Here is a 114,599-nt window from a genome sequence, read left to right on the forward strand (position 1 = left end):
CCTCACGTCGACATGGTGCGCAGCAGCTGATCTCAGCCGTGGCACACCGGTGCCACAGAGGTCAGCATGAACGACGAGCACACGCCCGCCGATCTCGAGCCCATCGAGTTCGAGTCGCCCGGGCGTTTCACCCTGCACAACCCGGACAGCCCCCTGCCGCAGCCGGCCGCCTGGGAGCCGGCACCCTTCGTGCTCGGCAGCGAGTCGGCCATGCAGCGTTTCAGCCTGCCCGACCAGGCCCGCAGCCACGCCCTGGCGATGATGCAGCAGGCCAGGCGCACGCTGTGCCTCTACAGCCCCGATCTCGAACCCTGGCTCTACCACCACAGCAGCATTCACGCGGCCTGCAGCGATTTTCTGTTGCGCCATCGCCACAGCAGCCTGCGTATCCTGGTGTGCGACAGCAGCCGCGCGGTTCGTGACGGGCACCGACTCATCGCCCTGTCGCGAAAACTGCCCAGCCACCTGCACATTCGCCGCTGCCATCCGGATTACCCTGTTCCTGAGGGCGCCTTTCTGCTGGCTGACGACCAGGGCGTGCTGATGCGCCCGGAGCCGGATCAGTTCGGCGGCTATGCCAATTACCAGGACGCCGCCCGTGTTCGCCAGTTGCAGCGGCTATTCGACCAGACCTGGGATACCAGCATCACCGATCCTGACTTGCGAAGTTTTCTGCTATGAAGAGATTTCTTGCCATGAAGAGCTTTCTGCCATGAAGCGACACGTTCTCGGCGCCGCCCTGCTCGCGCTCAGCCTCTCGGCGCTGGCCGCCACCGAAGTCATTCCACTCAACTACCGCACCGCAGGCGACCTGCTGCCCGTGGTGCAATCGGCGCTCGGTAACGACGGGCGGGTGAGTGCCTACGGCAACCAGTTGATCGTCAATGCGTCGCCAGCGAAGATCGAGGAGGTGCGCGCCCTGCTCGGCCAGCTCGACACCCAGCCGCGGCGCTTGCTGATCAGCGTCGACACCAGCGAATCGACCTACCGCGACGACCGGGGTTACGGGGTCGACGGCAGCATCAGCGCCGGCAATGGCCGCGTGGAAATCGGCCGTGGCGAAGTCGACGGTCGCGACCAGGCGCGCATCATTCGCCGCAGCACCGACAGCCGCGGCGGCGGCACGCAGCAGGTGCAGACCAGCGAGGGTTACCCGGCACTGATCCAGGTTGGCCAGAGCGTGCCGGTGACCACCAGCAGCCGCGGCCCTTACGGCCAGGTGTACAACAACACCGAGTACCGCAACGTCACCCAGGGCTTTTACGTCACCGCCAGCCTGGCGGGCGAGATCGTGCACCTGGATATCAGCAGCAACCGTGACCGGGTCAGCCAGCAGCAACCCGGCGTGATCGACATCCAGCAAGCCGACACCCGGGTCAGCGGGCGGCTCGGCGAGTGGATCACCATCGGCGGCAGTAGCGAGCAGAGCCAGGCCGACCGCAGTGGCGTTCTGCGCCGCTACTCCACCGAAGGCCGCGACGACATGAGCATGCGCGTGAAAGTCGAGTTGATCGACTGAAAGCCCCGTAAAACGTGACCAGGCGGTCGATCTAAGACTTATGTAGTACTCCTAAAAAAACACTACAAAAACGATTGACGAACATTTTCGTCGGTCGCATGATGGCCTCGCTCCCGCTAATCAGGGGTTCCGGAAACGGAACCTCCGGGTCAGTCTCCGCGCACCGCAGGGATCGATTCGTGTTGTTAGCAGGCTGCTGAATAACTGGCTGCGTTGCTGCTGCTTCGCAAACGTTCTTCAGCAGTCTGCGTGCCCACAAGGCAGCTCGACGAGATGGCGACTGGAACGAGGTTGTCCTGAGGGACGGGGAAGCGTTTCACGCATCGAACGGCACAGTGCCAAGGGCGTCCACGGGCCCGCACGCACTACCGCTCGCCTACCCGGCGGCGGGCACACGATGCGCTTCGTCCACCCGGCCACGGCCCTCCTCTTTCCGGTTTCCTCTCAACGTCTGCGGTGAGCTCGCGCCGAGGCTGCGCCTGTGCGCACGACTGGTGTTCGCCCCAACACATACTTGAAGGATTGACCATGTCAGCTTACGAAAACGACATCAAAGCCGTTGCCGCCCTGAAAGAAGCCGCTGGCAGCAGCTGGAGCGCTATCAACCCGGAATCCGTCGCTCGTATGCGCGCCCAGAACCGCTTCAAGACTGGCCTGGATGTAGCCAAGTACACCGCGGCCATCATGCGCAGGGACATGGCCGAGTACGACGCCGACTCGTCCGTCTACACCCAGTCGCTGGGCTGCTGGCATGGCTTCATCGGCCAGCAGAAACTGATTTCCATCAAGAAGCACCTCAAGACCACCAACAAGCGCTACCTGTACCTGTCCGGCTGGATGATCGCCGCGCTGCGTTCCGATTTCGGCCCGCTGCCGGATCAGTCCATGCACGAGAAGACCGCGGTCGCCGCACTGATCGAAGAGCTGTACACCTTCCTGCGCCAGGCCGACGCCCGTGAGCTGGACCTGCTGTTCAGCGCCCTCGATGCGGCCCGCGAGTCGGGCGATCGTGCCAAGCAGAGCGAGATCCAGGCGCAGATCGACAATTTCGAAACCCACGTGGTGCCGATCATCGCCGACATCGATGCCGGTTTCGGCAACCCCGAGGCCACCTACCTGCTCGCCAAGAAGATGATCGAAGCCGGTGCCTGCTGCATCCAGATCGAGAATCAGGTCTCCGATGAGAAGCAGTGCGGCCACCAGGACGGCAAGGTCACCGTGCCCCATGCCGACTTCCTCGCCAAGATCAATGCGGTGCGCTACGCCTTCCTCGAGCTGGGCGTGGACGACGGTGTGATCGTCGCCCGTACTGATTCCCTGGGTGCCGGCCTCACCAAGCAGATCGCCGTGACCAGCGAGCCGGGCGACCTGGGCGACCAGTACAACTCGTTCCTGGATTGCGACGAAATCAGCCCGGCCGAACTGAAGAACGGCGACGTGGTGATCAACCGCGAAGGCAAGCTGCTGCGCCCCAAACGCCTGCCGTCCAACCTGTTCCAGTTCCGCAAGGGCACCGGCGAGGATCGCTGCGTACTGGACAGCATCACCTCGCTGCAGAACGGCGCGGACATGATCTGGATCGAAACCGAGAAACCTCACGTCGGCCAGATCAAGGCCATGGTCGATCGCGTTCGCGAAGTGATCCCCAATGCCAAGCTGGTCTACAACAACAGCCCGTCGTTCAACTGGACCCTGAGCTTCCGCCAGCAGGTGTTCGATGCGCTCGAAGCCGACGGCAAGGACGTGTCGGCCTACGATCGCGCCAAGCTGATGAGCGCCGAGTACGACGAAACCGAACTGGCCCAGATTGCCGACGAGAAGATCCGCACCTTCCAGCGTGACGGTTCGGCCAACGCCGGCATCTTCCACCACCTGATCACCCTGCCGACCTACCACACCGCTGCGCTGTCCACCGACAACCTGGCCAAGGGCTACTTCGCCGACCAGGGCATGCTGGCCTACGTCAAGGGCGTGCAGCGGCAGGAGATCCGTCAGGGCATCGCCTGCGTCAAGCACCAGAACATGGCGGGTTCGGATATCGGCGACAACCACAAGGAGTACTTCGCCGGTGAAGCGGCTCTGAAGGCTGGCGGCAAGGACAACACCATGAACCAGTTCCACTGAGAACTGACCCCGCCCGGACACTCGTTTCGAGCCTCGGCCCCGGCAGCGATGCCGGGGCTTTTTTATTGGCAACTAAGGCGCGCAGCTTTTAAGCCGCTAGTTATCGACACGAGCCGCTTGGCGAAGCGTTAAAAGAACAAATTCTCAAATGATATATGTTCCCATTGAAGCGAGTTTTACTTCCCACTACATATAACTTCCCCGCGCAGCCGAAGTTTCCGCCTTGTTTTGTAGCTCCTTGATTTGCGTGGCTTTCTGAAAATGGGCTGATTGCAGGCATGCGACGTTTTATTATTTTTTTGTGCTGAAAAATTTACTTACACCCAATACAGGCATAACATTATGCGAATTGATTCAAGGCGCTTAATGCCTTGCCATAATTTTAAATCGTGCGTTAAGCCGTTCCTTGCCTGAGGAGCCCCGGCATGCTGGAAGCAAGCAGTTCCCTGTCCCATAACTGGGCGTTGGCCGTTTTTCTGCTGGGCGTCGTTGGCCTTTGTGCCTTCATGATGGGCGTCTCCAGCCTGCTGGGCAGCAAAGCCTGGGGGCGCAGCAAGAACGAGCCCTTCGAATCGGGCATGCTTCCCACCGGTAGCGCGCGCCTGCGCCTTTCCGCCAAATTCTATCTGGTCGCGATGCTCTTCGTGATCTTCGACGTCGAAGCCCTCTTTCTCTTCGCCTGGGCCGTCTCCGTTCGCGAAAGCGGCTGGGCCGGCTTCATCGAAGCAGCCGTTTTCATAAACATTCTGTTGGCAGGTCTTGTCTACCTTTGGCGTATCGGTGCGCTGGATTGGGCACCCGAGAGTCGTAAGGCTCGGCAGGCGAAGCTGAAACAATGAGGCTTTGGCGATGCAATACAAACTCACTCGGATCGATCCGGATGCTCCCAACGAGCAATACCCGATCGGCAAGCGGGAGGTCGTTACCGACCAACAGCTAGAAGACGAAGTGCACAAGAACATCTACATGGGGAAACTCTCGGATGTTCTTAGCGGTGCGGTGAATTGGGGTCGCAAGAACTCCCTGTGGCCGTACAACTTCGGGCTTTCCTGCTGCTACGTGGAAATGACCACCGCGTTCACCGCGCCGCACGACGTCGCGCGATTCGGTGCCGAGGTAATCCGTGCATCCCCACGCCAGGCTGACTTCATGGTCATCGCCGGCACCTGCTTCATCAAGATGGCGCCGGTCATCCAGCGTCTCTATGAGCAGATGCTCGAACCCAAGTGGGTCATCTCCATGGGCTCGTGCGCCAATTCCGGCGGCATGTACGACATCTACTCGGTCGTTCAGGGTGTCGACAAGTTCCTTCCCGTCGACGTCTACATTCCCGGTTGCCCGCCCCGTCCCGAAGCGTTCCTGCAAGGCCTGATGCTGCTGCAGGAATCCATCGGTCAGGAGCGCCGCCCGCTGTCCTGGGTCGTTGGCGATCAAGGCGTTTACCGCGCCGAGATGCCTTCCCAGAAAGAACAGCGCCGCGAGCAGCGTATTGCGGTTACCAACCTGCGTTCCCCTGACGAAGTCTGAGTCCCGCTTCCTTACAAAAGCCGGACTCACTCTCACCGTTGACCGATAGCGATCGAGACCATGACTGCAGACACCATCGTGTCCATTGCGCCGTACAAGGCGGACGACCAAGACGTCGTCGTTGAGCTTCAATCCCGTTTTGGCGCCGACAGCTTCACGCTGCAGGCCACCCGCACCGGCATGCCGGTGATCTGGGTCGGCCGCGACAAGCTCGTCGAAGTGCTGCGCTTCCTGCGCCAGACCACTCGCCCCTACGTCATGCTGTACGACCTACACGGCGTCGACGAACGCCTGCGCACCCAGCGTCGCGGCCTGCCGGACGCCGATTTCACCGTGTTCTATCACCTCATGTCGCTGGAGCGTAACAGCGACGTGATGATCAAGGTGGCGCTGCGCGAGGGCGACCTCAACCTGCCGTCCGTGACCGGCATCTGGCCGAACGCCAACTGGTACGAGCGCGAAGTGTGGGATCTGTACGGCATCCACTTCACCGGCCACCCGCACCTGACCCGGATCATGATGCCGCCGACCTGGGAAGGTCACCCGCTGCGCAAGGACTATCCGGCGCGCGCCACCGAATTCGACCCGTTCAGCCTGACCCTGGCCAAGCAGCAGCTCGAGGAAGAGGCTGCGCGCTTCAACCCCGAAGACTGGGGCATGAAACGCCACAGCGAGAACGAGGACTACATGTTCCTCAACCTCGGCCCCAACCACCCGTCCGCCCACGGTGCGTTCCGCATCATCCTGCAGCTCGACGGTGAAGAGATCCTCGATTGCGTGCCGGAAATCGGCTACCACCACCGCGGTGCCGAGAAGATGGCCGAGCGCCAGAGCTGGCACAGCTTCATCCCCTACACCGACCGTATCGACTACCTCGGCGGGGTGATGAACAACCTGCCCTACGTGCTCTCGGTCGAGAAGCTGGCCGGCATTAAGGTACCGCAGAAGGTCGACACCATCCGCATCATGATGGCCGAGTTCTTCCGCATCACCAGTCACCTGCTGTTCCTGGGTACCTACATCCAGGACGTGGGCGCCATGACCCCGGTGTTCTTCACCTTCACCGACCGCCAGCGCGCCTACAAGGTGATCGAAGCCATTACCGGTTTCCGCCTGCACCCGGCCTGGTACCGCATCGGTGGTGTCGCCCACGACCTGCCGCGTGGCTGGGACAAGCTGGTCAAGGAATTCGTCGACTGGCTGCCCAAGCGCCTCGACGAATACGAAAAGGCTGCACTGAGGAACAGCATCCTCAAGGCCCGTACCATCGGCGTCGCCCAGTACAACACCAAGGAAGCCTTGGAATGGGGCACCACCGGTGCCGGGCTGCGCGCCACCGGCTGCGATTTCGACCTGCGCAAGGCGCGCCCCTATTCCGGCTACGAGAACTTCGAGTTCGAAGTGCCGCTGGCCGCCAACGGCGATGCCTATGACCGCTGCATGGTGCGTGTCGAGGAGATGCGCCAGAGCATCCGGATCATCGACCAGTGCCTGCGCAACATGCCGGAAGGCCCGTACAAGGCGGATCACCCGCTGACCACGCCGCCGCCGAAAGAGCGCACGCTGCAGCACATCGAAACCCTGATCACCCACTTCCTGCAGGTTTCCTGGGGCCCGGTCATGCCGGCCAACGAAAGCTTCCAGATGATCGAAGCGACCAAGGGTATCAACAGCTACTACCTGACCAGCGACGGCAGCACCATGAGCTACCGCACGCGCATCCGCACGCCGAGCTTCGCCCACCTGCAGCAGATCCCCTCGGTGATCCGCGGCAGCATGGTCGCCGACCTGATCGCGTACCTGGGCAGTATCGACTTCGTCATGGCCGACGTGGATCGCTGAGGAGAACACCATGAACATGATTCAGACCGACCGTTTCGCCCTCAGTGAAACCGAGCGCTCGGCCATCGAGCACGAGATGCACCACTACGAGGACCCGCGTGCGGCGTCCATCGAAGCCCTTAAGATCGTGCAGAAGGAACGCGGCTGGGTGCCGGACGGCGCCGCCGATGCCATCGGCGCGATTCTCGGCATCCCGGCCAGCGACGTCGAAGGTGTCGCCACCTTCTACAGCCAGATTTTCCGCCAGCCCGTCGGCCGTCACATCATCCGTGTGTGCGACAGCATGACCTGCTTCATCGGTGGCCACGAGAACGTGCTCGGCAGCATCAAGGCCGAACTGGGCATCGTGCCCGGCCAGACCACCGCCGACGGCCGCTTCACCCTGCTGCCGGTGTGCTGCCTGGGCAACTGCGACAAGGCGCCGGCGATGATGATCGACGACGAAACCTTTGGCGACGTGCAACCCGAAGGCGTGGCGCAACTGCTGGAGAACTTCCAATGATCAGCCGCAGCTCCAACCTGCTGACCTCCTTCGGCCCGGCCAACCGCATCGCCCGCAGCGAAGAGACTCATCCGCTGACCTGGCGCCTGCGCGACGACGCCCAGCCCGTGTGGCTCGACGAATACCAGCAGAAGAACGGTTATGCCGCCGCCCGCAAGGCCCTGGCCGAGATGGCCCAGGCCGACATCGTGCAGACGGTCAAGGATTCCGGTCTCAAGGGCCGCGGTGGTGCGGGCTTTCCCACCGGCGTGAAGTGGGGCCTGATGCCCAATGACGAATCGCTGAACATCCGTTATCTGCTGTGCAACGCGGACGAGATGGAACCCAACACCTGGAAGGACCGCATGCTGATGGAACAGCTGCCGCACCTGCTGGTGGAAGGCATGCTGATCAGCGCCCGGGCCCTGAAGGCCTACCGCGGCTACATCTTCCTGCGTGGCGAGTACATCGACGCCGCCGCCAACCTCAACCGCGCCATCGAGGAAGCCAAGGCCGCCGGCCTGCTGGGCAAGAACATCCTGGGCAGCGGTTTCGATTTCGAATTGTTCGTGCACACCGGCGCCGGGCGTTACATCTGCGGTGAAGAAACCGCACTGATCAACTCCCTGGAAGGCCGTCGCGCCAACCCGCGCGCCAAGCCGCCCTTCCCCGCTGCGGTGGGCGTGTGGGGCAAGCCGACCTGCGTCAACAACGTCGAGACCCTGTGCAACGTGCCGTCGATCATCGGCAACGGCGTGGACTGGTACAAATCCCTGGCCCGCGAAGGCAGCGAAGACCACGGCACCAAGCTGATGGGCTTCTCCGGCAAGGTCAAGAACCCGGGGATCTGGGAGCTGCCGTTCGGCATCAGTGCCCGCGAGCTGTTCGAGGACTACGCCGGCGGCATGCGCGACGGCTACACCCTCAAGGCCTGGCAGCCCGGCGGCGCCGGCACCGGTTTCCTGCTACCCGAGCACCTCGAGGCCTCGATGTACGCCGCCGGCATCGCCAAGGTCGGCACCCGCATGGGTACCGGCCTGGCCCTGGCCATCGACAACACGGTGAACATGGTTTCGCTGCTGCGCAACATGGAAGAGTTCTTCGCCCGCGAATCCTGCGGCTGGTGCACGCCATGCCGCGACGGCCTGCCGTGGAGCGTGAAGATCCTCCGCGCCCTGGAGCGCAAGCAGGGTACCCGCGAGGACATCGACACCCTGCTCGGGCTGGTCAATTTCCTCGGCCCCGGCAAGACCTTCTGTGCTCACGCACCGGGTGCCGTGGAGCCACTGGGCAGCGCGATCAAGTATTTCCGTGAAGAGTTCGAAGCCGGTGTGGGCGCCACTGCGCCGCAGCCGCCGGTAGCGGCACACGCGGTATAGGCCCGATGGTCGGACGAGTGGGCGCGATGGCGCCGTCCGGCCCAGGCAAAGACAAGAATTCCCTTAGCCCGTCCGCTTTCGAGCGGGCAAACGAAGACTGAAGAAAAATGGCCACTATCCACGTAGACGGCAAAGATCTCGAAGTCGATGGTGCGGACAACCTGCTGCAGGCCTGTCTGTCCCTTGGTCTCGACATCCCCTACTTCTGCTGGCACCCGGCGCTCGGCAGCGTTGGCGCCTGCCGCCAGTGCGCGGTGAAGCAGTACAGCGACGAAAACGACAAGCGCGGCCGCCTGGTCATGTCCTGCATGACGCCGGCCACCGACAACAGCTGGATCTCCATCGACGACGAAGAGGCCGTGGCCTTTCGCAAGAGTGTCGTCGAGTGGCTGATGACCAACCACCCGCACGACTGCCCGGTGTGCGAGGAAGGCGGCCATTGCCACCTGCAGGACATGACGGTGATGACCGGCCACAACGCCCGTCGCTATCGGTTCAGCAAGCGCACCCACCAGAACCAGGAGCTCGGCCCGTTCATAGCCCATGAGATGAACCGCTGCATCGCCTGCTACCGCTGCGTGCGTTACTACAAGGATTACGCCGGCGGCACCGACCTGGGCGTCTACGGTGCCCACGACAACGTGTACTTCGGCCGCGTCGAAGACGGCACCCTGGAAAGCGAGTTCTCCGGCAACCTGGTTGAGGTCTGCCCGACCGGTGTGTTCACCGACAAGACCCACTCCGAGCGCTACAACCGCAAGTGGGACATGCAGTTCGCCCCGAGCATCTGCCATGGCTGCTCCAGCGGCTGCAACACCAGCCCAGGCGAGCGCTACGGCGAAGTACGCCGCATCGAGAACCGCTTCAACGGCTCGGTGAACCAGTACTTCCTGTGCGACCGTGGTCGCTTCGGCTACGGCTACGTCAACCGTGAAGACCGTCCGCGTCAGCCGGTGATGATGCTCAGCAAGATGAAGATGGGCCTGGACGCCGCACTGGATCAGGCCGCTGCCCTGCTCAAGGGCCGCAAGGTGATCGGCATCGGTTCGCCACGTGCCAGCCTGGAGGGTAACTTCGCCCTGCGCGAGCTGGTCGGCGCTGGCAACTTCTACTCCGGTATCGCCGCGGCCGAGCAGGCCAACATTCGCCTGATCCGCGACGTGCTGCAGAACGGCCCGCTGCCGGTGCCGACCCTGCGCGACATCGAGAGCCACGACGCGGTGTTCGTGCTCGGTGAAGACCTTACCCAGACCGCCGCCCGCGTCGCCCTGGCTCTGCGCCAGTCGGTCAAGGGCAAAGCCACCGAGATCGCCGCCGGCGCGAAGATCCAGGATTGGCACATGGCCGCCGTGCAGAACGTCGCCCAGCACGCGCTCAATCCGCTGTTCATCGCCAGCGTCACCGCCACCCGCCTCGACGACGTCGCCGAGCAGTGCGTACACGCCGCGCCCGATGACCTGGCGCGCATCGGCTTCGCTGTGGCCCACGCCATCGACCCGAGCGCCCCGGCCGTCGAAGGTCTGGAAGCCGAGGCCGGCGAGCTGGTGCAACGCATCGCCGAGGCGCTGCTGAACGCCAAGCGCCCGCTGATCGTTTCCGGCGCCTCGCTGGGCAATCGCGCGCTGATCGAAGCCGCCGCGAACATCGCCAGCGCCCTGAAGAACCGCGAGAAGAACGGCTCCATTAGCCTGGTGGTGCCGGAAGCCAACAGCATGGGCATGGCCCTGCTGATGGGCGAGCAGTTCGCCGGCAACAGCCTGGACGACGCCTTCGAAGCGCTGACCTCCGGTCAGGCCGACGCCCTGGTGGTGCTGGAGAACGATCTCTACCACCGCGCCGATGCCGGCCGTGTGGACGCCGCCCTGGCCGCCGCCAAGGTGGTGATCGTCGCCGATCACCAGAGCACCGCCACCACCGCCAAGGCGCACCTGCTGCTGCCGGCTGCCAGCTTCGCCGAAGGCGACGGCACCCTGGTCAGCCAGGAAGGCCGCGCCCAGCGTTTCTTCCAGGTCTATGACCCGTCCTACTACGACGCCAACATCCTCGTTCGCGAAGGCTGGCGCTGGCTGCACGCGCTGCACAGCACGCTGCACAATCGCGTCGTCGACTGGACCCAGCTCGATCAGGTCACCGCTGCCTGCGCAGAAAGCTCCGCCCAGCTGGCCGGCATCCGCGACGCCGCGCCAAGCGCCTCGTTCCGCATCAAGGGCCTCAAGCTGGCCCGCGAACCGCATCGCTACAGCGGTCGTACCGCCATGCGCGCCAACATCAGCGTGCACGAGCCGCGTCAGCCTCAGGACAAGGACAGCGCCTTTGCCTTCTCCATGGAAGGCTACTCGGGCAGCAAGGAAGACCGTCAGCAGATCCCGTTCGCCTGGTCGCCAGGCTGGAACTCGCCTCAGGCCTGGAACAAGTTCCAGGATGAAGTCGGTGGTCACCTGCGTGCCGGCGACCCCGGCGTGCGCCTGATCGAAGCCAAGGGCGCAAGCCTGGGCTGGTTCAGCGCACCGACGGCCTTCAACCCCGCCCAGGGCACCTGGCAGGCCGTGCCGCTGCACCATCTGTTCGGCAGCGAGGAAATGTCCTCGCGCGCCGCGCCGATCGCCGAGCGCACACCCGAAGCCTACGTGGCGCTGGCCAAGGACGAAGCCGATCGCCTGGGCGTCAACGACGGCGCACTGCTGCAACTGAGCGTCAACGGCCAGAACCTGCGCCTGCCGCTGCGCGTCACTGAAGAGCTGGGCATCGGTCTGGTCGGCCTGCCGGTTGGCCTGGCTGGCATTCCGGCGGCCATCGCTGGCGCGGCCGTGAGCAACATTGGGGAGGCCGCGCAATGAGTTGGCTGACTCCACAGTTGCTTGACATCATCCAGGAAGTGCTCAAGGCCATCGTCATCCTGCTTGCCGTGGTGGTGTGCGGTGCGCTGCTGAGCTTCGTCGAACGCCGCCTGCTCGGCTGGTGGCAGGATCGCTACGGCCCCAACCGGGTCGGCCCGTTCGGCATGTTCCAGCTGGCTGCGGACATGCTCAAGATGTTCTTCAAGGAAGACTGGACGCCGCCGTTCGCCGACAAGCTGATCTTCACCCTGGCGCCGATCATCGCCATGGGCGCCATGCTGGTGGCCTTCGCGATCATCCCGATCACCCCCAACTGGGGCGTGGCGGACCTGAACATCGGCATCCTGTTCTTCTTCGCCATGGCTGGCCTGTCGGTGTACGCCGTGCTGTTCGCCGGCTGGTCGAGCAACAACAAGTTCGCCCTGCTCGGCAGCCTGCGTGCCTCGGCCCAGACCATCTCCTACGAGGTGTTCCTGGCCCTGGCGCTGATGGGTATCGTCGCCCAGGTCGGCTCGTTCAACATGCGCGACATCGTCGATTACCAGGCCCAGAATCTGTGGTTCATCATTCCGCAGTTCTTTGGTTTCTGTACCTTCTTCATCGCTGGCGTGGCAGTGACGCACCGTCACCCCTTCGACCAGCCGGAAGCGGAGCAGGAGCTGGCCGACGGTTACCACATCGAATACGCCGGCATGAAATGGGGCATGTTCTTCGTCGGTGAATACATCGGCATCGTGACCATCTCCGCGCTGCTGGTAACCCTGTTCTTTGGTGGCTGGCACGGTCCGTTCGGCATCATGCCGCAGATCCCGTTCTTCTGGTTCGCGATCAAGACCTGCTTCTTCATCATGATCTTCATCCTGCTGCGCGCGTCCATTCCGCGCCCGCGGTATGACCAGGTCATGGCCTTCAGCTGGAAGTTCTGCCTGCCGCTGACCCTGATCAACCTGCTGGTGACCGGCGCCGTCGTGCTGGCCACGGCCCAGTAAGGAGCGAGTGATGTTCAAATATATTTGGGACGTACTGGTCGGTACCGCGACCCAATTGCGCAGCCTGGTCATGGTCTTCGGCCATGGCTTTCGCAAGCGCGACACCCTGCAATACCCGGAAGAACAGGTCTACCTGCCACCGCGCTACCGCGGCCGCATCGTACTGACCCGCGACCCGGACGGCGAAGAACGCTGCGTAGCCTGCAACCTGTGCGCCGTGGCTTGCCCGGTGGGCTGCATTTCGCTGCAGAAGGCGGAAACCGAAGACGGCCGCTGGTACCCGGACTTCTTCCGCATCAACTTCTCGCGCTGCATCTTCTGCGGCCTGTGCGAGGAAGCCTGCCCGACCACCGCGATCCAGCTCACCCCGGATTTCGAAATGGGCGAGTTCAAGCGTCAGGACCTGGTGTACGAGAAGGAAGACCTGCTGATCTCCGGCCCCGGCAAGAACCCGGACTACAACTTCTACCGCGTGGCCGGCATGGCCATCGCCGGCAAGCCGAAAGGCGCCGCGCAGGACGAAGCCGAGCCGATCAACGTCAAGGGGTTGTTGCCATAATGGAATTCGCCTTCTACTTCTCCGCAGGGGTCGCAGTTGCCTCGACCTTCGGCGTGATCACTGGTAAGAACCCGGTGCACGCCCTGCTCTACCTGATCATCTCGCTGCTCGCCGTATCCATGGTGTTCTTCAGCCTCGGCGCGCCTTTCGCCGGTGCCCTGGAGATCATCGTCTACGCCGGCGCCATCATGGTGCTGTTCGTGTTCGTGGTGATGATGCTCAACCTCGGCCCTGCCTCGGTACAGCAGGAACGCACCTGGCTGACCCCGGGCATCTGGATCGGCCCGGCGCTGCTCTCTGCGCTCCTGCTGGGTCAGCTGCTGTACGTGCTGTTCGCCGTACCGAGCGGCGCCACCATCGGCCACACCACGGTCGATGCCAAGGCCGTGGGCATTCACCTGTTCGGCCCTTATCTGCTGGCCGTCGAGCTGGCCTCCATGCTGCTGCTGGCCGCACTGGTCGCCGCCTATCACCTGGGCCGTAACGACATCAAGGATGCTACGCCATGAACGGTATTCCAATGGAGCACGGCCTGGCGCTGGCCGGCGTGCTGTTCAGCCTCGGCCTGGTCGGCCTGATGGTGCGCCGCAACATCCTGTTCGTGCTGATGAGCTTGGAAGTGATGATGAACGCCGCCGCCCTCGCCTTCGTGGTCGCCGGTGCGCGCTGGGGGCAGGCTGACGGGCAGATCATGTTCATTCTGGTCATCGCCCTGGCCGCCGCCGAAGCGAGCATCGGCCTGGCGATCCTGCTGCAGCTGTATCGCCGCTTCCACACCCTCGATATCGACGCAGCCAGCGAGATGCGCGGATGAACCTCTTATTCCTGACACTCCTGTTCCCACTGATCGGCTGGTTCATCCTGGCCTTTTCCCGCGGCCGCCTGAGCGAAGGCGCTGCCGCCATCGTCGGTGTCGGCTCGGTCGGCCTGTCGGCTCTGACCACCGCCTCGATCATGTGGCAGTTCAACGTCGCGCCACCGGCAGACGGCGTTTACACCCAGACCCTGTGGCAGTGGATGAGCGTCGACGGCCTGGCGCCGAGCTTCACCCTGTACCTGGACGGCCTGTCGCTGACCATGCTAGGCGTGGTCACCGGCGTGGGCTTCCTGATCCACATGTTCGCCAGCTGGTACATGCGCGGTGAAGAGGGTTACTCGCGTTTCCTCTCCTACACCAACCTATTCATATTCAGCATGCTGCTGCTGGTGCTGGGCGACAACCTGATGACTCTGTTCTTCGGGTGGGAAGGCGTGGGCCTGTGCTCGTACCTGCTGATCGGCTTCTATTACAAGCACGTGCCCAACGGTAACGCGGCGCTGAAAGCGTTCATCGTCACCCGTATCGGCGACGTGTTCCTGATGATCGGCCTGTTCCTGCTGTTCCTCAACCTCGGCACCCTGAACATCCAGGAGCTGATGGTGCTGGCCCCGCAGAAGTACGCAGCCGGCGATACCTGGCTGTGGCTGGCGACCCTGATGCTGCTCGGCGGCGCGGTCGGTAAATCCGCCCAGTTGCCCTTGCAGACCTGGCTGGCCGACGCCATGGCCGGCCCGACGCCGGTTTCGGCACTGATCCACGCCGCCACCATGGTCACCGCGGGCGTCTACCTGATCGCCCGTACCAACGGCCTGTTCCTGCTGACCCCGGAGATTCTCGAGCTGGTCGGCATCGTCGGTGGTGTGACCCTGGTGCTGGCGGGTTTCGCCGCCCTGGTGCAGACCGACATCAAGCGCATCCTCGCCTACTCGACCATGAGCCAGATCGGCTACATGTTCCTGGCCCTGGGCGTCGGCGCTTGGGACGCGGCGATCTTCCACCTGATGACCCACGCCTTCTTCAAGGCGCTGCTGTTCCTCGCTTCCGGTTCGGTGATCCATGCCTGCCACCACGAGCAGAACATCTTCAAGATGGGCGGCCTATGGAAGAAGCTGCCGCTGGCCTATGCCAGCTTCGTCGTCGGCGGCTCGGCCCTGGCGGCGCTGCCGCTGATCACCGTGGGCTTCTACTCCAAGGACGAGATTCTCTGGGAAGCCTTCGCCAGCGGTAATTCTGGCCTGCTCTACGCCGGTCTGCTGGGCGCCTTCATGACCTCGATCTACACCTTCCGGTTGATCTTCATCGCCTTCCATGGCGAGCAGAAGACCGACGCCCATGCCGGTCATGGTATCGCCCACAACCTGCCGCTGATCGTGCTGATCGTGCTGTCGACCTTCATCGGCGCCTGGATCACTCCGCCGCTGGCTGGCGTGCTGCCGCAGAGCGCCGGCCATGCCGGTGGCGAGGCCAAGCACAGCCTGGAAATCGTCTCGGGCTGCATCGCCCTGGCCGGTATCCTGCTGGCCGCCATGCTGTTTCTCGGCAAGCGCAGTTTCGTCAGCGCCGTCGCCAGCAGCGCGCCGGGTCGTTTCCTGTCGGCCTGGTGGTTCGCCGCCTGGGGCTTCGACTGGCTCTACGACAAGATTTTCGTGCAGCCCTACCTGTTCTTCTGCCGGGTGCTCGCCCGTGACCCGATCGACGGTGCCATCGGCATCGTCCCGCGCCTGGCGCGTGGTGGTCATGGCGTGCTGAGCCGCAGCGAAACCGGGCATCTGCGCTGGTACGCCATCTCCATCGCCGGGGGCGCCGTACTGGTGCTCGCTGCCGTGCTGCTGGCCTGACCGATGATCCCGAATACTTTTTCTAAGGAAACTCGCCCGTCATGATTCTGCCTTGGCTAATCCTGATCCCCTTTATCGGCGGCCTGTTGTGCTGGCAGGCGGAGCGCTTCGGCGGAACCCTGCCGCGCTGGATCGCGCTGCTGACCATGTCCCTGCTGTTCGGCCTCGGCCTGTGGCTGTGGGGCACCGGTGACTTCAGCCTGGCGCCTGCGCCGGGTGCCGAGCCACGCTGGGCGCACGAATTCCAGGTGCGCTGGATCGAGCGCTTCGGCATCAGCATCCACCTGGCGATGGACGGCCTGTCGGTGCTGATGGTCACCCTCACCGGCCTGCTCGGCGTGCTGTCGGTACTGTGCTCGTGGAACGAGATCCAGAAGCGCGTGGGCTTCTTCCACCTCAACCTGATGTGGATCCTCGGCGGCGTGGTCGGCGTGTTCCTGGCCATCGACCTGTTCCTGTTCTTCTTCTTCTGGGAAATGATGCTGGTGCCGATGTATTTCCTCATCGCGCTCTGGGGTCATAGCGGCAGCCCTGGCAAGAGCCGCATCAACGCGGCCACCAAGTTCTTCATCTTCACCCAGGCCAGTGGCCTGGTGATGCTGGTGGCGATTCTTGGCCTGGTGTTCGTGCACTTCAACCAGACTGGCGTATTCACCTTCAACTATGCCGACCTGCTCAAGACCGAGCTGTCCGAAGGTACCGAATACCTGCTGATGCTGGGCTTCTTCATCGCGTTCGCGGTCAAGTTCCCGGTGGTGCCCCTGCACTCCTGGCTGCCGGACGCCCACGCCCAGGCGCCGACCGCAGGCTCGGTGGACCTCGCAGGTATCCTGCTGAAAACCGCGGCCTACGGCCTGCTGCGCTTCTCGCTGCCACTGTTCCCGAATGCCTCGGCGGAGTTCGCGCCGATCGCCATGTACCTGGGCGTGTTCGCCATCATTTACGGCGCCCTGCTGTCGTTCGCGCAGACCGACATCAAGCGCCTGGTGGCCTACTCCAGCGTGTCGCACATGGGCTTCGTGCTGATCGCCATCTACTCGGGCAGCCAGATCGCCCTGCAGGGTGCGGTGGTGCAGATGATGGCCCACGGCCTTTCGGCTGCGGCGCTGTTCATCCTCTGCGGCCAACTGTACGAGCGCCTGCACACCCGCGACATGCGCGAGATGGGCGGCATCTGGGCACGCATGTCCTGGCTGCCGGCGCTCAGCCTGTTCTTCGCGGCTGCTGCACTGGGCCTGCCGGGCACCGGCAACTTCGTCGGCGAGTTCCTGATCCTGATCGGCAGCTTCCCGACCGCACCGTGGGTCACCGTGATCGCGGCGACCGGCCTGGTACTGGGCTCCGTGTACTCGCTGATCATGATCCACCGCGCCCACTTCGGCCCGGTGAAGAACGACAGCCCGCTGCCGGGCCTGCAATTTCGTGAACTGAGCATGGTGCTGTGCCTCGCGGTGCTGCTGATCCTGCTCGGCGTTTACCCGCAGCCGGTGCTCGACACCTCTGCCGCCAGCATGCAAGGCGTGCAGCAGTGGTTCAGTGGCGCTCTCGATCAACTCGCCTCGGGCCGGTAAGGGTTAAAATTTATGGAACATCATGCTGTGCAATTCTCCACCCAACACCTGATCGCCCTGCTGCCGCTGCTGGTCACCTGCGCCACCGTGGTGGTGGTCATGCTGGCCATCGCCTGGAAACGTAGCCACTCGATGACCTTCGTGCTGTCGGTGATCGGCCTCAACGCGGCCCTACTGTCGCTGCTGCCGACCATCGGCGTCACGCCGCTGCAGGTCACCCCGCTGATGCAGATCGACACCTTCGCCTGCTATTACATGGCGCTGGTGCTGATCGCCACCCTAGCGTGCGTCACCCTCACCCACGCCTACCTGGGCGAGGCCAAGGTCAATGACGGGCAGACCAAGGGTTACCCGCGCAACCGCGAAGAAATGTACCTGCTGCTGCTGCTCTCCGCGGCCGGCGGTCTGGTGCTGGTCAGCACCGAGCACCTGGCTGGCCTGTTCATCGGCCTGGAGCTGCTCTCGGTACCGACCTACGGGATGATCGCCTACGCCTACTTCAACAAGCGTTCGCTGGAAGCCGGCATCAAGTACATGGTGCTGTCGGCCGCCGGCAGCGCCTTCCTGCTGTTCGGCATGGCGCTGCTGTATGCCGACGCCGGCAGCCTGAGCTTCGCCCAGATCGGTGCCAGCCTGGCCGATGCCAGCGGCAGCCAGCTGGTGCAGATCGGTATCGGCATGATGCTCATCGGTCTGGCGTTCAAGCTGTCCATGGTGCCCTTCCACCTGTGGACGCCGGACGTCTACGAAGGCGCCCCGGCGCCGGTGGCCGCCTTCCTGGCAACCGCCAGCAAGGTCGCGGTATTCGCCGTACTGCTGCGTCTGTATCAGCTCTCCCCGGCCACTGCTGGCGGCTGGCTGAACGATTTGCTGACGGTCATCGCCATCGCCTCGATCCTGTTCGGCAACCTGCTGGCTCTGGTGCAGAACAACCTCAAGCGTCTGCTCGGTTACTCGTCCATCGCCCACTTCGGTTACCTGCTGGTGGCGTTGATTGCCAGCAAGGGCCTGGCCGTGGAAGCCATCGGCGTGTACATGGCCACCTACGTGCTGACCAGCCTGGGCGCCTTCGGGGTGATCACCCTGATGTCGACGCCCTACAACGGCCGTGACGCCGACGCGCTGTATGAGTACCGCGGCCTGTTCTGGCGCCGCCCATACCTGACCGCGGTGCTGACCGTGATGATGCTGTCGCTGGCCGGTATTCCGCTCACTGCAGGCTTCATCGGCAAGTTCTACGTGATCGCCGCGGGTGTGCAGGCGCAATTGTGGTGGTTGATCGGCGCACTGGTTCTGGGCAGCGCCATCGCAGTGTTCTACTACCTGCGCGTGATGGTTACCCTGTTCCTCAACGAGCCGAACCTGCAGCGTCACGATGCACCGTTCAACTGGGGCCAACGTGCCGGCGGCATCATGCTGATGCTGGTGGCGGCCCTGGCCTTCGTGCTCGGCGTGTACCCGCAGCCGCTGCTGGATCTGGTCAAGCAGGCCGGCCTGGCTGCTGTCGCGCTCTGATCAGAGTCGCGTCATGAAAGAACGGCTGCCTCAGGGCAGCCGTTTTTATTTATGTGTGATGGGTGCGAGCCTCCTTAAAACGTCTGGCAGCTGCTCCCCGGGTTTCACCCAGCCTACGGATTTCGGTAATAGTGCTTTTCGTAGCCTGCTGCTGAGCGAAGCGATGCGCAGGATTGGGGACGAAAGACTTCGCAAGGCGAAGACCCCGAGTTTGCTTCGCGCTACCCAGGCTACGGGGCGTTAAGACCGTGCGTGATAACGAAAAACGGCTGCACTCGGGCAGCCGTTTAGGGTGAAGCGGGAAATTACTCGGGCAACCTGACGGTCTTCTTGCCGCCGGCGAACAGGTTCCAGCTGGCAACGAACAATGCAGCGATCAGCGGACCCAACACGAAGCCGTTGAGGCCGAACAAGGCCATGCCGCCGAGGGTGGAAATCAGGATCAGGTAATCGGGCATCCGGGTATCCTTGCCGACCAGAATCGGGCGCAGGATATTGTCCACCAGGCCGATCACCAGTACCCCGAACAGGGTCAGCACCACGCCCTGCCAGATATCGCCGCTAAGCAGCAGGTACACCGCCACCGGCGCCCAGACGATACCGGCACCGGCCGCTGGCAACAGCGACAAGAAGGCCATCAGCACGCCCCACAGCAGCGGGCTGGGAATGCCCAGTATCCAGAAAATCAAACCACCCAGCGCGCCCTGTACGGCAGCCACGACGATATTGCCTTTCACGGTGGCACGCACTACTCGGGTGAACTTGATCTGCAGGCGGCGCTTGGTGTTGTCGCCCAGCGGCACGGCCATACGAATGTCGCGTACCAGCTCCTGGCCATCGCGCAGCAGGAAAAACAGCAGGTAGAGCATGATGAAAAAGCTAACCACGAACTGAAAGGTGCCTTGGCCGATGGCGAACACCTTGGTTGCCAGGTACTGGCTACCAGCAGCGGCGCCGCTGGTGATGCTTTCCTGCAGATCATCCAGATTGCCGACGCCGATACGGTCGATCTGCTGCTGCAGGAACGGAGGTAGCATCTGCTTGGTGCTGGTCACATAGGCGCCGACGTCCAGTTCACCGGAGTCGATGCGCTGGTAGATGCTGGTGCCCTCGGCAACCATTGCCGACGTGATGAAAATCACCGGCAGAATCGCCACCAGCAGGCACACGATCAGCGTCAGCAATGCAGACAGGTTGCCACGCCCACCGAGGCGATGCGCCATGCGTCGTTGCAGCGGCGCGAACACCACGGCCAGCGCCACCGCCCAGAACACCGCGCCGTAAAACGGCAGCAGTATCCAGATGAAGGCGATGGTCACCAGGGCGAGCAGGAGGATAAAGGTTTTCTTTTCGAGGGAAGTCGTCTGCATGGTCCGGCCACACGAGGGGGTATGCCCGTTAGTCTCCCGCGCCGCCGACAAAGTGCACTCTTATTGCTAGGGTCTGTTGCCGTTTCAGCGCGAGCCGCGTTGTCGCGAGAAATCTCGCCAGGCTAGGCGGAGGACGCAGGGAATGGTTGTTCCCTTGCCAAGTCCTCCAACGACGCATGGCGAGATTTCCCGCACAACCCGAAGGGCCGGGCCCGTTTTGTCGCGATGCGGCGTTTCTCGCCGGCTCATTTAGCCCACTAAACTTCGCGGCTCGTGCCTTACCTCGCGGCAAAACGGGCTCCGGCGCGGCCGTGCGTGAAACGGCAACAGACCCTAGGGCGAGCCTCCCTGCCCGCCCCTCAGCGTCAGATACGGAACTGGCGCACCAGGCTTTGCAGGCCCTGGCCGAGTTGCGCCAAGCTGCGGGCGGTTTCGGCGCCCTGACGGGTTTCGTCGGCGACGCTGTCCACTGCGCCGGCAATCTGGTGCACGCTGCGGTTGATCTCCTCGGCCACCGCGGTCTGCTCCTCGGCGGCGCTGGCGATCTGTGCGTTCATGGCGTTGATGGTGCCGATCAGCCCGGCGATGGCATCCAGCGAGGCGCCGGCCTTGTTGGCCTGCTCGCTGGTCAGCTCGCCGGCATCGCTGGACTGGCGCATGGCATTGACCGCATCGCGGGTACCGCTCTGCAGACGGTCGATCATGCCCTGGATTTCCTGGGTGCTCTGCTGAGTGCGGCTGGCCAGGGCACGCACCTCGTCGGCGACCACCGCAAAACCACGCCCGGCCTCACCGGCACGGGCGGCTTCGATGGCCGCGTTGAGCGCCAATAGGTTGGTTTGCTCGGCGATGGAGCGAATCACGTCGAGCACGCTGACGATGGAGTGCACGTCCTTCTGCAGGCTGTCCAGCGAGGTGCCGCTGCCGCGGATATCGCCGACCAGCGAATGGATCCGTTCGATGCTGCCGTCCACCACCTGCTTGGCCACCTGCCCTTCGCGATCGGTCTGCTGCGCCGCTTCGGCAGCGCCCTGGGCGCTCTTGGCCACCTCGTGGGCAGCGGCAGACATCTCATTGATGGCCGTAGCGACCTGATCGGTTTCATGGCGTTGCCGCTCCATGGCCTGCTCGGAACGCTGCGCCTGGGCAGCCACCTGACTGACCAGTTCGGTCAGGTGTCCGGTCATTTCGCTGATCTGCCGCACCAGGCCATGAACCTTGTCGACGAAGCGGTTGAACGAGCCAGCCAGCTCGCCCAGTTCGTCACGGCTGGTGACCGGCAAGCGCTTGGTCAGGTCGCCATCGCCGGCAGCGATGTCGTCGAGGTTGGCCTTGATCTGCTGCAGCGGACGTAGAAAGGTGTTGGCCAGAATGCCGCCAACCACACCGAAGACCACCAGCAACACCGCGCCGATGACCAGAATGCTGGTAATGATGGTACTCACGCGCTGGTCGATCCCGGCGCGCACCTCGGCGATCTGCGCCTCGACGCCGTCCAAGTTCACCGCGGTGCCCAGGGCCATGTCCCACTTGGGCAGGTAATAGCTGTAGGCGAGTTTGGGCACCTGGACGGTTTCGTTGCCGGGTAACGGTGAGGAATAGTTGACGTAGTAGCTGTTGTCCTTGGCGACGCGCACCAGCTCGCGGTTCACGAACACGCCGTTGACGTCGCGTCGGTCGTTGAGGCTCTTGCCGACATCCACGGGGCTGTCGCTGCGAAACAGGCGCACCACATTGGAGTCATGGCCGAAGAAGTAGCCGTCCTTGCCGTACTTGATTTTCGACAGGATAGCGATGGCCTGCTTGCGGCTTTCCAAGTCGCCATTCGGCGCGGCGTCATACAGGCTCTGCACGGCGCCCATGGCGATGGCGCTGTAATTCTGCAGCTCGCTACGTTTCTCGTCGAGGAGTCGCTCGCGGGTTTCGCTGACTTCGTCCTCTGAAAGGCTGTATAGCACCTTTGCGGCGGCACCACTGAGCACCACGGCGAACAGCAGAACGGGAACCAGGGCCAACAAGATGACTTTGGCTTTCAAGGTCAGGCGCATTTTTGTTTTCCTTATGACCAGGCGAAGCCAGACGATGGCTTCTACTCCAGTCATCGGCAGCTACTGGAAAACCTTAAGAAAGTTCGCCCGCAGCCAGCGCATGACCGCGCCTGTTACAGCACCATAGCTGCAACCCAGCCGAATGCCAGCAGCGGCAGATTGTAGTGCAGGAAAGTGGGCACTACGGTATCCCAGATATGGTTATGCTGGCCGTCGACGTTGAGGCCCGCAGTCGGCCCCAGGGTCGAATCCGAAGCTGGCGAGCCGGCATCGCCGATGGCGCCGGCAGTGCCGACGATGCAAACCGTGGCCAGCGGACTGAAGCCCAACTGCGCGCACAGCGGCACGAAGATGGCCGCGATGATCGGCACGGTGGAAAACGACGAACCGATGCCCATGGTCACCAGTAGACCGACCAGCAACATCATCAACACACCCAGGCCCTTGCTGTCGCCGATCCAGCCGGCGCTGGCGTCCACCAGCCCCTGGATATCACCGGTTTCGCGCATCACTTCGGCAAACCCAGAGGCGGCGATCATGATGAAGCCGATCATCGCCATCATCTTCATGCCTTCGGTGAACAAGTCATCGGTTTCCTTCCAGCGCACGATGCCCGAGGCGGAAAACACCACGAAGCCAAGCAACGCACCAACGATCATGGAATCCAGCCACAGCTGGGCGCCGAAAGCGATGGCCACCGCTACGCCGGCGACGATCAGGCTGCGGCTGTTGTAGCTGATGTCCACCCGCTCGGTGCGCTCGACCCGCGCCAGATCGTAGTTACGCTTGCCGCGGTAGCTGTACAGCGCCAGCAGCAGACCGGCGACCATGCCCATGGCCGGAATCAGCATGGCGTGGCTGACGTTCACGCCAGTGACATCCACGCCGCTACGCACCACGTTGGCGAGCAGAATCTCGTTGAGAAAGATATTGCCGAAGCCCACCGGTAGAAACATGTAAGGGGTGATCAGACCGAAGGTCAGCACGCAGGCGATCAGTCGACGGTCGATCTGCAGCCGAGTGATCACGTACAGCAGCGGCGGCACCAGCAGCGGAATGAAGGCGATATGAATGGGCAGGATGTTCTGTGAAGAGATCGCCACGGCAAGCAACAGGCCTACCAGCATCCATTTCAGAGCCCCGCCACCGCGTTCATCCTGACGACCTACCAGGGTCAGTGCCTTGTCGGCCAGGGCATGGGCCAGCCCGGATTTGGCAATCGCTACCGCGAAGGCGCCGAGCAAGGCGTAGGACAGTGCCACGGTGGCGCCGCCGCCCAGGCCCTTATTGAATGCTTCAAGCGAGCCGTCCACACCCAGGCCGCCGATCATGCCACCGGCCAGCGCACCGATGATCAGCGCCACCACCACATGCACCCGGCACAGGCTGAGCACCAGCATGATGGCGACGGCTGCGATGACTGCGTTCATGAAAGGCTCCTCGAATCGCCGCCAGCGCGGCGCAATCAAAAAAGCGTCGCACTCTGCCGCAAGCTGACCCGAGTGTCAAAAACGCCGTGGGTAACAAGCGGCAATATTCTAAGCAAATCGCACAAACGTCCTTTGCGGCACTTACTGCCGATGTTAGCTTCACGTCCTTTATCAACGGAGGATGCACATGCTCGATATCGTTCTGATCGCCGGCTCAAGCCGCCCTGACAGCCAATCCGCCAAGGTCGCCCAATTCCTGCGCCAACGCCTGATCACCCTGGGCAAGACCAATGCCGAGCTCAGCCAAGTCATCGACCTCGGTACCAGCCCGCTGCCGCTGTGGCCGGCCGAAGATGCCGGCGCCTGGGCCGACTACGGCCCACGTCTGCAACGCGCCGACGCGGTGGTGGTGATCGCACCGGAGTGGAACGGCATGGCCGGCCCGGCGATCAAGAACTTCTTCATCTATGCCAGCAAGGCCGAACTGGCCCACAAGCCCGGCCTGCTGGTCGGCGTGTCGTCGGGCATCGGCGGTGGCAGCCCGATTGCCGAGCTGCGCAGCTCCAGCTACAAGAACTGCCGGATCAACTACCTGCCCGAGCACCTGATCATTCGCGCGGTGACCAAGGTGCTCAACGACGTGCAACCGGCGGACGAGGACGACAGTCGCATTCGCGCCCGTATCGATTACACGCTGGATATTCTGGCCAAGTACGGCGAAGCGCTGAAACCCGTGCGTGCCAGCATCGACCTGGGCAACCCGGCCTTTACCAACGGCATGTAAGCCGCGAGGCGGATCACCCCGGGTGGTCCGCCTTCGTAGCCGGGTAGAGCGAAGCGAAACCCGGGAATTCTATTAGGCGCAATTACCGCGCGCGCAGCGGCAGCTCGATGCGGACCTGCAAACCGCCCAATTCGCTGTCGTGCAGCGAAATGCTGCCGTCCCAGGCATCGACGATGTCGCGCACGATGCCCAGCCCCAGGCCGTGACCCGCGGTCTGCTCGTCCAGGCGAATGCCGCGGCTGAGCACTTCATCGCGGCGCTCGCTGTCGATACCCGGCCCGTCATCATCAACGCTCAACACATAGGCCTTGTCAGTGCGTTCGACAGTCAGCCGCACCTGGCTGTCCGTCCATTTGCAGGCGTTGTCCAGCAGATTGCCGAGCAACTCCAAGAGATCCTCCCGGTCACGCGGCAGCCGCAGATCGGGCGGCGAGGCCTGCCAGCTGAGTTCGATACCACTGTCGTGGATCATGCCCAGAGTGGCGAACAGCCCGGGCAGCTCCTGCTGGCAATCGAAATGCGCACCGGGCAGCGCCTCGCCAGCCAGACGCGCACGGCCCAGCTCACGCGCGATGCGCTGCTCGATCTGCTGCAGGTGTTCGAGCAGGTTGTCGCGCAGCTCGGGGTGCGCACGCAGCTCCTCCCGCGAGGCCAGGTTGACCAGCACCGCCAAGGGTGTCTTCAGCGCATGGCCCAGATTGCCGAGGGCGTTGCGCGAACGCTTTAAGGTTTCCTCGGTATGGGCCAGCAAGTGGTTGATCTGCTCCACCAGCGGCTCCAGTTCCTCGGGCACCTGCTCGTCCAGTTCCGAGCGCTGGCCTTGCTGCAGTTGGGCGATCTGCACGCGGGTCTGTTCCAGCGGGCGTAGGGCGCGACCGACCGCTATGCGCTGCAGAAACAGGATCAGCGCCAAGCTGCCCAGCCCCAAGCCCAGACCGATGCGCTGCACGCGCCGGAAGCTATCGAGCACCGGCGTGTAATCGCGGGCCACGGTGATGGTCAGGTCCTGTCCGAAGCGGCGGTACTCGCCGCGAAACGCCACCAGCACCTGACCCTGAGGGCCATCCTGCAACTCCGGCTGCAGGCCATCGACCAGGGAAGGCTGCAGTTCGCTGTCCCACAGCGAGCGCGAGCGCCAGCTCTTGTCGGAAAAATCGATGCGGAAATACAGGCCCGAATAAGGCCGGTGATAGGCTGCACCAAGTCGCGATTCGTCGAGCTGGATGCCTGACGGCCCGCGTACCAGGGCAATCAGCAGCGACTGCGCTTCCTCCTCCAGCCCGGTCTGCATGTAGCGGCGCAGGTTGCTGTCGAACAGCCACAGGCAGGTTTGCGCCAGCAACAGGCCGATGATCAGCAGCACGCTGATCAGCCCCAGGCTCAGGCGCCGCTGGATCGACCTCAAGCGGCGCTACCAGTGAAGCGATAGCCCTGCCCCCGGCGCGTTTCGATCACCTCACGACCGAGCTTGCGACGCAGGTGATTGACGTGTACCTCGATAACGTTGGAATCGCGCTCGGTCTCGCCGTCGTACAGGTGCTCGGCCAGGTGGCTCTTGGGTAGGATCTGCCCGGCATGCAGCATGAAGTAGCGCAGCAGACGGAATTCCGCAGCGGTGAGTTCGATTTGCTCATCGCCACGGCTGACGCACTGGCGGCTTTCGTCAAGCTGCAAGCCGGCGGCCTGCAGCTGCGGCTGATTGGCCAGACCGCGAGCACGGCGCAACAACGCCTGGATACGCAGCTGCAGTTCTTCGGGGTGGAAGGGTTTGGTCAGGTAATCGTCGGCACCGACCTTGAGGCCTTCGATGCGCTCGGCCCAGGAACCGCGGGCGGTGAGAATCAGCACCGGGGTGACCAGGCCACCCTGGCGCCACTCCTGCAGCACCTCGAGCCCCGGTTTGCCGGGTAAACCGAGGTCGAGAATGATCAGGTCATAGGGCTCACTGGCACCCTGGTACACGGCGTCGCGGCCATCGGCCAGCCAGTCCACGGCATAACCCTGGCGGGTCAGCGAGGCGGTCAGTTCATCGGCAAGCGGTACGTGGTCTTCAACCAGCAACAGGCGCATGTCAGTCGTCTACCTCATCCTTCAGAATCTTGCCGTCGTGGGCATGGATTTCCAGCTCTCGAACCACGCCCTCGCGGGTCAGCAGCTCCACTTCGTAGACGAAGACATCGTCCTCCTCTTCCAGCTCGGCTTCGAGCAGGGTCGCGCCGGGGTAGCGTTCCAGGGCGGCACGCATCAGCTGGTCGAGCGGCAGGATCACGCCGCTCAGACGCAGATCCCTCGCTTCGTCCTGGTCAAGATCACGAGCACTGGCCGCACAGCTCAGTGCGGCCAGCGAGACGATGCAGATGTAGCGAAAAACACCATTGCCTTTCATCAATCATCCTGGTGGTTCTTGAGGATGGCGCCATTGGTGGCATCCAGTTCGACATCCCATTTGCGGTTCTGGGCGTCGCGGATCTCTACCTGATAGAGGTAGCGGCCGTATTCTTCCTCGAGTTCGGTGTCGCCCAGTTTACCGCCGGGATGGGCAGCAAGGGCAGCCTCGTTGAGTTTCTCGAACGACTGGATGGTGCCGGCGTCACGCAGTTTCAGCGCCTCATCCGGGCCCAGGTCACGGGCTTGAGCGATACCGGCGGCGGTAGTCAGGGCGGCGATGGCGAACAGGGCAGTCAATTTCTTCATGGTGATCTCCTGAGTAATCGTATTTCGACGATGCTCAGGTTAAGGGCAACGACTTAATTCAACCTGAATTGGCCCACAGACCCACGCGCTCCACATCTCTATACTGGCGCCTCTTCTGCGGAGGTCGGCATGAGCGCCATTCAGATCAAATTCCCTGCCCTCACCCTCAAGGCCGGCCAGCGTGCGATGACGCGCATTCGCGAACGCGGCCTGCAGCCTGATGATGTTGGTACCCTACCAGGCGCAGCAGGCGGCCCCAAGGCGCTGGGCATTCAGGGCCTGGATATCGCGCTGTTCGGTGACTGGCTGGCAAGAGCGCCGAGGGAACGCTCGCTCATCGGCGCGTCCATCGGCTCCTGGCGCTTCGCCAGCGCCTGCCTGCCAGACCCTGCCGCGGCGTTGCAGCGCCTTGGCGAGCTGTATACCGGCATGCGCTTCGCCAAGGGCGTGAGCATCGCTGAGGTGAGCGCACGCTGCGTGCAGATGCTCGACGAGTTGCTGCAACAGCAGGATGCAGCCGTACTCGACAATCCGCATTACCGGCTCAACATCGTCGTGGTGAAAAGCCACGGCCGACTGGCTGAAGACGACCGCCGCTCTCTGGGTCTTGGTCTGTCGTCGGTGATCGGCAGCAACCTGCTCGGCCGCCCGCGTCTGGCTCGTCATTTCGAGAGGGTGATCCTGCATGACGCCCGCCTGGCGCCGCCGCTGCATCCGCTGACCGATTTTCCCTCACGTTGCCTGCCCCTGGATGTCGGCAACCTGCGCCACGCCTTGCTGGCTTCCGGCTCGATCCCCTTCGTGATGCAGGGCGTGCGCGACATTCCCGGCGTCGGGCCCGGCACCTACCGCGACGGCGGCCTGCTGGACTACCACCTCGACCTGCCCTACAGCGGCGATGACGTGGTGCTCTATCCTCACTTCACCGATCGCATCATTCCCGGCTGGTTCGACAAGGGCATGCCCTGGCGCCGTGGCGATGCCATGCGCCTGCAGGACGTCCTGCTGCTGGCGCCTTCGCGCGACTATCTGGCGCGCCTGCCCTACGGCAAGCTGCCGGATCGCAAGGATTTCACCCGCTTCCTGAGCGACGACGCCGGACGAGAGCGCTATTGGCGCCTGGCCATGGACGAAAGCCGGCGCATGGGCGACGAATTTCTCGAACTGACCGAGACGGGGCACCTGGCCGATCGACTGGTCGCGCTATAACGCTTCGCAGGCCATTGCCAGGCGCCCAAGACGGCAGTCAGAAAACCGCCACAGATTGTTTTAAGCAAGTTAAACGACTGTCCCTATTAATAAAAAATCTGAACTTAACGGAACTGATTAGCTGGGCCATTTTCCTATTTGGTGTTGATGCCATTTTCGGTGGTTAAACATTAAGTGCACGGCCCAACGGCGTGCCGCCACACTTGAAAACTTTGATGCCCGTCAACTTCACAAGATGATTTTCAGTTTTTTTGAAAATTAATTAATTTGGATGTGACTTGCAGGCCTCATCGAAACATCAACAGCTAGGAACGTCAGCGTTAAACAAGCTCGCTGACACTATGAATCATTGGGAAACCCTCGGAGAACCGACCCCATGAACGCTTCGCTGCGTTTCAATGATGCACTGCTGATTGCCGACCGCGCCTTTCAACCTTTCCACTGCGTGGCCTGGGCGCCACAGGACGGTACAGGCGTACTGAGCCTGACCATTGTCGACCGCACCAACACACCGTTGATCGATCGTGCGCAACTGACCAGCAGCATCTACAGCGACCCTCAGGAGCTGGCCAAGGCCCTGAAAAAATCCCGTGACGAGATCAGCAGCAAGGGCTTCGATCTCGCCCCTTGGAGCATGCCGGAATAATTCCTCGGCAGTTGTTTTGCCAGTTGCCGTACCTTCGGGTGCGGCAACTTGTCTCAACGTTATACCCCCTCCCCGCCTTTATCCGTTCGCACCGTCGCATCCGTTAAAGTCTGAACTTACCCTCGCATTCTACGGGCTAAGTCTTTAACTGTTGTCATGAGCTGACCGGCATGCAAAACCTCTTCTTGATTCTGCCGCCCCTCTTGTATCGCGTCGCCATATCCGTCGGTGGTTTTCTACTGCCTGCTCGCGGCATGATCGGGAGCGCAACGCGATGACCAGCCTGTCGATAACGCCCGAACTGCCCAACGACCTAAATTACGTCGACGACCGCACGCCCGGCATCACCCGCCGCAAGCTACGCGGCAAGTTCTGCTATTTCGAGCCCAATGGCGAACGCATCCGTGACGCCCAAGAGATCGCCCGCATCAATGCGCTGGCGATACCGCCGGCCTATGTCGACGTGTGGATCTGCACTGACCCCAAAGGCCACCTGCAGGCGACAGGCCGCGATGCTCGCGGGCGCAAACAGTACCGCTATCACCCGCGCTGGCGTGAAGTGCGTGATACCGACAAGTACGCCAACTTGCTGACGTTCGGCAAGGCCCTGCCGAAGCTGCGCCAGACCGTGGAACAGCACCTGCTGCTGCCCGAGCATGGCCGCGAAAAGGTCATGGCCACGGTGATCACCCTGCTCGACAACACGCTGATTCGTATCGGCAACGTACGTTATGCCAAGGAGAACCGCTCCTACGGGCTGACCACCCTGCGCAACCGGCATGTCGAGGTACAAGGCAGCGCCATCCGCTTCCATTTCCGCGGCAAGAGCGGCATCGAACACGAAGTAGAAGTCAGTGATCGGCGCCTGGCGCGCATCATTCGCCGATGCCTGGAGCTGCCGGGCCAGCACCTGTTCCAGTACCTAGACAGCAACGGCGAGCGCCACACGGTGACCTCGACCGACGTAAACAATTACCTGCGCGAACTCACCGGCGCCGATTTCACCGCCAAGGATTACCGCACCTGGGCCGGCAGCGCCCTGGCGCTAACACTATTGCGCGAACTGGAATGGCAGCCGGAAAGCTCGGCCAAGAAGCATGTGGTGAGCATGGTCAAACAGGTCGCCGAAGAGCTGCGTAATACGCCCGCGGTGTGCCGCAAATGCTACATCCACCCGGCGCTAATCGAAGCCTTCCATGCCGGCGCTCTGGCTGATCTGCGCCTGGCGGCTGCACGCAAAGGCCTGCGTAGCGAAGAGAGCCTGCTGATGCGTTTTCTGGAAAAGCTGCCCATCGCCTGAATAGTGGCAAGATTTGTGGGTTTTATGTCGTTGCCGCCATAACCCTTCTTCAGCACACTGGCCACCTCTTACGCCGAGGGGCCGCCATGGACGACCGCAAATGCATTGCCGCGCTGATCTACCCGGACTTCATGAGCCTGGATGTGGTCGGCCCACTGCAGGTTTTCGCTTCCGCCAACGTCGAACGTAACCGCCACGGCTTGGGCGACGCCTATCGCCTGCTGTTGCTCGCCGAGCAGCCCGGTCCCATCTCCAGCTCCGCCGGCATGTGCATCGTGGCTGACGCTGCATGGCGCGACATAGATCCTTCCAATCTGGACACCCTGCTGATTCCCGGTGGTGCCGGTGAAGCCCGGCAATGTGAAAACGAGCCGCTGCTGAGCTGGCTGCGTGCTGCCGAACCTCGGATACGCCGCCTGGGTTCGGTCTGCTCGGGTGCGCTGATTCTGGCGCGCACCGGCCTGCTCGACGGCCGACGGGTGACCACCCACTGGGCCGATATCGACACCCTGCGCCAGGATGGCAAGCTGCTGGTCGACAGCGACTGCCTGCACACCTACGCCTCAGACGCAGGCGATGGCAGCGAGCACCTGTTCACCTCCGCGGGTGTCACTGCGGGAATCGACCTGGCGCTGGCGCTTGTTGAAGCGGATCTCGGTCGCAGCATGGCGCTGGCCGTGGCGCGGCGGCTGGTGATGTTCCTGCGCCGCCCGGGCGGCCAAGCCCAGTTCAGCGCCCTGCTCGCTCCCGAGCCCAGCCGTACGCCGCGCCTGGCCGAACTGCTGGAGTGGATTCCTGCCAACCTGGGCAGCGACCTCTCCCTCGACGCCCTGGCCAACAGGGCGCGGATGACGCCGCGCACCCTGTCCCGCGTATTCGCCAGGGAACTGGGCACCGGGCCGGCGGGCTACGTGGAGCGTGTGCGTCTGGAGGCTGCCCGCACCCTGCTGCAGGACGCCCAGGCCTCGATCAGCACTGTCGCGCGCCTCACAGGCTTCGGCCATCCGGAAAACCTGCGCCGCGTCTTTCACAAACATTTGTCCATCAGCCCCCAGCAATATGCCGAACGTTTCGGTCAGGAGATGAGCCATGCTTGAGCTACGCCCCAACTGCGAATGCTGCGACCGAGATCTGCCTCCCGAGTCTCTGGACGCGCGCATCTGCTCGTTCGAATGCACCTACTGCAGCGCCTGTGCCGACACCCACCTCAACGGTCATTGCCCCAACTGCAGCGGCGAGCTTGTGCGCCGGCCAGTCCGCCCAGTTGCCAAGCTGGCGGCCAACCCGCCCTCGACCCTACGTGTGCGCAAAGTGGGAGGATGCGATGCTGCTGGTGCGTAATCGGGCGCTGCTGATTCTGTTCCTCGCCCAGGCGCTGTACTGGAGCTGCTCGCTGATCGGCATCACACTCACCGCGCTGATCGGTATGCAATTGTCTCCCTACAACAGCCTGATCACCCTGCCCCTGGCCTTGCTAGTGCTCGGCAACCTGCTGGCCACTCACCCGCTGTCGCTGTTCATGCAGCGCCATGGGCGCAGGCCCGGCCTGACCCTGGGCGCAGCAGCCGGCATTCTCGGCGGCCTGATCAGCGCCTCGGGTGTCTGGCTGGAAAACTTCGTATTGTTCTGCCTGGGCGCCCTGCCGATTGGCGTCTACCAGGCTTCCGCCATGTATTACCGCTTCGCGGCGCTGGAGACGGTGGATGACGCCCACAAGGGGCGCGCTGCCGCCTGGGTGATCGCTGGCGGCATCTGCGCAGCGCTGATCGCGCCGAGCCTAACGCTCTGGGCGCGCAACGCCGTGAGCACGCCGTTTGTCGGTGCTTACCTGTTGCTGGCTGGGCTGGCGCTGCTTGGCCTAGTGCTGCTCAGTGCACTACGCGAGGGCGCAATTCCCGTGGCGCCGCGCGGCGACCTACGCAGCCTGTTGGCCCGCCCGGCGATTCGTTGCGCGCTGGCGGTGACCGCTATTGGCCATGGCCTGATGATTCTGGTGATGAACGCGACTCCGCTGGCCATGAGTTTTTGTGGTTTGCCGTTGGCAGACGCCACCCAGGTGATCCAGTGGCACATGCTCGGCATGTTCCTACCCGCTCTGATTGCCGGCCCGTTGGTGGACCGCCTGGGCAGCAGGCCGGTAGCTTTTGTCGGTATTGGAATACTGGCGTGCAGCGCATTGGTCGGGATAAGTGGCCAGTCACAGGCCTACTTCCTGATTTCTTCGCTGCTACTGGGCATTGGCTGGCATCTGATGCTGGTGGCTGGCACCACCCTGCTCGCCAAGGCACACGAACCCGCCGAGCGCGGCAAGGCACAGGGGCTCATGGAACTGGCCAACGGCAGCGTCGCCGCCTGCGCAGCTTTCGCATCCGGTGCGCTGATCACCGGGCTGGGCTGGTTCCAGGTCAACCTGGCCATGCTGCCCTTGCTGGCCATCGCCCTGATGGTGGTGTTGCTAGCACGCCCAGCCCCCAGGCTCCCAGTGGCCGGCTAGAAGCCGAACACCGTCACCTGGTTGCGGCCATTGCGTTTGGAGTTGTAAAGCGCCTGGTCGGCCCACTGGATGACCTGCTGGTGATCGTGGCTGGGCTCGCTGAGGTCGGCCACGCCGAGGCTGATGGTGAAGGGAATCACCTGCCCGTCGTGGCTGATCTGCAGGCGCTCGACCAGCATGCGCAGGCGCTCGGCGAAGATTCGCGCGCCGGTCGCGTCGATATCCGGCAGCAGCACCACGAACTCCTCGCCGCCGTAACGCCCAGCGATATCGGTATCGCGCAACTGCTCGCGCAGCACCTGAGCCACGCTCCGGATCACCGTATCGCCGGCTTGGTGGCCGTAGGTGTCATTGACCTTCTTGAAGTGATCGATATCGAAGATCACCAACGCCGCGCTGCTGCCGTAACGGCGATGGCGGGCGTGCTCGCGCTTGAGCTCCTCCTCCCAGTGGCCCCGGTTGTTGAGGCCAGTGAGCCGGTCGGTGCGCGACAGATGTTTGAACTGGTCGCTGATGCTCTGCAACTGACGCTTGTTAACCGCGACACCCGTCACGTCATAGATGATCACGCACAGGTGCTCGATCTTGCTGTTGGTGGCCATGAGCGGAAGGATGGTGGTGTTCTGGTACATGAAGTCTTCCACGCCGGTGATCGGCTGGTAGTTCTTGAACCTCACCAGATAGGGCCGCTGCTCCCAGATGGTGAAGGCCGCCGTGCCCAGGGTGACGACGTTCTCCACCTTGTTGCGAAACCAGACTTCATCGACCTCGGGAAACAGCTCGAAGAAGGAGCGCTCGGCGGCATCCCGCGCGCTGCGCCCGGAGTGGTTCTCCATGAAGCTGTTCCACACTTCCACGTTGTACTGGCGGTCGAGCACCACCACGCCGACATCGATGCTCTGCACGATGGCCAGCAGCCAGTGGAAATCGTTTAAATCCATGCTCTCGGCCATGCGGCTTATTCCATCAGGTAGGCGAGTTTGTTGGTCAGCAACGACACCGAATCTTCGGTGAACAGCAGCAGTAGATCGAAGTGGATGTCATGGCCTTCGATGCTGTAGCTCACCTCCACCGCCAGAGTCTTGCGCCAGCGCTGGCTATTGATGCGAATCAGCTCGTCGATGGAGGCGTGTTCACCGAGTATTTGCGGGTGGCCCTGGGAGAAACTCACGTCGAGCTGCTCGGCGATACCACTCAGGCAAGCGCCGATGATGATGCTGGACATGTCCAGGAGCATTTCCATGGACGAATGGTTGTGCTGCTGCCACTGCATCAGCCGGGCCATATCGGCCACTTCCGAGTCATGGAAGATCAGCAGCGCTTCGCCAGCGATGCCCTCGCCGATATAGCCCTGGCAAACCGCGGTCAGCCCATTGCCGCGCTGGGCGTCGGCCAAGGCCATGTGCAACTCGCTGACTTCGAGGATATTGACGTTGGGAATCGGCAACTGCACGAAGACGCCGAGTACTCGGGCCAACAATGCAGCAGCGCGGCCCATGGCCACGTTGACCACCTCACGGAAGGCATCGCGAAACGATACCTTGGGCTCGGGCAGCGCGGTGGGCACCGCAGCGCTTGGCGCGGCACGCAGAAAGCCGAGCTGGTCCAGGGTCTGGCGCAGCAAATCGGGGTCGGCAGGTTTCTTCAGAAATGCCAGGGCGCCAAGTTCCTTGACGCGGCGGATGGCTTCATCCTGCACGTCACCCGACACCACGATGACCTTCTGCGCACGGCCTTCAGCTTTAAGCGCCGCGAGCACACCATAGCCATCAAGCACCGGCATTGTCAGGTCGAGCAGAAGCAGATCGAAGTGAGCGGCGCGCAGCTGTTCGAGCGCTTCTTCGCCGTTAGCGGCCTGGCTGATGGTTACGGGCCAGTCAGCAGGCAAGGCACGCAGCAGTTGCTTGCGAGCCATGTTGGAGTCATCACAGACGAGAAGAGATGCGGTGGGCATCGATACGCCTCAAGAGGTGGGCCTGATCCGGCTTGGCTGCGGCGGCTATCCGACAGCGGCGCCATCCTTGGGAGCGTTGCTGCCACTTATAGCAGAACGCCATCCGATATTTCTAACACTTGGATGAAGTGAAGCACGCCAAAGCAGACAAGGCGACCGAAGTCGCCTTGTCATTGCACACATTGCAATCAGTAATACGCGTTTTCACGATTGCTGTGGTCGGTCACGTCACGAACGCCCTTGAGCTCCGGAATGCGCTCGAGCAGAGTTTTCTCGATACCTTCCTTGAGGGTCAGGTCGGCCTGGCCGCAACCCTGACAACCACCGCCGAACTGCAGCACGGCGATGCCTTCGTCGACCACGTCGATCAACGTGACCTGGCCGCCGTGGCTGGCAAGGCCCGGGTTGATCTCGGTCTGCAGGTAGTAGTTGATTCGCTCATTGAGCGGGCTGTCTTCATTGACCATCGGCACTTTCGCGTTCGGTGCCTTGATGGTCAGCTGACCGCCCATGCGGTCGGTGGCGTAGTCGACCACAGCGTCTTCGAGAAACGGCTCGCTGACGGCGTCGATCCAGGCCGTGAAGCTGGCCAGACCAACGGCCTGGTCTTCGGGCTTTTGCTCGCCTGGCTTGCAGTAGGCGATGCAGGTTTCCGCGTACTGGGTACCGGGCTGGGTGATGAATATACGGATACCGATTCCCGGTGTGTTCTGCTTGCTCAGCAGGTCGGCCAGGTAATCATGGGCGGCATCGGTAATGGTAATGGTGCTCATGGCAACTCCTCACGGTCATGTGGCGGAGTGTACGCCAAATGACCGCCGCGAATAAAGTCCTACTATTTTACTCAGGATATGGTTTGAAGCTGCGATTTGTTCGAGCGTTCGTTGATCCAAGTCTTGGCCTGAACGAAGAAGCGCTTCTCGATCAGTTCGTAGCTGCCCCAGGACGCCAGAGCGATCAGCGGCATGCAGGCGACGATGACCACATAAGGGTTGAGATCCAGGCTGGCCTGCACGTACCAGCCCAGGGACAGAATGATCACGTGCAGCAAATATACCGAATACGAGCAGTCGCCCATGCGCGCTAGCAGGCGGTTGTCCTTGAACCAGGGCTCCATGGCAATGCAGGCGGCGACGATCAGAGCACTCGGCACGCCCCAGTGCAGCAGGCGCATGCTGGTATCGAAGTGGTAAATGGCCAGCAGTGAGCCGGCGATTACCAGCAGCGGCACCCAAAGGCCCTGGCGGATCCAGCCACGGCTATAGATCATGCCCAGCAGCACGCCGAACAGGAACTCGTAGACGATGCTGTTGCGGTAAAAATTGCTGAGCCACGGCTGGGTGGCCATGAGGCCGAAGATCATCAGCATCACCGCGACGAAGGCCAATCGCAGACGTTGCGGCACCATGAAGGCCAGGGCGAACAGCAGGTAGAAGAACATCTCGTAGTTCAGGGTCCAGCCGACGTTGAGCGTCGGGTAAAGCCCGAAACCACCCGGATTCTCGGCCGGAATGAACAGCAGCGAGAGCAACAGGTGATGCAGATCGAACTGCTGCACCGGCATCACCGGGTTGGCGTAGGCGATGATCAACGCGGCGAGCAGTGAATAAAGCCAATAGGCCGGCACGATACGCAGGATGCGGTTGAGCATGAAGCGCCACGGCGTGATGGTCTTGCCTTGGGTGGACAGATAGATAACCAGGCCGCTGATAACGAAGAAGATGTCGACGCCCACAGCGCCCTTGTCGGTGAAAAGACGGCCCATGAAACTCTCGGCCTTGAAATCGAAAAACACCTGCATGACATGGTGAAAAACCACTATCCAGGCCGCCAGAGCCCGAAGTGCCTGCACGGAAATCAGCATAGAAACGCTACGCTCCCTCTCGTTGAAATCGGTAAGCAGCAGCCCTGAATGATTGGCTGCCACAGGGTCCGACCGCAGTGGCGGGAGAAAGATCGGGTGAATTGGCGAAGCGCTGTACGGGCTTGCCGCAAGGGTCGCCGCGCCAAAGCTCTACGGCCGGCGCAGCGCCGCCTGCCTAGAGGTTCTCGTAGCGGTTCATGTCGAGCACGCCGGCCTCCACTGGCTCGTGCTCGCGGATGTGCGCCGTCAGGTCATGGAAATATTGCCAGAACTGCGGATGGGTACGGCGAATGCCCCAACGCTCGACGATCTTCTCGAAGGCTTTAGCGTCGCGGGCCTGCTCCATGGCGGTCACGAAGTCCGGCACCTGGGCCGCGGCTACCGAAAACATGAAGTTCGGGTAGCTGCTCAGCACCTCCGGGTACACCGTCAGGGTGTCCAGACGCGGCTGGTAGCGCAGCTCCTCGCCGAGCATGAAGGCCACATTGCTGTGAGCGCGATTGCGCAGCAGGCTGTAGACCTCACGGCGCCCACCCTCGCCCTCGACCCTCAGCAGCGTGGCCTCCGGCAGTTGCTCGATCACCCTGAGTTGTGCGGCCGGCTTCGATGCCAGGCGGCTCAGCGCCTGCTCTGCCTGACGCAGCTCGGCCGGCAAGCCATCGCGATAGCAGTGCTCGCCACCGCACCGATTGATCGGGTCACGCCGCGCATTCAGGCCATCGAAGCGCTGCAGCAACTGTTCGGCGAACTGATGCTTGGGATCGTCACCGCCCAAGGCCAAGCCGCTCGGCGTCTTCTTGTCCAGCGGGTAGTAATCCATCCACGCCTTGAGCTTGCCGCTGTACTGATACCAGTCGTCGAAGATCGACATGCGCGCATCGGCCGGCATCAGGCGCAGGAAGTTCTGCTCGGCGCCATTGCGGATCAGGTCGAAGTACAGGCGGGTCTGCGCCTGGTGCGAGACATTGCCGAACACGTCGAAATTGACCACCAACTGGTAATAGGTGCGTTCCAGCAGCGGGTAATCCATCCACCAGAGGGTCTGCGGAATCTCGCCGATCAGGCCTTTGCGCACCGAAGCGCTGTCATGCTGACGGAAGATCGACAGCAGCGCGTTGTCATTGCCCTGCCAGATCTGCGACCACTCTGATGGCGGTGCCTCGTGATAGCCGTCAGTGCGCAGGGCCTCGTAGGCGTTGCGCTTGTCGCGGTAGCTGCGCCACAGGCCCAGCAGATCGCCGATCTCGTCGAGCTGGCCGGGCATGGCCAACAGCGGCGTGGCTTCGCCGCGATAAGCCGGGTCGGTGATGTACAGATCGTGTTGCGGGTCCTGGAAGAAAACCCAGAAATTGTCGCGGATCACGTCGGTGGCGATCTGCCCGCGGCATACGGGCCCACGGATGAAGGTGCGCACGAAGTATTCGGCGTTATCGAGCATGAACTGATAGCGCGCCTGGGCGGGAATCGCCTCGAATGCCAGGAACGGGTTGGAGCGATGCTGCACGCCATACCCCGGCAGCGTAGCCACCTGCCAGTCGGTGCCGAAGAACAGCTCGCTCACATGCGCAAGCTTGGCGGCGCTGAGCGGATAAGTGATGTGGGTCTTGTGAACGATCACACCCTGGATCGGCATCAACCGATAATAGATGTCGGTACCCGGATCATCGTTGGGGCGCCGCGTGGCGATGATGTCCACTGGCTGGCCGCTGGGCGTGCGCGAACGCACCAGCTGGAAAAAGTGCCCGGCCTCGCCACCTTCGAAATACAGATGGGCGAGAAACAGATGCTCATAGATCCAGCGGCTGACCAGTCGCTGTTCGTCACCGTCTGCATTGAGGAAGCGTTCCCAGTCGGCGACCTGTTTGGCTTCAGCGGGGCTGGCCTGCAGCGCCTGCGCGTCGACCGGCGCGCCCTGCTGCAGCCAGCGCTGCACCGTCTGGTAATCCTGTTCGGTAAGGCCGGTAACGGCGAACGGCATGCCGGCCATGGGGTTCTTGCTAGCGAAGTCGGCGAACTCGCCCGGCAGCGCGCACTGGTTGGCGCGCTCGATGCTGATGTCCAGATCCTTGGGCAACTTGCTGTTGGCCGGCAGCGGTGTGGCGTGGCCCAACTCGAGCATGCGCGCCATCAATGCAGCCTGGCCGCCCTGCTGCTCCAGCACCGAATGGAAATCCTTACGGCGCCAGGCCGGCGCGCCATGGGCGTCCATAAACAGCCGCGTGGTCGCTTGAGTATGGGTACGCGTGCCATCGTAAACCGCCGCCTTGCTGGCGCCGCGCTCGGCTCCCTCGCCGCTGCCCAGGTTGAGCTGACATGGCGCATCGTAGCAGGCATGGCAGGCTACGCAGTTCTGCGTAAAGATCGGCTGGATGTCGCGGCTGTAGGAAATGTCCTGGGCCATTGTCAGCGGGCTGATCAGAACGAGGCAAAGGGTCAACAGCAGCCGGCAGCGCATGGCACAAATTCCACGAAATTGGCCGCGCATTCTAGCCGTCTCGCCTGTGCCATCGCTATGCCTGCATGCCACCGGACGCCATCGGCAACATGAACATAATTCATGCAGAAGTGCGCGACGCAGAAATGCCGTCAAGGTTTGTTATCATCAGTGGCCTTGTCGTAGCCTCCCGTTCAGAGCCTTTTCCATGCCCTTGTCAGATCGCAGCGCCCGCCTACAAGCACTTCAGCAAGCCCTCAAGGAACGCATCCTGATCCTCGACGGCGGCATGGGCACCATGATCCAGAGCTACAAGCTCGAAGAAGCCGACTACCGCGGCGAACGCTTCGCCGACTGGCCGAGCGACGTCAAGGGTAACAACGACCTGCTGCTGCTGACCCAGCCGCAGATCATCGCCGCCATCGAGAAGGCTTACCTGGATGCCGGCGCCGACATCCTGGAAACCAACACCTTCAACGCCACGCAGGTGTCCCAGGCCGATTACGACATGGAGTCGATCGTCTACGAACTGAACGTCGCTGGCGCCCGCGTGGCCCGTGAAGTGGCCGACGCCAAGACCCTGGAAACCCCGGACCGGCCGCGCTTCGTCGCAGGCGTTCTCGGCCCAACGAGCCGCACCTGCTCGATCTCCCCGGACGTCAACGATCCCGGCTACCGCAACGTCACCTTCGACGAGCTGGTGGAGAACTACACCGAAGCCACTCGCGGCCTGATCGAGGGCGGCGCCGACCTGATCCTGATCGAGACCATCTTCGACACCCTCAACGCCAAGGCGGCAATCTTTGCCGTGCAACAGGTGTTCGAGGAAGACGGCGTCGAACTGCCGATCATGATCTCCGGCACCATCACCGACGCCTCCGGCCGCACCCTGTCCGGCCAGACCACCGAAGCGTTCTGGAACTCGGTGGCCCACGCCAAGCCGATTTCCGTGGGCCTGAACTGCGCCCTTGGTGCCGCCGACTTGCGCCCCTATCTGGAAGAGCTGTCGAACAAGGCTGGCACCCACGTCTCCGTGCACCCCAACGCTGGCCTGCCCAACGCCTTCGGTGAATACGACGAAACCCCAGCGCAGATGGCGGCGGTTGTCGAAGAGTTCGCCGCCAGCGGCTTCCTCAATATCATCGGTGGTTGCTGCGGCACCACGCCGGGGCATATCCATGCCATTGCCGAGGCGGTCGCCAAGTACCAACCGCGGCCGATCCCGGACATCCCCAAGGCCTGCCGTCTGTCCGGCCTGGAGCCGTTCACCATCGACCGCAAGTCGCTGTTCGTGAACGTCGGCGAGCGCACCAACATCACCGGTTCGGCCAAGTTCGCCCGGCTGATCCGTGAAGAGAATTACACAGAGGCGCTGGAAGTCGCCCTGCAGCAGGTAGAAGCCGGCGCCCAGGTGATCGACATCAACATGGACGAGGGCATGCTCGACTCCAAGGCGGCCATGGTCAGGTTCCTCAACCTGATCGCCGGCGAGCCGGACATTTCCCGCGTGCCGATCATGATCGACTCCTCCAAGTGGGAAGTGATCGAGGCGGGCCTCAAGTGCATCCAGGGCAAGGGCATCGTCAACTCGATCTCCATGAAGGAAGGCGTCGAGCAGTTCAAGCACCACGCCAAGCTGTGCAAGCGCTATGGCGCCGCCGTGGTGGTGATGGCCTTCGACGAGGTCGGCCAGGCCGATACCGCGGCGCGCAAGAAGGAAATCTGCCAGCGCAGCTACGACATTCTGGTGGACGAAGTGGGCTTCCCGCCGGAAGACATCATCTTCGACCCGAACATCTTCGCCGTGGCCACCGGCATCGAGGAGCACAACAACTACGCCGTTGACTTCATCGAAGCCTGCGCCTTCATTCGCGACAACCTGCCCTACGCCTTGAGTTCGGGCGGCGTGTCCAACGTCTCGTTCTCGTTCCGCGGCAACAACCCGGTGCGCGAAGCGATCCACTCGGTGTTCCTCTACTACGCCATCCAGAATGGCCTGACCATGGGCATCGTCAACGCCGGCCAGCTGGAAATCTACGACGAGATTTCCAAAGAGCTGCGCGACAAGGTCGAAGACGTGGTGCTCAACCGCACCCCGGGTGGCACCGATGCGCTGCTGGCGATCGCCGACAACTACCGCGGCGGTGGCGCGACCAAGGAAGTCGAGAACGAGGAGTGGCGTTCGCTGCCGGTCGACAAGCGCCTGGAACACGCCCTGGTCAAGGGCATCACCGCCTTTATCGTCGAAGACACCGAAGAGTGCCGCCAGCAATGCGCGCGCCCCATCGAGGTCATCGAAGGCCCACTGATGAGCGGCATGAACATCGTTGGCGACCTGTTCGGCTCGGGCAAGATGTTCCTGCCCCAGGTGGTCAAATCCGCTCGCGTGATGAAACAAGCGGTCGCCCACCTGATTCCCTTCATCGAAGCCGAGAAAGGCGACAAGCCGGAAGCCAAGGGCAAGATTCTCATGGCCACGGTAAAGGGCGACGTGCATGACATCGGCAAGAACATCGTCGGCGTGGTGCTCGGCTGCAACGGCTACGACATCGTCGACCTTGGCGTGATGGTGCCGGCAGAGAAGATTCTGCAGACCGCCATCGCCGAGAAGTGCGACATCATCGGCCTGTCCGGCCTGATCACTCCGTCGCTGGACGAAATGGTCCACGTCGCCAAGGAAATGCAGCGCCAGGGCTTCACCCTGCCCCTGATGATTGGCGGTGCGACCACCTCTAAGGCGCACACGGCGGTGAAGATCGACCCGCAGTACAGCAACGATGCGGTGATCTACGTCACCGACGCTTCGCGCGCCGTGGGCGTGGCCACCCAATTACTGTCCAAGGAGCTCAAGCCCGACTTCGTGCAGCGTACTCGCGATGAATACATGGTGGTGCGCGAGCGTACCTCGGCCCGCGCCTCGCGTACCGAGCGCCTGAGCTATGACAAGGCCGTCGCCAACAAGCCGACGTTCGATTGGACCAGTTACACCGCGCCGAAGCCACGCTTCACCGGCGTGAAAGTACTTGAAGATATCGACCTCAACGTGCTGGCCGAGTACATCGACTGGACGCCGTTCTTCATCTCCTGGGACCTGGCCGGCAAGTACCCGCGCATCCTCACCGACGAAGTGGTCGGCGAAGCCGCCACCAGCCTGTTCAACGACGCCAAGGTGATCCTCAGGAAGCTGATCGATGAGAAGCTGATCAAGGCCCGTGCCGTGTTCGGTTTCTGGCCGGCCAATCAGGTGCGCGACGACGACATCGAAGTCTATGGCGACGACGGCCAGCCGCTTGCCACCCTGCACCACCTGCGCCAACAGACCATCAAGCCCGACGGCAAGCCGAACCTGTCCCTGGCTGACTTCGTCGCGCCGAAGGACAGCGGCGTCAGCGATTACGTCGGCGGCTTTATCACCACCGCCGGCATCGGTGCCGAGGAAGTGGCCAAGGCTTACGAGGTCAAAGGCGACGATTACAACGCGATCATGGTCAAGGCGCTGGCCGACCGCCTCGCCGAGGCGTGCGCGGAGTGGCTGCACGAGCGCGTGCGCAAGGAGCACTGGGGTTACGCGACGGACGAGCAACTGGACAACGAGGCGCTGATCCGCGAGCAGTACAAGGGCATCCGCCCTGCCCCCGGCTACCCGGCCTGCCCGGATCACACCGAGAAAGGTACGCTGTTCAAACTGCTGGACCCCGAAGCGGACTACAACCAGGCGGGCCGCAGTGGCGTGTTCCTCACCGAGCACTACGCCATGTTCCCGGCGGCCGCGGTCTCCGGCTGGTACTTCGCCCACCCCGAGGCGCAGTACTTCGCCGTCGGCAAGGTCGACAAGGATCAGATCGAAAGCTACACCGCGCGCAAGGCACAAGACATCGCCATCAGCGAACGCTGGCTGGCGCCGAACCTCGGTTATGACGACTGAGCCAACACAAGGACCTGCGAACCCGCGCGGCGCCAGTCGCCGGGTTCTTTCTCTGCAAGGACGTACCCATGTACTACCGACTTCCCGCCCTCTTTCTGTTCGCCCTGCTGACCGGCTGCGGCACCATCGCCTTCGACCCGCCAGTGTTCGACCTGGCTGCTTCCAAGATCGCTGATTTCCCGGTCAAAGGAACGATCGCCATCGAAAATGCCCAGCCTGCGACCGAGCCGATAATTCTGCATTCGCAAAGCGGCACCCGCCTGCAGTCGAACTACCACGAAGTTACCAAGACCATGGTGACTCAGGCCCGCTTCGAACTGGCGCGCCATGGCAAGGTCAGCGCAGGAAGCGACAAGCGCATCGATCTCAAGGTCACGCACCTGGAGAGCCGCTACATCTTCTTCTACTGGAAAGGCACCATGACCTTCACCGTCAGCCTGGATGATGGGCAACGCTTCGAAATGACCATCAATCACGCTACGGGCGCCAGTGCCCAGCAGGACCTCAGCGGCTCGATCGCCGACGGCGTGGTGGCCCTTTACAAAGACCCGCGGGTACTCGCCTACCTCGCGAAATGAATCCATTGAACGACCGGACTGCCATGACCGACACAACGACCTACCTGCTCGACCAGCTGGAAACCGCCGACATGCTGGTCATCGATGACCTGCACGCCTTCGACTTCCAGCTCGACGACGCGCTACTCGATCAGGCCGATGCGGCCGCTGAGGCGAACGAGGCGTTCGCCAGCGAGGCGGTTGTATTGTCTATCGAGGCCCAAGACGGCCGCGAACGCAAACGCTGGCAGTTCAGTTACAACGCGGTGATGGAAGCGCAATACCTGGCAGCAGAAGACAGTTGGCGCATTGGCGAACACCATCTGACCTGTCTCGCTGCGGTGAGCAGCGACGCAGAAGACTGATCGCGCCACGGATGATCATCTTGCAGCGCATCGCGCCACCCCTCTGGGCGCCGGATTTCGCCCGGCACCGCATACTGCTGGATGGGCCTCAGGCCGAGAAAGCACGAAAGGCGTTTGCGCCTCTGCTGAGTTCGCTTTATGAGCAATTGCAACGGCGTCTTGATGCCTACGTCAATGACCCTGAGCAGTGCTTCCCCGAAATCGATGCTTTTCCCTGCCGCAATAATCTTGCCGGCACGTACTACATTGAGTCGGAAACCTACGAGGTCTGCGACGAGGGCTACCGGCTGTGGATTCAGGTTCGCTGCCAAGAGAAGCCCAGTCATCCTGATCAGCAAGAACGCGGCTATGACTATCTGGGCTTGGAGGCCATCTGCAGTCTGGCTCCAGGCGGCCGCGAAGCTTTTATCGACGAGGGTTTCAACAGCAGCAGTATCTGAGTCGCATCAGGACAAATCTGAAGACGAGCGGCGCACGATCTTGATCGAGTGCTTGAGGGTCGGCTTGCGCGTCACGCTGATCGCCTTGCGGGTCACGGTGTCGAGGGTAATGTTCCAGAAACCGCTGCTGGGCACGGTGATCTTGGCCGGAAACTTGTCGAACGCGCCGCCGTGATACGTATGGCGACCACCATTCTTGAAACTGCGAAAGTTCGCATCGTTCATCAGGCGGATATTGCAGGGTTGCGAGCATTCGATGATGACCAGGTCATCTTCGTTGAGGTGCTCGCGCTGGTGGATGTACTTCATCAGGCGCTCCTCGGGGTTTCAGGGCGCTAGCATGACTTACCAGCCGCCAGACAGCAAAGCCCGCGACCGCTCCAGCCCCAGATAACTGACGAGAATGCGCTGCCAGCTGCCATCGCGATGCATGTCCTCGAACGCCGCCGTCATCTTCTGCGACAGCGCCTCGGCACCTTCCAGTTTGAGGCTGCCAGCGATATGACTGCGCGTGCTGCTCAGCGGCTTGCCAGCCAGCAGCGGCGCCTGGGCATTCATTTCGCGCCATAGATAGAAAGCCCGCAAGTCGATCTCGTACCAGGCCACCACGCGGCCGCTGCGCAGCAGCTCGGCAGCTTGCAGCGGATCGGTGACCTCCACCACACGCTGGTCGCCACTTTGGATGCGTTTCAGTTCATCAGCGCGCGGGGTGCCGGCCATCACCGCCACCGGGCCGGCCCGCAGGGCATCGTTCAGGTTGTCGAAGGTGCGGTCGAGACTGACGAGCACATAGGGCGTGGGCAGCACATCAAGCAGCCAGACGAATCCATTCTCCCGCTCCGGGGTACGCCCCAGATTGAGCACGATGCCATGGGGGTCGCCTTCGGCCTCGCTCAAGACCCTGCGCCAGGGCACACTGCGAAACACGCATTGCTGGGCCGTGCGCGTACACAACTCACGCATCAGCTCACCGAACAGCCCGGAGCCCTTGGCCACGCCGTCGGCGAAGGGCATCTGGCCCTGGCCAACATAGACATTCAACGGCTCCTCCTGAGCGGCGAGAGGGCAGCTCAGGGCGCACATCAGCACCAGAAGGCCACCGATGTGACGAAAACGGGCCATGACATCTCTTGTGCGCACGCGCCAATCCCATAGTGACTAACGAAGCTCGAAACCTGGCGCAGTGTGCATCAGCGCTGGGCAAATGCCTATCAGCCCAATGCCGTATCTAAGAACATCATCACAGCAAACCCGCCCATCAGCCCGAGAGTCGCCGCCGTCTGGTGGCCGTTGCGGTGAGTCTCGGGGATGATCTCGTGGGATACCACGAACAGCATCGCACCGGCGGCCAGACCAAGGCCGATGGGATAAGCCAGCGCATAGCTGCTCGACATGCCGACACCAACCAACGCACCAAGGGGCTCCATCAGGCCACTGGCGGCTGCAATCAGTGCTGCACGCAAGACCGATACACCGATGGTGCGCAGCGCCAGGGCGACAGCCAGGCCTTCGGGAATGTCCTGAATGGCAATGGCGGTTGCCAATGGAATGCCGACCTGCATGTCATCGCCGGCAAAGCCAACGCCAATGGCCATACCTTCCGGCAGGTTATGCAGGGTGATGGCGAACACGAATAGCCATACGCGGCTTAGCCGGCTGCTTTGTGGCCCCTGCGCGCCCGCGCTTTCATGCTCGTGGGGTGTGAAGCGGTCCAGCCCGAGCATCAGCAGCACACCAAGGGCCAGCCCGAGCACCACCGTCGCAGCGCCCCGCAAACCGCTGCCGGTCAACACTTCGGCGGCTTCCAGGCCAGGCAGGATCAGCGAAAAGGAGCTGGCCGCCAGCATCATGCCGGCCGCGAAGCCGAGCATGCTGTCCTGGGTCCTGACGCTGATGTTGCCCAGCGCCAGCGCCGCAAGCGCACCCAGAGCGGTTGCTGCAAAGCCCGCGCCGCCGCCATACAGGGCATAACGAATACGCTCCGGGTGCGCCCCATCGAAGATATTGACCAGACTACTGAACAGCAACCACAACACCACCAACAGAGCAATGCCCAGCCCGGCGGCCACCCACGGAGATTCACGAACCTGGGAAACCCATGCCTGCAGCATGCCATTGCGAGCGGAAAGCGTTTGCATAGAACCTCTTCGTTCAACTCTGGGACAGGCGGCGCACGAGGCCGGCCTTATGTGTGCGACAAGCAGATTATTGTCGACGTTTCACCTGTTCGCCGCCCGGTATTGGGAGGCTGCGGGCAGTCAACGAACCATCACATTGTTGCGGATGATTCTCAATAGTCAGGCAAGGAAAATCTCACCTGCCAGGCACTTGCGCAACGATCCACCACCACAGTTATGCATGCATTCTGACTTAGCACCAAAAGTTCTTTTCTTATATTCAAACATCACTTTTGCGCATAAACCTGAACTGGTATCGTGCCCCGGCTCCGCATGAGGAGTGCGCGGCCGTGCGCGCAGATTTGCTGTAACGGGTCATCGAAGCATTATGCGTGGCGGCTTGCCAGAGCCACGGTAGACGAGCGACAAACCGCTCGCTGCCGAACCAAGCCACACTGTCGCGCCGCAATCGCTCGATCGATCTGGCAAGCAGCCTGATAACAGGATTCCCATGTACGTATACGACCAGTACGACCAGAAAATCGTCGAGGACCGCGTCAAGCAGTTCCGCGATCAAACCCGCCGTTACCTCAGTGGCGAACTGAGCGGCGAAGAATTCCGTCCGCTGCGGCTGCAGAACGGTCTGTACATCCAGCGCTTCGCACCCATGCTGCGCATCGCTGTGCCCTACGGCCTGCTGAACAGCACCCAGGTGCGCAAGCTGGCGCAAATCGCCCGCGATTACGACAAGGGCTACGCGCACATCAGCACCCGCCAGAACGTACAGTTCAACTGGCCGGAACTGGAAGACGTGCCGGAGATTCTCGCCGAGCTGGCCACCGTGCAGATGCACGCCATCCAGACCAGCGGCAACTGCATCCGCAACACCACCACCGACCAGTTCGCCGGTGTGGCCAAGGATGAAATCATCGATCCGCGCCCCTGGTGCGAAATCATCCGCCAGTGGTCGACCTTTCATCCCGAGTTCAGCCACCTGCCGCGCAAGTTCAAGATCGCCGTCAACGGCGCCGCCAGTGACCGCGCCGCCATCGAGGTGCACGACATCGGCCTGGAAGCGGTGAAGAACGCCGCGGGCGAGTTGGGCTTCCGCGTCGCCGTGGGTGGCGGCCTGGGCCGTACGCCGATCGTCGGCAGCTTCATCAATGAATTCCTGCCCTGGCAGCACCTGCTTTCCTATCTCGACGCCATTCTGCGTGTCTACAACCGCTACGGCCGTCGCGACAACAAGTACAAGGCGCGCATCAAGATCCTGGTCAAGGCGCTGACCCCGGAAGTGTTCGCCGAGCGCGTCAACGCCGAGTGGGCGCACCTCAAGGATGGCCCGACCACCCTGACCGACGCCGAAGTGGCCCGCGTCGCTGCGCATTTCGTCGATCCGGCCTACCAGGCGCTGCAGGATCAGGATGCGCAACTCGCCCAGCTCGACGCCGAGCATCCGGGTTTCGCCCGCTGGCGCCAGCGCAACACCTTCGCCCACAAGAAGCCGGGCTATGTAGCCGTCACCCTGTCGCTCAAGCCCACCGGCGTGGCTCCAGGCGATGTGACCGACAAGCAGCTCGACGCCATCGCCGACCTGGCCGATCGCTACAGCTTCGGCGAAGTGCGCAACAGCCATAACCAGAACATCATCCTCGCCGACGTCGAGCAGCAGCAGCTGTTCACCCTGTGGGGCGAACTGCGCGACAAGGGTTTCGCCACGCCGAACGTGGGCCTGCTGACCGACATCATCTGCTGCCCGGGCGGCGACTTCTGCTCGCTGGCCAACGCCAAGTCGATCCCGGTGGCCGAAGCCATCCAGCGCCGCTTCGATAACCTGGACTACCTGTTCGACATTGGCGACATCGACCTGAACATTTCCGGCTGCATGAACGCCTGCGGCCACCACCACGTGGGCCACATCGGCATTCTCGGCGTCGACAAGAAAGGCCAGGAGTTCTACCAGGTGTCCCTCGGCGGCAGCGCCGGTCGTGACGCCAGCCTGGCGCAGATCCTCGGCCCGTCCTTCGCCCAGGACGACATGCCGGACGTGATCGACAAGATCGTCAACGTCTATGTCGAGCAACGCACCGAAGAAGAAAGTTTCATCGACACCTTCCGCCGTATCGGTGTCGCCCCGTTCAAGGAGCGCGTATATGCAGCGAATCATTAAGAACGGCCAGATCGTCGACGAAAGCTGGCACCTGATGCCTAAGGAAACCAGCTTTGAAGAACTGTCCAACTGCGACGACCTGATCGTACCGCTGAACCTCTGGCTCGAACACGGCCATGCCCTCAAGGCCCGCGACGGCGGCTTGGGCGTGTGGCTGGACGCCGAAGAAGAAATCGAGTCGATCGTCGACTCGCTGGACGCCTTCCAGGTCATCGCGCTGAACTTCCCGGCCTTCACCGACGGCCGTCACTCGTCATCCGCTTACCTGCTTCGTACTCGCTACGGCTTCAAGGGCGAGCTGCGCGCCATTGGCGACGTGCTGCGCGACCAGCTGTGGGCGCTCAAACGCTGCGGCTTCGACGCCTTTGCCCTGCGCGAAGACAAGGACGCCGAAGACGCGCTGAAAGCCTTCGAGGAGTTCTCCGAGGTCTACCAGGCCTCCGCCGATCAGCCGCAACCGCTGTTCCGGCGCCGCGCCTAAGAGCCTGCTCACGATCTGCTGCGCGTCGGCCCCACTGCGTTAAAAACAGGCTGGATTGCCAGCCCAGTCAGAATGCTCATTTACATCGACTGTTTTTGCCTGTATGGCTCTAGCTCGCGAGATCGTGAACAGGCTCTAAGAATGAAAAACCCGCCAAAAGGCGGGTTTTTTATGGGCGTTTATCGAGTCTCAGTCGAGCCTGACCAGCACCCGCCCGACCTGCTCGCCCTGCAGGATGCGCTCGATGGCTGCCGGCAGCTCGTTAAGCCCCACTTCGGTCGCCAGGGCTTCCAGGTTCGGCAGTTTCCACTGCAGCGATAGCCGATCCCACATCGACGCCTTGACCACCAGGGGCAGCTCGACCGAATCGACGCCCAGCAGATTTACGCCACGCAAGATAAAGGGCAGCACGCTGGCCTGGAAATCCACGCCGGCTGTCAGCCCGCAACAGGCCACGCTGCCACCGTAACGGGTGGCCTTGAGCACATTGCACAGAATGTCGCCGCCCACGGTGTCCACCGCCCCATTCCACTGCTCGCGTAGCAGCGGTCGCTCGGCGCCACTCTGCAGCTCGAGCCGCGGCACGACCTGGGAGGCGCCCAGGCGCTTGAGCATATCGCCCTGCTGGGCCTTGCCCGTGGCGGCACTGACCTGATAGCCGAGACTGTTGAGCAGCATCACCGCGATGCTGCCCACCCCGCCGGTGGCGCCAGTGACCAGCACCGGGCCGTTCTGCGGCTCGAGGCCAGCCTGCTCCAGCTTGTCGACGCACAGTGCCGCGGTCAGGCCGGCCGTGCCGAGAATCATCGCCTCGCGCAGTGATAGCCCTTGCGGGCGCTTGATCGCCCAGCTGGCAGGCACTCGGATGTACTGACCAAACCCACCGGCGGTATTCATGCCCAGGTCGTAACCCGTGACGATCACCTCATCACCTTCGGTGAATTCGGCGGCGCTGGAATGCTCCACCACACCGGCCGCATCGATGCCCGGCGTATGCGGGTAATGCTTGCTCACGCCGCGCTGGCCGGTGGCGGACAGCGCGTCCTTGAAGTTCAGCGAGGAGTAGCGAACACGGATCAGCAGCTCGCCGGCCGGCAGATCGGCCACGTCGCGATCCACAATCTGCATCGCGAAATGACCTTGGGCGTCGGGCGCCGCTTGCAGCGCAGTGAAACTCGTCATCCAGACCTCCTTGATCCGCCAGAGCGGAGGGTGCGGGTTACCAGAAACGCTGCTGGGTCAGACGCCCCAGCCAGGTCAGGGCAAAGCGATCCAGCGCAACGCTGGCAGCCAGGCCGACACGCTCCTGCAGGGATTTCTTCTGTACATAGTGCAGCTGATAAAGGTCGGCTTCGCGAGCCCGCTCGGCCAGGTATTCGTCACTGGTCTTCAATTCGTCGACCAGCTGCTTCTCCAGCGCTGCCATGCCGAGCCAAACTTCGCCAGTGGCGATCTCGTCGATTTCCAGCTGAGGGCGGTAGCGCGCCACGAAGTTCTTGAACAGCTCGTGGGTGGTCTCCAGATCTTCCTGAAACTTCTCCCGGCCTTTTTCGGTGTTCTCGCCGAACACGGTCAGGGTGCGCTTGTATTCACCGGCGGTCAGCACTTCGAAGTCGATGTCGTGCTTCTTCAGCAGGCGGTTGACGTTGGGCAGCTGGGCGACCACGCCAATGGAGCCGAGGATGGCGAACGGCGCGGAAATGATCCTCTCGCCGATGCAGGCCATCATGTAGCCACCGCTGGCGGCGACCTTGTCGATGCACACCGTCAGCGGCACGCCAGCCTGACGAATGCGCGCCAGTTGCGACGAGGCCAGTCCATAGCTGTGCACCATGCCACCGCCGCTTTCCAGGCGCAGCACCACTTCGTCTTGGGGCGTGGCGAGGCTCAACAGTGCAGTGATCTCGTGGCGCAGGCCCTCGGTGGCCGAGGCCTTGATATCGCCGTCAAAGTCCAAGACGTACACCCGCGATTTCTGCGGCGCCTGCTTCTTCGCCGCCTTGGCGACCTTGGCTTCTTCCTTGCCCAGCGCCTTGAGCTGATCCTTGTCGAGAATCGACTGTTCCAGGCGCTGACGCAGCGCCTTGTAGAAATCATTGAGCTTGGTGACCTGCAACTGCCCACCACTGCGACGCCCGCGGCTGCGCAAAACGGCCACCGCCACCAGCACGACCAGAATGGCCACGACCAGCGTCACCGTCTTGGCCAGAAACCCTGCGTAATCAGCAAGAAACTCCACACACTTCCCCTTTATCCAATCAGCCGCCTCGCGCGGCGGCCTGCGTCGGCCAGCATACCGGCGTGGCCACACAGCCACCAGCCAGCGGCCGGTTTTCAGCCCTGCCGCAGGCAATTCAAACAAACGTATGAATTTTCGTTGACAGCTTCCGCCCATCCCTCCTACCCTCGCCTCACATTCAAGGTTCGCGGGTTGCAGCGTACGTGGGCAGCATCTACCTGATTCGACATGGCCAGGCCTCATTCGGTGCAGAGGATTACGATGTCCTCTCGTCGCTTGGTGAGCGCCAGTCGACCTTGCTCGGCCGCCATCTGGCCGAGACAGGCCTCAAGCTCGATCGCGCGGTCAGCGGCAGCCTGAAGCGTCAGGCCGATACTGGCCGACTGGTGCTCGAACAGCTTGCCGAGGCGCCTGTGCTGCAAACCGATGCAGCCTTCAACGAATTCGATGCCGAAGGGGTGATCCGCGCCCTGCTCCCGGCGCTGCTACCCCACGAGCCCCAGGCGCTGGAAGTCATGCGCAACGCCGCGCACAACCGCGCCGAATTTCAGCGTCTGTTCGTGCGCCTGCTCGATACCTGGATCGGCGGCGACTACGACGCGCCGGCGCTGCAAAGCTGGCAGGCGTTTCTCGATCAGGTGAATGGCGGCCTGCAACGGTTGCTGGATAACGCCCGGCCCCGTGAGCGCATCGCCGTGTTCACTTCCGGCGGCACCATCACCGCCCTGATCCACCTGCTGACCGGCATGCCGGTTGCCAGCGCGTTCGCCATGAACTGGCAAATCGTCAACACCTCGCTAAGCTGCCTGAAGTTCCAGGGCGAGCGGGTGACCCTAGCTTCCTTCAACAGCCATGCCCATTTGCAGCTGTTGAACACCCCATCGCTCATTACCTATCGCTGAGCGACGGTCAACGTGCCCGCGAGGGCGCAGAACAATCGGAAACTACAAGGAAACCATCATGAGCGTCGCAGACATCGTCCAAACCATGAAAGCCAAGTTCAACCCCAGCGCCGCCGAAGGCCTGGACCTGGTTTTCCAGTTCAACATCGAAGATGCCGACAACCACTACCTCATCGTCAAGGACGGCACCTGCGACGTGGGACATGGCGAGCACCCGGACGCCAACGTCACCCTGATCATGGACAAGGAAACCTTCAAAGGCATCACCACCGGTGAGACCGACGGCATGCAGGCTTTCATGGCCGGCAAGCTGCGCGCCGAAGGCGACATGATGCTGGCGCTCAAGCTGAGCGAGCTGTTCTCGGTCTGAGTGCAGATAGTCAGTTCGAATCGCGAAACCGGAATCCCAGGATTCCGGTTTTTTTTGCCCGCTATTTTGGCGGCCACCCCTAGGGTTATCGGCAGAGCCAACCTCGAAATAACTCACGGCATTCTTTGCCCTGCCGCCTGGCGTATCAGCAGGCTTGATTCGCCACCAACAGCTATATAGATAAGCCTGCGCCACGCTTGTGAGCGGCCGCCCAGCTGATTAGATTGACCCGATCATCACCGCCAATGACAACGAGAAGGGATAGGGATGACACTCACCGACCGACCCGGCGCCATCCGCCAGGGCGAAGAACTCGATGCCCGCGCCATCGACGCCTACCTCAAGGCCCATCTAAGCGATCTACAGGGTGAACCGCAGATCAGCCAGTTCCCCGGGGGCGCTTCCAACCTGACCTACCTGTTGCGCTACGCCGACCGCGAACTGGTACTGCGCCGCCCGCCTTTCGGCCGCAAGGCCAAGTCAGCCCACGACATGGGCCGTGAATTCCGTATTCTCAACCAACTCAGAGACGCTTTTCCGTACTGCCCGCAGGCGTTCGTGCACTGCACCGCCGAATCGGTGATCGGCGCCGAGTTCTACGTCATGCAGCGCCTGGACGGCATCATCCTGCGCGCCGACCTGCCGGCAGAGCTGCAGCTCACGGCCGATCAGACCACCTCCCTGTGCAAGAGCTTCATCGACCGCCTGGTCGAGCTGCACCAGGTCGATTATCAACGCTGTGGCCTGGCCGACCTGGGCAAGCCCGATGGGTACGTGGCGCGGCAGATCAGCGGCTGGAGCGAGCGCTACGACAACGCGCGCACCCCCGATGCGCCCGGCTGGCAGGCGGTCCGCAGCTGGCTGCAAGAGAAGATGCCGGCCGACCACCCGCGGCCGGCCATCGTGCACAACGACTACCGCTTCGACAACGTGATCCTCGATGCCAACGACCCGCTGCGCATCATCGGCGTGCTCGACTGGGAGCTGACCACCCTGGGCGACCCGCTGATGGACCTGGGCAACACCCTGGCCTACTGGATCGAAGCGGACGACCCCGCCCCGGTGCAACTGATGCGTCGCCAGCCGAGCAACGCGCCCGGCATGCTGACCCGCCAGGGCTTCGTGGATTACTACGCCGAGCGTGCCGGCATCGAAATCAAGTGCTTCGACTTCTACTACATCTACGGCCTGTTCCGCCTGGCCGGCATCGTCCAGCAGATCTACTACCGCTATTACCACGGGCAAACCGCCGACAAGCGCTTCGCCTCCTTCGTGCAGATGAACGCCTTGCTCGAACAGATGGCCCTCGGGGTCATCGCGCGCTCATCGCTCTGACGCCCTTCCTCTACCGAGACTCACGCCATGTCCAAGACTCAGTTGTTCGACCTCGACGGCAAGATCGCCTTCGTGTCCGGTGCCAGCCGCGGCATCGGTGAAGCCATCGCCCACCTGCTCGCCCAACAGGGCGCCGAAGTGATCGTCGCCAGCCGCAAGCTCGACGATTGCCAGACCGTCGCCGATGCCATCGTCGCCAAGGGCGGCAAGGCCGTGGCGATGGCCTGCCATATCGGCGAGATGGAGCAGATTCAGGCGGTGTTCGCCGAGATTCGCCAGCGCTACGGGCGACTCGACATCCTGGTCAACAACGCGGCGACCAACCCGCAGTTCTGTAACGTGCTGGATACCGACCTGGGCGCGTTCCAGAAGACTGTCGATGTGAACATCCGCGGCTATTACTTCATGTCCATCGAAGGCGGCAAGCTGATGAAGGAGAACGGCGGCGGCAGCATCATCAACGTGGCGTCGATCAACGGCGTGTCACCGGGTGAATTCCAGGGCATCTATTCGGTGACCAAGGCAGCGGTAATCAGCATGACCAAGGTGTTCGCCAAGGAATGCGCGCAGTTCGGCATCCGCTGCAATGCCCTGCTACCGGGGCTGACCGACACGCGCTTCGCGTCGGCGCTGACCAAGAACGAGGCGATCCTCAACTTCGCCCTGCAGCGCATTCCGCTCAAGCGCGTCGCCGATCCGAGCGAGATGGCCGGCGCGGTGCTGTACCTGGCCAGCGAGGCGTCGAGCTACACCACGGGCGTGGCGTTGAATGTCGATGGCGGGTTTCTTTCCTGAGACCTGGCTGCGAGCCTTGAGGCTGTATTGTGTCGTTATGGGGGCGGTAAGAGGCAGAAGCGGCCGTTCGCCGCTTTTGCTTCTTGATGCTTCTCATGCACGGCAATAGCAGACGACATCAATCGCCCCTTCAGGAGGCCGAATGGAATCGTTGTGTAGGGGGACGAGCCGCATGGATGCGGCGAGAGGCCTGATGGGCCATGGATGGCCCTTCCAGGCCGGCCCCCGGAACGACGATGTAATGAGGGAATCCCAGCGCAGCTGGGGCCGGATGTCGGGGCTAGACCTTTTGGTTACTTTTGGGGCAATGCCAAAAGTAACCCGCTCGTCAGAGCGGAATTGAGCGCGCAAACAACACGGTAATGCTGGCGAACTCATTGTGGGAACGGGCGGGGACGCCTAGTCCATGCCCGTGACTTCTCGCGGGCATGGCCCGCTCCCACAGATAATCACCAGTCCATCCCACGAGAACGACCGGCTGCTCCCCTCACACTCTGCTCATTGCAAATGGGCCACATCCGAGCTGCAGCAACTCATTGCCAATCCTTGAGCGCCTGATGAGCCGCCTCGTTCATCGGCTGGGCCAACAGCCCAGTTGGTGTCAGGCTGACGTTGAACACCGCCTGATCGGCCATCGGCAGGTAGGTCACGCGGCGCGCCTGGGCATCGAACATGAACAGATCGTGCTGGCCCAGGCGCAGCCAGCGCCACAGGTCTACGCCGTACAAGCTGCTGGTCAGCTCGGCCTGTGTGTAACGCGCCTGGTTCTGCTGCTCGATGGACAGGAAGCGGCTGTTGATTTTCTCCAGCCGGTAGCCAGGCTCCAGGCCGATCAGCGCGGCCAGGCCCTTCCACTGCAGCAAACGTACATCCAGTTGCCAGAGATCGCCCTCCAGATTGACGCTGCGCTGCACACCATTCTCGAGAATATCCACCTGATAGACGTTGGCCGTACGGTGGAAGCTCAGGGTTAGCAGTGGCTTGTTGGCGGGCAACGGCTCGTAGCGGCTCAGGTCGTAGGCCACCAGGCCCACCAGCGCCGAAGCAGCGAGAAATATCAGGCCGCTGGTGCCGCGCAGCCAGGCGAGAAACCAGCGCCCGCCGAACAGAATGCGCAGGGCGATGAACAACACCAGCAATGCCAGCAGAGCCGTTGCCCAGGCGAGCGCGTCGTACTGCATCGAATCGATTCCTTGTCAGTGAAAATGTCGGCATTATGCGCAGCGCGTTGCCCGGCGAATAGCGCCGTTGCCGCACAATCGGATACAGGTCGCCTTTTATGTCCCTTCCCTTCGAGATGGCCGTCGAGCCCACGACGTTGCTACTGCTCGCCCTGGTCGCGTTCATTGCCGGTTTCATCGACGCCATCGCCGGCGGCGGTGGTCTGCTGACCATCCCTGCCCTGCTCACTACCGGCCTGCCGCCTCATCTGGTACTGGGCACCAGCAAGCTGTGCGCGACCTTCGGTTCGGCGACCGCCAGCTACACCTTCTACCGTCGCAAGCTGTTCAGCCCGGGCAAGTGGAAGAATGCGATGGTCGCCACCGCCATCGGCGCCATTGGCGGTGCGGTACTGGTGCACTGGATGCCGGCCGAATGGATCAACAAGATGCTGCCGGTGGTGGTGTTCGCCTGCGGTCTGTACCTGCTGTTCGGCAAGACACCGGACGCCCCGCTGGACGCCGACCTGCCCATCGCTAGCCGCCGGCAATGGCCGCAAGGCATCGGCCTGGGTTTCTACGATGGTGTGGCCGGCCCGGGAACCGGCGCCTTCTGGACGGTCAGCACGCTGCTCATGTACCCGCTGGACTTGGTGCGTGCCAGCGGTGTGGCGCGCTCGATGAACTTCATCAGTAACGCCTTTGCCCTGGCGGTATTCATCGCCGCCGGACAAGTGGCCTGGGTGCTGGGCCTGTGCATGGGCTTTTCGCTGATGGCCGGCGCCTTTCTCGGCGCGCGCACGGCAATTGGCGGCGGCTCGAAGTTCATCCGTCCGGTCTTCATTCTGGTGGTGCTGGGGCTGACGACGCGGCTAGTCTGGCAGCACTGGTTCAGCGCCGCCTAACAGGCCTTTGAAAAACGTAGGCGAGGAAGTCAGTGCAAGGCCTGGGCGGCCCCACAAAAACAGCCCAAACGTAGCGCAGCGGAGTAACAGCCGAAGGCTGGCCCGCAGGGCGAACGAAGTGAGTCAAGAGCGCAGTTTACGCGCTGGAAATAAGCATTTTGACTGGGCTCGCACGCGAGGCTGTTTTTAACGAAGCAATGGCAACGTAGGTAGTTTTTCAAGGGCCTGCCAGGCGGCTGGCCACGTACGAATCGATCAGGTAACGGGCGATCGAGCGCGAGGCCGGCAACGGTGGCAGCGCATGGATAGAGAACCAGCGGGCGTCCTCGATCTCCTCTTCCTGCATGACGATCTCACCGCCGGCGTAATCGGCATGAAAGCCCAACATCAGCGAATGCGGGAACGGCCAGTTCTGGCTGCCCTGGTAGCGGATATTGCAAACCTCGACGCCCACCTCTTCACGTACCTCGCGGGCGACGCACTGCTCTACGGACTCACCAGCCTCGACGAAACCGGCCAGGGTACTGTACACGCCGCTGACGAAACGCGGCGAGCGGGCCAGCAGTACCTCATCACCGCGGGTGACCAGCACGATCATGCTCGGCGACAGCCGCGGATAATGGCGCAAGCTGCATGCTGGGCACTGCATGGCGCGCTCGCCGACGACCTGCAGCATCGGCGTGGCGCAACTGCCGCAGAAGCGGTTGTCACTGGCCCAGGTGCCGATCTGCGCGGCAAAACCGAGCATCTGGAACAGCTCGGCATCACCTTCGAGCATCACTTGGCGCAACGACTGCCATTGGCAGCCCGACAGTTCGGCCTTGCCCTGCAGCTCGAGCAGATAGACCGGCTCGCCATGAAAGTGCCCCAGGCCGTGCTCGGCGATCACCGGCAGTTCCTGCTGCTTCAACCACTCGCGGGGAAACAGCAGGCCATTGGCATCGCCGAGAAAATGCTGACGGTGATGGGCCAGTACCAGCCCGCCAGGCTGATCACTATCAAGAAGCCCGGGTTGCCAATGCGCGGCCATCAAGCGGCCACCTCTTGGCCCAGGGCGCGAACGCTTTCTTCAGCCAGATCCAGCACGCTGGGCTGAGCCAGGCCGGCGTCGGCTTCCAGGTAATATTCCAGGCTACTCAAGGCATCGGCGAGCACTTCGAGACGAGCTTCAGCGGGCATCTGGTCGGTGTCGAGCATCTGCGCCTGGATATAGTCGGCGCAGGCACCCACCAGGTTCGCCGCGCGCTCCTGACCGAGGAACCACAGGCCGCCACGCACGGCCTGCAGGCTGAACGGCACATTGGACAGGTGCATACGATCGCCAGCCGATTCCAGATAGGCCGTGATCGCTCGCTTGGCCAGCGCCAGGCCCGCGCGAGCTTCGTCGAGCACCACGATGCGTGCCTCGAACAGCTGATGCTGGGCGAAGGTACACACTTCAGGCTCGGCACGCGGCGCGGTAATGCGCTCACCGCGCTCCAAGGTCGCCACCATGCCTTCGACATACAGCACGGCGTCGGCTAGGGCGATAAGTTGATTTGGCTCGACCGGCGCGCCTTCGCACCAGGCGCTGACCGTCGGCAACTGATTGGCTAGCGAATTGCCGGCCGAGCTCAGGCCGACCATGGCCAGGGTCTTGCTGAGCTTGCCGAGCAGCGCATGCAGGCTGGTCAGGCCATCGGCTTGCAGGGTGCCGCGTTCGCTCAGGTCGAGCAGGTCCTTGACGCTGGCCAGCTCTTCGCGAATCGCCGAACTCAGCGAACGCATCACCGCCTTGCCGGGGCCGGAGAGGCGCTGGTATTCCTCTTCGAGCAGGTGATCGGTGAACGGCAGCGCGGTGATCCCGAATAACTCACGCACCTCGCCCGCCAGCGGTCCGCGGCCGGCGGATAGCGCCACCAGGTAAAGCAACTCCTTGAGCAGGCTGCGCGGCGGCTCGTAGGAGCCGTTGATCAGCATCTGCCGCAGTTCGCGGTCGATGCGCGAGAACAGTTGCTTGCGCGACTTGCGCGGCAGCAGTTGGCCATCGTTCAGTGCTTCCAGAGCGGCTGCGCCGAGCCAGCACAGGCGCCCGCGCGGCTCGTTGGCGAACAGGCCGTCGAGGCGGCTCATGGCACGGCCCATCAGCTTCATGCTGCCTGCCGGATTCTGCTCGCGGATGTAACCCAACAGGCCGACCTGATACATCTGCCGCAAGCGGCGGCCTTCGCTTTCCTTGGCGGCGGCGTCCAGTGCCGGCGGCACCATGCGCGGGCGAGCCTGGTCGAGGCGCACACTGAAGAAGAAGCTTTCCGGCAGCGGCGGCTGTTTGCAGGCCTGACGCAAATCATTGATCGCCGGCAGCAGAAGCTCGGGCATTTCCTGGCGATGGGCGTCGAGGCCTTCGAGGTAGCGACGCAGCACGTGCAACGCATTGCTGAGCGCCGCCAGCTGGGCGTCGCGCTCGCTGCCGATGCCGGCCGGAATATCGGTGGCCTGGTCGAGCACTTCCTGGGCGAGCAATTCCGCACCGGTCAGCTCGATCAGGTTGAGCGTGCCACGCACCTGCTGCAGGTTGTCGACTGCCTGCTGCAGCAGGGTGCCATTGTTGCGCTCGACAATGAACTGCTCGAGACTCGCTTCGGCCTCTTCGATCGTGGCAAACAGTTCGTCGCGAACCAGGCCCAGTGACGATGCTCCAGAAACCATTCGCTAATGTGCCTCCCGCACAGGTGATGAAACCGCGCTCAATCAGCGAACTCGGGATTTTGCTTGCTCATATGGGCCATCATCGCGACACGCAGATCAGCCGATTGCAGCATGGCGGCGTTCCAGGTAGCGACGTAGTCGAGGCCATCGTCGACCCGGTGATCGCGCATGTAGCCGATCATCGCCTTGGTGCCGCGCACGGCAACCGGCGATTTTGCGGCTATGCTTCGGGCAATGTCCATCACGCCACTCAGCAATGTGTCGTGGGTCTCGAATACGCGGTTAACTAGACCGATTTCCCGCGCCTCGGCAGCCTCGATGGTACGGCCGGTGTAGGCCAGCTCGCGCAGCATGCCGTCGCCGATCAGGCGCGGCAGTCGCTGTAGGGTGCCGACGTCGGCAGCCATGCCAATGTCGATTTCCTTGATGGCGAACTGCACGTCCAAGCTGCAATAGCGCATGTCGCAGGCGCTGACCAGATCGATGGCGCCGCCCAGGCAATAACCTTGAATGGCGGCCAGCACAGGCTTGCTGCACTGGTCGACGGCATTGAACGAGGCCTGCAGTTCGAGAATCTTACGGCGCAGGGTCAGGGCATTGCGACCCACGTCCTTGCCGAGCTGGCTGCTGACCTGGGCCAGCAGGTTGAGGTCGATGCCGGAGGAGAAATGCTTGCCGGCGCCAGACAGCACCACCACGCGAACTTCGTCGGTTTCATCGGCCCAACGGAAGATATCGATGATCTCCGTCCAGAAGGCGGCGTTCATCGCGTTGATCTTGTCCGGGCGGTCAATCACCACATGGGCGATCTTTTCCTGCAGTTCGACACGAAAAGCTTGGTATTGCCCCATGAAAGTCATCCTTTTTGAAGCAGGCCGAATAGCCTGCGACACACGCCGCAAAGCAATCGCGCCACTATAGCAAGCGGCGCCGGAAAGTCGATCATGGTCGGCGTGACGCAGTGCACGTCACGCCAATTGGCGCCCTACTTCTCGATGATGCAGTCGACCGTGTAGTAACTGCCCTGCTCGCCCTCGTGACGCTGCAGGCCATGCACATCGGCATCGAAACCCGGGAAGCGTTGTTCGAAGGCCTGGGCGAAACGCAGGTAATCGATGATCGAGCGGGTGGCCGAGGTGAAACGCTCGCCCGGCATGATCAGCGGAATGCCCGGTGGATAGGGCACCAGCATCACCGCGGCGATGCGCCCCTCGACGTCGTCGACCAGCACCTCCTCCACCTCGCCGCGCACCAGCTGGTTGTAGGCATCAGCCGGTTTCAGAGCGATTTCCGGCAGCACCGTGTACATGCGTTTGAGGGATTTGGCGGTGGCGTTTTCGCGGTAGCAGTCGTGCAGCGCATCGCACAGGTCGCGCAAGCCCATGCCCTGGTAACGCAGCGCGCCTTCGCGGGCTACTGAAGGCAGCACCGAAGTCAACGGCAGGTTGGCGTCGTAGCTGCGCTTGAATTCCAGAAGCTCGGTAAGCAGCGTGCTCCACTTGCCCTTGGTGATGCCCATGGAGAACAGCACCAGGAACGAATACAGGCCAGTCTTCTCGACCACCAGGCCGCGCTCCCAGAGAAACTTGCTGACCACCGCAGCGGGAATGCCGCGCTCGTCGAGACGGCCTCCGGCGGTAAGGCCGGGCATCACCAGGGTCACCTTGATCGGGTCGAGCAGCACGTAGTCTTCGGCGACGTCACCGAAACCGTGCCAGTCGGCCTCCGGCTGCAGCAGCCAGTCTGGCGTCGCCACATCGTCGGCGCCCTCGGTCTGCGGCGGTTGCCAGATGCTGAACCACCAGTCCTCGCTGCTCAGGCTCTGCCCCAAATTGGCCAGGGCACGGCGGAAGCTCAGCGCTTCGTCGAAGGTTTCCTGGATCAGCGAGCGCCCGGCCGGGCCTTCCATCATCGCCGAGGCTACGTCCAGCGAGGCGATGATGCCGTACTGCGGCGAGGTGGAGATGTGCATCATGAAGGCTTCGTTGAAGCGGTCGCGGTCGAGCTGGCGTAGCGCACCATCCTGCACGTGGATCATCGAGGCCTGGCTAAAGGCCGCCAGCAGCTTGTGGGTCGAATGGGTGGTGAATACCATCGGGCCGCCGGCCTCGCGGCTGGTGCCCATGCCGTAGCGGCCGGCGTAGAACTCGTGGAACGCGGCGTAGGCGTACCAGGCTTCGTCGAAGTGCAGCACCTCGACCGAATCACCCAGGGTGCGCTTGATCAGCTCGGCGTTGTAGCAAAGGCCGTCGTAGGTGGAGTTGGTCACCACCGCCAGCTTGACCTTGGGCTCGCGACCGCGGGCCAGCGGGCTGGCGTCGATCTTGGCCTGGATCGACTCGCGGGTGAATTCGCTCAGCGGAATCGGGCCGATGATGCCCAGTTCGTTACGCTCCGGCGATAGGTACAGGGGAATCGCGCCGGTCATGATGATGGCGTGGAGGATCGACTTGTGGCAGTTGCGGTCGACCAGCACCAGGTCGTCACGGCCGACCATCGAATGCCAGACGATCTTGTTGGCGGTCGAGGTGCCGTTGATCACGAAATAGGTATGGTCGGCGCCGAAATTGCGCGCGGCGCGCTCCTCGGCGGCGGCCAGGGGGCCGGTGTGGTCGAGCAGCGAGCCGAGTTCCGGGACCGAGACCGACAGGTCGGAGCGCAGCGTGTTCTCGCCGAAGAACTGATGGAACGCCTGCCCGACCGGGCTCTTGCGATAGGCCACGCCACCACCATGCCCCGGCGTGTGCCAGGAGTAGTTGGATTGCGCGGTGTGCTGTACCAGCGCCTTGAAGAACGGCGGCAGCAGGCCATCGAGATAATTGCGCGCGGCGCGTGCCACCTGGCGGGCCAGGAACGGCACAGTATCTTCGAACAGGTAGAGAATGCCGCGCAGCTGATTGAGGTCGGCCATGGCCTCGGCCGGGGCGTTCTCGATGGTGACCTGCTCGCCCAGAGCGAAGATCGGCAGCTGCGGCGCGCGGCGCCGGGCAATGCGTATCAGCTCGACCATGTCCTGCAGCAGGTGGCGGTTTTCCCCGGCGCCTTCGGCGGCAACCAGAATGCAGGCCAGCCCGTGATGGGTCGAGGCGACGATATGGCCTTCCGCAGAACTCGCGGTGGACAGAATGGTGAAGCCATCCTGCTCCAGCTCGGCAGCGATGGCCCGCACCCGCTCGCCGGCCACGGTATCGGCCTTGATATCGCGATGAACGATGAGTACCGGGAACTTGAGGTCTTTGTACATCGGTTACACCTGAGGTCATGCGGGATGAACCCGCTATGTCCTCAGGGTAGAGACTCGCCGCAGAGGACGGAACCCCTCGCGCAGAGCGCTATACGAAAAGGTCGCAATTGACCGATCAGGAGGCAGATGTGCCCTGCTCGGCCGCTTCCATCTGCGCCCACAGCGCGGGCGCACCGGCGGCCTTTTCGATGACTGCCAGGCGCGCGGCATGGGCAGCCAGCTCGTCGGCGCTCGCAGTGATCACCGCGCCACGCGGGCGATCGGCGGGCAGCCGGCGAATCGGCGTGGCTTGCTGGCGGCCACTGCCATCACCGTCGGCGCCTTCACCAGCCAGCGACAGATTGGTCTGCCCACCGGTCATCGCCAGGTAGACGTCGGCGAGAATCTCCGAGTCGAGCAAGGCGCCGTGCAACTCACGGCCGGAGTTGTCGACACCGTAGCGCTTGCACAGGGCATCGAGGCTGTTGCGCTGGCCCGGGTGACGCTCGCGGGCCATCTGCAGGGTGTCGAGTACGTCGCAATAGGCCGCGATGTCCGAACGCTCGTGCTGGCCGATCAGAGCAAATTCGTTGTTCAGAAAGCCGATGTCGAACGGCGCGTTGTGGATGATCAGCTGCGCGCCCTTGATGAACTCGTAGAATTCGTCGGCGATATCCTTGAAACGCGGCTTGTCCTTGAGATCCTCGTTGGTGATGCCGTGCACCGCGATGGCGCCTTCATCGATCTCACGGTCCGGCTGCAGGTAGATGTGGAAATGCCGCCCGGTCAGGCGCCGCCCCTCGACCTCCACACAACCGATCTCGATGACCCGGTGGCCATCGTTTACCGGCATACCGGTGGTTTCAGTATCCAGTACGACTCTACGCACGCTTCATGCTCCTGATATCTTCGACGCCACGGTTAGCCAGCTGATCGGCCCGCTCGTTGCCGGGGTGGCCGATATGGCCGCGCACCCATTCCCAGGTCACATTGTGGCGGTTGACCTGCTCATCCAGCTGCTGCCAGAGGTCGGCATTCTTCACCGGCTCCTTCGAGGCAGTTTTCCAGCCGCGTTTCTTCCAGTTGGGCATCCATTCCTTGATGCCTTTCATCACGTATTGCGAGTCGGTGACCAGGCGTACGTTGCACGGCCGCTTGAGTTCCGCCAGGCCGCGAATCGCGCCCATCAGCTCCATACGGTTGTTGGTGGTCACGGCCTCGCCGCCCCACAATTCCTTCTCGACGCCCTGGAACACCAGCAATGCGCCCCAGCCACCGACGCCCGGATTGCCCTTGCAGGCACCGTCGGTGTAAAGCTCAACTTGATCGGACATGCGCCGCCTTTATCTAGGGTCTGATTTCGATCTGCGGGGCCGGATCAGGCGCCGTCGCGGTCGCGACGACTGATCTTGGCCACCGGCATGGGCACCAGTTTGCCCATGGGCTCACGGCGTGACTGACGCAACGGGCGCAGGCCGACCACCAGCTTGCGCGCCACCAGTACGTAGAACCCGCCACCCGGCGATTGCCAGGCGCCGCCCCAGCGCTCCAGAGGAGCCAACCGGGCCTGCCAGGCCGCCGAAGCAAGCGGCGGACGATAACATCCGAAGCGGCGTTTCTCCAGCGCGAAGCCCAGCAGGTTGAGCCAGTCGCCCAGGCGTTTTGGCGCGATGCAGCGGGCTTCGTGCAACACGTCGTGAGCGAACAGATGGCGCACGCCCCAGGCGCTCATCGGGTTGATGCCGACGATCAGCAAGTGACCGCCTGGGCGCACGCTGCGCGCGGCTTCGCGCAGCAACCTGTGGGGCGACTGACAGAAATCCAGACCGTGCTGCAGCACCACCACATCGGCGGCGTGCTCGACCAGTGGCCAGGATTGCTCCTCGCAGACGATCTCGGTACCGGCGAATGGCGCCCCCAGACGCACGCTGCGCTGGATCTGCTGGGTTTCCAGCGACGTCTCCGCACAGGGGCCGTAATGCACCAGATAGCCGCCAAAGAAACGCGCCAGTTCCTCGTCGAGCAAACGCTGCTCCTGCTCGAGCAGCAAGCGGCCCAGCGGGCCGTCGAACCATTGCCGGGCCGCACCGATCAGTTGCAACCAGTCGGCATCGGCCTGGGCGAAGGGATTGTCGGTCATGTTCGCGTGCTCATCGGATGCTCGTTCATGAAAGTACCTGCTGGGCCATCTCTACCAATGACACCCTGAGTCCACTGACGTTGCACGCAGAGGGAACACGGCTCGCGTTGAAGCGTCAATAGCCCCTAAGATGCATCTTTGTTCCCGGCTTGGCGACCACCTGATGATCAAGATCGAAGCCCTCAGCGCATTCTCCGACAACTACATCTGGCTGCTGCAGGATGCGCAGCACAAGCGTGTCGCGGTGGTCGACCCTGGCGACGCCTCCCCGGTGCAAGCCTGGCTGCGTGAGCATGGCGACTGGACGCTGAGCGACATCCTGATCACCCATCACCATAACGATCACGTTGGTGGCGTCGAGCAGCTGCGACGCGACACCGGCGCTCGGGTCTTTGGGCCGGCCAACGAGAACATTCCGGGCCGCGACCAGGCACTGGCCGATGGCGACCATATAGACGTGCTGGGTCTGCCCCTGCAGGTCATCGAAGTGCCTGGCCACACCCTGGGCCATATCGCCTTCTATCAGCCCGATCATCACTGGCTGTTCTGTGGCGACACCCTGTTCGCCGCCGGCTGTGGCCGCCTGTTCGAGGGCACGCCGGTGCAGATGCAGCAGTCGCTGCAGCGCCTGGCAGCCCTGCCGGACGACACACTGATCTATTGCGCTCACGAATACACACTTAGCAACCTGCGCTTCGCCAAGGCCGTCGAGCCGGGCAACGCGGACATCGCCAGACGTTTCGAGCAGGTCGAGGCATGGCGGCAGAATGGGCAGATCAGCCTGCCGTCCACCCTCAGGCTCGAGCGCGCGACCAACCCATTTCTGCGCGCTGCGGAAACATCGGTTAAAGAAATGATCGCCAGCCGCGAAGGTCGCCCCCTGGCCAGCGAAAGCGAGGTGTTTGCCGCACTACGCGCCTGGAAAGACCGCTTCTGAAGCGCCGACTGGCCCGCAAAATCCTGGTCAAAACTTGACCACTCCTGGATCGGTTTCTAGAATCGCCCGACTTTCGATCCAGGATACCCCCCACAACCAATGCCCTCCTCTCGACCTAACTCCTTGAATTCAAAGGCATTGGCATTGCGCCATCCTGCGCTCGCCCTGGCTGTTTGTGCCGTGCTCGGCGGCTGCCAGAGCCTCGATCAACAACAGGTGGAGAACGAGCCAGCGGTGGATATGAGCGGCAGAACGCCGCATCAGCCGCTGTGGATCAACGGCACGACCAAGGCCGAGCAACCCAAGGACATCTGGGAGCGCGTGCGCGGCGGCTACAAATTGCAGGACGCCATTGGCGTCAACCCGCGCATCGAGCAGCAGCGCCTGTGGTTCTCCAGCAACCCATCGTTCGTCGAAAAGGCTGGAGAACGCAGCAACCCCTACATTCATTACATCGTCGAGCGTCTCGAAGAGCGCAACATGCCGATGGAGCTGGCGCTGCTGCCAATGATCGAGAGCGCCTACAACCCCTTCGCCTACTCACAGGCCGATGCCGTCGGCCTTTGGCAGTTCATTCCCTCCACGGGGCGCAACTTCAACCTGCGCCAGACCCGCTGGTACGACGGCCGACGCGACGTGACGGCCTCTACCCAGGCAGCCATGGATTACTTGGCGCGCCTGCACGAGATGTTCAATGGCGACTGGCTGCTGGCCCTGGCGGCCTACAACGCCGGCGAGGGCCGGGTCAGCCGCGCCATCGAGCGCAACCAGAAGCTCGGTTTGCCGACCGACTACTGGAACCTGTCGCTGCCCCAGGAAACCCAGAACTACGTGCCCAAGCTGCTGGCCCTGTCCCAGGTGATCATGGCGCCGGACGCCTATGGCGTGAGCCTCGCGCCGATCGCCAACGAGCCCTACTTCGAGGAAGTGGAGCTCAAGCAGCGCATGGACCTGGCCCGCGTCGCCGCCCTGGCCGAAGTCGATGAAGACGAGCTGTACCTGCTCAACCCGGCCTTCAAGAAGCGCGTGACCGTGGACGGCCCCCAGCATCTGCTGGTACCGACCCAGAAAGTCGAACTGCTGACCGCCAACCTGTCGACGCTCAAGCCCGAAGACCGTGGCCTGCAGGAATACGTGGTGCGTGCCGGTGACAATTTGCACGGTATTGCCAATCGTTACGAACTCAGCGTGGCCACCATCAAGGAGCTCAACCAGCTCACCGGCAACACCCTGGCCGTGGGCCAGCACCTGAGCCTGCCGACCAGCCTGCAAACGGTGCCCGACGAGGCGCCGCAACGCGCCGTCAATACTGCCGTTGCCTCGCGCAACTACACCATTCGCAATGGCGACAACCTCTGGCAGATCGCCAAGGCGCATAACGTCTCGGTCAACGACATCCAGCGCTGGAATGCCCTGAAGGGCAACTCGCTACGCGTCGGCCAGACCATCAAGCTGCAGGGTGGCCACAGCTCCAGCGCGAAAGCCGTCGCCGACGTCACCTATTACAAGGTGCGCAAGGGCGACTCCCTGCACATGATCGCCAAGCGTTTCAACGTGCAGATGCAGAAGCTGCAAAGCTGGAATCCCCGCACCGGCAAGGCCCTGAAACCGGGCCAGGTGCTGACCCTGCGCCTGGCCAACTGACGCGCATTGCAACACAGTCGCAGTTCACCGCTGGGGCCGCTCTTTTTCCTGTACAGACAAGCTGTTACTGTACGGAAACCTTGCTACCCCGGATCGGATACTGCTCTTGAGACGCCCCCTCCTCTCGCTGTTTTTTGGCCTGGCCACCAGCTTTCCGGCCTGGGCAACGCTCAGCGAAAGCCACGGCTATGCGCAATTCGGCGCGCTCAAGTATCCCGCCAGCTTCGCCCATTTCGACTGGGTCAACCCGGAAGCTCCCAAAGGCGGCACCCTGCGCATCATGGCCGCCGGCAGTTTCGACACGCTCAACCCCTATACGCTCAAGGGCACCAGCCCGGTCGCCACCGCCAACTTCCTGCAATATGGCGTGACCGAGCTGAACGAGCCGTTGATGGCCGGCACCGGACAATACGATCCCTCCGGTGACGAGCCGGCCTCCAGCTACGGGCTGATCGCCAGCTCCGTGGAATACAGCGAAGACCGCAGCTGGGTGGTCTTCAACCTGCGACCCGAGGCGCGCTTTCATGATGGCAAGCCGATCACCGCCTATGACGTGGCGTTCTCCTACCGACTGCTGCTCAAGGAAGGCCACCCGCAGTACCGCACCAACCTGCAGGAAGTAAAACGGGTCGATATTCTTAATCGCCACCGCGTGCGCTTCGTGCTCAAGCGTGCCAACAATCCGCTATTGATCCTGCGCCTCGGCGAACTGCCTGTGTTGCCCCAGCACTACTGGAAGAACCGCGACTTCAAGGCCACCACCTTCGAACCGCCGCTGGGCAGCGGCCCTTACCGCATCACACGTGTCAATCCGGGGCGCAGCCTGACCTTCGAGCGGGTCAAGGACTGGTGGGGCGCCTCCTTGCCGGTCAACCGCGGCAAATACAACTTCGACCGCGTCGAAGTGGATTTCTACCGCGACAGCCATGTCGCCTTCGAAGCCTTCAAGGCCGGCGAATTCGACTTCTACATCGAGCAGCAGGCGAAGAACTGGGCCAACAACTACCGCTTTCCGGCCGTGACCCGCGGCGACGTGATCCGCGCGGAAATCCCCCACCAGATTCCCACCCAGACCCAGGCGCTGTTCATGAACACGCGCCGCGCCACCTTCGAGGACGCCCGCGTACGTGAAGCTCTGGGCCTGATGTTCGACTTCGAGTGGACCAACCGCACCCTGTTCAACAGCTCCTATACCCGAGCGGCCAGTTACTACCCGAACAGCGAGTTTTCCGCCAAAGGCAAGCCCGAGGGCGCCGAATGGCTGCTGTTGTCGCCGTTTCGCGCGCAACTGCCGGCCAAGCTGTTCACCGAGCCGTTCAAGATGCCGGTCACCGATGGGCGGGGCATTCCGCGGGAAACCATGCGCCGCGCCCTTGGTCTACTCGCCGAAGCCGGCTGGAAGCCCTCCGGCCAAAGGCTGATGAACGCCAAGGGCCAGCCGCTGCAATTCGAGATCCTGCTGGTCAACCCGAACCTCGAGCGCATTCTTCAGCCATTTACCGAGAACCTGGCCAGCATCGGCATTCAGGCCAGCCTGAGAACCGTGGATCGCGCCCAGTACAAGCAACGCCTGGATCAGTTCGACTTCGACATGATCCTGCTCACCCTGCCGCAAACCCTCAGCCCGGGCCTGGAGCAATCGCTGTACTTCCACTCCAGCCAGGCCAACGTGAAGGGCGGCAAGAACTACGCGGGCATCCACGATCCGGTCGTCGATGCCTTGCTCGAAAAACTGCTGTCTGCCCGCAGCCGCGACGAACAGGTGGCCGCGACCCGCGCCCTGGATCGCGTGATGCTCTGGCAGTACTACACCATTCCCAACTGGTACATCGACTATCACCGCCTGGCGTACCGCAACCGCTTTGCCTTCGTCGCCACGCCGCCCTACACGCTGGGGCTGCGCACGTGGTGGCTGAAACACACGGAGACCGCACAATGACGCATCCTCTGCGTTCATTTCTGATGCACGGCAGCGCCCTGCTGCTGCTTGGCCTCGCCAGCCTGGCCCAGGCCGCACCGCAACACGCCCTGACGCTGTACGGCGAAGCGCCGAAATACCCGGCCAATTTCAAGCATTTCGATTATGTGAACCCGGATGCGCCCAAGGGCGGCGTGCTGCGCCTGCCCGGCCTCAACGGCTTCGACAGCTTCAACCCGTTCATTCCCAAGGGCAACGCGGCCGACCGCATCGGGCTGATCTACGACACCCTCACCTACCACTCGCCGGATGAGCCCTTCACCGAATACGGACTGCTCGCCGAGAAGGTCGAGAAAGCTGCCGACGACAGTTACGTGCGCTTCTTTCTCAACCCCAAGGCACGCTTTCACGACGGCCACCCGGTGACCGCCGAGGACGTGATCTTCACCTTCAACACCCTGCTCGAACACGGCGACCCCATGTACCGGCACTACTACACCGACGTCGCCGAGGTGGTGGCCGAGAACGAGCGCACCGTGCGTTTCAACTTCAAGCACGCCGGCAACCGCGAGCTGCCGCTGATTCTCGGCCAGCTGCAGGTACTGCCCAAGCACTGGTGGCAAGACCGTGACTTCTCCCGCGGCAGTCTGGAGCCGCCACTGGGAAGCGGCCCTTACCGGATCGCCGACTTCTCGCCGAACAGCTCGATCCGCTTCGAGCGCGTCAAGGACTGGTGGGCCAAGGATCTGCCGGTTTCCCGCGGCCTGTACAACTTCGATCAGATCCGCATCGAGTACTTCCGCGACATGGCCGTCGCCCTGGAGGCCTTCAAGGCTGGCCAGTTCGACGTCAACCTTGAGTATTCGGCCAAGGACTGGGCCACCGGCTACAACTCACCGGCCCTGCGCGCCGGGCGTTTCGTCCAGGAAGCCTTCCCCAACCGCAACCCGGCCGGCATGCAGGGCTTCGTGTTCAACACCCGCAAGCCGATGTTCCAGGACCCGCGGGTGCGCGAAGCCATCGCCCAGCTGTTCGACTTCGAGTGGGCCAACAAGCAGCTGTTCTACGGTGCCTACAAGCGCACCCACAGCTACTTCGAAAACTCGGAAATGGCCGCCCGCGGCCTGCCCAGCCCGGCCGAACTGAAGCTGCTGGAACCGCTGCGCGGGCAGATTCCCGACCGCGTGTTCACCGAGTCCTTCACGCCACCGGTCAGCGACGGCAGCGGCATCATTCGCGACCAGGCGCGCCGCGCCTACCAGTTGCTCACCGAGGCCGGCTACCGGATCGAAAACGACAAGATGGTCGATGCCAACGGTAACCAGCTGACCTTCGAGTTCCTCAATACCCAGGCCAACCTGGAGCGGGTCATCCTGCCCTTCAAGCGCAACCTAGCCGAGCTGGGCATCGACCTGCAGATCCGCCGCGTCGATGTCTCCCAGTACATCAACCGCCTGCGCTCGCGGGATTTCGACATGACCTCGGCGATCTGGCCGCAGTCGAGCTCGCCCGGTAACGAGCAGCGTGAATTCTGGCATTCCAGCAGCGCCGACAACCCGGGCAGCCGCAACCTCATCGGGCTGCGTGACCCGGCCATCGACAAGCTGGTCGAGGGGCTGATCCAGGCCGATTCCCGCGAGTCGCTGATCACCCACACCCGGGCGCTGGACCGCGTGCTGCTGTGGGGCAATTACGTAGTGCCCAACTACTACGTGGACGCCTATCGCGTCGCCTACTGGAAGCGCTTCGGCCACCCGGAGAAATCGCCGCTCTACGATTACGGCCTGATGACCTGGTGGCAGGAAAAGCCGGTCGGCGAAGTGGTCAGCAGCGACGACAAGCCCACCCCAGAGCAGGAAGAACGCTAGATGCTGGCTTATATCCTGCGGCGCCTGCTGCTGATCATTCCGACTGTGTTCGGCATTCTGGTCATCAACTTCGCAATCATTCAGGCCGCGCCTGGTGGCCCGGTGGAGCAGATGATCGCCAAGCTGGAGGGCTTCGATGCCGCTGCCGGAGGCGCCACTGGACGTATCTCCGGTGGCGGCGGTGGCGAGGTGTCCACCGCCGGCTCCAACTACCGCGGCGCTCAGGGCCTGGACCCTGAACTGATAGCCGAGATCGAGAAGATGTATGGCTTCGACAAGTCGGCGCCCGAACGCTTCTGGATCATGATCAAGAACTATGCCCAATTGGATTTCGGCGACAGCTTCTTTCGTGATGCCAAGGTCATCGACCTGATCATGGAAAAGATGCCGGTGTCCATTTCTCTCGGGCTGTGGAGCACCCTGATCATGTATCTGGTGTCCATCCCGCTGGGTATCGCCAAGGCCACCCGGCACGGCAGCGCCTTCGACGTATGGACCAGCTCGGCGATCATCGTCGGCTACGCGATTCCCGCGTTCCTGTTCGCCATTCTGCTGATAGTGCTGTTCGCCGGCGGCAGCTACTGGGACTTCTTTCCGCTACGCGGCCTGACCTCGAGCAACTTCGACGAGCTGAGCCTGAGCGGCAAGATCTACGACTACTTCTGGCACCTGGCGCTGCCGGTGACTGCGCTGGTGATCGGTAACTTCGCCACCCTCACCCTGCTGACCAAGAACAGTTTTCTCGACGAGATCAACAAGCAGTACGTGATCACCGCCCGGGCCAAAGGCCTGAGCAACACCCGTGTGCTCTACGGTCACGTATTCCGCAACGCCATGCTGCTGATCATCGCCGGCTTTCCGGCGGCCTTCATCGGTATCTTCTTCACCGGCTCCTTGCTGATCGAGGTGATTTTCTCCCTTGACGGCCTGGGCCTCCTGAGTTTCGAGGCAGCGATCAACCGCGATTACCCGGTGGTCTTCGGCACCCTGTTCATCTTCACCTTGCTGGGCTTGGTCGTGAAACTGATTGGTGACATCACCTACACCCTGGTCGATCCACGTATCGACTTCGAAAGCAGGGAGGCCTGAACCATGGCACTTTCCCCGCTGAATCAACGCCGCTTCGATCGCTTCAAGGCCCACAAGCGCGGCTGGTGGTCGCTTTGGATCTTTCTCGCCCTGTTCTTCGTGACCCTGGGCGCCGAGCTGATCGCCAACGACAAGCCGCTGGTGGTCAGCTATGACGGCCAGTACTACTTCCCGGTGCTCAAGCGCTACCCGGAAACCACCTTCGGAGGCGAGTTCCCGCTACAGGCCAACTACAAGAGCCCCTACATCCAGGAGTTGATCGAGGAAAAGAATGGCTGGATGATCTGGCCGCCGATCCCCTTCAGCTACTCGAGCATCAACTACGACCTCAAGGTCCCTGCCCCGGCGCCGCCCTCGGCAGCCAACTGGCTGGGCACCGACGACCAGGGTCGCGACGTGCTCGCGCGGATCATCTACGGTTTTCGCATTTCCGTGCTGTTCGCCCTGGCGCTGACCCTCGCCAGCTCGGTGATCGGTGTGGCTGCCGGCGCCCTGCAGGGCTTCTACGGCGGCTGGGTGGACCTGGCAGGGCAGCGCTTTCTAGAAATCTGGTCGGGCCTGCCGGTGCTCTACCTGCTGATCATTCTGGCCAGCTTCGTGCAGCCCAACTTTTGGTGGCTACTGGGCCTGATGCTGTTGTTCTCCTGGATGAGCCTGGTCGATGTGGTGCGCGCCGAGTTCCTGCGCGGCCGCAACCTGGAGTACGTGCGCGCGGCCCGAGCGCTGGGTATGCGCAACGGCGCGATCATGTTCCGCCATATTCTGCCCAATGCCATGGTCTCGACCATGACCTTCCTGCCCTTCATCGTCACCGGCGCCATCGGCACTCTGACCGCCCTAGATTTCCTGGGCTTTGGCCTACCGGCAGGCGCACCGTCGCTCGGCGAACTGGTCGCCCAAGGCAAGTCCAATCTGCAGGCACCCTGGCTGGGCATCAGCGCCTTTGCCGTACTGGCCATCATGCTGAGCCTGCTGGTGTTTATAGGCGAGGCGGCTCGCGATGCGTTCGACCCGAGGAAATGACATGAGCCACCCTGACAACCTCGTCGAAATCCGCGACCTGTCCGTTGCCTTCGTCAGTGGCGAGCACAGCCGCAGTGTGGTCAAGCACATCAGCTTCGACATCCGCCGCGGCGAAACCCTCGCTTTAGTCGGCGAAAGCGGCTCCGGCAAATCGGTCACTGCCCACTCGATCCTGCGTCTGCTGCCCTACCCGCTGGCCCAGCATCCCAGCGGCAGCATCACCTATGCCGGCCAGGATCTGCTCAAGTTGAGCGAGAAGAAGCTGCGCGGCATCCGCGGCAATCGTATCGCCATGGTGTTTCAGGAGCCGATGACCTCGCTCAACCCGTTGCACAGCATCGAAAAGCAGGTCAACGAGGTACTCGCCCTGCACAAGGGTCTGCGCGGCAAGGCCGCTACCCAGCGCACCTTGGAGCTGCTCGAGCTGGTTGGCATCCCCGAGCCGCACAAGCGGCTAAAGGCCCTGCCCCACGAGCTGTCGGGCGGGCAACGCCAGCGCGTGATGATCGCCATGGCCCTGGCCAACGAGCCGGAGCTGCTGATCGCCGACGAGCCGACCACCGCGCTGGACGTGACAGTGCAGCTGAAGATTCTCGAACTGCTCAAGGACCTGCAGGCCCGTCTGGGCATGGCCATGCTGATCATCACCCACGATCTGAAGCTGGTACGCCGTATCGCCCAGCGGGTGTGCGTGATGCAGAACGGTGAGCTGGTCGAACAGGCCGATTGCGAAACGCTGTTCACCACGCCGCAGCATCCCTATACCTGTGAGTTGCTGGCGGCCGAGCCGGATGGCGATCCGGTCGCCTGCGAAGAAGCGCAGCCGATACTGGAGGTCGAAGACCTGCGGGTCTGGTTCCCGATCAAGAAGGGTCTGCTGCGCCGTACCGTCGATCACGTCAAGGCCGTGGATGGCATCAACTTCAGCCTGCCACGGGGCCAGACCCTGGGCATCGTCGGCGAAAGCGGCTCGGGCAAATCGACCCTGGGCCTGGCAATCCTGCGCCTGATCGGCAGCCAGGGCGGCATCCGTTTCGGCGAGCACCACCTGGGGGGACTGTCACAGCGCCAGGTGCGGCCGTTGCGCCGGGAAATGCAGGTGGTGTTCCAGGACCCCTTCGGCAGCCTCAGCCCACGCATGACAGTCGGCATGATCATCGGCGAAGGCCTGCGCATCCACCGTATCGGCAACGAGGCCGAGCAGGAACAGGCGATCATCGATGCACTGCTGGAAGTCGGCCTCGATCCCGAAAGCCGGCACCGCTACCCCCACGAGTTTTCCGGCGGCCAGCGCCAACGCATCGCCATCGCCCGGGCCTTGGTGCTCAAGCCGGCGCTGATCCTGCTCGACGAGCCGACCTCAGCCCTGGACCGCACCGTACAACGTCAAGTTGTCGACCTGTTGCGCTCGCTGCAGGCCAAGTACAACCTCAGCTACCTGTTCATCAGCCATGACCTGGCCGTGGTTCGCGCGATCAGCCATCAACTGATGGTGGTGAAGCAGGGCCAGGTCGTCGAGCAAGGTGACGCCAGGCAGGTCTTCGAGGCGCCGCAGCACCCGTACACCCGGCAGCTTCTGGAAGCGGCCTTCATGACCCGCGTCAAACCCGAACCAGCCATGCCCTGAACGTGCATTGCAGGTTCAGCGGCTGCACAGCTGATTCCTACAAAACCTGCAGATAAACAAAGGCCCCGAAACCGGGGCCTTTGTCATTGCGGCAGATCGGCGCTTAGAAGCGCTCGATATCAGCCTTGCTTTCCAACTGCTTGCGGTACGCGGCGAAGTCTTCCTGGCCACTGCGCGAAGCGAGGAAGCGGCGGTACATGGCTTTCTCCTCGTCGCTCAGCGCCTGCTCCGGCTCACTCACGCCCTTGAGGCGGATCATGGCGTAGTCGCCATTGGCCAGGGCAATGCCGCTGAACTCGGACTTCTCGCCGGTCGGCTTGGGCATGCGGAACAGCGCCTGCAGCACGGCCGGATCAACGCCATCCTGATTGCGGGTAGCTGCTTCGACCACCTGCCACTCGGCGCCCTCAGGCTTGGCCTTGCCGTCGCGCAGATCGCTGACCAGCTGCTCACCAGCCGCCTTGGCCGCTTCGCTGGCACGGGTCTTGGTCAGCTGGGCACGGATGCTGTCAGCCACCTGATCGAGTTCCAGCTGCTGCGGCTTGCGGTGCTCCTTGACGCGAATGACCACCAGGGTATTCGGGTCGAGTTCGATGGCACTGCTGTTGCTGCCGTCTTCCATCACTTCCTGGCTGAAAGCAGCCTGCAGCACCTGACGATTCGAGGCGATACCCTGACCGCCCTGACGACCGAACGGCTCGCTGGTCTGCACCTTCAGGCCCAGCTCCTGAGCAGGCTGTGCCAGGTCGGAGGATTCGAAGGCAGCATCTTCGAGCTGCTTGGTGGCTTCGACGAAACGCTGTTCGACGCGTTGCGCCTTGAGGTCGGTCTCAAGCTTGGCCTTCATGCTGGCGAAGGTCGGCACTTCAGGCGCCTGCACGCCCAGCAGCTTGATCAGGTGCCAGCCGAACTCGGTGCGCACCGGAGCGGAAACCTCATCCTTCTTCAAGGCATAGAGCGCATCTTCGAAGGCCGGGTCGTAAACGCCCTTGCCGGCGTAACCGAGGTCACCGCCATCACTGGCCGAGCCCGGATCCTGGGAGAATTCCTTGGCCAGTGCGGCAAAGTCTTCGCCCTTCTGCAGACGCTTCTGGATATCCTCGATCTTGGCCTTGGCCTGCTCGTCGCTGACGTCGCCGCCCACTTCGATGAGGATGTGCGCGGCGTCGCGCTGCTCGGCCAGGTTGGCGATCTCGGACTGGTAGGCGGCCTTCATCTCTTCATCGGTAACCGAGACCTGTGAGAAGAATGCATCCTTCTTCAGCTCGACATACTCGATGACCACCTGCTCCGGGCTCATGAACTGAGCCTGTTGCGCGTCGTAGTAGGCTTTGACGTCGTCATCGCTGACCTTCACCGCGCCGGCATCGGCCTTGATGGTTCGGGTGGCGAAATCACGGGTCTGCTTTTCCAGGCGTGCGAAAGCGGCCACTTCTTCGTCGGTGACGAAACCGCTGCCAGACAGGCCCGCGCGCAGCTGGCCGATGAGCATTTCCTGCTCGAGCATCTGGCGGAATTGCATACGGGTATAGCCGAGCTGACGGATCACCTGATCGAAACGATCGGCATTGAAGCGACCTTCTACCTGGAACTCAGGCGTCTGCACGATCACCTGATCGAGAGCGGCCTGGGAAAAGGCGAACTTGGAGTCCTTGGCGCCCTGCAACAGCAGTGAGCGCTCGATCAGCCCTTTAAGGGATGCATCGCGCAGCATCCTTTCGTCCAGCATGGCCGGGTCAAAATCCTTGCCCAGTTGCTGCAGCAGCTGACGGCGCTGCATCTCCACAGCCTGGTTGAGCTCGTTCAGGCTGATCTTCTCGCCATTCACCGCGGCGGCGTTCTGGCTGTTGCCCGTGCCGGTGATGATCGCGTCAACACCCGTCAACGCCATAAGAACGACGATCAGGCCGATGATGGTTTTGGCAATCCAACCCTGTGAATTGTCCCTGATATTTTGCAGCATGCATCCCCCAGAACGGTCACGAACTAAAAGTGGCCGCGCAGCGTGGGTAAAAAATCCGGATAGAAGAAAGGCGCATCCTGGGATGCGCCTTCTCGTAACGTGCGAAGCGGATCGGGATCACAACTCAAACAATCCCCGGCGTGACAGACCTTGTGGTCTTATTGCCGCCCCGCAACCGAGCCGGGGTTAGCCGACCCGGCGGGCAAAGGCCCGAAGACGCTTAGTTGACGGCGTCTTTCAGTGCTTTACCAGCTTTGAAACCTGGGATCTTGGCAGCAGCGATGCTGATCGGCTTGCCAGTCTGCGGGTTGCGGCCAGTGCGAGCAGCGCGCTCTTTGACAGCGAAAGTACCGAAACCAACCAGTACAACGGAATCACCAGCCTTCAGAGCGCCAGTTACGGATTCAATCACTGCGTCCAGCGCACGGCCAGCAACAGCTTTCGGGATATCAGCAGATGCGGCGATGGCATCGATCAGTTCCGACTTGTTCACTCTAAGTCCCCTTAATTTCGGTTTAGGTTGTTTCTTGATTTTAATGGAAGCGAATCGGGTGCTGGATGGCCTGCCGACACGGTAAGAGCCGCTTTATATCAAGGGCTCCAAAAAAGTGTCAAGGAAGGCATCCGGCTAATGCGTGCTGATTCGCTCCTTGGAATCAGACTCGCGTTTTTCATCCTTTGCAACCAACTCCGGAGCCGCGTCTGGCAAGGGCTCCGGCGCGTATTGCAGCGCAATTTGCAGGACCTCGTCAATCCATTTAACCGGTTTAATCTGCAGGTCCTGCTTGATGTTCTCGGGAATTTCCTTGAGATCGCGAACATTCTCCTGGGGAATGATCACGGTTTTGATTCCACCGCGATGCGCCGCCAGCAGTTTTTCCTTCAAGCCACCAATCGCCAGCACCTGACCACGCAGGGTGATTTCCCCGGTCATGGCGACGTCCGCGCGCACTGGAATCTGCGTCAGCGCCGACACCAGTGCAGTGCACATGCCCACGCCCGCGCTCGGGCCATCCTTGGGCGTAGCGCCTTCCGGCATGTGGATGTGGATGTCGCGCTTCTCGTAGAAATCCGGCGCCACGCCAAGGCTCTGAGCACGGCTGCGGACCACGGTTTGCGCGGCCGTGATCGATTCGACCATGACATCACCCAGCGAGCCGGTCTTGATCAGATTGCCCTTACCCGGCACCACAGCGGCCTCAATAGTTAGCAGTTCGCCGCCCACTTGAGTCCAGGCCAAACCCGTCACCTGACCGATCTGGTCCTGCTGCTCGGCAAGGCCATAGCGATGCTTGCGCACGCCCAGGAAATCCTCGAGCGAGTCGGCGGTAACGACGACATGGAAGCGTTTCTCCTTGGCGTGCTTCTTCACCGCACGCCGGCACACCTTGGCGATTTGCCGTTCAAGGCTGCGCACGCCGGCTTCACGCGTGTAGTAACGAATGATGTCACGGATCGCCGCTTCCTCGAATTCCAGCTCGGTTTTCTTCAAACCGTTAGCCTGAACCTGCTTGGGCGCGAGATATTTGGTGGCGATATTGACCTTCTCGTCCTCGGTGTAGCCTGGCAGGCGAATCACTTCCATACGGTCCAGCAGCGCGGCTGGAATGTTCATGGAGTTGGCGGTGCACAGGAACATTACGTCGGACAGATCGTAATCGACTTCCAGATAATGGTCGTTGAAGTTGTGGTTCTGCTCCGGGTCGAGCACCTCGAGCAGCGCCGAGGCCGGATCACCGCGCATGTCCTGACCCATCTTGTCGATTTCATCGAGCAGGAACAGCGGGTTGCGCACGCCGACCTTGGTCATCTTCTGAATCAGGCGGCCTGGCATGGAACCGATGTAGGTACGACGGTGACCGCGGATTTCCGCTTCGTCACGTACGCCGCCGAGCGCCATGCGCACGAACTTGCGATTGGTCGCGCTGGCGATGGACTCAGCCAGCGAGGTCTTGCCCACGCCAGGCGGGCCGACCAAGCACAGTACCGGGCCCTTGAGCTTCTTCACGCGCTTCTGCACGGCGAGATACTCGAGAATGCGTTCCTTGACCTCTTCGAGGCCGTAGTGATCGGTATCGAGGATGTTCTCGGCGCGTGCCAGGTCCAGGCGTACCTTGCTCTGCGCCTTCCACGGCACGTTCACCAGCCAGTCGATGTAGGAGCGCACCACGGTGGCCTCGGCGGACATCGGCGACATCTGCTTGAGCTTGTTCAGCTCGGCCTGGGCCTTGCCGTAGGCCTCCTTGGTCAGCCCGGCGTTTTCGATGCGGCGCTTGAGTTCGTCGAGCTCGTTGTGACCCTCCTCGCTGTCGCCCAGCTCTTTCTGAATGGCCTTCATCTGCTCATTCAGGTAGTACTCGCGCTGGCTGCGCTCCATCTGCTTCTTCACGCGACCACGGATGCGCTTCTCGACCTGCAGCAGGTCGATCTCGGCGTCCAGCAACGCCAGTACGTGTTCGACACGAGCCGGCAGGTCGACGATCTCGAGAATTTCCTGCTTCTGCTCGATCTTCAGCACCATATGGGCGGCCATGGTGTCGACCAGGCGGCTGGGCTCATCGATGCTGTTCAGCGAAGACAGCACCTCCGCCGGCACCTTCTTGCCCAACTGAACGTACTGCTCAAACTGGCTGAGCAGGCTGCGGGTGAACACTTCGCTCTCGCGCTCCGGCGCCTCGACTTCGTCGAGCAGTTGCACTTCGGCGGCGCTATAGCCATCGGCTTCGATGAACTGCTCGATCTCGCCACGCTGCTCGCCCTCGACCAGCACCTTCACGGTGCCATCGGGCAACTTGAGCAGCTGCAGCACCGTGGCAACTGTGCCGACGCGGTAGAGCCCTTCTTCACTCGGTTCATCGTCAGCAGGATCTTTCTGGGCGAGCAACAGAATCTGCTTTTCGCCATTCATCGCCGCTTCGAGCGCTTCGATGGATTTCTCGCGACCTACGAAAAGCGGGATGACCATGTGCGGATAGACCACGACATCGCGCAAAGGCAGGAGAGGCAATTCGATGGTTGTCTTCATGATTTTGAGCTCTACGGCGGCCTTGCGGCCGTAAACGGTGGGATTACCCTTGGCCCTAAGATGGGGGTAGCCCCACGAAAAAACAAGCGTTGACGTCGCTAAAAGCAAAGGGGCCCGCAGGCCCCTTGCTTACAACATATGACGAACGCGTTACGCGTCTGGCGCGGCCTTGGCAGGCGGCTCGCTGTTTTCGTAGATCAGCAGCGGCTTGGAACTGCCGTCGATCACGCTTTCATCGATGACCACCTTGCTGACGTCCGATTGCGACGGAATGTCGTACATGGTGTCAAGCAGCACGCCCTCGAGAATCGAACGAAGGCCGCGCGCACCGGTCTTGCGCTCCAGCGCTTTCTGGGCCACTGCCTTGAGCGCGTCGGGACGGAATTCCAGATCCACACCTTCCATCTCGAACAACTTGCCGTACTGCTTGGTCAGCGCGTTCTTCGGCTCGGTGAGGATCTGCACCAGCGCTGCCTCGTCGAGCTCTTCCAGGGTCGCGATAACCGGCAGGCGCCCCACGAACTCTGGAATCAGACCGAACTTGACCAGATCGTCCGGCTCGATTTCACGCAGCGACTCGCCAATCTTCTTCTCGACGTCCTTGGTGCGCACTTCTGCATTGAAACCGATACCGCCCTTGGTCGAACGGCCCTGAATCACCTTCTCGATGCCGGCAAAGGCCCCACCGCAGATGAACAGGATATTGCGGGTATCGACCTGCAGGAATTCCTGCTGCGGATGCTTACGGCCGCCCTGAGGCGGAACCGAGGCAACGGTGCCTTCGATCAGCTTCAGCAGAGCCTGCTGCACGCCCTCGCCCGACACATCACGGGTGATCGACGGGTTGTCGGACTTGCGGGAAATCTTGTCGATCTCGTCGATGTAGACGATGCCCATCTGGGCCTTCTCGACATCGTAATCGCATTTCTGCAACAGCTTCTGGATGATGTTCTCGACGTCTTCACCTACGTAGCCAGCCTCGGTAAGGGTGGTCGCATCGGCGATGGTGAACGGGACGTTGAGCAGGCGCGCCAGGGTTTCAGCCAGCAGCGTCTTGCCCGAACCAGTCGGCCCGAGCAGCAGGATGTTGCTCTTGCCGAGCTCGACGTCATCCTTCTTCTCGCGCTGATTGAGGCGCTTATAGTGGTTGTAGACCGCGACCGCCAGGATCTTCTTGGCGCGTTCCTGCCCGATCACGTACTGATCAAGGATCGCGCTGATTTCCCGGGGAGCCGGCAGCTTGTGCGCGCTGCTCTCGGCCTGGGCTTCCTGCACCTCCTCGCGGATGATGTCGTTGCACAGGTCGACGCACTCGTCGCAGATAAATACCGAGGGGCCAGCAATCAATTTGCGTACTTCGTGCTGGCTTTTGCCGCAGAAGGAGCAATAGAGCAGCTTGCCGTTGTCCTCGCCGTTGCGGGTGTCAGTCATTCGATCAATCCAATACCGTAGGCTTAAAACACAAGATGGAGCCAAACCGGGGCATTTTCAAGCCCGATGCACCGCAGGCCGACTATTGTCGGCCTGCGGCGTCACGCTTCAGCCGATTTGCTCGCGGCGGCTGTGTACCTTGTCGATCAGGCCGTAGTTGACCGCCTCTTCACCGCTCATGAAGCGGTCACGGTCGGTGTCACGGGCGATCACTTCAATCGGCTGGCCGGTGTGGTGGGCCAGCACCTGGTTCAGACGCTCGCGGATGAACAGGATTTCCTTGGCGTGGATCTCAATGTCCGAGGCCTGGCCTTGGAAGCCGCCCAGCGGCTGGTGGATCATCATGCGCGAATGCGGCAGGCAGTAACGCTTGCCCGCGGCGCCGCCAGCCAGCAGCAACGCACCCATGCTGCACGCCTGACCGATACAGGTGGTCGAGACGTCCGGCTTGATGAACTGCATGGTGTCGTAGATAGACATGCCGGCGGTTACCGAACCACCCGGCGAGTTGATGTACAGGTGTATGTCCTTGTCCGGGTTCTCGGCCTCAAGGAACAGCAACTGCGCGGCCACCAGGTTGGCCATGTAGTCTTCGACAGGGCCGATCAGGAAGATCACGCGCTCTTTGAGCAGACGCGAATAGATGTCGTAGGCGCGCTCGCCACGAGCGGACTGCTCGACGACCATAGGAACCAGACCGCCAGCGGCCTGGATATCGGACATTTGCTGCATGAAAGGATTGTGCGACATTTCCAGCATTCGCTCCCTAATAAAAGTCATATCTCGAATACGCATAAGCCAGCACTGAGGCTGGCTTATGGTGTTCTCGAACGAGGCGAAGAAATCAGGCGGCTTGTGGAGCTTCTGCCGGCTTGACTGCTTCTTCGTAAGAGACCGATTTGTCAGTCACATTGGCCTTCTGCAAAACAGTATCTACAACTTGCTCTTCCAGTACAACCGAACGGACTTCGTTCAGTTGCTGGTCGTTCTTGTAGTACCACGCTACGACCTGCTCAGGCTCTTGGTAGGCCGAGGCCATTTCCTGGATCAGCTCACGCACGCGGGCGTCATCAGGCTTGAGTTCGAACTGCTTGACCACTTCGGCGACGATCAGGCCGAGGGAGACGCGGCGCTTGGCCTGCTCTTCGAACAGCTCGGCCGGCAGTTGATCCGGCTTGATGTTGCCGCCGAACTGCTGAACGGCCTGCACGCGCAGGTTGTTCACTTCGCTGGTGATCAGGGCCTTGGGCACTTCAACCGGATTGGCGGCCAGCAGACCTTCCATAACCTGGTTCTTGATCTTGGATTTGATGGCCTGACGCAGCTCACGCTCCATGTTCTTGCGAACTTCGGCGCGGAAACCTTCCAGACCACCTTCCTTGATGCCGAACAGGGCGAAGAACTCGTCGTTCAGCTCCGGCAGTTGCGGGGCGGAAACGCTGTTGACCTTGACGGTGAATTCAGCGGTTTTGCCAGCCAGGTCGAGGTTCTGGTAGTCCTCGGGGAAGGTCGGGTTGATCACACGCTCTTCGCCGGCCTTGGCGCCGATCAGGGCATCTTCGAAACCCGGGATCATGCGGCCGGAGCCCAGTACCAGCTGAGTACCGGTGGCGGAACCGCCAGCGAAGGCCTCGCCGTCGATCTTGCCGACGAAGTCGATGTTCAGTTGATCGTCTTTCTCGGCAGCACGCTCTACGGCTTCGAAACGGGTGTTCTGCTTGCGCAGGATGTCCAGCATGTTGTCGACGTCGGAATCGGCCACTTCAGCCTGCTGACGCTCGATGGCGATGCCTTCCAGGCCGCTGACCTTGATTTCCGGAAACACTTCGAAAGTCGCAACGAACTCCAGGTCCTTGCCCTTCTCCAGCACTTTCGGCTCGACCGAAGGCTGACCAGCAGGTGCGAGTTTCTGTTCGGCAACCGCTTCATAGAAGGAAGACTGGATGACGTCGCCCACCGCTTCCTGGCGCGCATCGGCCTCGAAACGCTGACGGATCACGCTCATCGGCACCTTGCCAGGACGGAAGCCAGGGATCTTGGCTTTCTGGGCAGTCTGCTGCAGACGCTTGTTGACCTGGGTTTCGATGCGCTCGGCCGGCACAGTGATGCTCATGCGGCGCTCGAGAGCGGAAGTGCTTTCAACAGAAACTTGCATGGATATTCCTCGTTGCACAGACGTATGCCGGCCGCTTACCGGCCCCATTCAAGGGCATGCATTCTAGAGGGAGGTGTTGCAGAAGTCACCCTAGATGCAGGTGGCAAACGGGAGGGGCTAAAAGATGGTGCGGACGGAGAGACTCGAACTCTCACGCCTTGCGGCGCTGGAACCTAAATCCAGTGTGTCTACCAATTCCACCACGTCCGCGTGGTAATACATTTTCCAAACAAAAACGCCAGGCTTTTTAGGGCCTGGCGCTTTCAGAATATGGGGTGGACGAAGGGGATCGAACCCTCGACACCAGGAGCCACAATCCTGTGCTCTACCAACTGAGCTACGCCCACCATATTGCTTTACTGCTTACTTGTGCCGACACACCTAGTGGCGCACCCGGCAGGACTCGAACCTGCGACCATCCGCTTAGAAGGCGGATGCTCTATCCAGCTGAGCTACGGGCACTTATCCATCCACCAGAGCAGACTTCAAGCTTCGACCAGCGCAACCACTTTCGTCGCTGCTCTTGCCGCCTCACCCTGTGAGGTGCTGTGCTCGCCAAGTGGTGCGCATCTTATAGAGGCACCCTGAAGGCGTCAACACCCAAATCGAAAAAAATTCAGTTAGATAAAGGAGTTACACCAAATCTGCGTTCTGCCGCCTTTGCCCTTCCTTAATGCCATGCGAGAATGCGCGTCCTTTTTTCTCCCTTTCGATGGTTAACCAAGCGCAATGACCGCACAACTGATAGATGGCAAAGCGATTGCCGCCAATATCCGCCAGCAGATCGCCCAGCGCGTCGCCGAACGACGCGAGCAGGGGCTGCGCGCACCCGGCCTGGCAGTGATCCTGGTCGGCAGCGACCCCGCCTCTCAGGTTTATGTCGCGCACAAGCGCAAGGATTGCGAGGAAGTCGGCTTCATCTCCCGCGCTTATGATCTGAGCGCCGAAACCAGCCAGGACGAATTGCGCGACCTGATCGACTCGCTCAACGAAGACGCCAGCATCGACGGCATCCTGCTTCAGTTGCCGCTGCCGGCCCACCTGGATGCTTCGCTTCTGCTCGAGCGTATTCGCCCGGACAAGGACGTGGACGGCTTCCATCCCTACAACATCGGCCGCCTGGCGCAGCGCATGCCACTGCTGCGCCCCTGTACGCCGAAGGGCATCATGACCCTGCTGGCCAGCACCGGCCAGGATCTCTATGGCATGCACGCGGTGGTGGTAGGCGCCTCGAACATCGTCGGCCGCCCGATGGCCATGGAACTGCTGCTGGGCGGCTGCACGGTGACGGTCACCCATCGCTTCACCAAGGACCTGGCCGGCCACGTGGCACAGGCCGATATCGTCGTGGTCGCCGCAGGCAAGCCGGGCCTGGTCAAGGGCGAGTGGGTCAAGGAAGGCGCGATCGTCATCGACGTCGGCATCAACCGTCAGGCCGATGGCAAGCTGATCGGCGACGTGGTCTACGAGACCGCCCTGCCCCGCGCCGGCTGGATCACCCCGGTGCCCGGCGGCGTTGGCCCGATGACCCGCGCCTGCCTGCTGGAAAACACCCTGCACGCCGCGGAGCACCTGCACGCCTGACGCTCTGTGCTAGCTGCAAGAACGGCGCCCAGGTGGCGCCGTTTTCGTTTCAGCCCAGCGAACGCGTGGCGCCTTGGGGTTTGCGCACGAACCACAGCACTCGACTGACGCCTCGGGTAACGGCCACATAGCCCAGGCGCAGGCTTTCGTCCGCCATCGCCTGGTCGTAGCTGTTGGCGAAGAAGCCACAGTAGGCATATAGCGCGTTACGCAGTGGATGAGGCGTAGGCGGCAGGCAGTCGTCGACGATGATCGCCACCTCGGCCTGCAACCCCTTGGCGCGGTGGATTGTATAGGCCTTTACCGGCAACTTGCGGTCGAGCCCGGCCTGAACGTCCTTCAGGGTGTCGTTGCGGCGCCCCAGCAGCAGCACCGCGTTGCGCTCCCTGGAGCCGATGTCACGCGCATAGTCGCATTGCGCTGCGATGGCCCGCTGCAGCTCACCCATGTCACGGGCCAGGTCGAACGGCGTCATCAACTTCACACCATGGCCGCCCGCTGGTACGTGGCGGATAGGCGTGGTCACCTTGTCCTGCTTGAAGGCCACGGCATCGAGTATGGACTCGGCGTCGCGAATCACCGGCTCGATGGAGCGATAGTTGGCTTGCAGCATCAGCATCGCGCTCTTGCCCTTTCCTTTGCTCGGAAAGTGCCGATCGAAGGCCATGAACAGCTCCGGGGAACTGCCCCGCCAACCGTAGATCGACTGCCAGTCATCACCGATGGCCATCAGGCTGACAGCCTTGGCCGTGCCGGCCAGGCGCCGTTGCAGTGCCTGCAGCCATTGCACGATCTGCGGCGAGATGTCCTGGAATTCATCGATCAGCAGATGGGAGAAGCCCTGCAGCGCCTCCGCACTCAAACGCCCATCAGCCTCATCGAGCATGTGCGTAAGCTGCTGGAAGGCGCCATTGAAGGTCATCAGCCCTTGCTGGCTCAGTTGGCCACCAAAGACCTTCCAGAATGCCTGCAACGCCAGGAGAAAGGTTCGCTCGGCTGGCGAGCAGGCCAGCGCGGCTACCGTCATCCGCTCGATGGGTATGCCGATGCTCTCGATGAAACCGGCCTGGGCGTAGAACACCTCGAACAGCGGCGCGGTATGCAGCTCACCCGCAAGCCGGAACGGGTCCATGGGCGCCTTCGGCAACGCCTTTTGCGGATCGGGCAGCGGGGAGCCGAGCAGCTCGTGAACCCAGCCGCGGAAAGCCGGGTCATCGGCATAGCAGGCCTGATAAGCATCCTTGAGCATGCGTATTTGTGCAGACCCCAGACGCCCTCCCCCCAATGGGTTGTCCGGCTCGCTCGCCGAAGCGCGCTTATCACCCAACTGCTCGAACCAGGCGGGATTGCCCAGAACCTGGCGCGCCAGCACGCCCATCGCGGAATGAAAGGTACGGACGCACGGGCCGACATCCGCCGAGAACTGCCAGAAGCCGAGCACGCTCACCAGTCGTTCACGCAGCTCGGCGCAGGAGGCGTTGGTAAAGGAAATCACCGTCAATCGTTCAGGCTCGACGTTCACGTGACAGAGCATGAACACCACGCGCAGCACCAGGGTGGTCGACTTGCCCGAACCCGCCCCGGCGAAGATGCGGGTCAACGGTTGGCGACAGAGAATCATCGCCCACTGCTCGTCGGACGGCGCGCCGATAACGCCCGCCGCGACGGCCCGCGCCACGGTCTCGCGCATCGCCTGCTCCTGGGCTGCGGTTACCTTGATCGCCGCTGACGAGTAGATGCCGGCGCTAGCGCGCCTTACCGGCTTTTTTGTTGCCGGCTCTCCCTTGGTTTTGTCAGCGCTCACCCGCTTGGCACCGCGCTTTGTTGCTGCACTCTTCTTCTGCGCCAGCGGTTTCTTCGCCGCGACCTTTGCGCGCTCGGAAGCAGCCTGCTTCTCGGCCTCGAGGTAGGCGGCGGTACGCGGGAAGTAGCGAGTCAGGGCACTGGAGAGCAGCAGTTTGTAGCGGGTCAGCATGGGGTTTCCGTGGTGATGTCTGGAAATGAAAAGGCCGCGTTAGCGGCCTTTTGGGTGCTGCGGGCGATTATTCGGCGAGGCGCCAGGTGGTGCCGCCCTTGCCATCTTCGAGCACCACGCCGAGCGCAGTGATCTGGTCACGGATGCGGTCACTCTCTGCCCAGTTCTTGTCGGCACGGGCCTGCAGGCGCGCAGCGATCAGCGCCTCGACCTCGGCAGCGTCGACCTTACCTTCGGCACCGGCCTTGAGGAAGGCATCCGGCTCCATTTGCAACACACCGAGCAGGCCGGCCAGCGCCTTGAGCTGAGCCGCCAAACCGGCAGCCGCCTGCACATCCGACTCGCGCAGGCGATTGATCTCGCGAATCATCTCGAACAGCACGGCGCAGGCTTCGGGCGAGTTGAAGTCGTCGTCCATAGCCGCGGCAAAGCGCTCGACGAACACCTCGCCACCAGCAGCTTCGGCACTCGGCAACCCTTTGAGGCCATTGTAGAAACGCTCCAGAGCGCCCTTGGCTTCACGCAGGCTCTCTTCCGAGTAGTTGATCGGACTGCGGTAATGGCTGGATACCAGCAGGTAGCGCACCACCTCCGGGTGGTACTTCTCCAGCACCTCGCGAATGGTGAAGAAGTTGCCCAGGCTCTTGGACATCTTCTCGCCGTCCACGCGCACCGCACCGGCGTGCATCCACGCATTGGCGTACTGCTTGCCGGTGGCCGCCTCGCTCTGGGCGATCTCGTTCTCATGGTGCGGGAACACCAAGTCAGGGCCACCGCCGTGAATGTCGAAGGTCTCGCCCAGGCAGCAGGTGGACATCACCGAGCACTCAATGTGCCAGCCCGGCCGGCCCTTGCCCCACGGCGACTCCCAGCTCGGCTCGCCCGGCTTGGCGGCTTTCCACAGCACGAAGTCCAGCGGGTCTTCCTTGATTTCATCAACCTCGATGCGCGCACCGATCTTCAGTTCGTCGATCTTGCGACGCGACAGCTTGCCGTAGGTTTCGAACTTGGTGACGCGGTAATACACGTCGCCATTGCCCGGCGCGTAGGCGTAGCCCTTGTCGATCAGGGTCTGGATCATCTGGTGCATGCCGGTGATATGCCCGGTGGCGCGCGGCTCGATGTCCGGGCGCAGCACGTTCAGGCGGCCTTCGTCCTCGTGCATCGCCGCGATCATACGCTCGACCAGCGCCTCGAACGGCTCGCCGTTTTCGTTGGCACGCTTGATGATCTTGTCGTCGATGTCGGTGATGTTGCGCACGTAGGTCACGTCATAGCCGCGATGGCGCAGCCAGCGAGTGACCACGTCGAATGCGACCATCACCCGGGCGTGGCCGATGTGGCAGAAGTCGTACACGGTCATGCCGCACACGTACATACGCACCTGATTACCGATCAGCGGCTTGAGCGGTTCCTTGACCTTGCTCAGGGTGTTGTAGATGGAAAGCGCCATTACTGACCCCAGGAGTCACGTAGGGTGACGGTGCGGTTGAACACCAATGCGTCCGGTTTGGAGTCCTTGTCGAGGCAGAAGTAGCCTTCGCGCTCGAACTGGAAGCGGTCGTCGGCGCCGGCCTGGGCCAGCGACGGCTCGGCACGGCAGCCGGTGAGCACTACCAGGGATTCGGGGTTGATGTTGTTGAGGAAGCTGCCGCCCTCTTCGGCCTTCTCCGGGTTGGCCGAGCGGAACAGACGATCGTACAGGCGCACTTCGCACTCGACGCTCTCGGCAGCCGGCACCCAGTGGATCACGCCCTTGACCTTGCGGCCTTCCGGGTTCTTGCCCAGGGTGTTCTCGTCATAGGAGCAACGCAGCTCGACGATGTTGCCGGCGGCGTCCTTGATGGCTTCGTCGGCGCGAATCACGTAGCTGCCGCGCAGGCGCACTTCACCACCGGGAATCAGGCGCTTGTAGCCATCCGGCGGAGTTTCTTCGAAGTCGCTGGCGTCGATGTAGATCTCGCGGGAGAACGGCAGCACGCGGGTGCCCATGTCCTGCTTGGGATGACGCGGCAGCTCCAGGTTCTCGACCTGGCCCTGCGGATAGTTACTGATCACCACCTTGAGCGGCTTGAGCACGCACATGGCGCGCGAGGCGTTGGCATCCAGGTCTTCGCGGATGGCGAATTCCAGCATGCCGATATCCACCAGGCCGCCGGCGCGGTTGACGCCGATCATGTCGCAGAAGGTGCGGATCGATGCCGGCGTATAGCCGCGGCGGCGGTAGCCCGAGAGCGTCGACATGCGCGGGTCGTCCCAGCCGTTGACGTGCTTCTCGTCGACCAGCTGCTTGAGCTTGCGCTTGCTGGTGATGGTGTAGTTCAGGTTCAGCCGGGCGAACTCGTACTGACGCGGCTGCGCCGGCACCGGCAGGTTGGCCAGGAACCATTCGTACAGCGGGCGGTGATCCTCGAACTCCAGGGTGCAGATCGAGTGGGTCACGCCTTCGATGGCATCGGACTGGCCATGGGTGAAATCGTAGCTCGGGTAGATGCACCACTTGTCACCGGTCTGGTGATGGTGAGCATGGCGAATGCGATAGAGGATCGGGTCGCGCAGGTTCATGTTGCGCGAGGCCATGTCGATCTTGGCGCGTAGCGAACGGGCGCCATCCGGGAACTCGCCGGCCTTCATGCGGGCGAACAGGTCGAGGTTCTCTTCCACGCTGCGCTCGCGGTACGGGCTGTCCTTGCCGGGGGTGTTCAGGGTGCCGCGGTATTCGCGGGCCTCGTCCGGGGTCAGGTCGTCGACATAGGCTTTGCCGGCCTTGATCAGCTCGACGGCCCAGTCGTGCAACTGGTCGAAGTAGTTGGACGCGTAGCGCTCCTCACCGGCCCACTCGAAGCCCAGCCAGCGGACGTCGTCCTTGATGGCGTCGATGTATTCCTGGTCTTCCTTGGCCGGGTTGGTGTCGTCGAAACGCAGGTTGCACGCGCCACCGAATTCCTGGGCCAGGCCGAAGTTCAGGCAGATCGACTTGGCGTGACCGATGTGCAGGTAACCGTTGGGCTCCGGCGGGAAACGGGTGATGATCTTGGTGTGCTTGCCAGCGTCCAGATCGGCCTGAACGATGGGCAGCAGGAAGTTGGCGGCTTTTTCGACGGTGGGCTTGCTCATGGTGTCCTTAGCGCGTGGATTGCGGCACAGGGTAGGCCGACTAAAACAAAGCGCTTATCATAGCCCAAGCTGTCAACCCCCTGACAGGCCTTGGTGCCTGCTCACTGACCTTCGGGCAGCTTTAAAGCCCCGGTCAGCCTGAAGCGGCCCGCGTTTTTCTCGACAGAGCGATTAACCACATGATCAAGCTGCACACCAACCACGGCGTCATCACCCTCAAACTGTTCGAAGACAAGGCGCCGGAAACCGTCGCCAACTTCAAGGAATACGTGAAGAGCGGCCACTACGACGGCACCGTGTTCCACCGCGTGATCGGCAACTTCATGATCCAGGGCGGCGGTTTCGAGCCGGGCATGAAGCAGAAGCCGACTCGCTCGCCGATCAAGAACGAAGCCAACAATGGCCTCTCCAACAAGACCGGCACCGTGGCCATGGCCCGTACCATGGAACCGCACTCGGCCAGCGCGCAGTTCTTCATCAACGTCGCCGACAACACCTTCCTCGACCACAGCGCGCCGACCGTACAGGGCTGGGGCTACGCGGTGTTCGGTGAAGTGGTCGAAGGCCTGGACGTGGTCGAAGCCATCAAGGGTGTGTCCACCACCATGAAGTCCGGCCACCAGGACGTTCCAGCCGACGACGTGATCATCGAGAAGGCCGAGATCGTCGAGTGATCCTGCTGATCTCCGACCTGCATCTTGAAGAGGAGCGCCCGGACATCAGCCGGGCGTTCTTGTATTTTCTCGACACCCGGGCGCGCCAGGCCGAGGCGCTGTACATCCTGGGCGATTTTTTCGAAGTGTGGATCGGCGACGATGCCATGACACCGTTTCAGCGAGGTATCGCCGAGGCTCTGCAGCGCCTGAGCGACGGCGGCACGCGCATCTACTTGATGCACGGCAACCGCGATTTTTTGCTTGGCAAGGCGTTCTGCCGCGAGGCGGGCTGCACCCTGCTCGGCGATCCCCACATGGTGACCCTGAATGGCGAAAAGGTCCTGCTGATGCATGGCGACAGCCTGTGCACCCTGGATGTGGGCTACCAGAAGATGCGCCGCCTGCTGCGCAACCCGCTGAGCCTGTTCATCCTGCGCAATCTGCCGCTCAACAGCCGCCACAAGCTGGCGCGCAAACTGCGTTCGGAAAGCCGCTCGCAGACACGCATGAAGGCCAGCGACATCGTCGACGTCACGCCCGAGGAAGTACAGCGGGTGATGGCGCAATACGGTGTGCAGACGCTGATCCACGGCCATACCCACCGCCCTGCCGTGCATGAGCTACAGGTCGATGGTCAGCCGGCCAGGCGCATCGTGCTCGGCGACTGGGACAAGCAGGGCTGGGCGCTGCAGATCGACGAGAACGGCTTCAACCAGACCCCTTTCGCTCTGGACTGAGATCACAGGTAGCCCGGCGTTGAGCGACGCGATACCCGGGATTTTCTGCGATGAATCCCGCCTACGCCTGCGGAACACCGCTGTGGAAGCGAAACTCGCTGTCGGGCGACTCGATCAGTTCCTGTTCCACCGCCCTCACCCGCTCGATCACCTGTTCGACGTCGGCGGCATCGCCGTACTGGTAAGCCAGTTTCAAGTAACCCTGAAAATGCCGGGCCTCGCTTTTCAGCAAGCCGTAGTAGAACTTGCCCAGCTCTTCGTCCAGGTGCGGGACGATCGCCTCGAAGCGCTCGCAACTTCGCGCCTCGATGAAAGCACCGACCACCAGGGTGTCGACCAGCTTGTAAGGCTCGTGATTGCGCGTGACCTTGCGCAGGCCCGAGGCGTAGCGTGCCGCGGAGACCGGACGCAGGCCGATCTTGCGGCGCTTCATGATGCGCAGCACCTGTTCATGGTGCACCAGTTCCTCACGGGCCAGGCGCGACATCATGTTGATCAGATCGACATGGCAGCTGTACTTGGCCATCAGGCTCAGCGCCGTACTGGCCGCCTTGAATTCGCAGTTCTTGTGGTCGATCAGCATGATGTCCTGATTGGCCAGCGCGGCTTCGACCCAGGCCTGGGGCGTGCGGCAGCCGAGGAAATCATGGATTTCCGGCAGGCTCGGTGTGGCACTACGGCGGCCGGTAGCGGGTGACTGATCTGAAACTGTGACGGGAGATGACACGTGCATGGCCCATGAGCAACGAAAGGAGAAAAGCCCGAAACGCCTGCCCACCAGGAGGCGGCACAGGCAGCGCCAGACATCAAGCCGGCCATTATAAGGCCGCCGACGGCAACCACCAGCCGCCGGGTTTGATACCGATCAAGAACTTGCTGCGAAAGCACCCTCTATATTGATAACCACCGCCGCACGCAGAGGAACACGCCATGCAAGCCATCCGCAGCATTCTCGTGGTCATCGAGCCGGAACATGCCGAAACCCTGGCGCTCAAGCGCGCCAAACTGATCGCCGGGGTCACGCAATCCCACTTGCATCTGCTGATCTGCGACGAGTCGGTGGATCACAGCGGGCATCTGCGTCAGCTAGGCAACGCGCTGCAGCAGGATGGTTACAGTGTCAGCGCCCAGCAGGCCTGGCGCGGCAGCCTGCACGACACCATCGCCTATGCCCAGCAGACCGAAGGTTGTGGCCTGGTGATCAAGCAGCATCGCCCTGACAATCCCCTCAAGAAAGCGCTGCTTACGCCCGATGACTGGAAGCTGCTGCGCTATTGCCCCTGCCCGGTGCTACTGGTGAAAACCCTGACGCCCTGGAGCGGCGGCACTGTGCTGGCGGCAGTCGACGTTGGCAACATCGACGGCGAGCATCGCGCACTGCATACCCTGATCATCGAGCACGGCTACGACATCGCCAAGCTGGCCAAGGCCGAGCTGCACGTGCTCAGCGCCCACCCATCGCCCATGCTGACCGCCGCGGACCCGACCTTTCAGTTGCGCGATACCGTGGAGGAACGCTATCGCCAGGACTGCCAGGCATTTCAGAACACCTACGACATCGATGACCAGCACCTGCATATCGCCGAAGGCCCGGCCGATGTGCTGATCCCACAGCTCGCCCACGAGCTGCACGCGGCGGTGACGGTGATCGGCACGGTAGCGCGCACCGGCTTCAGCGGCGCGCTGATCGGCAACACCGCCGAGGTGATTCTCGACACGCTGGAAAGTGATGTGCTGGTGCTCAAGCCCGACAGCATCGTCGAGCACCTTGAACAGCGCCTCGGTGAAAGCTGATCAGCCCCGCGGCGGCTGGCGTGGTTTGCTGCGCAGAGGGTCGAGCAGCGCCGACAGGCCGTTGTGGTCGATCTCCTGCATCAAGGCCAACAACTGGCCGATCTCGCCTTTCGGAAAGCCTTCCCGGGCGAACCAGTTGAGGTAGTGGCCCGGCAGGTCGGCAATCAGCCGCCCCTTGTACTTGCCGAAGGGCATCTCGCGGCTCACCAGCAATTTCAGGTCTTCGGGTTTCATCGCATCGGCCGTGAGGATCAACTGGGCGCAACATTATGCCGCAAGCGCTTGCCGGTTGGGCCGCTGGCTCAACTCGGGTAAGCTGCGCGCCGTTCCCATCTGCAGGTACTCATCATGATTATCAAGGCACTGCGCCTGGGCCTCGGCCAACTGATCGTCCTCGGCGACCTCGCCACCCGACCGGCCAAGAAGAAACGCGCGCCCGAAGCGCAGGCGGCAGTCGAACAGGCCGCCGGCAACCTGGCGCTGTATCAGTTCAAGGCCTGCCCGTTCTGCGTGAAGATTCGCCGCAAGCTGCATGCCCTCAACGTGCCCGTAGCGCTGCGCGATGCCAAGAACGATGCCGCAGCCCGCAGCGAGCTGGAAAGCCAGGGTGGCAAGATCCAGGTACCTTGCTTGCGCATCGAAGAAAACGGCCAGAGCACCTGGCTGTACGAATCCAAGGCCATTGCAGCCTATCTGGAACAGCGCTTCGCAGCGTGACCCTGTAGCCCGGCGTAGAGCGAAGCGAAACCCGGGAGTAATTCTGCAGCCTCGCGAACGCTCCCTGCACATCGCTGCGCTCAGTGACAGGCTACCGATCGAATCCGCAAAGGCGCAGCCGCAAACCGCCGGCTGCGCCTTGCTCTTACTGCGTTACCGTAACCTTGCCGACCATGCCGGCCTGGTAATGCCCGGCAATCAGGCAGCCGAAGTCGAAGGTGCCCGTCCGGTCGAACGTCCAGGTCACCTCGCCCTCCTCACCCGGCTGCACGTGCAGCATGTCCATGCCGGTATGCGCCATGTTCGGCTGCTGCAACATCATGCCAGCGTGCTCGTCCAGTTGCGCCTTGTCGCCCAGCACGAACTCGTGCAGCAGTTGCCCATCGTTGTGCAGCACCAGCCGCACCGTCTCACCGGCCTTGACCTCCAGCCGATCCGGCACGAAACGCATCTGGTCGTTCATGCGGATATGCACCGTGCGCGTGGCCTTGGCAGCATCTGCAGGAACTCCCCAGGGCTTCTGTTCGGCGTCTTGGGTAGCGTGGCCGGCACCATGGCCGCCAGCATGCTCATGCTCGGCAGCGTCGAGCACTGGCGCCTGGAGCAGCGCGGCAAGCGCCAGGCTGCTGATAAGGGTTGTGGTTTTACGCATCTTGTTTGCCTCGTTGACTCGTCATCGGCGTGCACGACAGCACGCGGGCCACCTGACGGGCGTTATTGCCGCCAGGTGTCGTTTCGCAGAAATGATTCAGCCGATGAGTGCGCGAGGGGGCCGATCCGGGGTGTCGGCAATGTGCTCGAGGAAATGTTGATGCCAGGCAGCCTGCGGTCGATCCAGCGGCAACCACGTGGCCGAGAGCACGTCAGGGCTCAAGGCGACCACGCCGACGCAGAACACGCAAAGGCTGCAGGCCGCGTGCCCGGGCGCCTTCTGCTTGGCGGGCTGCTGATGGTGAGCACAGTCCGCCTCGCACGAATGCGTATCACCCGAGAAATGCATGGCATGACCGTGCCCGCCGATCGAAAGCGCCATGTCCGCCTGCATGCCGACCGCGGCGATGCCCTGAGCGGGCAAGGCCAGCGCCAGCAGGCAGAGCAGCAGGATGCGAAGCGGACGGCAAGACATCGGATACCGGACAGGCAACGACAGACAGAGGCCGATTATGCCCAACTTGCAGCCGCGCGACTAACAGGTCGTTGAAAAACGTAGGCGAGGCAAGTTTTTCAACAGCCTGCTAATGCCGATGCGCCCGGCCGACATGAGAAACATCCTTCTCGGCGTGCAGCGTATCGCTTGTACTGAGTTGCCGGATGATCTCGCACGGCGATGATTGCTGATCCGCCAGGCAACTGTTGCGCAGCTCGACCAGTTGCTCCTGCAGCGACTGCAGGCTGGCGATTCGCGCGTTGACATGCTCGATATGCTCGTCGATCAGCGTGTTGATGGCTTCGCAGTTTTCTGCCGGATGGCCGCGCAGGCTGAGCAGCTCGCGAATCTCGTCGAGCGTCATGTCCAGGGTGCGGCAATTGCGGATGAAGGTCAGCCGCTCGACGTGCTCCGGCAGGTAAAGGCGGTAATTGCCTTCGCTACGCTGGGGTGCGGGCAGCAATCCTTCACGCTCGTAATAGCGGATGGTTTCCACCTGGCAGCCAGTCACCGTCGCCAATTCACCAATTTTCATGATCACCTTCTCCCAGTGCTTGACCCTATAGTGGCTACAGGGTGTTCACTCTGCAACAGGATAGTTGGGAGAGCCCCCATGTCGAATTGCTGTGATCATGACCATGCCCCGAAACCTGCACGCCCTCAGGCGACCTGTTGCGCGAGCGATACGACGCCGTCCTGCTGCACGCCGGGCAGCCTGTTGGTCGCGGGAATCAGCGAGCCAGCCGGCAGCCAGGCGGATCCTTCCCCTGAAAGCAGTGCCCTGCGTATCGAACAGATGTGCTGCCCGACCGAGGAGAGCCTGATTCGCGGCAAGCTGCAGCCCATGTCCGAGGTGCACGGCCTGCAGTTCAATCTGCTCAACCGCAGCCTTGTCGTCGAACATCAGGCCGGCGCCGCGCCGCAGGTGATCGCGGCGATCGCCAGCCTGGGCATGCAGGCGCTCCCCCTGGCCGCCGAGACCCGCGTGCGTATCGAGCAGATGGACTGCCCGACCGAGGAACGCCTGATCAGCGACAAGCTGGCCCGCCAGCCCGGCATCGAGGCGCTGCAGTTCAACCTCATGCAGCGGGTGCTGACCATTCGCCACCGCCCGGACGCCCTGGAGCCCGCCCTGCTGGCGATCCGCGAGCTCGGCTTCACCCCGCAACTCGAAGGCGAAGGTCAGGCCGCGCCCGCCGAGCCTGTGGCCAGCGGCTTGCCGTGGCGGCTGATAGGTGCCGGCGTGGCCGCCTTCATCGCCGAACTGGTGCACTTCACCGACAGCGCGCCGGATTGGGTGGTCGCACTGATCGCCCTGGGCGCCATCCTCACAGCTGGGCTCGACGTCTACAGGAAGGGCTGGATCGCCCTGAAGAATTTCAACCTGAACATCAATGCGCTGATGAGCATCGCCGTGACCGGCGCCGTGCTGATCGGGCAGTGGCCCGAGGCGGCCATGGTCATGGTGCTGTTCGCCATCGCCGAGCGGATCGAGGCGAAATCCCTGGATCGCGCGCGCAACGCGATTCGCGGCCTGCTGGCCCTGACCCCGGAACAGGCGACGGTGCGCCAGGCCGACGGCAGCTGGCAGGCGCTCGACGTCGCCCAGGTGGCCATCGGCAGCGTGGTACGGGTGCGCCCCGGTGAGCGCATCGGCCTGGACGGCCAGGTGCTCGACGGGCATTCGACGGTGGACCAGTCGCCAATCACCGGGGAAAGCCTGCCCATCGAGAAAACCGTGGGCGATACCCTGTTCGCCGGCACCATCAACCAGGGCGGTGCACTGGAATACCAGGTCAGCGCGGCGGCCAGCAACAGCGCCCTGTCACGCATCATCAAGGCCGTCGAGGAGGCCCAGGGCGCACGCGCACCGACGCAGCGCTTCGTCGACCGTTTCGCGCGCATCTACACGCCGCTGGTGTTCCTGCTCTCCCTGGCGGTGGCCGTGGTGCCGCCATTTTTGCTAGGTGGCAGCTGGTTCGATTGGGTATATCGCGCTCTGGTTCTACTGGTCGTCGCCTGCCCCTGTGCGCTGGTGATTTCCACGCCGGTCAGCATCGTCAGCGGCCTCGCAGCAGCGGCGCGCAAGGGCATTCTGGTCAAGGGCGGCGTGTATCTGGAAAACGGACGGCACATCACGCACCTGGCGCTGGACAAGACCGGCACCCTCACCCACGGCAAGCCGGTACAGACCGACTACCAGGCGCTGGGCGAGGATGCCGCCGGTTACCACACGCTCGCCGCCAGCCTGACTGCCCGCTCCGACCACCCGGTTTCCCTGGCGGTGGCCAACGCAGCCCGGCAACAGGGTATCGAACTGCTCGAGGTGCAGGCATTCGAAGCCCTGGCCGGGCGCGGCGTGCGGGGCATGATCGATGGCCAGCGCTACCAGTTGGGCAACCATCGCCTGCTCGAGGAGCTGGGCCTGTGTTCGGCGGCGCTCGAAACCCGGCTCGATGAACTCGAGCGCCAGGGCAAGACGGTGATCGTACTCAGCGACGAAGCCCGCCCCCTCGCCCTGTTCGCCGTCGCCGACACCTTGAAGGACAGCAGCCGCGAGGCCATCGCCAGCCTCCACGCCATGGGCGTCAAGACCGTCATGCTCACCGGCGACAACCAGCACACTGCCCAGGCCATCGCCGCCCAGGTTGGCATCGACGAGGCCCGCGGCGACCTGCTGCCCACCGACAAACTGGCAACCGTCGAAACCCTGCTCGCACAGAAAGGCGTGGTGGCCATGGTCGGCGACGGCATCAACGACGCCCCGGCCCTGGCCCGCGCCGATGTCGGTTTCGCCATGGCCGCGATCGGCACCGACACGGCCATCGAAACCGCCGACGTGGCGATCATGGACGATGACCTGCGCAAGATCCCGGCGTTCATCCGCCTTTCTCAGCAGACCGCGGCGATCCTCAAGCAGAACATCCTGCTGGCCCTGGGCATCAAGGCAGTCTTCCTGGCCATGACCGTCACCGGCCACGCCACCATGTGGATGGCGGTGTTCGCCGATGTCGGCGTGAGCCTGCTGGTGGTGTTCAACGGGTTGCGGCTGTTGCGAAAGTAGTTCGCGTCTGTAGCCCGTCACTGAGCGAAGCGATGTGCGGGGAGCGGTTTCGCTATCGGCATGTGTAAGCAGCGAAAACCGATCCCTGGATTTCGCTGCGCTCTACGCCAGGCTACAAGACCGGACGCTGCTATCAGCCCAGCATGGTCACGTGTTTCGGGTGGCTGGCGATGCGATCCAGCCAGGCATTGATGGCCGGATAAGCACTAAGGTCGAAGCCGCCCTCGTGAGCCACATGGGTGTAGGCGTACAGGGCGATGTCGGCGATGGTGTAGCGATCGCCAACCAGATACGGCGTCTGCTGCAGCTGTCGCTCCATCACCCGCAGCGCCTTGTGGCCGCGAACCTGGCAGACCTTGTATTCCTCTTGGCGCTCGACGGGCATGCCCTGATACAGCTGAATGAACCGCGCCACCGCCACATAGGGCTCATGGCTGTACTGCTCGAAGAACTGCCACTGCAGCACCTGGGTACGCAGGCGTGGCTCGGTCTCGAGGAATTCGCTGCCATCGGCCAGGAAGTTGAGGATGGCGTTGGACTCCCACAGACAGGTGCCGTCTTCCAGTTCGAGCACCGGAATCTTGCCGTTGGGGTTCTTGGCCAGGAACTCGGGCCGCTGGGTATCGCCATTGAGAATATCGATAGGCACCCACTCGAACGGCTTGCCCAGCAGGCTGAGCATCAGCTTGACCTTGTAGCAGTTGCCCGAACGGTAATCGCCATACACCTTGTACATGTTCATCCCCCCTTTGCCGATAATCACGCCGCGTCCGCGGCCATTCCCTGACGCACCACGCCAGCCAACCGGCGTAGCCCTTCACCCAGGCGTTCCGGTGCCACATGGCTGAAGTTCAACCGCAGGTAGCCGGGCTCGCGATCCGGGTCGATGAAGAACGGCTCACCCGGCATGAACGCCACGTTCTGCGCCAGCGCCGCATCGAGCAGCAGGCGCGTGTCCTGGGGCTGCTTGAGCTTCAACCAGAAGAACAGGCCACCCTGGGGAACCTGCCACTCGGCCAGCTCACTGAAGTGTTCGACGAGCGCCGTCTGCATCGCATCACGGCGCAGGCGATAAAAATCTCGCAACTCGGCCAGATGCTCGCGGTATTGCTCGGTGCCCAGCCATTGCAGCGCCTGCCATTGGCCGACGCGGTTGGTGTGCAGGTCCGCCGATTGCTTGAGGCGCAGCAGATGGGGGAACAGGTCCGGCGTCGCGATCAGGTAACCGACACGCAACCCGGGCAGCAGCGTCTTGGAAACCGTGCCGGTGTAGATCCAGCTGGCCTTGCGCAGGCGGCTGACGATGGGCGTGGCACTACCAGCATCGAACACCAGCTCACGGTACGGCTCATCTTCGATCAGCGTGACCTGGTAGCGATCCAGCAGAGCTGCCACGGCGTCGCGCTTGGCTTCGCTGTAGCGCACGGCACTGGGATTCTGGAAGGTTGGAATCAGGTAGGCGAACGCCGGGCGCTGGCGCTCCAGCTGCGCTTCGAGCGCTTGCAGCTGCGGGCCGTCGGCCTCCTGGGGTACGGCCACGCAGTCGGCGCCGAACAGCTGAAACGCCTGCAGGGCCGCCAGATAGGTTGGCGCTTCGAGCAGCACCTTGGTGCCCGGATCGATGAACAGCTTGCTGGCCAGGTCCAGGGTTTGCTGCGAGCCACTGACAATCAGCACCTGGCTGGCCTCGCAGGGCACGCCCAGCAAGCGGGCCTCGGCAGCGATGGCTTCGCGCAGTGCCGGCTCACCTTCGCTCATTCCGTATTGCCCCATGCTGGTGGGCATCTGCGACCAGTCGAGCACCGGCAGCATTTCCTCGGCCGGCAGGCCGCCGGCGAACGACATCACTTCCGGGCGCTGGGCGGCTGCGAGGATTTCGCGAATCAGGGAGCTTTTCAGGCGGGTGATGCGTTCGGAGAAGGCCATGGGGTCACCAGATGATAATTCATGGAAACTAGGTCAAACTGCTTGACCGAAAGTACGACGCCCGAGATATATACGTCAACATGATTGACCTTAAAAATTCAGCCGATCAGCAAACCGCGATGGAAGCCTTCTTCTTCGGCTACCAAGCGTTCACCGCCAAGGCCGACGAAATGCTCGCCCGCCGCGGCCTGTCGCGGGTGCATCAGCGCATCCTGTTCTTCATCGCCCGACATCCGGGGCTGAGTGTCAGCGAGCTACTCGGTTACCTGGGGGTGAGCAAACAGGCGCTGAGCATCCCGCTGCGCCAGCTGATGGAAATGCACCTGACCCAGAGCGTCACCGCCGAGGACGACAAGCGCAAACGCCTGCTCGGCCTCACCGCCGAGGGTGCCAAGCTGGAGCGTGCGCTACGCCGCGAGCAGGTCAAGCTGCTGCAGCGCGCCTTCGACGAAAGCGGCAAACACGCAGTGGATGGGTGGTTGGCAGTGAACAAGGCGCTCAGCGGTACAGGTCACGCCGCCGAGTGATGTGAGCGCAACTGTACGGTTATTTATCGCGAGGGCTGTACGGCGACGAGCTGGGCCAATGCCCTTATCGTCGTCGCTCAATCAGGAGAACCTGTAATGACAACGGAACTGCTACTCGCCTTCGTCGCCTTCGCTTTCGTCACCTCGATCACGCCTGGCCCCAACAACATGATGCTGCTCGCCTCCGGGGTGAACTTCGGGTTGCGCCGCAGCCTGCCGCACATGCTGGGCATCAGCCTTGGCTTCATGGTGCTGATCATCTGCGTGGGACTGGGCCTGGGTCAGCTGTTCGAGCAGCTTCCGGTGCTGTACACCTTGCTCCGTTACCTGGGCGCCGCCTACCTGCTTTACCTGGCCTGGAAAATCGCCCGCTCCGGCGCGCCGGACAGCACCGGTGGCGAACGCGGCAAGCCCTTCACGCTTCTGCAGGCTGCGGCGTTCCAGTGGGTCAATCCCAAGGCGTGGGTCATGGCCATCGGCGCCATCGCCACCTACACCCCGCAAGAGAATTTCCTGATCAACGTGCTGCTGATCGCCGCGCTCTTCGCCGTGGTCGGCGGACCCTGCGTAGGCCTGTGGACGGTGGCTGGCAGCCTGCTGCGCAACTGGCTGCGCAATGCCACGGTGCTGCGCGTCTTCAATGTCGGCATGGCCGTGCTGCTGGTGATCTCGCTGTACCCGATTCTCGCCGACCTCAAAGGAGTGCTGTAATGCTCGAGAGCAGCCAACCGCGCCTGCGCCCGCTGGCCGATACCTCCACCGCTGCCGTGGTGGCCGGCTTCATCGGCATGCTCACTGGCTATACCAGCTCCCTAGTGCTGATGTTCCAGGCAGGCCAGGCAGCCGGGCTGAGCAGCGGGCAGATTTCCTCGTGGATCTGGGCGCTGTCGATCGGCATGGCGGTGACCTGCATCGGCCTGTCACTGCGCTACCGCGCCCCGGTGATGGTCGCCTGGTCGACGCCTGGAGCGGCGCTGCTGATCACCAGCCTGCCCGGCGTGCCGTACAGTGAAGCGATCGGCGCCTACATCGTTTGCTCGGCACTGATTCTGGTCTGCGGCCTGACCGGCAGTTTCGACCGCATCATGCGCCGCATCCCTGGTTCCATCGCTGCGGCGCTGCTGGCCGGCGTGCTGTTCAAGATCGCCCTGGAAATCTGCGTGGCCGCCGAGCAACAACCGCTGCTGGTGATCGCCATGCTGTTCACCTACCTGCTGGGCAAGCGCCTGCAGCCGCGTTACGCCGTGCTCGGTGCGCTGGTGGTCGGCTGCGTGCTGGCCGGCGCGCTGGGGCTGCTGAACTTTTCCCAGTTCGAGCTGCAACTGGCGACCCCTGAGTGGACCACGCCGAGCTTCTCCATCGCCGCGGCGATCAGCATTGGCATTCCGCTGTTCATCGTCGCCATGGCCTCGCAGAACCTGCCGGGCATGGCCGTACTGCGCGCCAACGGCTACGACGTACCGGCCTCGCCGCTGCTCAACACCACCAGCCTGGTATCGATCCTGATGGCGCCCTTCGGCTCCCACGGCATCCACATGGCGGCCATCAGCGCGGCGATCTGCGCCGGCCCGGAAGCCCACGAAGATCCGCGCAAACGTTACACCGCCGCGGTCTGGTGCGGGATTTTCTACGGGATCGCCGGGCTATTCGGCGCCACCCTCGCCGCCCTGTTCGCCGCCCTGCCGAAGGCGCTGATTCTTTCGGTGGCGGCGCTGGCGCTGTTCGCTTCGATCATCGGCGGCCTGACCCAGGCCATGGGCGAGCCAAGGGAACGCGAAGCGGCGCTGATCACCTTTCTGGTCACCGCGTCGGGCATGACGCTGTTCGGCGTCGGCTCGGCGTTCTGGGGTATCGTCGCCGGGTTGCTGACGCTAGTGCTGCTCAATGGCGGGAAACGTACCTGAATTGCGCTTTCACAAAATGCACGCCAACGGGGACGACTTCCTACTGGTCGACTCGAGAGACAAGCACAACCCCGTGACGAGCGATCTGGTTCGATACCTCGCTGACCGAAACCACGGAATTGGCTTCAATCAGTTGGCAGTGCTGCTCGCATGCGATGACGCCGATGCACACCTGCTGTTCTGGAACGCTGACGGCAGCGTACTCAACGCCTGCGGCAGCGCGACGCGCGGGGCGGCCGACCTGCTGATGAACGAGTCGAATGCCACTCAGGTGACCGTTCGAACCGGGCGCGGCTTGCTGACCTGCGAACGGACCAGCAGCGGTGCCATTACCGTGGACATGGGCGAACCACTGCTTGGGTGGGCGGACGTCCCCCTGGCAGAGGCGCAGGACACGCTCGCCCTGTCACTCGCGGGTAAACCCGCGGCCTGCAGCATGGGCAATCCGCATTGCACCTATTTCGTCGATGATCTGGCCCACCTCGATGTTGCAGCCCAAGGGACGGTGATCGAAACTCACCCCTTGTTCCCCCGCAAGACCAACGTCCGCTTCGTCCAGGTCATCAACCGCCGGCATATCCGGTTGCGCATCTGGGAGCGCGGTGGCGGTGTTCCCCTCGGTTCAGGCTCCTGCTCGTGCGCAGCGGCAGTCAATGGAATCAGGCGCGGCCTGCTGGACAGCACCGTCGAGGTCGAATGCGATGGGGGTATCGTGACGGTTCAGTGGGATGGCATCGGCCCGGTCTTTCTCACCGGGCCGGTAACGCGCAGCTTTTCAGGCATCGTTACAGACGGCAACTGAAGTGCCGCAGGCGATTTCAACAACGCTGCGAAATCAGGCGGGAGACTGGCCCTCGGCCTTCAATTGCTTGCCATGCGCCGCATTCACCCACCAGCCGAAGGCTGCGGCGGTAAAGAACATGATGATGCTGTAAAGCGCCGCCGGAATCGCCATGGTGCTGTTGTTGAGCAGCACCGGGCTGAGCGCCAGGGCGATGGCCAGGGTGCCGTTGTGGATGCCGATTTCCATACCGATGGCGATGGCCTGGCGCAGGCTCAGCTTGAGCAAGCGCGGCACGAAATAGCCGACCGCCAGGCTCAGCAGGTTGAAGGCCAGGGCCGCTGCGCCGACTACCGGCGCGTAGTCGAGCACCGTCTGCCAGTCCTTGACCAGCGCCAGCAAGATGATCAGCAGCAGAAACAGCGCCGAGACGATCTTCACCGGGTTTTCCATGCGCATCGCGAAACCGGGGAAGCGACTGCGCAGGAACATGCCGATGGCCACCGGCCCCAGCACGATGGCGAACACCTGCACCACCTTGGCGAACTGCAAGGGAATGGCCTGATCGCCCTCCATGAAATAGGCCAGCGACAGGTTGACGATAAAAGGCATGGTCAGCACCGCAACCACCGAATTCACCGCCGTGAGAGTGATGTTCAGCGCCACGTCGCCGTGGGCCAGGTGGCTGTAGAGATTGGCGGAGGTGCCGCCGGGCGAGGCTGCCAGCAGCATCATGCCCACCGCCAGAGCCGGCGCCAGGCCGAACGCCTGAACCATGAAGAAGCAGGCCACCGGCAAAAGCAACAGCTGGCAGAACAGGCCGACCAGCACCGGCTTGGGGTACTTCACCACGTGGGTGAAATCCGCCAGGGTCAGCGACAGGCCCAACCCAAGCATGATGATGCCCAGCGCCAGGGGGAGAAACACACTCAGCAAAGGACTTGCAGTCATCGCTACCTCGATGTGGTCAGACTTCCGTGATCGTGATCCACACTGTAGCGGGCTATCGACGCCTTGCTGGCGGGCGATGACCCCATCAGTTCAATGGATCGGCAAACATTCGGCCACTGCGACATGCTTGTCCATCGCAGGCATGAGGATTATCACCACAGCTTATTTCAACGGAGGCTCTCCATGTCCACTCAGCTCAACCGTCAGTTCCTGCTCGCCAAACGCCCCAGCGGCATGGTCAGCCGCGACACCTTCGATTACGTGGAAAAACCGGTCGGCGAACCGGCCAATGGACAGATTCTGGTCAAGAACCTCTACCTGTCGCTGGACCCGGCCATGCGCGGCTGGATGAACGAGGGCAAGTCCTACATCGCCCCGGTAGGCCTGGGCGAGGTAATGCGCGCCCTGGGCGTGGGTGAAGTCGTCGCCTCCAACCATCCGGATTACAAAGTTGGTGATCACGTCAACGGCGCCCTCGGCGTGCAGGATTATTTCCTCGGTGAGCCCCGCGGTTTCTACAAGGTCGACCCCAAGCGCGCGCCGCTGCCGGTTTACCTGTCGGCGCTGGGTATGACCGGCATGACCGCCTACTTCGCGCTGCTGGATGTCGGCGCGCCTAAAGCCGGCGACACCGTGGTGCTGTCCGGTGCGGCCGGCGCGGTGGGCAGCATCGCCGGGCAGATCGCCAAGCTCAAGGGCTGCCGCGTCATCGGCATCGCCGGCGGCAAGGAGAAATGCGCCTACCTCACTGACGAGCTGGGCTTCGATGGGGCTATCGACTACAAGAGCGAAGACCTCTCCGAAGCACTCAAGCGCGAGTGTCCCAAGGGCGTAGACGTGTACTTCGACAACGTCGGTGGCGAGACCCTCGACGCCGTGCTGGGCCGCCTGGCGCCCAAGGCACGTATCGTCATCTGCGGTGCGATCAGCCAGTACAACAACAAGGATGCGGTCAAGGGTCCGGCCAACTACCTGTCGCTGCTGGTCAACCGTGCACGCATGGAAGGCTTCGTGGTCATGGATCACGCCGCCAATTTCGCCAGCGCGGCGGCGGAAATCGGCGGCTGGCTGGCCGAAGGCAAGATCAAGTCCAAAGAGCATATCGTCGAAGGCCTGGAAACCTTCCCGGAAACTCTGCTCAAGCTGTTCAAGGGCGAGAACTTCGGCAAGCTGGTACTCAAGGTCTGAGGCTAACCGGGCGGCCTTTGGGCCGCCCATTGCGCTCCTCTGGCGACAAATTATCGCCGCCATTCAATTGCCAGCTCACAAAGATGGCCACTCGCCATTAAATTGCTTGAGCGCGCCTGACTGTTCGGTTAGTTTCGCCGCCATGCAGCCCGCCGAGGCTGAACGCCTTGATGTGCCGGAGCCAGGATGGAACTGATCTTCACTGCCACAACACTTGCCATGGTCGGCGCGATCTACTTCGTGTTCCAGCATCTGCGCAGCCCTTCGGCACAATGTCGCAAGCAGATCAGTGACTGGCTGGCACGCTTCGAAGCGGCGTCTCAAATCGAGCAACACGAGATGGCCGAAGTACTGGTGCGCCAATCGGCCGAACTGGCGTCGCAGATGGGGGTGGAGGTCTATCTCGATGAGCTGCTGGAAGGTGGCGACCCCGTCGAGTTGATCCGCACCTGGCAGGCGCAACTGCCCATCGCCATCCCTTCCCACGCGCTACCCAAGACACCCGCGCGCACCATCGGCGCCCTGCTGCTGATTCGCGACGTGCAGCCCGAAAGCTTTCGTGAGCTATTAGGCCAGGCTGTCGCCGCCTGAGCGACTGCGACAGGCGCGCTAGGGTCCGTACGAAAGGTCTCCGAGCGAAGGTCAGGCGAGGCAAAAATCGGTGAGAAACGGACTGGGCTCGCATTCGAGTTTACGAGCTGCAAATGAGCAGTACTCGCTTCGCTCGCCCTTCGGGCCGCGCTAAAGCACGTTAGCCGCAAGCGGCTTCCGACTGGGCTGGCACTCCAGCCGATTTTTAACGAAGCAACACCGAGCGCAGGTACTTTTCGTACAAAGCCTAGAAGCTGCGCATGAGGATGATCGGCAAGGCAGTGAACAACAGCGTAACCACGAACAGAATCAGCAGCAGATCAAGGCTATAGAAGGTCACGTCATTCTCCAGGCGGACAGGCTTGGTGCCCGCATCAGGGTTACCCACGCCGCATCGATTGCGGCGACAGAGGCCTGTGATCACTGCCCGGTCGCACACATCGTCATGGCAGCGCGCGCCTTCAGATCACCCGCATACATTAGCTCAGCGGCCGGCCAATAACTTGCCGGCGTGCGACAGGCTGCCGCACGCAAGCGACCAACCTGCCCTTTCCATCAGGCCATTGACCTGAACTTCTGCGTCCTGAGGCCTACAGAAAACTGTATTGGTTTTTTCGGGGGACGCATCAATGGCACAGTGGAACATCTGGCTCGAGCGCGATCTGTGGCTCGGCGTGGGCATCGTATTGGTCGCCACCACAGTGATCTATACCATCCTGCGCGCCGTGGTCGGCATCCTGCACAAGCGCCTGACCACCTGGTCCAAAGGCCAGGACGGCAACTGGCAACACTTCGTCGCGGTGGTGATCGGCCGTACCAGTCGCGTTCTGCTCCTCGCATTCTCGCTGCTGCTCGCCCTGCGTTTGCCGGATCTGCCCGGTAGCTGGCAGGCTGCACTGAGCCACACCTGGTTCGTCGCCCTGGCCCTGCAGATCGCTCTGTGGGTGGATACCGGCGTGCGCCTGTGGTCACGCAGCCTGGTGGTCGGCAAACATGGCGGCAGCGGCTATAACCCGGTGATGACCACCATCATCAGCATCATGGTGCTGATCGTCGTGTGGTCGGTGATGCTGCTGTCGATTCTCGCCAATCTGGGTGTGGACATCACTGCGCTGGTGGCCAGTCTCGGCGTCGGCGGTATCGCCGTGGCGCTGGCGGTGCAGACGGTGCTGGGTGATGTATTCGCCTCGCTGTCCATTGGTGTAGACAAGCCCTTCGAGATCGGCGACTTCGTGGTGTTCGGCGAGGTGGCCGGCAGCATCGAGCATATCGGCCTGAAGACCACGCGCATCCGCAGCCTCAGCGGCGAGCAGGTGGTCTGCGCCAACGCCGACCTGCTGCGCCAGATCGTGCACAACTACAAGCGCATGGACACCCGGCGCATCGTGTTCAAGTTCGGCATCAGCTACGACACGCCGAGCGACAAGGTGCGCCAGGTGTCGGAACGGGTCGGCGAGATCATCCGCGCCACGCCGAAAACCACCTTCGACCGCGCGCATTTTCTGGGCTTCGACGAGAGTCAGCTGACCTTCGAGGTGGTGTATATCGTGCAGAGTTCGGACTACAACCAGTACATGGACATTCAGCAGGAGATCAACCTGCAGCTGCTCGACGCGCTACGCGAGCTGGATGTGCGCTTCGCCCTGCCGCGCCGCGACCTGCGCCTGGTCGGCGAGCGCATGCCGATGCTTAAAGTTGCAGGTGTGCCGCACCAGGCCGAGCACGATGCAGACGATCAGGACCAGCGCCTGCCGCGTTTCAGCTGATGACCCTCGAGTCAGCGGCAACCGTTCAGGCGGTTGCAGTTGACCCGGTCGCGCTCGCCTTGGGAGCTGGACAGCCGACTGACCACGTTCCAGCCGATGCGCCGGCTGGAACCGAACCACACCTCGCCGTCGGCACTTACCCCGGTGAAGATCTGCAAGTGACCATAGGTGGTGCTGGTCTGCGCCCAGCTCAGCCCGCTGATCACGTCGAAGCCGCGCATCAGCGTATCGCTGCCCTGCTGGCGCATGCCGTAGTGATTGCCGAAACGATCCGAGCAGTTGAGCAGCGTTGCGCTGCGGGTACAGCGCATGGCGTCACCTGGCAGCGTAAAGGCAGCCTGTGCCGATAGGGTCAGGCAGCATAATAGTACGGCGGCGAACAGGCGTGGCATGGAGTTATTCCTTCGCATAGCAGGCGAAAAGCCTGGCGGCTCGTTCAGAATCGGCCAGTCAGTGGGTATTCGACCGCCAGGCGTAGTTGATCCGTATCCCCCTCGGCCTGGGCAGTATTGCCACGGTGCACGCTCTGCCGAAGCTGCACATTGAGGCCCTTGAAGGTGCCGGACTGCACCACGTAGCGCAGGTTGAGGTCGCGCTCCCAGTGCTTGCCGCCGTCGCCGTAACCCAACCAGGCGTAGCTGCCGTTCGGGTCCACATCGCTGCCATCGATGCCGCTGCCACGTACATAGGCGGCTCCAGCGCTGAGCCCGGGAATGCCCATACCGGCCATGTCATAGGTATAAGCCAGTTGCCAGGATTGTTCATTGGGTGCGTTGAAGTCGGATAACTGGACAGCGTTGCCCAACCAGATGGCGCCGCGCGTTACGTAATCGAAGGGGCTGTCGCCATCGACTTTCTGATAGCCCAGCGCGATCTTATGAAAACCCTCGCTATAGCTGAGCAACAAGCTGCCAGTGGTGTTGGAGACGCGCCCCGCCAGTGCCTGGCCGATGTCGTTGCTGCGGTATAGATTGAGATCGGCGCTCAGCGCTCGCTTGTCACCCAGCGCATGGACGTAGTTGACGCCCAGATAGCCCGTACGCCAACTGTCTTCCAATTCGCCGCCATAGAGGCTCAGTGATAACGCCGGCACGCCTGTGTAGGTGCCGCCCACGAAACTGAACGAATTACCCAATGGCTTGCTGGGATTTGCGTAGTTGATGATCAAAGGATTGTTATTGCTGCGCGAATTGCGATCCGCCGAGCCGGTGAAGTGCCCACCGGTCAGCACCAGATCATCGATCTCGCGGCTATCGAGGAACCAGCCGGTATGGGTTTCCGGCAACAGGCGGCTGTCGGACGAAGAAAAGATCGGCGTCTTGACCCGCTGCTCGCCGTAGCGCAACCAGGTCGATGACAACCGCGCCTTGACTGCAGCACCGCCGCGAGCAACCTCATTCTGGTCGTAACCCTCATTGTCCACCGGCATATGGCGCATCTTTCCGGCACGCCCACCGCCACCATCGAGCTTCTGCGCAACATATAGGTGACCATCGAGTCCGAAACCGACGACGCCCTGGGTAAACCCGGACTTCACCTCGCCCTGCATTCCATAGCCCCACTCCTCGGCGTAACCGTTACGCGCATCGCGCGGCTTGTAAGCGTTACGTGCACCGTTGCTGCGCCCACCATTTCGATAATCGCGATTCTCGTACACGGTACGGTTGACCATGCTCCAGGTGGCGTCGCCGATGAAACCGTTGCTCTTGACTTGCTCGTCGGCGGCGAACGCTGGTGGAGACACGCAGCATGCCGTCAATGCCAGAAGCCCCAGAGATGATCTGTTCACGATTACTCCTTGATTGAACGCATATGCAAAAAGAGACTGAATGCGGCGGCCAGGCCGATACCCAGCAACATCCACCACAAGAGTTGCGGCGGCGCCTGGTCGGCCGGCAGAAAGCGGCCGATCAGTACGTTGCTGACCAGCGCGACCAGACCGCCTACCCCAGCGAAGAAGCCGTAATAGGCAGCCAGTTGGCCACGCTTGGCGTAATGGGGCACATGGGCCGACAGCAGCGGCAACACCAGCAGGCTGCCAAGGCTGAACACCACGGCCATCACCTGCACCGCTAACTGCGCGCCTAGCAGGCTGACCAGCGGCTCGGCCAACAGGCCGTAGCTGGCTGCCATCAGCGCCAGACCAGCGCCCATCCCCTGCCCTTCGCTCAGCCAACGCTGGCGCAGGGTGCTGACTGGCATTTGCAGCAACACGCCGACCAGTGCGGTGATCACGAACACCTGGGTGATCCACTCCTGGCCGCCGCCATAGGCGTGGCTGTAGGCCGGCACAGCCAGGTACAACGGGTGAAACAGCAAGGGATAGGCGGCCGCCAGCAAGGCGAAGCGCAGAAAGGGCCACTGCTGGAGCATGTCCAGACACTGGCGCAGCATGGTCACCGGCTCTTCGCCCGATACCAGATCCTTGAGCGGTAGGAAGCGCCATTGCACCAGGGTCATCACCGCAAAAAGCGCTGCCGCTATGCTGCCGGTCACCGAAAAATCGACGCTGATGAACAACAGGCCTGCCAGCGGCCCCAGCAGCATGCCGGCGGTACTGGCCATGTTGTGCAGGGCGAACGCCTGCTTGCGCAGCTGGGCATCCTGGCACTCGTCCGCCAGGTAAGCCTGCGCACAGGGCGTGAACAACGCCCCGGCGAAACCGCTCAGGCAGGCGGCCAGCAGCAACACCGTGAGGCTTTCGGAGAAGCCGAATACCGCGAAACCAACGCAACGCACACCGCAGCCGATCAGAATGGCGCGCCGGTAGCCAATCCGGTCACCCAGCAGGCCACCGAGCAGAAACAACCCCTGCTGGCTGAACACCCGAATGCCCAGCACCAGGCCCACGGCCCAGCCGGCCAGCCCGAGGTTCTCGCTCAGGTGCCCGGCCAGATAGGGCATCAGCATGTAGAAGCCAAAATTGAACGTCAGCCCGTTGAGGATCAGTACGCGAGCAGCAGGAGATAGTGAGCTCAGGGTGGTCAGAACACGGCGCATCAGGACACGACACTCTCGAAATAATTAGTACGCCGAACTCGCCCGCTCGACAATCTGCTCGAAATGCTGCCTGGCACGCGCAGGCAAGGATGTAGGAATCTGCACATCGCCAACCGGCAACTCGCCGACCTGAATCAGCATCACCATGCCCATCGCCAGGTGCGGAATGCACTGGATGCCATAGAAGCCCGGCACGTCGAACTTCACCTCGATTTCTTCGTTGATCCTGCCCTTGAACGGCTCGGCGCCATCGGGCAGAAAACCAAGCACGCTGGCGGCATTGTGGCTTGGCTGAGTGGCAATGAACTTCACTGTGTCGCCCGGCGCGATGGCCAGATAATCCGGCTCGTAGACCATGGCACCGCCGGCGCCACGGTTGAGCATCTTCACTTCGTGCACCTCGGCCAGAGCCGTAGTGCAGAGCAGGGTGGCCAGCAAAGCGGCGGCGTAGCGAATGGGCATGGCAGTCGTCCGTGTCAGGCCGGATAGAAGCGCAGGATGCGAGCGCCGTCGTCCGGGTCGGTCAGGTAGCGGGCACGCACGCCAAAAGTGTCACGCAGGCGTTCGGTGGTCAGCACCTCGTCTGGTTCGCCCAGTGCCACCAGTCGGCCACGTTCCATGACGCCTAGGCGGTCGCATTCCAGAGCCTGGTTGAGGTCATGCAGGGCGATCAGCGTGGTGACCGGCAGCGCCCGCACCAGGTTGAGAATCGACAGTTGGTGCTGAATGTCCAGATGGTTGGTCGGCTCGTCGAGCAGCAGGATCTGCGGCTGCTGGGCCAGCGCTCGGGCGATATGCACACGCTGGCGCTCGCCGCCGGACAGGGTGCTCCAGGCATGCTCGTGCATGTGGGCCATGTCCACGTCGGCCAGAGCCTGCATGACGATGCGCTCGTCACTGGCGGACCACGGCTGCAGCGCCGATAACCAGGGCGTGCGTCCCAGCTCGACGGCATCGCGCACCGTCACCGCGTCGCTGGTATCGGCCTGCTGTTCGACGAAGGCCAGTTGCCGGGCCACGTCGCGGCGACTCAGGCTTGCCAGCGGCTTGCCATTGAGGTGCACCTGGCCACTGCCTGGCGTACGAATGCCGGAAAGCAGCTTGAGCAGGGTCGACTTGCCCGAGCCGTTGGGGCCGATCAGCCCCAGGGTTTCACCCTGACGTATTTCCAGGTCGACGCCAGCCACGATTGCCCTGCCCTTCACCGACCAGCCAAGGTCGCTGCACTGCAACACGGTGCTCATCGTACCCGCCTCCCGCGCACCAGAATCACCGCGAACGCCGGCGCGCCGACCAGCGCGGTGACCACGCCGATGGGCAGCACCTGGCCCTTGATTGCGATGCGCGACAGCACGTCGGCGGCAATCAGGAACACCGCACCGATCAGCGCCGAGACCGGCACCAGCCGGCCATGCCGCGCGCCGACCAGCAGCCGCGCGGCATGGGGAATCACCAGACCGACGAAGCCGATGGAGCCGACGATCGACACCATCACTGCCGTGACCAATGCAGTGCTGGCGATAAGCGTGGCCTGCACGCGGCGCACCGGCACGCCGAGCGATGCCGCCGACTCGGCGCCAAAGGTGAAGGCATCCAGCGCCCGCGTGTGCCAGGCGACCAGCAGCACCCCGGCCAGAGCCATCGGCACGGCCAACAGCACATCCTGCCAGTCGACCCCGCTCAGGTTGCCGAGCAGCCAGAACATGATGCCGCGCGCCTGCTCGGCGCTGGCCGACTTGGTGATCAGAAACGAGGTCAGCGCGTTGAACAGCTGGGAACCGGCGATACCGGCCAGAATGATCTGCGCACTGCCGCTGATCGCCCCGCCACCGGCTGCACGGGCCAGCAGCGCGACCAGGGCGAAGGCGGCGACCGCGCCGAGAAAGGCGCCCATGGACAGCGACAGCATGCCGGCGCCCAAGCCGAGCAAGGCGACGGACACCGCGCCGGTCGAGGCACCGGCGGAAATGCCCAGCAGGTAAGGATCGGCCAGCGGATTGCGCAGCAGCGCCTGCAGCACCACCCCGGACACCGCCAGCCCGGCGCCGCAGCTGGCGGCGACCAGGGCGCGGGTCAGGCGGTAATTCCAGACGATGCCTTCATCGATCGGGTCGAGCACGAAGCCCGCCGCGAACAGTTTGTTGGACAGCACCTGAAACACCACCGAGGGCGCAATGCGGGTTTCGCCCAAGGCGACGCCGGCGATCACCGCCACACCCAGGAGCAGCAGGCAGGCGATGGTCAGCAGGAACAGGCGAGAACTGCGCGCTATCATTGGAATTCGTCAACGGCCTTGGCGAGGGTCTCGATGCCGGTGATCATACGCAGCGAAGCCTGCATGCCATCGGCATCGATGATCACGACGCGCCCGTTCTTGACCGCATCCATGTGCTTGGCGACCGGGTCGTTGCGCAGGAACTCGAGCTTCTTCTCCACGTCGTCGGCGGGAAAACGGCGACGGTCCATGCGCGCCAGCACCAGCACCGTGGGGTTGGCCTTGGCCAGGGTTTCCCAGCCGACGCTCGGCCATTCCTCGTTGGACTCGACCACGTTGCGCAGACCCAGGGACTTCATCATGTAGTCGGCTACGCCTTTCTGACCGGCCACGTACGGATCCAGATCCATGTCCGGGCTGGAGAACCAGAACAGCGCGGAAATATCCCTGGCCTGGCGCTGCTCGGCACCAGCCACTGCCGCGGCCAGGCGCTTGCGCAGGTCGGCGACCAGGGCGTCGCCCTTGTCCTGCACGTCGAAGATCTGCGCCAGCTGATTGATGCTCTTGTACAGGCTGTCGATCTGGAACGGCTGCAGGCGGGTACCGTCGGCGCCAACCAGGTTGTCCTTGCCTTCGCAGTCGGTCGGCATGATGTAGGTGGGAATGTTCAGGTCGTGAAACTGCTTGCGCGTACCCACCACGCCCTGCTCGCCCACCATCCACTCGAACTGCACCGCAACCAGGCCTGGGCGCTTGTTGATCACCGACTCGAAGCTCGGATCGTTGTCGGCCAGGCGCGGCACCTTGGCATTCTGCGCTTCGAATTCGGGCAGCACGTGGCTGAACCATAGCGAGGTGCCGGCCAGGCGTTCTCCCAGGCCCAGGGCGTAAAGGATTTCGGTGCCCGCCTGGCCGATGGTCACGGCGTTGCCGGGGCTTTTCGCGAACGTCAGTTGCTGGCCGCAGTTTTCCAGGGTGAGCGGGTACTGGGTCGGGCCGGCGGCATGGGCCATGGAAGACAGCGCCAGGGCGGCGCCAATGACGGCAAGGCGTGACACGAACATGCGGGTGATCTCCTAATCGACAAATACGCATGACGGCAGTGCGTAGGCTGGAGAACACATCACGCTGCGCGGCCATGGCCGCACCTGTCCCTTGCGGGAAGTGATCACGGATGCCCCTCCCGGACACCCCGCCGGTGGTTCGATGACTGGCGCCTGCCCGCCCGAAAGCGAGGTC

The 114,599-nt window shown here is 62.6% G+C and carries 104 protein-coding genes, 3 tRNA genes, 1 pseudogene and 1 riboswitch (2 of these 109 only partly in view); of the genes and pseudogenes, 55 read left to right on the forward strand and 53 right to left on the reverse strand.

What is annotated here, in order from left to right; all coding sequences use genetic code 11:
• The 17 genes from FB481_RS07745 to nuoN all read left to right on the forward strand — a co-directional run.
• Positions 1-30 carry the 3' portion of a GNAT family N-acetyltransferase gene (locus FB481_RS07745; RefSeq protein ID WP_013791415.1) on the forward strand. Its footprint begins 393 nt before the window's first position, so the window shows 30 of its 423 coding nt (coding positions 394-423); the start codon falls outside the window, past its left edge; its stop codon occupies positions 28-30.
• 36 nt (positions 31-66) lie between these two features.
• Positions 67-681 (forward strand): histone acetyltransferase HPA2, encoded by a 615-nt coding sequence (locus FB481_RS07750; RefSeq protein WP_147175797.1) that lies wholly within the window; start codon positions 67-69, stop codon positions 679-681.
• A gap of 31 nt (positions 682-712) precedes the next feature.
• A complete protein-coding gene (locus tag FB481_RS07755) occupies positions 713-1,519 on the forward strand; it encodes a secretin N-terminal domain-containing protein (RefSeq protein WP_147175800.1) in 807 nt (268 codons plus the stop codon).
• Between the two features lie 528 nt (positions 1,520-2,047).
• Positions 2,048-3,643 carry an isocitrate lyase gene (locus tag FB481_RS07760; protein ID WP_147175802.1) on the forward strand — a complete coding sequence of 532 codons (1,596 nt, stop codon included), beginning with the start codon at positions 2,048-2,050 and terminating at the stop codon, positions 3,641-3,643.
• A gap of 425 nt (positions 3,644-4,068) precedes the next feature.
• A complete protein-coding gene (locus FB481_RS07765) occupies positions 4,069-4,482 on the forward strand; it encodes an NADH-quinone oxidoreductase subunit A (RefSeq protein WP_013791411.1) in 414 nt (137 codons plus the stop codon).
• A 10-nt stretch (positions 4,483-4,492) separates the two neighbouring features.
• Positions 4,493-5,170: an NADH-quinone oxidoreductase subunit B family protein gene (locus tag FB481_RS07770; RefSeq protein ID WP_013791410.1), complete on the forward strand. Its 678-nt coding sequence runs from the start codon at positions 4,493-4,495 to the stop codon at positions 5,168-5,170.
• Between the two features lie 60 nt (positions 5,171-5,230).
• Positions 5,231-7,012: an NADH-quinone oxidoreductase subunit C/D gene (gene nuoC, locus FB481_RS07775; protein WP_093504774.1), complete on the forward strand. Its 1,782-nt coding sequence runs from the start codon at positions 5,231-5,233 to the stop codon at positions 7,010-7,012.
• A gap of 10 nt (positions 7,013-7,022) precedes the next feature.
• Positions 7,023-7,514 carry an NADH-quinone oxidoreductase subunit NuoE gene (gene nuoE / locus FB481_RS07780; protein WP_070887421.1) on the forward strand — a complete coding sequence of 164 codons (492 nt, stop codon included), beginning with the start codon at positions 7,023-7,025 and terminating at the stop codon, positions 7,512-7,514.
• Positions 7,511-8,872 (forward strand): NADH-quinone oxidoreductase subunit NuoF, encoded by a 1,362-nt coding sequence (nuoF, locus tag FB481_RS07785; protein WP_147175804.1) that lies wholly within the window; start codon positions 7,511-7,513, stop codon positions 8,870-8,872. Before nuoE ends, nuoF begins: the two co-directional genes overlap by 4 nt.
• Positions 8,873-8,979: 107 nt before the next feature.
• Positions 8,980-11,709 carry an NADH-quinone oxidoreductase subunit NuoG gene (gene nuoG, locus FB481_RS07790; RefSeq protein WP_147175806.1) on the forward strand — a complete coding sequence of 910 codons (2,730 nt, stop codon included), beginning with the start codon at positions 8,980-8,982 and terminating at the stop codon, positions 11,707-11,709.
• Positions 11,706-12,698, forward strand: a complete 993-nt coding sequence (gene nuoH / locus FB481_RS07795) for an NADH-quinone oxidoreductase subunit NuoH (RefSeq protein ID WP_027905362.1) — start codon at positions 11,706-11,708, stop codon at positions 12,696-12,698. The genes nuoG and nuoH overlap by 4 nt, the downstream gene beginning before the upstream one ends.
• 10 nt (positions 12,699-12,708) lie before the next feature.
• On the forward strand, positions 12,709-13,257 hold the full coding sequence (gene nuoI / locus FB481_RS07800; RefSeq protein ID WP_027905361.1) for an NADH-quinone oxidoreductase subunit NuoI: 549 nt from the start codon (positions 12,709-12,711) through the stop codon (positions 13,255-13,257).
• Positions 13,257-13,766, forward strand: coding sequence for an NADH-quinone oxidoreductase subunit J (gene nuoJ, locus FB481_RS07805; RefSeq protein WP_027905360.1), 510 nt, complete (start codon positions 13,257-13,259; stop codon positions 13,764-13,766). The genes nuoI and nuoJ overlap by 1 nt, the downstream gene beginning before the upstream one ends.
• Positions 13,763-14,071, forward strand: coding sequence for an NADH-quinone oxidoreductase subunit NuoK (gene nuoK / locus FB481_RS07810; protein ID WP_027905359.1), 309 nt, complete (start codon positions 13,763-13,765; stop codon positions 14,069-14,071). The genes nuoJ and nuoK overlap by 4 nt, the downstream gene beginning before the upstream one ends.
• Entirely contained in the window at positions 14,068-15,915 is a 1,848-nt protein-coding gene (gene nuoL / locus FB481_RS07815) for an NADH-quinone oxidoreductase subunit L (protein ID WP_147175808.1), read from the forward strand. Before nuoK ends, nuoL begins: the two co-directional genes overlap by 4 nt.
• A 41-nt stretch (positions 15,916-15,956) precedes the next feature.
• The gene (nuoM, locus tag FB481_RS07820) at positions 15,957-17,486 is read left to right on the forward strand and encodes an NADH-quinone oxidoreductase subunit M (protein WP_147175810.1); all 1,530 of its coding nucleotides are present in this window, start codon (positions 15,957-15,959) and stop codon (positions 17,484-17,486) included.
• Positions 17,487-17,513: 27 nt separating this feature from the next.
• Positions 17,514-19,001 carry an NADH-quinone oxidoreductase subunit NuoN gene (gene nuoN / locus FB481_RS07825; RefSeq protein ID WP_147176104.1) on the forward strand — a complete coding sequence of 496 codons (1,488 nt, stop codon included), beginning with the start codon at positions 17,514-17,516 and terminating at the stop codon, positions 18,999-19,001.
• Positions 19,002-19,306: 305 nt separating this feature from the next.
• On the opposite strand, the gene FB481_RS07830 is transcribed toward nuoN, so the two are convergent.
• The 4 genes and pseudogenes from FB481_RS07830 to FB481_RS07840 all read right to left on the reverse strand — a co-directional run bounded on the left by FB481_RS07830 (position 19,307) and on the right by FB481_RS07840 (position 23,849).
• On the reverse strand, positions 19,307-20,371 hold the full coding sequence (locus tag FB481_RS07830) for an AI-2E family transporter (RefSeq protein ID WP_147175812.1): 1,065 nt from the start codon (positions 20,369-20,371) through the stop codon (positions 19,307-19,309).
• A 365-nt stretch (positions 20,372-20,736) separates the two neighbouring features.
• The gene (locus FB481_RS23530; protein WP_372239555.1) at positions 20,737-21,816 is read right to left on the reverse strand and encodes a methyl-accepting chemotaxis protein; all 1,080 of its coding nucleotides are present in this window, start codon (positions 21,814-21,816) and stop codon (positions 20,737-20,739) included.
• 81 nt (positions 21,817-21,897) lie between these two features.
• Positions 21,898-22,473: pseudogene (locus tag FB481_RS23535) on the reverse strand (cache domain-containing protein); the annotation flags it as partial.
• A 59-nt stretch (positions 22,474-22,532) separates the two neighbouring features.
• Positions 22,533-23,849, reverse strand: coding sequence for a Na+/H+ antiporter family protein (locus tag FB481_RS07840; protein WP_147175815.1), 1,317 nt, complete (start codon positions 23,847-23,849; stop codon positions 22,533-22,535).
• Positions 23,850-24,036: 187 nt separating this feature from the next.
• Between FB481_RS07840 and FB481_RS07845 the strand changes: the two genes are divergently transcribed.
• Positions 24,037-24,633, forward strand: a complete 597-nt coding sequence (locus FB481_RS07845; protein WP_147175817.1) for an NADPH-dependent FMN reductase — start codon at positions 24,037-24,039, stop codon at positions 24,631-24,633.
• An 82-nt stretch (positions 24,634-24,715) separates the two neighbouring features.
• Here FB481_RS07845 and FB481_RS07850 read toward each other — a convergent pair whose 3' ends face one another.
• Genes FB481_RS07850 through FB481_RS07865 form a run of 4 tightly spaced genes read right to left on the reverse strand, consistent with a single transcriptional unit; the run spans position 24,716 to position 27,327 of the window.
• A complete protein-coding gene (locus tag FB481_RS07850; RefSeq protein ID WP_147175819.1) occupies positions 24,716-26,038 on the reverse strand; it encodes a sensor histidine kinase in 1,323 nt (440 codons plus the stop codon).
• Entirely contained in the window at positions 26,035-26,703 is a 669-nt protein-coding gene (locus tag FB481_RS07855) for a response regulator transcription factor (protein WP_147175821.1), read from the reverse strand. Before FB481_RS07855 ends, FB481_RS07850 begins: the two co-directional genes overlap by 4 nt.
• A gap of 1 nt (position 26,704) precedes the next feature.
• Entirely contained in the window at positions 26,705-27,019 is a 315-nt protein-coding gene (locus FB481_RS07860; protein ID WP_093504796.1) for a PepSY domain-containing protein, read from the reverse strand.
• Entirely contained in the window at positions 27,019-27,327 is a 309-nt protein-coding gene (locus tag FB481_RS07865; RefSeq protein WP_093504798.1) for a PepSY domain-containing protein, read from the reverse strand. Before FB481_RS07865 ends, FB481_RS07860 begins: the two co-directional genes overlap by 1 nt.
• 129 nt (positions 27,328-27,456) lie before the next feature.
• On the opposite strand from FB481_RS07865, the gene FB481_RS07870 reads away from it, so the two are divergent.
• The 6 genes from FB481_RS07870 (at position 27,457) to FB481_RS07895 (ending at position 32,976) form a co-directional block, all read left to right on the forward strand.
• Positions 27,457-28,536, forward strand: coding sequence for a patatin-like phospholipase family protein (locus FB481_RS07870; RefSeq protein WP_147175823.1), 1,080 nt, complete (start codon positions 27,457-27,459; stop codon positions 28,534-28,536).
• Positions 28,537-28,912: 376 nt separating this feature from the next.
• Positions 28,913-29,182, forward strand: a complete 270-nt coding sequence (locus tag FB481_RS07875; RefSeq protein ID WP_093504802.1) for a hypothetical protein — start codon at positions 28,913-28,915, stop codon at positions 29,180-29,182.
• Positions 29,183-29,456: 274 nt separating this feature from the next.
• Positions 29,457-30,482: a DNA topoisomerase IB gene (locus tag FB481_RS07880; RefSeq protein WP_167363146.1), complete on the forward strand. Its 1,026-nt coding sequence runs from the start codon at positions 29,457-29,459 to the stop codon at positions 30,480-30,482.
• Positions 30,483-30,568: 86 nt separating this feature from the next.
• Complete coding sequence (locus FB481_RS07885) at positions 30,569-31,579, forward strand: GlxA family transcriptional regulator (RefSeq protein WP_147175825.1); 1,011 nt, start codon at positions 30,569-30,571, stop codon at positions 31,577-31,579.
• Positions 31,572-31,823, forward strand: a complete 252-nt coding sequence (locus FB481_RS07890) for a DUF1272 domain-containing protein (RefSeq protein WP_147175827.1) — start codon at positions 31,572-31,574, stop codon at positions 31,821-31,823. The genes FB481_RS07885 and FB481_RS07890 overlap by 8 nt, the downstream gene beginning before the upstream one ends.
• Entirely contained in the window at positions 31,810-32,976 is a 1,167-nt protein-coding gene (locus FB481_RS07895) for an MFS transporter (protein WP_256662721.1), read from the forward strand. The genes FB481_RS07890 and FB481_RS07895 overlap by 14 nt, the downstream gene beginning before the upstream one ends.
• Here FB481_RS07895 and FB481_RS07900 read toward each other — a convergent pair.
• The 5 genes from FB481_RS07900 to FB481_RS07920 form a co-directional block, all read right to left on the reverse strand.
• The gene (locus FB481_RS07900) at positions 32,973-33,929 is read right to left on the reverse strand and encodes a diguanylate cyclase (RefSeq protein WP_093504810.1); all 957 of its coding nucleotides are present in this window, start codon (positions 33,927-33,929) and stop codon (positions 32,973-32,975) included. The two genes, FB481_RS07895 and FB481_RS07900, sit on opposite strands and share 4 nt — an antisense overlap.
• A gap of 5 nt (positions 33,930-33,934) precedes the next feature.
• Positions 33,935-34,930, reverse strand: coding sequence for a response regulator (locus tag FB481_RS07905; RefSeq protein WP_147175831.1), 996 nt, complete (start codon positions 34,928-34,930; stop codon positions 33,935-33,937).
• 188 nt (positions 34,931-35,118) lie between these two features.
• A complete protein-coding gene (gene nfuA, locus FB481_RS07910) occupies positions 35,119-35,703 on the reverse strand; it encodes a Fe-S biogenesis protein NfuA (RefSeq protein WP_093504814.1) in 585 nt (194 codons plus the stop codon).
• Positions 35,704-35,774: 71 nt separating this feature from the next.
• Entirely contained in the window at positions 35,775-36,794 is a 1,020-nt protein-coding gene (locus tag FB481_RS07915; protein WP_093504816.1) for an acyltransferase, read from the reverse strand.
• Between the two features lie 175 nt (positions 36,795-36,969).
• Positions 36,970-39,249 (reverse strand): fatty acid cis/trans isomerase, encoded by a 2,280-nt coding sequence (locus FB481_RS07920; protein WP_147175833.1) that lies wholly within the window; start codon positions 39,247-39,249, stop codon positions 36,970-36,972.
• Between the two features lie 187 nt (positions 39,250-39,436).
• Between FB481_RS07920 and metH the strand changes: the two genes are divergently transcribed.
• The 4 genes from metH to FB481_RS07940 all read left to right on the forward strand — a co-directional run bounded on the left by metH (position 39,437) and on the right by FB481_RS07940 (position 44,515).
• On the forward strand, positions 39,437-43,153 hold the full coding sequence (metH, locus tag FB481_RS07925; RefSeq protein WP_147175835.1) for a methionine synthase: 3,717 nt from the start codon (positions 39,437-39,439) through the stop codon (positions 43,151-43,153).
• 68 nt (positions 43,154-43,221) lie between these two features.
• Positions 43,222-43,731 (forward strand): hypothetical protein, encoded by a 510-nt coding sequence (locus FB481_RS07930; RefSeq protein WP_147175837.1) that lies wholly within the window; start codon positions 43,222-43,224, stop codon positions 43,729-43,731.
• A 23-nt stretch (positions 43,732-43,754) separates the two neighbouring features.
• Positions 43,755-44,075 carry a DUF5629 family protein gene (locus FB481_RS07935; protein ID WP_093504822.1) on the forward strand — a complete coding sequence of 107 codons (321 nt, stop codon included), beginning with the start codon at positions 43,755-43,757 and terminating at the stop codon, positions 44,073-44,075.
• An 11-nt stretch (positions 44,076-44,086) separates the two neighbouring features.
• Positions 44,087-44,515 carry a hypothetical protein gene (locus FB481_RS07940; protein WP_147175839.1) on the forward strand — a complete coding sequence of 143 codons (429 nt, stop codon included), beginning with the start codon at positions 44,087-44,089 and terminating at the stop codon, positions 44,513-44,515.
• 6 nt (positions 44,516-44,521) lie between these two features.
• Here the strand turns inward: FB481_RS07940 and FB481_RS07945 are convergent, their stop codons facing one another.
• From FB481_RS07945 to FB481_RS07955, 3 genes are all read right to left on the reverse strand, one after another.
• On the reverse strand, positions 44,522-44,824 hold the full coding sequence (locus FB481_RS07945; protein WP_093504826.1) for a DUF1883 domain-containing protein: 303 nt from the start codon (positions 44,822-44,824) through the stop codon (positions 44,522-44,524).
• Between the two features lie 36 nt (positions 44,825-44,860).
• Positions 44,861-45,637: an ABC transporter substrate-binding protein gene (locus tag FB481_RS07950; RefSeq protein ID WP_147175841.1), complete on the reverse strand. Its 777-nt coding sequence runs from the start codon at positions 45,635-45,637 to the stop codon at positions 44,861-44,863.
• Between the two features lie 89 nt (positions 45,638-45,726).
• Positions 45,727-46,653: a ZIP family metal transporter gene (locus FB481_RS07955; protein WP_093504830.1), complete on the reverse strand. Its 927-nt coding sequence runs from the start codon at positions 46,651-46,653 to the stop codon at positions 45,727-45,729.
• 490 nt (positions 46,654-47,143) lie between these two features.
• Between FB481_RS07955 and FB481_RS07960 the strand changes: the two genes are divergently transcribed.
• Positions 47,144-48,802: a nitrite/sulfite reductase gene (locus FB481_RS07960; protein WP_093504833.1), complete on the forward strand. Its 1,659-nt coding sequence runs from the start codon at positions 47,144-47,146 to the stop codon at positions 48,800-48,802.
• Positions 48,786-49,283, forward strand: a complete 498-nt coding sequence (locus FB481_RS07965; RefSeq protein ID WP_147175843.1) for a DUF934 domain-containing protein — start codon at positions 48,786-48,788, stop codon at positions 49,281-49,283. Before FB481_RS07960 ends, FB481_RS07965 begins: the two co-directional genes overlap by 17 nt.
• 189 nt (positions 49,284-49,472) lie before the next feature.
• On the opposite strand, the gene FB481_RS07970 is transcribed toward FB481_RS07965, so the two are convergent.
• Complete coding sequence (locus tag FB481_RS07970; RefSeq protein WP_093504837.1) at positions 49,473-50,465, reverse strand: YhdH/YhfP family quinone oxidoreductase; 993 nt, start codon at positions 50,463-50,465, stop codon at positions 49,473-49,475.
• Between the two features lie 37 nt (positions 50,466-50,502).
• Complete coding sequence (sohB, locus tag FB481_RS07975) at positions 50,503-51,522, reverse strand: protease SohB (RefSeq protein WP_147175845.1); 1,020 nt, start codon at positions 51,520-51,522, stop codon at positions 50,503-50,505.
• A 203-nt stretch (positions 51,523-51,725) separates the two neighbouring features.
• On the opposite strand from sohB, the gene FB481_RS07980 reads away from it, so the two are divergent.
• The 4 genes from FB481_RS07980 to FB481_RS07995 all read left to right on the forward strand — a co-directional run bounded on the left by FB481_RS07980 (position 51,726) and on the right by FB481_RS07995 (position 54,924).
• Positions 51,726-52,424 (forward strand): histidine phosphatase family protein, encoded by a 699-nt coding sequence (locus FB481_RS07980; RefSeq protein WP_147175847.1) that lies wholly within the window; start codon positions 51,726-51,728, stop codon positions 52,422-52,424.
• Between the two features lie 55 nt (positions 52,425-52,479).
• Entirely contained in the window at positions 52,480-52,794 is a 315-nt protein-coding gene (locus FB481_RS07985) for an SCP2 sterol-binding domain-containing protein (RefSeq protein WP_147175849.1), read from the forward strand.
• A 267-nt stretch (positions 52,795-53,061) separates the two neighbouring features.
• Complete coding sequence (locus FB481_RS07990) at positions 53,062-54,129, forward strand: phosphotransferase family protein (RefSeq protein WP_147175852.1); 1,068 nt, start codon at positions 53,062-53,064, stop codon at positions 54,127-54,129.
• A gap of 27 nt (positions 54,130-54,156) precedes the next feature.
• Positions 54,157-54,924, forward strand: a complete 768-nt coding sequence (locus FB481_RS07995) for an SDR family oxidoreductase (protein WP_093504845.1) — start codon at positions 54,157-54,159, stop codon at positions 54,922-54,924.
• A gap of 533 nt (positions 54,925-55,457) precedes the next feature.
• On the opposite strand, the gene FB481_RS08000 is transcribed toward FB481_RS07995, so the two are convergent.
• Positions 55,458-56,105 (reverse strand): hypothetical protein, encoded by a 648-nt coding sequence (locus FB481_RS08000; RefSeq protein WP_093504849.1) that lies wholly within the window; start codon positions 56,103-56,105, stop codon positions 55,458-55,460.
• Between the two features lie 98 nt (positions 56,106-56,203).
• On the opposite strand from FB481_RS08000, the gene FB481_RS08005 reads away from it, so the two are divergent.
• Positions 56,204-56,989, forward strand: a complete 786-nt coding sequence (locus FB481_RS08005; protein ID WP_147175854.1) for a TSUP family transporter — start codon at positions 56,204-56,206, stop codon at positions 56,987-56,989.
• 217 nt (positions 56,990-57,206) lie between these two features.
• Here FB481_RS08005 and nudC read toward each other — a convergent pair whose 3' ends face one another.
• The 7 genes from nudC to FB481_RS08040 all read right to left on the reverse strand — a co-directional run bounded on the left by nudC (position 57,207) and on the right by FB481_RS08040 (position 65,040).
• A complete protein-coding gene (nudC, locus tag FB481_RS08010) occupies positions 57,207-58,019 on the reverse strand; it encodes an NAD(+) diphosphatase (RefSeq protein ID WP_093504851.1) in 813 nt (270 codons plus the stop codon).
• On the reverse strand, positions 58,019-59,677 hold the full coding sequence (locus FB481_RS08015; protein WP_093504853.1) for a ferrous iron transporter B: 1,659 nt from the start codon (positions 59,675-59,677) through the stop codon (positions 58,019-58,021). Before FB481_RS08015 ends, nudC begins: the two co-directional genes overlap by 1 nt.
• A gap of 38 nt (positions 59,678-59,715) precedes the next feature.
• Positions 59,716-60,528, reverse strand: coding sequence for a crotonase/enoyl-CoA hydratase family protein (locus FB481_RS08020; RefSeq protein ID WP_013791359.1), 813 nt, complete (start codon positions 60,526-60,528; stop codon positions 59,716-59,718).
• Positions 60,529-60,662: 134 nt separating this feature from the next.
• A complete protein-coding gene (locus FB481_RS08025; protein ID WP_147175856.1) occupies positions 60,663-62,921 on the reverse strand; it encodes an arginine/lysine/ornithine decarboxylase in 2,259 nt (752 codons plus the stop codon).
• A 115-nt stretch (positions 62,922-63,036) separates the two neighbouring features.
• The gene (dnaQ, locus tag FB481_RS08030; RefSeq protein ID WP_147175858.1) at positions 63,037-63,789 is read right to left on the reverse strand and encodes a DNA polymerase III subunit epsilon; all 753 of its coding nucleotides are present in this window, start codon (positions 63,787-63,789) and stop codon (positions 63,037-63,039) included.
• Positions 63,782-64,234 (reverse strand): ribonuclease HI, encoded by a 453-nt coding sequence (gene rnhA / locus FB481_RS08035; RefSeq protein ID WP_013791356.1) that lies wholly within the window; start codon positions 64,232-64,234, stop codon positions 63,782-63,784. The genes dnaQ and rnhA overlap by 8 nt, the downstream gene beginning before the upstream one ends.
• A 44-nt stretch (positions 64,235-64,278) precedes the next feature.
• Complete coding sequence (locus tag FB481_RS08040; protein WP_147175860.1) at positions 64,279-65,040, reverse strand: class I SAM-dependent methyltransferase; 762 nt, start codon at positions 65,038-65,040, stop codon at positions 64,279-64,281.
• Positions 65,041-65,203: 163 nt separating this feature from the next.
• On the opposite strand from FB481_RS08040, the gene gloB reads away from it, so the two are divergent.
• The 7 genes from gloB to FB481_RS08075 all read left to right on the forward strand — a co-directional run bounded on the left by gloB (position 65,204) and on the right by FB481_RS08075 (position 75,146).
• On the forward strand, positions 65,204-65,977 hold the full coding sequence (gene gloB / locus FB481_RS08045; protein ID WP_147175862.1) for a hydroxyacylglutathione hydrolase: 774 nt from the start codon (positions 65,204-65,206) through the stop codon (positions 65,975-65,977).
• Positions 65,978-66,076: 99 nt separating this feature from the next.
• Complete coding sequence (locus tag FB481_RS08050; RefSeq protein ID WP_147175864.1) at positions 66,077-67,621, forward strand: LysM peptidoglycan-binding domain-containing protein; 1,545 nt, start codon at positions 66,077-66,079, stop codon at positions 67,619-67,621.
• 106 nt (positions 67,622-67,727) lie between these two features.
• Positions 67,728-69,560 (forward strand): extracellular solute-binding protein, encoded by a 1,833-nt coding sequence (locus FB481_RS08055; RefSeq protein ID WP_147175866.1) that lies wholly within the window; start codon positions 67,728-67,730, stop codon positions 69,558-69,560.
• Positions 69,557-71,407 carry an extracellular solute-binding protein gene (locus FB481_RS08060; RefSeq protein WP_147175868.1) on the forward strand — a complete coding sequence of 617 codons (1,851 nt, stop codon included), beginning with the start codon at positions 69,557-69,559 and terminating at the stop codon, positions 71,405-71,407. The genes FB481_RS08055 and FB481_RS08060 overlap by 4 nt, the downstream gene beginning before the upstream one ends.
• Positions 71,408-72,496, forward strand: coding sequence for a microcin C ABC transporter permease YejB (locus FB481_RS08065; protein WP_093504871.1), 1,089 nt, complete (start codon positions 71,408-71,410; stop codon positions 72,494-72,496).
• A gap of 3 nt (positions 72,497-72,499) precedes the next feature.
• Complete coding sequence (locus FB481_RS08070) at positions 72,500-73,519, forward strand: ABC transporter permease (RefSeq protein ID WP_093504873.1); 1,020 nt, start codon at positions 72,500-72,502, stop codon at positions 73,517-73,519.
• A 1-nt stretch (position 73,520) separates the two neighbouring features.
• On the forward strand, positions 73,521-75,146 hold the full coding sequence (locus tag FB481_RS08075) for an ABC transporter ATP-binding protein (RefSeq protein ID WP_093504875.1): 1,626 nt from the start codon (positions 73,521-73,523) through the stop codon (positions 75,144-75,146).
• 103 nt (positions 75,147-75,249) lie between these two features.
• Here FB481_RS08075 and FB481_RS08080 read toward each other — a convergent pair whose 3' ends face one another.
• The 9 genes from FB481_RS08080 to FB481_RS08120 form a co-directional block, all read right to left on the reverse strand.
• Entirely contained in the window at positions 75,250-77,109 is a 1,860-nt protein-coding gene (locus tag FB481_RS08080) for a SurA N-terminal domain-containing protein (RefSeq protein WP_147175870.1), read from the reverse strand.
• A gap of 220 nt (positions 77,110-77,329) precedes the next feature.
• Positions 77,330-77,602 carry a nucleoid-associated protein HU-beta gene (gene hupB, locus FB481_RS08085; protein WP_003239952.1) on the reverse strand — a complete coding sequence of 91 codons (273 nt, stop codon included), beginning with the start codon at positions 77,600-77,602 and terminating at the stop codon, positions 77,330-77,332.
• A gap of 135 nt (positions 77,603-77,737) precedes the next feature.
• Complete coding sequence (lon, locus tag FB481_RS08090) at positions 77,738-80,134, reverse strand: endopeptidase La (RefSeq protein ID WP_147175872.1); 2,397 nt, start codon at positions 80,132-80,134, stop codon at positions 77,738-77,740.
• A gap of 150 nt (positions 80,135-80,284) precedes the next feature.
• On the reverse strand, positions 80,285-81,565 hold the full coding sequence (clpX, locus tag FB481_RS08095) for an ATP-dependent Clp protease ATP-binding subunit ClpX (RefSeq protein WP_013791345.1): 1,281 nt from the start codon (positions 81,563-81,565) through the stop codon (positions 80,285-80,287).
• A 108-nt stretch (positions 81,566-81,673) separates the two neighbouring features.
• A complete protein-coding gene (gene clpP / locus FB481_RS08100; protein ID WP_027905321.1) occupies positions 81,674-82,315 on the reverse strand; it encodes an ATP-dependent Clp endopeptidase proteolytic subunit ClpP in 642 nt (213 codons plus the stop codon).
• Positions 82,316-82,409: 94 nt separating this feature from the next.
• Positions 82,410-83,720 (reverse strand): trigger factor, encoded by a 1,311-nt coding sequence (tig, locus tag FB481_RS08105; protein ID WP_093504882.1) that lies wholly within the window; start codon positions 83,718-83,720, stop codon positions 82,410-82,412.
• A gap of 125 nt (positions 83,721-83,845) precedes the next feature.
• Positions 83,846-83,930: transfer RNA gene (locus tag FB481_RS08110), tRNA-Leu, on the reverse strand.
• Positions 83,931-83,991: 61 nt separating this feature from the next.
• Positions 83,992-84,067: transfer RNA gene (locus FB481_RS08115), tRNA-His, on the reverse strand.
• Between the two features lie 38 nt (positions 84,068-84,105).
• Positions 84,106-84,182 (reverse strand) — tRNA-Arg (locus tag FB481_RS08120).
• A gap of 267 nt (positions 84,183-84,449) precedes the next feature.
• Between FB481_RS08120 and folD the strand changes: the two genes are divergently transcribed.
• Entirely contained in the window at positions 84,450-85,304 is an 855-nt protein-coding gene (gene folD / locus FB481_RS08125) for a bifunctional methylenetetrahydrofolate dehydrogenase/methenyltetrahydrofolate cyclohydrolase FolD (RefSeq protein ID WP_093504984.1), read from the forward strand.
• Positions 85,305-85,353: 49 nt separating this feature from the next.
• Here the strand turns inward: folD and FB481_RS08130 are convergent, their stop codons facing one another.
• The 3 genes from FB481_RS08130 to FB481_RS08140 all read right to left on the reverse strand — a co-directional run bounded on the left by FB481_RS08130 (position 85,354) and on the right by FB481_RS08140 (position 90,396).
• Entirely contained in the window at positions 85,354-87,279 is a 1,926-nt protein-coding gene (locus FB481_RS08130; RefSeq protein WP_147175874.1) for a UvrD-helicase domain-containing protein, read from the reverse strand.
• A 67-nt stretch (positions 87,280-87,346) separates the two neighbouring features.
• Positions 87,347-88,732 carry a cysteine--tRNA ligase gene (gene cysS / locus FB481_RS08135; RefSeq protein WP_093504988.1) on the reverse strand — a complete coding sequence of 462 codons (1,386 nt, stop codon included), beginning with the start codon at positions 88,730-88,732 and terminating at the stop codon, positions 87,347-87,349.
• Positions 88,732-90,396, reverse strand: coding sequence for a glutamine--tRNA ligase/YqeY domain fusion protein (locus FB481_RS08140; protein ID WP_147175876.1), 1,665 nt, complete (start codon positions 90,394-90,396; stop codon positions 88,732-88,734). Before FB481_RS08140 ends, cysS begins: the two co-directional genes overlap by 1 nt.
• Positions 90,397-90,575: 179 nt before the next feature.
• On the opposite strand from FB481_RS08140, the gene FB481_RS08145 reads away from it, so the two are divergent.
• Both FB481_RS08145 and lpxH read left to right on the forward strand, forming a co-directional pair.
• Positions 90,576-91,070: a peptidylprolyl isomerase gene (locus FB481_RS08145; protein WP_075930369.1), complete on the forward strand. Its 495-nt coding sequence runs from the start codon at positions 90,576-90,578 to the stop codon at positions 91,068-91,070.
• On the forward strand, positions 91,067-91,789 hold the full coding sequence (lpxH, locus tag FB481_RS08150) for a UDP-2,3-diacylglucosamine diphosphatase (RefSeq protein WP_147175878.1): 723 nt from the start codon (positions 91,067-91,069) through the stop codon (positions 91,787-91,789). Before FB481_RS08145 ends, lpxH begins: the two co-directional genes overlap by 4 nt.
• A 61-nt stretch (positions 91,790-91,850) precedes the next feature.
• Here the strand turns inward: lpxH and FB481_RS08155 are convergent, their stop codons facing one another.
• Positions 91,851-92,522, reverse strand: coding sequence for a tRNA-(ms[2]io[6]A)-hydroxylase (locus FB481_RS08155; protein WP_256662718.1), 672 nt, complete (start codon positions 92,520-92,522; stop codon positions 91,851-91,853).
• 197 nt (positions 92,523-92,719) lie between these two features.
• Between FB481_RS08155 and FB481_RS08160 the strand changes: the two genes are divergently transcribed.
• Positions 92,720-93,583 (forward strand): universal stress protein, encoded by an 864-nt coding sequence (locus FB481_RS08160; RefSeq protein ID WP_147175880.1) that lies wholly within the window; start codon positions 92,720-92,722, stop codon positions 93,581-93,583.
• Here FB481_RS08160 and FB481_RS08165 read toward each other — a convergent pair whose 3' ends face one another.
• A complete protein-coding gene (locus FB481_RS08165) occupies positions 93,584-93,817 on the reverse strand; it encodes a DUF3820 family protein (protein ID WP_013791334.1) in 234 nt (77 codons plus the stop codon).
• Between the two features lie 114 nt (positions 93,818-93,931).
• Here FB481_RS08165 and FB481_RS08170 point away from each other — a divergent pair, with 114 nt between their 5' ends.
• Entirely contained in the window at positions 93,932-94,300 is a 369-nt protein-coding gene (locus FB481_RS08170; protein WP_147175882.1) for a glutaredoxin, read from the forward strand.
• 145 nt (positions 94,301-94,445) lie between these two features.
• Here FB481_RS08170 and FB481_RS08175 read toward each other — a convergent pair whose 3' ends face one another.
• The 3 genes from FB481_RS08175 to cadR all read right to left on the reverse strand — a co-directional run bounded on the left by FB481_RS08175 (position 94,446) and on the right by cadR (position 95,982).
• Positions 94,446-94,952 carry a plastocyanin/azurin family copper-binding protein gene (locus tag FB481_RS08175; RefSeq protein ID WP_147175884.1) on the reverse strand — a complete coding sequence of 169 codons (507 nt, stop codon included), beginning with the start codon at positions 94,950-94,952 and terminating at the stop codon, positions 94,446-94,448.
• 96 nt (positions 94,953-95,048) lie between these two features.
• Positions 95,049-95,426 carry a hypothetical protein gene (locus FB481_RS08180; RefSeq protein WP_147175886.1) on the reverse strand — a complete coding sequence of 126 codons (378 nt, stop codon included), beginning with the start codon at positions 95,424-95,426 and terminating at the stop codon, positions 95,049-95,051.
• A 109-nt stretch (positions 95,427-95,535) separates the two neighbouring features.
• Positions 95,536-95,982 (reverse strand): Cd(II)/Pb(II)-responsive transcriptional regulator, encoded by a 447-nt coding sequence (gene cadR, locus FB481_RS08185; protein WP_147175888.1) that lies wholly within the window; start codon positions 95,980-95,982, stop codon positions 95,536-95,538.
• A gap of 417 nt (positions 95,983-96,399) precedes the next feature.
• Here cadR and FB481_RS08190 point away from each other — a divergent pair, with 417 nt between their 5' ends.
• Positions 96,400-98,511: a heavy metal translocating P-type ATPase gene (locus FB481_RS08190; protein WP_256662722.1), complete on the forward strand. Its 2,112-nt coding sequence runs from the start codon at positions 96,400-96,402 to the stop codon at positions 98,509-98,511.
• A gap of 133 nt (positions 98,512-98,644) precedes the next feature.
• Here FB481_RS08190 and FB481_RS08195 read toward each other — a convergent pair whose 3' ends face one another.
• Both FB481_RS08195 and FB481_RS08200 read right to left on the reverse strand, forming a co-directional pair.
• Positions 98,645-99,247: a glutathione S-transferase family protein gene (locus FB481_RS08195; RefSeq protein WP_147175891.1), complete on the reverse strand. Its 603-nt coding sequence runs from the start codon at positions 99,245-99,247 to the stop codon at positions 98,645-98,647.
• Positions 99,248-99,270: 23 nt separating this feature from the next.
• A complete protein-coding gene (locus FB481_RS08200) occupies positions 99,271-100,437 on the reverse strand; it encodes a PLP-dependent aminotransferase family protein (protein WP_147175893.1) in 1,167 nt (388 codons plus the stop codon).
• An 80-nt stretch (positions 100,438-100,517) separates the two neighbouring features.
• Here FB481_RS08200 and FB481_RS08205 point away from each other — a divergent pair, with 80 nt between their 5' ends.
• The 4 genes from FB481_RS08205 to dapF all read left to right on the forward strand — a co-directional run bounded on the left by FB481_RS08205 (position 100,518) and on the right by dapF (position 103,670).
• On the forward strand, positions 100,518-100,964 hold the full coding sequence (locus FB481_RS08205) for a MarR family winged helix-turn-helix transcriptional regulator (RefSeq protein WP_093505004.1): 447 nt from the start codon (positions 100,518-100,520) through the stop codon (positions 100,962-100,964).
• Between the two features lie 96 nt (positions 100,965-101,060).
• Positions 101,061-101,675: a LysE family translocator gene (locus FB481_RS08210; protein WP_093505006.1), complete on the forward strand. Its 615-nt coding sequence runs from the start codon at positions 101,061-101,063 to the stop codon at positions 101,673-101,675.
• Complete coding sequence (locus FB481_RS08215; protein ID WP_093505008.1) at positions 101,675-102,868, forward strand: benzoate/H(+) symporter BenE family transporter; 1,194 nt, start codon at positions 101,675-101,677, stop codon at positions 102,866-102,868. Before FB481_RS08210 ends, FB481_RS08215 begins: the two co-directional genes overlap by 1 nt.
• Positions 102,849-103,670 carry a diaminopimelate epimerase gene (dapF, locus tag FB481_RS08220; protein WP_147175895.1) on the forward strand — a complete coding sequence of 274 codons (822 nt, stop codon included), beginning with the start codon at positions 102,849-102,851 and terminating at the stop codon, positions 103,668-103,670. Before FB481_RS08215 ends, dapF begins: the two co-directional genes overlap by 20 nt.
• A 33-nt stretch (positions 103,671-103,703) precedes the next feature.
• Here the strand turns inward: dapF and FB481_RS08225 are convergent, their stop codons facing one another.
• Positions 103,704-104,600, reverse strand: a complete 897-nt coding sequence (locus FB481_RS08225) for a bile acid:sodium symporter family protein (protein WP_093505012.1) — start codon at positions 104,598-104,600, stop codon at positions 103,704-103,706.
• A gap of 183 nt (positions 104,601-104,783) precedes the next feature.
• Between FB481_RS08225 and FB481_RS08230 the strand changes: the two genes are divergently transcribed.
• From FB481_RS08230 to FB481_RS08240, 3 genes are all read left to right on the forward strand, one after another.
• The gene (locus tag FB481_RS08230) at positions 104,784-105,788 is read left to right on the forward strand and encodes an NADP-dependent oxidoreductase (RefSeq protein WP_147175897.1); all 1,005 of its coding nucleotides are present in this window, start codon (positions 104,784-104,786) and stop codon (positions 105,786-105,788) included.
• Positions 105,789-105,974: 186 nt separating this feature from the next.
• Positions 105,975-106,379: a hypothetical protein gene (locus FB481_RS08235; protein ID WP_147175899.1), complete on the forward strand. Its 405-nt coding sequence runs from the start codon at positions 105,975-105,977 to the stop codon at positions 106,377-106,379.
• A 629-nt stretch (positions 106,380-107,008) separates the two neighbouring features.
• Positions 107,009-108,145 (forward strand): mechanosensitive ion channel family protein, encoded by a 1,137-nt coding sequence (locus FB481_RS08240; protein WP_147175901.1) that lies wholly within the window; start codon positions 107,009-107,011, stop codon positions 108,143-108,145.
• An 11-nt stretch (positions 108,146-108,156) separates the two neighbouring features.
• Here the strand turns inward: FB481_RS08240 and FB481_RS08245 are convergent, their stop codons facing one another.
• Genes FB481_RS08245 through FB481_RS08275 form a run of 7 tightly spaced genes read right to left on the reverse strand, consistent with a single transcriptional unit; the run spans position 108,157 to position 114,424 of the window.
• Positions 108,157-108,537 carry a hypothetical protein gene (locus FB481_RS08245; RefSeq protein WP_147175903.1) on the reverse strand — a complete coding sequence of 127 codons (381 nt, stop codon included), beginning with the start codon at positions 108,535-108,537 and terminating at the stop codon, positions 108,157-108,159.
• A 44-nt stretch (positions 108,538-108,581) separates the two neighbouring features.
• Positions 108,582-109,934, reverse strand: coding sequence for an OprD family porin (locus FB481_RS08250; protein WP_147175905.1), 1,353 nt, complete (start codon positions 109,932-109,934; stop codon positions 108,582-108,584).
• 2 nt (positions 109,935-109,936) lie between these two features.
• Positions 109,937-111,145 (reverse strand): MFS transporter, encoded by a 1,209-nt coding sequence (locus FB481_RS08255; protein WP_147175907.1) that lies wholly within the window; start codon positions 111,143-111,145, stop codon positions 109,937-109,939.
• Positions 111,146-111,169: 24 nt separating this feature from the next.
• Complete coding sequence (locus tag FB481_RS08260) at positions 111,170-111,607, reverse strand: pseudoazurin (RefSeq protein WP_147175909.1); 438 nt, start codon at positions 111,605-111,607, stop codon at positions 111,170-111,172.
• A 14-nt stretch (positions 111,608-111,621) separates the two neighbouring features.
• On the reverse strand, positions 111,622-112,389 hold the full coding sequence (locus tag FB481_RS08265; protein WP_147175911.1) for an ABC transporter ATP-binding protein: 768 nt from the start codon (positions 112,387-112,389) through the stop codon (positions 111,622-111,624).
• Positions 112,386-113,420 carry an iron ABC transporter permease gene (locus FB481_RS08270; protein WP_147175913.1) on the reverse strand — a complete coding sequence of 345 codons (1,035 nt, stop codon included), beginning with the start codon at positions 113,418-113,420 and terminating at the stop codon, positions 112,386-112,388. The genes FB481_RS08265 and FB481_RS08270 overlap by 4 nt, the downstream gene beginning before the upstream one ends.
• On the reverse strand, positions 113,417-114,424 hold the full coding sequence (locus tag FB481_RS08275) for an ABC transporter substrate-binding protein (protein ID WP_147175915.1): 1,008 nt from the start codon (positions 114,422-114,424) through the stop codon (positions 113,417-113,419). The genes FB481_RS08270 and FB481_RS08275 overlap by 4 nt, the downstream gene beginning before the upstream one ends.
• A 168-nt stretch (positions 114,425-114,592) precedes the next feature.
• Positions 114,593-114,599: riboswitch (cobalamin riboswitch) on the reverse strand (it continues 190 nt past the right edge of the window).

The organism is Pseudomonas sp. AG1028 (assembly GCF_007993955.1).
GTDB lineage: Bacteria > Pseudomonadota > Gammaproteobacteria > Pseudomonadales > Pseudomonadaceae > Aquipseudomonas > Aquipseudomonas straminea.

Excerpts from the sequence above, each read along its gene's own strand:
- FB481_RS07750 (WP_147175797.1), top strand. The coding sequence starts at position 67 with ATGAACGACGAGCACACGCCCGCCGATCTCGAGCCCATCGAGTTCGAG.
- FB481_RS07755 (WP_147175800.1), top strand. The coding sequence starts at position 713 with ATGAAGCGACACGTTCTCGGCGCCGCCCTGCTCGCGCTCAGCCTCTCG.
- FB481_RS07760 (WP_147175802.1), top strand. The coding sequence starts at position 2,048 with ATGTCAGCTTACGAAAACGACATCAAAGCCGTTGCCGCCCTGAAAGAA.
- FB481_RS07765 (WP_013791411.1), top strand. The coding sequence starts at position 4,069 with ATGCTGGAAGCAAGCAGTTCCCTGTCCCATAACTGGGCGTTGGCCGTT.
- FB481_RS07770 (WP_013791410.1), top strand. The coding sequence starts at position 4,493 with ATGCAATACAAACTCACTCGGATCGATCCGGATGCTCCCAACGAGCAA.
- nuoC (WP_093504774.1), top strand. The coding sequence starts at position 5,231 with ATGACTGCAGACACCATCGTGTCCATTGCGCCGTACAAGGCGGACGAC.
- nuoE (WP_070887421.1), top strand. The coding sequence starts at position 7,023 with ATGAACATGATTCAGACCGACCGTTTCGCCCTCAGTGAAACCGAGCGC.
- nuoF (WP_147175804.1), top strand. The coding sequence starts at position 7,511 with ATGATCAGCCGCAGCTCCAACCTGCTGACCTCCTTCGGCCCGGCCAAC.
- nuoG (WP_147175806.1), top strand. The coding sequence starts at position 8,980 with ATGGCCACTATCCACGTAGACGGCAAAGATCTCGAAGTCGATGGTGCG.
- nuoH (WP_027905362.1), top strand. The coding sequence starts at position 11,706 with ATGAGTTGGCTGACTCCACAGTTGCTTGACATCATCCAGGAAGTGCTC.
- nuoI (WP_027905361.1), top strand. The coding sequence starts at position 12,709 with ATGTTCAAATATATTTGGGACGTACTGGTCGGTACCGCGACCCAATTG.
- nuoJ (WP_027905360.1), top strand. The coding sequence starts at position 13,257 with ATGGAATTCGCCTTCTACTTCTCCGCAGGGGTCGCAGTTGCCTCGACC.
- nuoK (WP_027905359.1), top strand. The coding sequence starts at position 13,763 with ATGAACGGTATTCCAATGGAGCACGGCCTGGCGCTGGCCGGCGTGCTG.
- nuoL (WP_147175808.1), top strand. The coding sequence starts at position 14,068 with ATGAACCTCTTATTCCTGACACTCCTGTTCCCACTGATCGGCTGGTTC.
- nuoM (WP_147175810.1), top strand. The coding sequence starts at position 15,957 with ATGATTCTGCCTTGGCTAATCCTGATCCCCTTTATCGGCGGCCTGTTG.
- FB481_RS07830 (WP_147175812.1), bottom strand. The coding sequence starts at position 20,371 with ATGCAGACGACTTCCCTCGAAAAGAAAACCTTTATCCTCCTGCTCGCC.
- FB481_RS07840 (WP_147175815.1), bottom strand. The coding sequence starts at position 23,849 with ATGAACGCAGTCATCGCAGCCGTCGCCATCATGCTGGTGCTCAGCCTG.
- FB481_RS07845 (WP_147175817.1), top strand. The coding sequence starts at position 24,037 with ATGCTCGATATCGTTCTGATCGCCGGCTCAAGCCGCCCTGACAGCCAA.
- FB481_RS07855 (WP_147175821.1), bottom strand. The coding sequence starts at position 26,703 with ATGCGCCTGTTGCTGGTTGAAGACCACGTACCGCTTGCCGATGAACTG.
- FB481_RS07860 (WP_093504796.1), bottom strand. The coding sequence starts at position 27,019 with ATGAAAGGCAATGGTGTTTTTCGCTACATCTGCATCGTCTCGCTGGCC.
- FB481_RS07865 (WP_093504798.1), bottom strand. The coding sequence starts at position 27,327 with ATGAAGAAATTGACTGCCCTGTTCGCCATCGCCGCCCTGACTACCGCC.
- FB481_RS07870 (WP_147175823.1), top strand. The coding sequence starts at position 27,457 with ATGAGCGCCATTCAGATCAAATTCCCTGCCCTCACCCTCAAGGCCGGC.
- FB481_RS07875 (WP_093504802.1), top strand. The coding sequence starts at position 28,913 with ATGAACGCTTCGCTGCGTTTCAATGATGCACTGCTGATTGCCGACCGC.
- FB481_RS07880 (WP_167363146.1), top strand. The coding sequence starts at position 29,457 with ATGACCAGCCTGTCGATAACGCCCGAACTGCCCAACGACCTAAATTAC.
- FB481_RS07885 (WP_147175825.1), top strand. The coding sequence starts at position 30,569 with ATGGACGACCGCAAATGCATTGCCGCGCTGATCTACCCGGACTTCATG.
- FB481_RS07890 (WP_147175827.1), top strand. The coding sequence starts at position 31,572 with ATGCTTGAGCTACGCCCCAACTGCGAATGCTGCGACCGAGATCTGCCT.
- FB481_RS07900 (WP_093504810.1), bottom strand. The coding sequence starts at position 33,929 with ATGGCCGAGAGCATGGATTTAAACGATTTCCACTGGCTGCTGGCCATC.
- FB481_RS07905 (WP_147175831.1), bottom strand. The coding sequence starts at position 34,930 with ATGCCCACCGCATCTCTTCTCGTCTGTGATGACTCCAACATGGCTCGC.
- nfuA (WP_093504814.1), bottom strand. The coding sequence starts at position 35,703 with ATGAGCACCATTACCATTACCGATGCCGCCCATGATTACCTGGCCGAC.
- FB481_RS07915 (WP_093504816.1), bottom strand. The coding sequence starts at position 36,794 with ATGCTGATTTCCGTGCAGGCACTTCGGGCTCTGGCGGCCTGGATAGTG.
- FB481_RS07920 (WP_147175833.1), bottom strand. The coding sequence starts at position 39,249 with ATGCGCTGCCGGCTGCTGTTGACCCTTTGCCTCGTTCTGATCAGCCCG.
- metH (WP_147175835.1), top strand. The coding sequence starts at position 39,437 with ATGCCCTTGTCAGATCGCAGCGCCCGCCTACAAGCACTTCAGCAAGCC.
- FB481_RS07930 (WP_147175837.1), top strand. The coding sequence starts at position 43,222 with ATGTACTACCGACTTCCCGCCCTCTTTCTGTTCGCCCTGCTGACCGGC.
- FB481_RS07935 (WP_093504822.1), top strand. The coding sequence starts at position 43,755 with ATGACCGACACAACGACCTACCTGCTCGACCAGCTGGAAACCGCCGAC.
- FB481_RS07940 (WP_147175839.1), top strand. The coding sequence starts at position 44,087 with ATGATCATCTTGCAGCGCATCGCGCCACCCCTCTGGGCGCCGGATTTC.
- FB481_RS07945 (WP_093504826.1), bottom strand. The coding sequence starts at position 44,824 with ATGAAGTACATCCACCAGCGCGAGCACCTCAACGAAGATGACCTGGTC.
- FB481_RS07950 (WP_147175841.1), bottom strand. The coding sequence starts at position 45,637 with ATGGCCCGTTTTCGTCACATCGGTGGCCTTCTGGTGCTGATGTGCGCC.
- FB481_RS07955 (WP_093504830.1), bottom strand. The coding sequence starts at position 46,653 with ATGCAAACGCTTTCCGCTCGCAATGGCATGCTGCAGGCATGGGTTTCC.
- FB481_RS07960 (WP_093504833.1), top strand. The coding sequence starts at position 47,144 with ATGTACGTATACGACCAGTACGACCAGAAAATCGTCGAGGACCGCGTC.
- FB481_RS07965 (WP_147175843.1), top strand. The coding sequence starts at position 48,786 with ATGCAGCGAATCATTAAGAACGGCCAGATCGTCGACGAAAGCTGGCAC.
- FB481_RS07970 (WP_093504837.1), bottom strand. The coding sequence starts at position 50,465 with ATGACGAGTTTCACTGCGCTGCAAGCGGCGCCCGACGCCCAAGGTCAT.
- FB481_RS07990 (WP_147175852.1), top strand. The coding sequence starts at position 53,062 with ATGACACTCACCGACCGACCCGGCGCCATCCGCCAGGGCGAAGAACTC.
- FB481_RS07995 (WP_093504845.1), top strand. The coding sequence starts at position 54,157 with ATGTCCAAGACTCAGTTGTTCGACCTCGACGGCAAGATCGCCTTCGTG.
- FB481_RS08000 (WP_093504849.1), bottom strand. The coding sequence starts at position 56,105 with ATGCAGTACGACGCGCTCGCCTGGGCAACGGCTCTGCTGGCATTGCTG.
- FB481_RS08005 (WP_147175854.1), top strand. The coding sequence starts at position 56,204 with ATGTCCCTTCCCTTCGAGATGGCCGTCGAGCCCACGACGTTGCTACTG.
- nudC (WP_093504851.1), bottom strand. The coding sequence starts at position 58,019 with ATGGCCGCGCATTGGCAACCCGGGCTTCTTGATAGTGATCAGCCTGGC.
- FB481_RS08015 (WP_093504853.1), bottom strand. The coding sequence starts at position 59,677 with ATGGTTTCTGGAGCATCGTCACTGGGCCTGGTTCGCGACGAACTGTTT.
- FB481_RS08020 (WP_013791359.1), bottom strand. The coding sequence starts at position 60,528 with ATGGGGCAATACCAAGCTTTTCGTGTCGAACTGCAGGAAAAGATCGCC.
- FB481_RS08025 (WP_147175856.1), bottom strand. The coding sequence starts at position 62,921 with ATGTACAAAGACCTCAAGTTCCCGGTACTCATCGTTCATCGCGATATC.
- rnhA (WP_013791356.1), bottom strand. The coding sequence starts at position 64,234 with ATGTCCGATCAAGTTGAGCTTTACACCGACGGTGCCTGCAAGGGCAAT.
- FB481_RS08040 (WP_147175860.1), bottom strand. The coding sequence starts at position 65,040 with ATGACCGACAATCCCTTCGCCCAGGCCGATGCCGACTGGTTGCAACTG.
- gloB (WP_147175862.1), top strand. The coding sequence starts at position 65,204 with ATGATCAAGATCGAAGCCCTCAGCGCATTCTCCGACAACTACATCTGG.
- FB481_RS08050 (WP_147175864.1), top strand. The coding sequence starts at position 66,077 with ATGCCCTCCTCTCGACCTAACTCCTTGAATTCAAAGGCATTGGCATTG.
- FB481_RS08060 (WP_147175868.1), top strand. The coding sequence starts at position 69,557 with ATGACGCATCCTCTGCGTTCATTTCTGATGCACGGCAGCGCCCTGCTG.
- FB481_RS08065 (WP_093504871.1), top strand. The coding sequence starts at position 71,408 with ATGCTGGCTTATATCCTGCGGCGCCTGCTGCTGATCATTCCGACTGTG.
- FB481_RS08070 (WP_093504873.1), top strand. The coding sequence starts at position 72,500 with ATGGCACTTTCCCCGCTGAATCAACGCCGCTTCGATCGCTTCAAGGCC.
- FB481_RS08075 (WP_093504875.1), top strand. The coding sequence starts at position 73,521 with ATGAGCCACCCTGACAACCTCGTCGAAATCCGCGACCTGTCCGTTGCC.
- FB481_RS08080 (WP_147175870.1), bottom strand. The coding sequence starts at position 77,109 with ATGCTGCAAAATATCAGGGACAATTCACAGGGTTGGATTGCCAAAACC.
- lon (WP_147175872.1), bottom strand. The coding sequence starts at position 80,134 with ATGAAGACAACCATCGAATTGCCTCTCCTGCCTTTGCGCGATGTCGTG.
- clpX (WP_013791345.1), bottom strand. The coding sequence starts at position 81,565 with ATGACTGACACCCGCAACGGCGAGGACAACGGCAAGCTGCTCTATTGC.
- clpP (WP_027905321.1), bottom strand. The coding sequence starts at position 82,315 with ATGTCGCACAATCCTTTCATGCAGCAAATGTCCGATATCCAGGCCGCT.
- tig (WP_093504882.1), bottom strand. The coding sequence starts at position 83,720 with ATGCAAGTTTCTGTTGAAAGCACTTCCGCTCTCGAGCGCCGCATGAGC.
- folD (WP_093504984.1), top strand. The coding sequence starts at position 84,450 with ATGACCGCACAACTGATAGATGGCAAAGCGATTGCCGCCAATATCCGC.
- FB481_RS08130 (WP_147175874.1), bottom strand. The coding sequence starts at position 87,279 with ATGCTGACCCGCTACAAACTGCTGCTCTCCAGTGCCCTGACTCGCTAC.
- cysS (WP_093504988.1), bottom strand. The coding sequence starts at position 88,732 with ATGGCGCTTTCCATCTACAACACCCTGAGCAAGGTCAAGGAACCGCTC.
- FB481_RS08140 (WP_147175876.1), bottom strand. The coding sequence starts at position 90,396 with ATGAGCAAGCCCACCGTCGAAAAAGCCGCCAACTTCCTGCTGCCCATC.
- FB481_RS08145 (WP_075930369.1), top strand. The coding sequence starts at position 90,576 with ATGATCAAGCTGCACACCAACCACGGCGTCATCACCCTCAAACTGTTC.
- FB481_RS08155 (WP_256662718.1), bottom strand. The coding sequence starts at position 92,522 with ATGCACGTGTCATCTCCCGTCACAGTTTCAGATCAGTCACCCGCTACC.
- FB481_RS08160 (WP_147175880.1), top strand. The coding sequence starts at position 92,720 with ATGCAAGCCATCCGCAGCATTCTCGTGGTCATCGAGCCGGAACATGCC.
- FB481_RS08165 (WP_013791334.1), bottom strand. The coding sequence starts at position 93,817 with ATGAAACCCGAAGACCTGAAATTGCTGGTGAGCCGCGAGATGCCCTTC.
- FB481_RS08170 (WP_147175882.1), top strand. The coding sequence starts at position 93,932 with ATGATTATCAAGGCACTGCGCCTGGGCCTCGGCCAACTGATCGTCCTC.
- FB481_RS08175 (WP_147175884.1), bottom strand. The coding sequence starts at position 94,952 with ATGCGTAAAACCACAACCCTTATCAGCAGCCTGGCGCTTGCCGCGCTG.
- FB481_RS08180 (WP_147175886.1), bottom strand. The coding sequence starts at position 95,426 with ATGTCTTGCCGTCCGCTTCGCATCCTGCTGCTCTGCCTGCTGGCGCTG.
- cadR (WP_147175888.1), bottom strand. The coding sequence starts at position 95,982 with ATGAAAATTGGTGAATTGGCGACGGTGACTGGCTGCCAGGTGGAAACC.
- FB481_RS08190 (WP_256662722.1), top strand. The coding sequence starts at position 96,400 with ATGCAGGCGCTCCCCCTGGCCGCCGAGACCCGCGTGCGTATCGAGCAG.
- FB481_RS08195 (WP_147175891.1), bottom strand. The coding sequence starts at position 99,247 with ATGTACAAGGTGTATGGCGATTACCGTTCGGGCAACTGCTACAAGGTC.
- FB481_RS08200 (WP_147175893.1), bottom strand. The coding sequence starts at position 100,437 with ATGGCCTTCTCCGAACGCATCACCCGCCTGAAAAGCTCCCTGATTCGC.
- FB481_RS08205 (WP_093505004.1), top strand. The coding sequence starts at position 100,518 with ATGATTGACCTTAAAAATTCAGCCGATCAGCAAACCGCGATGGAAGCC.
- FB481_RS08210 (WP_093505006.1), top strand. The coding sequence starts at position 101,061 with ATGACAACGGAACTGCTACTCGCCTTCGTCGCCTTCGCTTTCGTCACC.
- FB481_RS08215 (WP_093505008.1), top strand. The coding sequence starts at position 101,675 with ATGCTCGAGAGCAGCCAACCGCGCCTGCGCCCGCTGGCCGATACCTCC.
- dapF (WP_147175895.1), top strand. The coding sequence starts at position 102,849 with ATGGCGGGAAACGTACCTGAATTGCGCTTTCACAAAATGCACGCCAAC.
- FB481_RS08225 (WP_093505012.1), bottom strand. The coding sequence starts at position 104,600 with ATGACTGCAAGTCCTTTGCTGAGTGTGTTTCTCCCCCTGGCGCTGGGC.
- FB481_RS08230 (WP_147175897.1), top strand. The coding sequence starts at position 104,784 with ATGTCCACTCAGCTCAACCGTCAGTTCCTGCTCGCCAAACGCCCCAGC.
- FB481_RS08235 (WP_147175899.1), top strand. The coding sequence starts at position 105,975 with ATGGAACTGATCTTCACTGCCACAACACTTGCCATGGTCGGCGCGATC.
- FB481_RS08240 (WP_147175901.1), top strand. The coding sequence starts at position 107,009 with ATGGCACAGTGGAACATCTGGCTCGAGCGCGATCTGTGGCTCGGCGTG.
- FB481_RS08245 (WP_147175903.1), bottom strand. The coding sequence starts at position 108,537 with ATGCCACGCCTGTTCGCCGCCGTACTATTATGCTGCCTGACCCTATCG.
- FB481_RS08255 (WP_147175907.1), bottom strand. The coding sequence starts at position 111,145 with ATGCGCCGTGTTCTGACCACCCTGAGCTCACTATCTCCTGCTGCTCGC.
- FB481_RS08260 (WP_147175909.1), bottom strand. The coding sequence starts at position 111,607 with ATGCCCATTCGCTACGCCGCCGCTTTGCTGGCCACCCTGCTCTGCACT.
- FB481_RS08265 (WP_147175911.1), bottom strand. The coding sequence starts at position 112,389 with ATGAGCACCGTGTTGCAGTGCAGCGACCTTGGCTGGTCGGTGAAGGGC.
- FB481_RS08270 (WP_147175913.1), bottom strand. The coding sequence starts at position 113,420 with ATGATAGCGCGCAGTTCTCGCCTGTTCCTGCTGACCATCGCCTGCCTG.
- FB481_RS08275 (WP_147175915.1), bottom strand. The coding sequence starts at position 114,424 with ATGTTCGTGTCACGCCTTGCCGTCATTGGCGCCGCCCTGGCGCTGTCT.